The organism is Methanorbis furvi, from assembly GCF_032714615.1.
GTDB lineage: Archaea > Halobacteriota > Methanomicrobia > Methanomicrobiales > Methanocorpusculaceae > Methanocorpusculum > Methanocorpusculum furvi.
Window position 1 is genome coordinate 1 of the sequence record NZ_JAWDKA010000008.1, and the last position, 98,721, is coordinate 98,721.

Annotated in this window: 103 protein-coding genes and 2 tRNA genes; 54 read left to right on the forward strand and 51 right to left on the reverse strand. The window is 49.9% G+C overall.

What is annotated here, in order from left to right; translation table 11 throughout:
* Positions 1 to 183: 183 nt before the first annotated feature.
* From cfbA to cfbB, 4 genes are read left to right on the forward strand one after another with little or no spacing between them, the layout of a single operon-like run.
* The gene (gene cfbA / locus McpAg1_RS07310) at positions 184 to 591 is read left to right on the forward strand and encodes a sirohydrochlorin nickelochelatase (protein WP_338094651.1); all 408 of its coding nucleotides are present in this window, start codon (positions 184 to 186) and stop codon (positions 589 to 591) included.
* 6 nt (positions 592 to 597) lie between these two features.
* The gene (cfbE, locus tag McpAg1_RS07315) at positions 598 to 1,776 is read left to right on the forward strand and encodes a coenzyme F430 synthase (RefSeq protein WP_338094652.1); all 1,179 of its coding nucleotides are present in this window, start codon (positions 598 to 600) and stop codon (positions 1,774 to 1,776) included.
* Between the two features lie 5 nt (positions 1,777 to 1,781).
* Entirely contained in the window at positions 1,782 to 2,846 is a 1,065-nt protein-coding gene (gene cfbD, locus McpAg1_RS07320; protein ID WP_338094654.1) for a Ni-sirohydrochlorin a,c-diamide reductive cyclase catalytic subunit, read from the forward strand.
* Positions 2,843 to 4,204: a Ni-sirohydrochlorin a,c-diamide synthase gene (cfbB, locus tag McpAg1_RS07325; RefSeq protein WP_338094656.1), complete on the forward strand. Its 1,362-nt coding sequence runs from the start codon at positions 2,843 to 2,845 to the stop codon at positions 4,202 to 4,204. The genes cfbD and cfbB overlap by 4 nt, the downstream gene beginning before the upstream one ends.
* A 59-nt stretch (positions 4,205 to 4,263) precedes the next feature.
* Here cfbB and McpAg1_RS07330 read toward each other — a convergent pair whose 3' ends face one another.
* Entirely contained in the window at positions 4,264 to 5,004 is a 741-nt protein-coding gene (locus McpAg1_RS07330; protein WP_338094657.1) for a hypothetical protein, read from the reverse strand.
* Positions 5,005 to 5,075: 71 nt separating this feature from the next.
* Between McpAg1_RS07330 and McpAg1_RS07335 the strand changes: the two genes are divergently transcribed.
* Entirely contained in the window at positions 5,076 to 5,357 is a 282-nt protein-coding gene (locus McpAg1_RS07335; protein WP_338094658.1) for a Dabb family protein, read from the forward strand.
* A gap of 103 nt (positions 5,358 to 5,460) precedes the next feature.
* On the opposite strand, the gene McpAg1_RS07340 is transcribed toward McpAg1_RS07335, so the two are convergent.
* From McpAg1_RS07340 to McpAg1_RS07370, 7 genes are all read right to left on the reverse strand, one after another.
* Entirely contained in the window at positions 5,461 to 6,600 is a 1,140-nt protein-coding gene (locus McpAg1_RS07340) for a tRNA (guanine(10)-N(2))-dimethyltransferase (RefSeq protein WP_338094659.1), read from the reverse strand.
* Between the two features lie 21 nt (positions 6,601 to 6,621).
* Positions 6,622 to 6,696, reverse strand: a tRNA-Arg gene (locus McpAg1_RS07345).
* A 401-nt stretch (positions 6,697 to 7,097) separates the two neighbouring features.
* On the reverse strand, positions 7,098 to 7,580 hold the full coding sequence (locus tag McpAg1_RS07350; RefSeq protein WP_338094660.1) for an HDIG domain-containing metalloprotein: 483 nt from the start codon (positions 7,578 to 7,580) through the stop codon (positions 7,098 to 7,100).
* Positions 7,573 to 8,094 (reverse strand): transcription factor, encoded by a 522-nt coding sequence (locus tag McpAg1_RS07355; protein WP_338094661.1) that lies wholly within the window; start codon positions 8,092 to 8,094, stop codon positions 7,573 to 7,575. The genes McpAg1_RS07350 and McpAg1_RS07355 overlap by 8 nt, the downstream gene beginning before the upstream one ends.
* The gene (locus McpAg1_RS07360; RefSeq protein WP_338094662.1) at positions 8,091 to 9,167 is read right to left on the reverse strand and encodes an ATP-grasp domain-containing protein; all 1,077 of its coding nucleotides are present in this window, start codon (positions 9,165 to 9,167) and stop codon (positions 8,091 to 8,093) included. Before McpAg1_RS07360 ends, McpAg1_RS07355 begins: the two co-directional genes overlap by 4 nt.
* On the reverse strand, positions 9,164 to 9,718 hold the full coding sequence (locus tag McpAg1_RS07365) for a tRNA (cytidine(56)-2'-O)-methyltransferase (protein ID WP_338094663.1): 555 nt from the start codon (positions 9,716 to 9,718) through the stop codon (positions 9,164 to 9,166). The genes McpAg1_RS07360 and McpAg1_RS07365 overlap by 4 nt, the downstream gene beginning before the upstream one ends.
* Positions 9,718 to 9,987, reverse strand: a complete 270-nt coding sequence (locus tag McpAg1_RS07370) for a MarR family transcriptional regulator (RefSeq protein ID WP_338094664.1) — start codon at positions 9,985 to 9,987, stop codon at positions 9,718 to 9,720. Before McpAg1_RS07370 ends, McpAg1_RS07365 begins: the two co-directional genes overlap by 1 nt.
* A 419-nt stretch (positions 9,988 to 10,406) precedes the next feature.
* On the opposite strand from McpAg1_RS07370, the gene McpAg1_RS07375 reads away from it, so the two are divergent.
* A complete protein-coding gene (locus tag McpAg1_RS07375; protein ID WP_338094665.1) occupies positions 10,407 to 10,817 on the forward strand; it encodes a hypothetical protein in 411 nt (136 codons plus the stop codon).
* A gap of 2 nt (positions 10,818 to 10,819) precedes the next feature.
* Here McpAg1_RS07375 and McpAg1_RS07380 read toward each other — a convergent pair whose 3' ends face one another.
* The 3 genes from McpAg1_RS07380 to McpAg1_RS07390 are packed head-to-tail and all read right to left on the reverse strand — an operon-like array spanning position 10,820 to position 13,415.
* The gene (locus tag McpAg1_RS07380; protein ID WP_420847107.1) at positions 10,820 to 11,527 is read right to left on the reverse strand and encodes a UPF0280 family protein; all 708 of its coding nucleotides are present in this window, start codon (positions 11,525 to 11,527) and stop codon (positions 10,820 to 10,822) included.
* A complete protein-coding gene (locus McpAg1_RS07385) occupies positions 11,524 to 11,910 on the reverse strand; it encodes a 4Fe-4S binding protein (RefSeq protein ID WP_338094667.1) in 387 nt (128 codons plus the stop codon). Before McpAg1_RS07385 ends, McpAg1_RS07380 begins: the two co-directional genes overlap by 4 nt.
* The gene (locus tag McpAg1_RS07390) at positions 11,907 to 13,415 is read right to left on the reverse strand and encodes a homocysteine biosynthesis protein (RefSeq protein WP_338094668.1); all 1,509 of its coding nucleotides are present in this window, start codon (positions 13,413 to 13,415) and stop codon (positions 11,907 to 11,909) included. The genes McpAg1_RS07385 and McpAg1_RS07390 overlap by 4 nt, the downstream gene beginning before the upstream one ends.
* 71 nt (positions 13,416 to 13,486) lie before the next feature.
* On the opposite strand from McpAg1_RS07390, the gene McpAg1_RS07395 reads away from it, so the two are divergent.
* From McpAg1_RS07395 to McpAg1_RS07405, 3 genes are read left to right on the forward strand one after another with little or no spacing between them, the layout of a single operon-like run.
* Positions 13,487 to 14,194: a Nif3-like dinuclear metal center hexameric protein gene (locus tag McpAg1_RS07395; RefSeq protein ID WP_338094669.1), complete on the forward strand. Its 708-nt coding sequence runs from the start codon at positions 13,487 to 13,489 to the stop codon at positions 14,192 to 14,194.
* On the forward strand, positions 14,191 to 14,532 hold the full coding sequence (locus McpAg1_RS07400; protein ID WP_338094670.1) for a hypothetical protein: 342 nt from the start codon (positions 14,191 to 14,193) through the stop codon (positions 14,530 to 14,532). The genes McpAg1_RS07395 and McpAg1_RS07400 overlap by 4 nt, the downstream gene beginning before the upstream one ends.
* Positions 14,533 to 14,590: 58 nt before the next feature.
* Positions 14,591 to 15,112, forward strand: coding sequence for an NAD(P)H-dependent oxidoreductase (locus McpAg1_RS07405; RefSeq protein WP_338094671.1), 522 nt, complete (start codon positions 14,591 to 14,593; stop codon positions 15,110 to 15,112).
* A 333-nt stretch (positions 15,113 to 15,445) separates the two neighbouring features.
* Here the strand turns inward: McpAg1_RS07405 and McpAg1_RS07410 are convergent, their stop codons facing one another.
* From McpAg1_RS07410 to McpAg1_RS07440, 7 genes are all read right to left on the reverse strand, one after another.
* Positions 15,446 to 17,722, reverse strand: a complete 2,277-nt coding sequence (locus tag McpAg1_RS07410) for an efflux RND transporter permease subunit (protein WP_338094672.1) — start codon at positions 17,720 to 17,722, stop codon at positions 15,446 to 15,448.
* Between the two features lie 115 nt (positions 17,723 to 17,837).
* A complete protein-coding gene (locus McpAg1_RS07415) occupies positions 17,838 to 19,481 on the reverse strand; it encodes an ATP-dependent DNA ligase (protein ID WP_338094673.1) in 1,644 nt (547 codons plus the stop codon).
* Between the two features lie 9 nt (positions 19,482 to 19,490).
* Positions 19,491 to 20,333: an MBL fold metallo-hydrolase gene (locus McpAg1_RS07420; protein ID WP_338094674.1), complete on the reverse strand. Its 843-nt coding sequence runs from the start codon at positions 20,331 to 20,333 to the stop codon at positions 19,491 to 19,493.
* Between the two features lie 151 nt (positions 20,334 to 20,484).
* Entirely contained in the window at positions 20,485 to 21,945 is a 1,461-nt protein-coding gene (locus tag McpAg1_RS07425; protein ID WP_338094675.1) for an alanine/glycine:cation symporter family protein, read from the reverse strand.
* Positions 21,946 to 22,021: 76 nt separating this feature from the next.
* Complete coding sequence (locus McpAg1_RS07430) at positions 22,022 to 22,339, reverse strand: hypothetical protein (protein WP_338094677.1); 318 nt, start codon at positions 22,337 to 22,339, stop codon at positions 22,022 to 22,024.
* Between the two features lie 42 nt (positions 22,340 to 22,381).
* Positions 22,382 to 23,554 carry a redox-regulated ATPase YchF gene (locus McpAg1_RS07435; RefSeq protein WP_338094678.1) on the reverse strand — a complete coding sequence of 391 codons (1,173 nt, stop codon included), beginning with the start codon at positions 23,552 to 23,554 and terminating at the stop codon, positions 22,382 to 22,384.
* 25 nt (positions 23,555 to 23,579) lie between these two features.
* Positions 23,580 to 23,711: a hypothetical protein gene (locus McpAg1_RS07440; protein WP_338094680.1), complete on the reverse strand. Its 132-nt coding sequence runs from the start codon at positions 23,709 to 23,711 to the stop codon at positions 23,580 to 23,582.
* A gap of 28 nt (positions 23,712 to 23,739) precedes the next feature.
* Here McpAg1_RS07440 and McpAg1_RS07445 point away from each other — a divergent pair, with 28 nt between their 5' ends.
* A complete protein-coding gene (locus McpAg1_RS07445; RefSeq protein ID WP_338094681.1) occupies positions 23,740 to 24,231 on the forward strand; it encodes a TspO/MBR family protein in 492 nt (163 codons plus the stop codon).
* Positions 24,232 to 24,236: 5 nt separating this feature from the next.
* Here the strand turns inward: McpAg1_RS07445 and McpAg1_RS07450 are convergent, their stop codons facing one another.
* The 3 genes from McpAg1_RS07450 to McpAg1_RS07460 form a co-directional block, all read right to left on the reverse strand.
* The gene (locus tag McpAg1_RS07450) at positions 24,237 to 24,701 is read right to left on the reverse strand and encodes a peroxiredoxin (RefSeq protein ID WP_338094682.1); all 465 of its coding nucleotides are present in this window, start codon (positions 24,699 to 24,701) and stop codon (positions 24,237 to 24,239) included.
* Positions 24,702 to 24,810: 109 nt separating this feature from the next.
* A tRNA-Thr gene (locus McpAg1_RS07455) sits at positions 24,811 to 24,882 on the reverse strand.
* An 85-nt stretch (positions 24,883 to 24,967) separates the two neighbouring features.
* A complete protein-coding gene (locus tag McpAg1_RS07460) occupies positions 24,968 to 25,264 on the reverse strand; it encodes a DUF3467 domain-containing protein (protein ID WP_338094683.1) in 297 nt (98 codons plus the stop codon).
* 46 nt (positions 25,265 to 25,310) lie between these two features.
* Here McpAg1_RS07460 and McpAg1_RS07465 point away from each other — a divergent pair, with 46 nt between their 5' ends.
* From McpAg1_RS07465 to McpAg1_RS07525, 13 genes are all read left to right on the forward strand, one after another.
* Positions 25,311 to 25,997, forward strand: coding sequence for a CRISPR-associated protein Cas4 (locus tag McpAg1_RS07465; protein ID WP_338094684.1), 687 nt, complete (start codon positions 25,311 to 25,313; stop codon positions 25,995 to 25,997).
* 154 nt (positions 25,998 to 26,151) lie between these two features.
* The gene (locus tag McpAg1_RS07470; protein WP_338094685.1) at positions 26,152 to 26,805 is read left to right on the forward strand and encodes a metal-dependent transcriptional regulator; all 654 of its coding nucleotides are present in this window, start codon (positions 26,152 to 26,154) and stop codon (positions 26,803 to 26,805) included.
* Entirely contained in the window at positions 26,802 to 28,673 is a 1,872-nt protein-coding gene (gene feoB, locus McpAg1_RS07475) for a ferrous iron transport protein B (protein WP_338094686.1), read from the forward strand. The genes McpAg1_RS07470 and feoB overlap by 4 nt, the downstream gene beginning before the upstream one ends.
* Positions 28,674 to 28,845: 172 nt before the next feature.
* The gene (gene dph5 / locus McpAg1_RS07480) at positions 28,846 to 29,604 is read left to right on the forward strand and encodes a diphthine synthase (protein WP_338094687.1); all 759 of its coding nucleotides are present in this window, start codon (positions 28,846 to 28,848) and stop codon (positions 29,602 to 29,604) included.
* Positions 29,598 to 30,167 carry a DUF357 domain-containing protein gene (locus McpAg1_RS07485; RefSeq protein ID WP_338094688.1) on the forward strand — a complete coding sequence of 190 codons (570 nt, stop codon included), beginning with the start codon at positions 29,598 to 29,600 and terminating at the stop codon, positions 30,165 to 30,167. The genes dph5 and McpAg1_RS07485 overlap by 7 nt, the downstream gene beginning before the upstream one ends.
* Positions 30,168 to 30,298: 131 nt before the next feature.
* Entirely contained in the window at positions 30,299 to 31,798 is a 1,500-nt protein-coding gene (locus McpAg1_RS07490) for a DUF2193 domain-containing protein (RefSeq protein WP_338094689.1), read from the forward strand.
* Positions 31,799 to 31,800: 2 nt separating this feature from the next.
* On the forward strand, positions 31,801 to 32,007 hold the full coding sequence (locus tag McpAg1_RS07495) for a DUF2180 family protein (protein WP_338094690.1): 207 nt from the start codon (positions 31,801 to 31,803) through the stop codon (positions 32,005 to 32,007).
* A 7-nt stretch (positions 32,008 to 32,014) separates the two neighbouring features.
* Positions 32,015 to 32,764: an MIP/aquaporin family protein gene (locus McpAg1_RS07500; RefSeq protein ID WP_338094691.1), complete on the forward strand. Its 750-nt coding sequence runs from the start codon at positions 32,015 to 32,017 to the stop codon at positions 32,762 to 32,764.
* A gap of 86 nt (positions 32,765 to 32,850) precedes the next feature.
* A complete protein-coding gene (locus tag McpAg1_RS07505; protein ID WP_338094692.1) occupies positions 32,851 to 33,612 on the forward strand; it encodes an ABC transporter permease in 762 nt (253 codons plus the stop codon).
* Positions 33,609 to 34,391: an ABC transporter ATP-binding protein gene (locus tag McpAg1_RS07510; protein WP_338094693.1), complete on the forward strand. Its 783-nt coding sequence runs from the start codon at positions 33,609 to 33,611 to the stop codon at positions 34,389 to 34,391. The genes McpAg1_RS07505 and McpAg1_RS07510 overlap by 4 nt, the downstream gene beginning before the upstream one ends.
* A 54-nt stretch (positions 34,392 to 34,445) precedes the next feature.
* Positions 34,446 to 34,946: a 50S ribosomal protein L16 gene (locus McpAg1_RS07515; RefSeq protein ID WP_338094694.1), complete on the forward strand. Its 501-nt coding sequence runs from the start codon at positions 34,446 to 34,448 to the stop codon at positions 34,944 to 34,946.
* A gap of 554 nt (positions 34,947 to 35,500) precedes the next feature.
* The gene (locus tag McpAg1_RS07520) at positions 35,501 to 36,325 is read left to right on the forward strand and encodes a fumarate hydratase (RefSeq protein WP_338094695.1); all 825 of its coding nucleotides are present in this window, start codon (positions 35,501 to 35,503) and stop codon (positions 36,323 to 36,325) included.
* Entirely contained in the window at positions 36,322 to 36,873 is a 552-nt protein-coding gene (locus McpAg1_RS07525; RefSeq protein ID WP_338094696.1) for a FumA C-terminus/TtdB family hydratase beta subunit, read from the forward strand. Before McpAg1_RS07520 ends, McpAg1_RS07525 begins: the two co-directional genes overlap by 4 nt.
* A gap of 150 nt (positions 36,874 to 37,023) precedes the next feature.
* Here the strand turns inward: McpAg1_RS07525 and rpiA are convergent, their stop codons facing one another.
* On the reverse strand, positions 37,024 to 37,695 hold the full coding sequence (gene rpiA, locus McpAg1_RS07530; RefSeq protein WP_338094697.1) for a ribose-5-phosphate isomerase RpiA: 672 nt from the start codon (positions 37,693 to 37,695) through the stop codon (positions 37,024 to 37,026).
* A 495-nt stretch (positions 37,696 to 38,190) separates the two neighbouring features.
* Here rpiA and McpAg1_RS07535 point away from each other — a divergent pair, with 495 nt between their 5' ends.
* From McpAg1_RS07535 to McpAg1_RS07545, 3 genes are all read left to right on the forward strand, one after another.
* On the forward strand, positions 38,191 to 39,645 hold the full coding sequence (locus McpAg1_RS07535; protein ID WP_338094698.1) for a DHA2 family efflux MFS transporter permease subunit: 1,455 nt from the start codon (positions 38,191 to 38,193) through the stop codon (positions 39,643 to 39,645).
* A gap of 79 nt (positions 39,646 to 39,724) precedes the next feature.
* Complete coding sequence (locus tag McpAg1_RS07540) at positions 39,725 to 41,221, forward strand: DHA2 family efflux MFS transporter permease subunit (RefSeq protein WP_338094699.1); 1,497 nt, start codon at positions 39,725 to 39,727, stop codon at positions 41,219 to 41,221.
* Between the two features lie 155 nt (positions 41,222 to 41,376).
* Entirely contained in the window at positions 41,377 to 42,810 is a 1,434-nt protein-coding gene (locus McpAg1_RS07545; protein ID WP_338094700.1) for a replication factor C large subunit, read from the forward strand.
* 154 nt (positions 42,811 to 42,964) lie between these two features.
* Here the strand turns inward: McpAg1_RS07545 and mobA are convergent, their stop codons facing one another.
* The gene (gene mobA / locus McpAg1_RS07550; protein WP_338094701.1) at positions 42,965 to 43,612 is read right to left on the reverse strand and encodes a molybdenum cofactor guanylyltransferase; all 648 of its coding nucleotides are present in this window, start codon (positions 43,610 to 43,612) and stop codon (positions 42,965 to 42,967) included.
* A complete protein-coding gene (locus McpAg1_RS07555; RefSeq protein ID WP_338094702.1) occupies positions 43,609 to 44,517 on the reverse strand; it encodes a ketopantoate reductase family protein in 909 nt (302 codons plus the stop codon). The genes mobA and McpAg1_RS07555 overlap by 4 nt, the downstream gene beginning before the upstream one ends.
* Before the next feature lie 292 nt (positions 44,518 to 44,809).
* Here McpAg1_RS07555 and McpAg1_RS07560 point away from each other — a divergent pair, with 292 nt between their 5' ends.
* The gene (locus McpAg1_RS07560) at positions 44,810 to 46,036 is read left to right on the forward strand and encodes an ABC transporter substrate-binding protein (RefSeq protein WP_338094703.1); all 1,227 of its coding nucleotides are present in this window, start codon (positions 44,810 to 44,812) and stop codon (positions 46,034 to 46,036) included.
* A gap of 357 nt (positions 46,037 to 46,393) precedes the next feature.
* Here McpAg1_RS07560 and McpAg1_RS07565 read toward each other — a convergent pair whose 3' ends face one another.
* From McpAg1_RS07565 to McpAg1_RS07580, 4 genes are all read right to left on the reverse strand, one after another.
* On the reverse strand, positions 46,394 to 46,954 hold the full coding sequence (locus McpAg1_RS07565) for a DUF447 domain-containing protein (RefSeq protein ID WP_338094704.1): 561 nt from the start codon (positions 46,952 to 46,954) through the stop codon (positions 46,394 to 46,396).
* Positions 46,942 to 47,772, reverse strand: coding sequence for a triphosphoribosyl-dephospho-CoA synthase (locus McpAg1_RS07570; protein ID WP_338094705.1), 831 nt, complete (start codon positions 47,770 to 47,772; stop codon positions 46,942 to 46,944). The genes McpAg1_RS07565 and McpAg1_RS07570 overlap by 13 nt, the downstream gene beginning before the upstream one ends.
* Positions 47,753 to 48,868 carry a methanogenesis marker 9 domain-containing protein gene (locus tag McpAg1_RS07575; protein ID WP_338094706.1) on the reverse strand — a complete coding sequence of 372 codons (1,116 nt, stop codon included), beginning with the start codon at positions 48,866 to 48,868 and terminating at the stop codon, positions 47,753 to 47,755. Before McpAg1_RS07575 ends, McpAg1_RS07570 begins: the two co-directional genes overlap by 20 nt.
* Positions 48,869 to 49,280: 412 nt before the next feature.
* Complete coding sequence (locus tag McpAg1_RS07580) at positions 49,281 to 49,742, reverse strand: Holliday junction resolvase (protein WP_338094708.1); 462 nt, start codon at positions 49,740 to 49,742, stop codon at positions 49,281 to 49,283.
* A gap of 68 nt (positions 49,743 to 49,810) precedes the next feature.
* Here McpAg1_RS07580 and McpAg1_RS07585 point away from each other — a divergent pair, with 68 nt between their 5' ends.
* Entirely contained in the window at positions 49,811 to 50,014 is a 204-nt protein-coding gene (locus tag McpAg1_RS07585; RefSeq protein WP_338094709.1) for a YwbE family protein, read from the forward strand.
* 366 nt (positions 50,015 to 50,380) lie between these two features.
* Here the strand turns inward: McpAg1_RS07585 and McpAg1_RS07590 are convergent, their stop codons facing one another.
* The gene (locus McpAg1_RS07590; RefSeq protein ID WP_338094710.1) at positions 50,381 to 51,121 is read right to left on the reverse strand and encodes a protease inhibitor I42 family protein; all 741 of its coding nucleotides are present in this window, start codon (positions 51,119 to 51,121) and stop codon (positions 50,381 to 50,383) included.
* A 177-nt stretch (positions 51,122 to 51,298) separates the two neighbouring features.
* On the opposite strand from McpAg1_RS07590, the gene McpAg1_RS07595 reads away from it, so the two are divergent.
* The 8 genes from McpAg1_RS07595 to McpAg1_RS07630 are packed head-to-tail and all read left to right on the forward strand — an operon-like array spanning position 51,299 to position 56,981.
* A complete protein-coding gene (locus McpAg1_RS07595) occupies positions 51,299 to 51,832 on the forward strand; it encodes a bifunctional cobalt-precorrin-7 (C(5))-methyltransferase/cobalt-precorrin-6B (C(15))-methyltransferase (protein WP_338094711.1) in 534 nt (177 codons plus the stop codon).
* A complete protein-coding gene (locus McpAg1_RS07600; protein ID WP_338094712.1) occupies positions 51,826 to 52,437 on the forward strand; it encodes a cobalt-factor II C(20)-methyltransferase in 612 nt (203 codons plus the stop codon). The genes McpAg1_RS07595 and McpAg1_RS07600 overlap by 7 nt, the downstream gene beginning before the upstream one ends.
* A complete protein-coding gene (gene cobM, locus McpAg1_RS07605; protein ID WP_338094713.1) occupies positions 52,434 to 53,147 on the forward strand; it encodes a precorrin-4 C(11)-methyltransferase in 714 nt (237 codons plus the stop codon). Before McpAg1_RS07600 ends, cobM begins: the two co-directional genes overlap by 4 nt.
* Entirely contained in the window at positions 53,144 to 54,013 is an 870-nt protein-coding gene (gene cbiG / locus McpAg1_RS07610) for a cobalt-precorrin 5A hydrolase (protein WP_338094714.1), read from the forward strand. Before cobM ends, cbiG begins: the two co-directional genes overlap by 4 nt.
* A gap of 5 nt (positions 54,014 to 54,018) precedes the next feature.
* Positions 54,019 to 54,780 carry a precorrin-3B C(17)-methyltransferase gene (cobJ, locus tag McpAg1_RS07615; RefSeq protein ID WP_338094715.1) on the forward strand — a complete coding sequence of 254 codons (762 nt, stop codon included), beginning with the start codon at positions 54,019 to 54,021 and terminating at the stop codon, positions 54,778 to 54,780.
* The gene (locus McpAg1_RS07620; RefSeq protein ID WP_338094716.1) at positions 54,728 to 55,390 is read left to right on the forward strand and encodes a precorrin-8X methylmutase; all 663 of its coding nucleotides are present in this window, start codon (positions 54,728 to 54,730) and stop codon (positions 55,388 to 55,390) included. The genes cobJ and McpAg1_RS07620 overlap by 53 nt, the downstream gene beginning before the upstream one ends.
* Entirely contained in the window at positions 55,387 to 56,406 is a 1,020-nt protein-coding gene (locus McpAg1_RS07625; protein ID WP_338094717.1) for a cobalt-precorrin-5B (C(1))-methyltransferase, read from the forward strand. The genes McpAg1_RS07620 and McpAg1_RS07625 overlap by 4 nt, the downstream gene beginning before the upstream one ends.
* Positions 56,403 to 56,981, forward strand: a complete 579-nt coding sequence (locus McpAg1_RS07630) for a cobalt-precorrin-7 (C(5))-methyltransferase (RefSeq protein WP_338094718.1) — start codon at positions 56,403 to 56,405, stop codon at positions 56,979 to 56,981. The genes McpAg1_RS07625 and McpAg1_RS07630 overlap by 4 nt, the downstream gene beginning before the upstream one ends.
* A gap of 327 nt (positions 56,982 to 57,308) precedes the next feature.
* On the opposite strand, the gene alaS is transcribed toward McpAg1_RS07630, so the two are convergent.
* The 15 genes from alaS to McpAg1_RS07705 all read right to left on the reverse strand — a co-directional run bounded on the left by alaS (position 57,309) and on the right by McpAg1_RS07705 (position 75,729).
* On the reverse strand, positions 57,309 to 60,047 hold the full coding sequence (alaS, locus tag McpAg1_RS07635; RefSeq protein WP_338094719.1) for an alanine--tRNA ligase: 2,739 nt from the start codon (positions 60,045 to 60,047) through the stop codon (positions 57,309 to 57,311).
* A 530-nt stretch (positions 60,048 to 60,577) separates the two neighbouring features.
* The gene (gene serS, locus McpAg1_RS07640; RefSeq protein ID WP_338094720.1) at positions 60,578 to 61,855 is read right to left on the reverse strand and encodes a serine--tRNA ligase; all 1,278 of its coding nucleotides are present in this window, start codon (positions 61,853 to 61,855) and stop codon (positions 60,578 to 60,580) included.
* 322 nt (positions 61,856 to 62,177) lie between these two features.
* Entirely contained in the window at positions 62,178 to 62,513 is a 336-nt protein-coding gene (locus McpAg1_RS07645; RefSeq protein WP_338094721.1) for a winged helix-turn-helix domain-containing protein, read from the reverse strand.
* A gap of 124 nt (positions 62,514 to 62,637) precedes the next feature.
* Complete coding sequence (locus McpAg1_RS07650; protein WP_338094722.1) at positions 62,638 to 63,888, reverse strand: Glu/Leu/Phe/Val family dehydrogenase; 1,251 nt, start codon at positions 63,886 to 63,888, stop codon at positions 62,638 to 62,640.
* A 541-nt stretch (positions 63,889 to 64,429) separates the two neighbouring features.
* Positions 64,430 to 65,089 carry an NADPH-dependent F420 reductase gene (gene npdG / locus McpAg1_RS07655; RefSeq protein ID WP_338094723.1) on the reverse strand — a complete coding sequence of 220 codons (660 nt, stop codon included), beginning with the start codon at positions 65,087 to 65,089 and terminating at the stop codon, positions 64,430 to 64,432.
* Between the two features lie 378 nt (positions 65,090 to 65,467).
* Positions 65,468 to 66,340, reverse strand: coding sequence for a hypothetical protein (locus McpAg1_RS07660; RefSeq protein WP_338094724.1), 873 nt, complete (start codon positions 66,338 to 66,340; stop codon positions 65,468 to 65,470).
* Positions 66,341 to 66,345: 5 nt separating this feature from the next.
* A complete protein-coding gene (locus McpAg1_RS07665) occupies positions 66,346 to 66,933 on the reverse strand; it encodes a pyruvate kinase alpha/beta domain-containing protein (RefSeq protein WP_338094725.1) in 588 nt (195 codons plus the stop codon).
* A 33-nt stretch (positions 66,934 to 66,966) separates the two neighbouring features.
* Complete coding sequence (locus tag McpAg1_RS07670; protein WP_338094726.1) at positions 66,967 to 67,236, reverse strand: acylphosphatase; 270 nt, start codon at positions 67,234 to 67,236, stop codon at positions 66,967 to 66,969.
* A 223-nt stretch (positions 67,237 to 67,459) separates the two neighbouring features.
* The gene (locus McpAg1_RS07675; protein WP_338094727.1) at positions 67,460 to 69,697 is read right to left on the reverse strand and encodes an efflux RND transporter permease subunit; all 2,238 of its coding nucleotides are present in this window, start codon (positions 69,695 to 69,697) and stop codon (positions 67,460 to 67,462) included.
* 778 nt (positions 69,698 to 70,475) lie between these two features.
* Positions 70,476 to 70,910, reverse strand: coding sequence for a Fe-S cluster assembly scaffold protein NifU (nifU, locus tag McpAg1_RS07680; RefSeq protein ID WP_338094728.1), 435 nt, complete (start codon positions 70,908 to 70,910; stop codon positions 70,476 to 70,478).
* On the reverse strand, positions 70,911 to 72,062 hold the full coding sequence (gene nifS, locus McpAg1_RS07685) for a cysteine desulfurase NifS (RefSeq protein WP_338094758.1): 1,152 nt from the start codon (positions 72,060 to 72,062) through the stop codon (positions 70,911 to 70,913).
* A 202-nt stretch (positions 72,063 to 72,264) separates the two neighbouring features.
* Complete coding sequence (locus McpAg1_RS07690; RefSeq protein WP_338094729.1) at positions 72,265 to 73,215, reverse strand: RloB family protein; 951 nt, start codon at positions 73,213 to 73,215, stop codon at positions 72,265 to 72,267.
* Positions 73,212 to 74,597 carry an AAA family ATPase gene (locus McpAg1_RS07695; protein WP_338094730.1) on the reverse strand — a complete coding sequence of 462 codons (1,386 nt, stop codon included), beginning with the start codon at positions 74,595 to 74,597 and terminating at the stop codon, positions 73,212 to 73,214. Before McpAg1_RS07695 ends, McpAg1_RS07690 begins: the two co-directional genes overlap by 4 nt.
* A gap of 258 nt (positions 74,598 to 74,855) precedes the next feature.
* The gene (locus tag McpAg1_RS07700; protein WP_338094731.1) at positions 74,856 to 75,005 is read right to left on the reverse strand and encodes a hypothetical protein; all 150 of its coding nucleotides are present in this window, start codon (positions 75,003 to 75,005) and stop codon (positions 74,856 to 74,858) included.
* A gap of 208 nt (positions 75,006 to 75,213) precedes the next feature.
* Positions 75,214 to 75,729, reverse strand: coding sequence for a hypothetical protein (locus McpAg1_RS07705; protein WP_338094732.1), 516 nt, complete (start codon positions 75,727 to 75,729; stop codon positions 75,214 to 75,216).
* A 373-nt stretch (positions 75,730 to 76,102) separates the two neighbouring features.
* On the opposite strand from McpAg1_RS07705, the gene McpAg1_RS07710 reads away from it, so the two are divergent.
* From McpAg1_RS07710 to McpAg1_RS07780, 15 genes are all read left to right on the forward strand, one after another.
* On the forward strand, positions 76,103 to 77,164 hold the full coding sequence (locus tag McpAg1_RS07710) for a B12-binding domain-containing radical SAM protein (protein ID WP_338094733.1): 1,062 nt from the start codon (positions 76,103 to 76,105) through the stop codon (positions 77,162 to 77,164).
* Positions 77,161 to 78,570 (forward strand): DGQHR domain-containing protein, encoded by a 1,410-nt coding sequence (locus tag McpAg1_RS07715; RefSeq protein WP_338094734.1) that lies wholly within the window; start codon positions 77,161 to 77,163, stop codon positions 78,568 to 78,570. Before McpAg1_RS07710 ends, McpAg1_RS07715 begins: the two co-directional genes overlap by 4 nt.
* Positions 78,571 to 78,623: 53 nt before the next feature.
* Positions 78,624 to 80,702, forward strand: a complete 2,079-nt coding sequence (locus tag McpAg1_RS07720; RefSeq protein ID WP_338094735.1) for a DEAD/DEAH box helicase family protein — start codon at positions 78,624 to 78,626, stop codon at positions 80,700 to 80,702.
* Between the two features lie 76 nt (positions 80,703 to 80,778).
* The gene (locus tag McpAg1_RS07725) at positions 80,779 to 80,964 is read left to right on the forward strand and encodes a hypothetical protein (RefSeq protein WP_338094736.1); all 186 of its coding nucleotides are present in this window, start codon (positions 80,779 to 80,781) and stop codon (positions 80,962 to 80,964) included.
* Position 80,965: 1 nt separating this feature from the next.
* Positions 80,966 to 82,960: an AAA family ATPase gene (locus tag McpAg1_RS07730; RefSeq protein WP_338094737.1), complete on the forward strand. Its 1,995-nt coding sequence runs from the start codon at positions 80,966 to 80,968 to the stop codon at positions 82,958 to 82,960.
* A 1-nt stretch (position 82,961) separates the two neighbouring features.
* Positions 82,962 to 83,381, forward strand: a complete 420-nt coding sequence (locus McpAg1_RS07735) for a hypothetical protein (protein ID WP_338094738.1) — start codon at positions 82,962 to 82,964, stop codon at positions 83,379 to 83,381.
* 693 nt (positions 83,382 to 84,074) lie between these two features.
* Positions 84,075 to 84,287, forward strand: coding sequence for a hypothetical protein (locus McpAg1_RS07740; protein ID WP_338094739.1), 213 nt, complete (start codon positions 84,075 to 84,077; stop codon positions 84,285 to 84,287).
* Between the two features lie 352 nt (positions 84,288 to 84,639).
* Positions 84,640 to 85,104, forward strand: coding sequence for a hypothetical protein (locus McpAg1_RS07745; protein WP_338094740.1), 465 nt, complete (start codon positions 84,640 to 84,642; stop codon positions 85,102 to 85,104).
* The gene (locus McpAg1_RS07750) at positions 85,101 to 85,646 is read left to right on the forward strand and encodes an HNH endonuclease signature motif containing protein (RefSeq protein WP_338094741.1); all 546 of its coding nucleotides are present in this window, start codon (positions 85,101 to 85,103) and stop codon (positions 85,644 to 85,646) included. The genes McpAg1_RS07745 and McpAg1_RS07750 overlap by 4 nt, the downstream gene beginning before the upstream one ends.
* Positions 85,639 to 85,887 carry a hypothetical protein gene (locus tag McpAg1_RS07755; protein WP_338094742.1) on the forward strand — a complete coding sequence of 83 codons (249 nt, stop codon included), beginning with the start codon at positions 85,639 to 85,641 and terminating at the stop codon, positions 85,885 to 85,887. Before McpAg1_RS07750 ends, McpAg1_RS07755 begins: the two co-directional genes overlap by 8 nt.
* Complete coding sequence (locus McpAg1_RS07760) at positions 85,884 to 86,387, forward strand: hypothetical protein (RefSeq protein ID WP_338094743.1); 504 nt, start codon at positions 85,884 to 85,886, stop codon at positions 86,385 to 86,387. The genes McpAg1_RS07755 and McpAg1_RS07760 overlap by 4 nt, the downstream gene beginning before the upstream one ends.
* A complete protein-coding gene (locus tag McpAg1_RS07765) occupies positions 86,384 to 86,581 on the forward strand; it encodes a hypothetical protein (RefSeq protein WP_338094744.1) in 198 nt (65 codons plus the stop codon). Before McpAg1_RS07760 ends, McpAg1_RS07765 begins: the two co-directional genes overlap by 4 nt.
* A 332-nt stretch (positions 86,582 to 86,913) precedes the next feature.
* Positions 86,914 to 88,071, forward strand: a complete 1,158-nt coding sequence (locus tag McpAg1_RS07770) for an LL-diaminopimelate aminotransferase (protein WP_338094745.1) — start codon at positions 86,914 to 86,916, stop codon at positions 88,069 to 88,071.
* A 1-nt stretch (position 88,072) separates the two neighbouring features.
* On the forward strand, positions 88,073 to 89,374 hold the full coding sequence (gene lysA / locus McpAg1_RS07775; RefSeq protein ID WP_338094746.1) for a diaminopimelate decarboxylase: 1,302 nt from the start codon (positions 88,073 to 88,075) through the stop codon (positions 89,372 to 89,374).
* Positions 89,375 to 89,376: 2 nt separating this feature from the next.
* Positions 89,377 to 90,672, forward strand: coding sequence for a hypothetical protein (locus McpAg1_RS07780; RefSeq protein WP_338094747.1), 1,296 nt, complete (start codon positions 89,377 to 89,379; stop codon positions 90,670 to 90,672).
* Between the two features lie 4 nt (positions 90,673 to 90,676).
* Here the strand turns inward: McpAg1_RS07780 and McpAg1_RS07785 are convergent, their stop codons facing one another.
* On the reverse strand, positions 90,677 to 90,862 hold the full coding sequence (locus McpAg1_RS07785) for a hypothetical protein (protein WP_338094748.1): 186 nt from the start codon (positions 90,860 to 90,862) through the stop codon (positions 90,677 to 90,679).
* A 453-nt stretch (positions 90,863 to 91,315) separates the two neighbouring features.
* Between McpAg1_RS07785 and radA the strand changes: the two genes are divergently transcribed.
* The gene (gene radA, locus McpAg1_RS07790; RefSeq protein WP_338094749.1) at positions 91,316 to 92,308 is read left to right on the forward strand and encodes a DNA repair and recombination protein RadA; all 993 of its coding nucleotides are present in this window, start codon (positions 91,316 to 91,318) and stop codon (positions 92,306 to 92,308) included.
* A gap of 54 nt (positions 92,309 to 92,362) precedes the next feature.
* Here the strand turns inward: radA and McpAg1_RS07795 are convergent, their stop codons facing one another.
* Positions 92,363 to 92,557 carry a hypothetical protein gene (locus McpAg1_RS07795; protein WP_338094750.1) on the reverse strand — a complete coding sequence of 65 codons (195 nt, stop codon included), beginning with the start codon at positions 92,555 to 92,557 and terminating at the stop codon, positions 92,363 to 92,365.
* 111 nt (positions 92,558 to 92,668) lie between these two features.
* On the reverse strand, positions 92,669 to 93,097 hold the full coding sequence (locus McpAg1_RS07800) for a hypothetical protein (protein ID WP_338094751.1): 429 nt from the start codon (positions 93,095 to 93,097) through the stop codon (positions 92,669 to 92,671).
* 121 nt (positions 93,098 to 93,218) lie between these two features.
* Here McpAg1_RS07800 and McpAg1_RS07805 point away from each other — a divergent pair, with 121 nt between their 5' ends.
* Complete coding sequence (locus McpAg1_RS07805; protein ID WP_338094752.1) at positions 93,219 to 93,902, forward strand: phosphoglycolate phosphatase; 684 nt, start codon at positions 93,219 to 93,221, stop codon at positions 93,900 to 93,902.
* A 65-nt stretch (positions 93,903 to 93,967) separates the two neighbouring features.
* On the opposite strand, the gene McpAg1_RS07810 is transcribed toward McpAg1_RS07805, so the two are convergent.
* Positions 93,968 to 94,219, reverse strand: a complete 252-nt coding sequence (locus tag McpAg1_RS07810) for a PRC-barrel domain-containing protein (protein ID WP_338094753.1) — start codon at positions 94,217 to 94,219, stop codon at positions 93,968 to 93,970.
* 377 nt (positions 94,220 to 94,596) lie between these two features.
* Complete coding sequence (locus McpAg1_RS07815; RefSeq protein ID WP_338094754.1) at positions 94,597 to 95,475, reverse strand: CBS domain-containing protein; 879 nt, start codon at positions 95,473 to 95,475, stop codon at positions 94,597 to 94,599.
* A gap of 52 nt (positions 95,476 to 95,527) precedes the next feature.
* On the opposite strand from McpAg1_RS07815, the gene McpAg1_RS07820 reads away from it, so the two are divergent.
* Positions 95,528 to 96,553, forward strand: a complete 1,026-nt coding sequence (locus McpAg1_RS07820; protein WP_338094755.1) for an NOG1 family protein — start codon at positions 95,528 to 95,530, stop codon at positions 96,551 to 96,553.
* Positions 96,554 to 96,749: 196 nt separating this feature from the next.
* Here the strand turns inward: McpAg1_RS07820 and McpAg1_RS07825 are convergent, their stop codons facing one another.
* The gene (locus McpAg1_RS07825; RefSeq protein WP_338094756.1) at positions 96,750 to 97,586 is read right to left on the reverse strand and encodes a fructose 1,6-bisphosphatase; all 837 of its coding nucleotides are present in this window, start codon (positions 97,584 to 97,586) and stop codon (positions 96,750 to 96,752) included.
* Between the two features lie 3 nt (positions 97,587 to 97,589).
* Positions 97,590 to 98,480 (reverse strand): class 1 fructose-bisphosphatase, encoded by an 891-nt coding sequence (locus tag McpAg1_RS07830; protein ID WP_338094757.1) that lies wholly within the window; start codon positions 98,478 to 98,480, stop codon positions 97,590 to 97,592.
* Positions 98,481 to 98,721: the final 241 nt, after the last annotated feature.

The window sequence follows — 98,721 nt, forward strand, 5'->3', positions numbered from 1 at the left end:
TCCGGCGGGATGAGAGCGACGGTTCGCAAATGCGATTTGTGGAGCCCGAAGGGCGAGATTTGCGTGGATTTGCGGTTCTTTTTTCAAGCGAGACCACATACAAAGACGCCCCCAACATCAGAGTGTTACGAACCACATCCATTTTTCACACTTTTTTTAACCTCTCGCCGCCAATACACTATCATGAGCAAAAATGGTCTCCTGCTTGTCGGCCACGGAAGCAGACTTCAGTACAATAAAGAACTCATCACCACGACCGCGCAGATGATGGCGGATAAAACTGATAAATATCTGATAAAGTCCTGTTTCATGGAAAACAGCGTCCCGACCGTTCCGGAGGGCCTTGATGCGATGCGAGCAGAAGATCTTGACCTCTTGGTCGTTGTTCCCCTGTTCCTTGCCAAAGGAATCCATGTTCTCCGCGACATCCCGGGGCTCCTTGGTCTTGAGAGCGGCTCAAACCGTGGTGTCTTCACACTTGAGAGCGGCAAAGAAATTCCGGTCGTGTATGCCGAACCCATCGGCATTGACCCGCTGCTTGCAGAACTTATGCTGAAAAATGCCGAGAACGCAGTAGCAGCACATCTCTAAACATCTATGCGGGTGCTGGTCCTTGACACAATTCACGGCGGATGCGACATTGCCAGAGCTTTGCGGCTGCGCGGCGATGATGTTGATGCGGTGGATGTGTACCGGGGAACCGGATTTCCCGCTGACGCTGCGGCTGAGAAAACCTATGATCTGGTAACTGCCCCCGTGCATCTGAACCCTGCATATCATCTTCTTGCAAAAGCGAGATGCCTCACGCATCATGAGATGGTGCGGGATCTCGTGACTGCGCCCGCAGTTTCCGTTGAGATCACCGGAGCACGCGGTAAGACCACAACCGCGTTCGCTCTCGCCTCGTTGATGAACGGTCGCGGTATTCTGCATACAAGCAGCGGCACGTTTGCATACCCTGAGAAAAAATTTCTCTGGAAAAAAAGCATCACGCCTGCCTCGGTGATTGATGCCTGTGATGCTGCAAAGAATTGTGGTGCCGAGTGGCTGATTGCTGAGGAGTCCGCAGGCGTTGCAGGCTTTGGAACACTTGGGATTCTGACATCTGCGGATGACTATAAAATCGCCGCAGGAACGAAAAGTGCAGTCGCCGAAAAATGCAAAAGCCTTGAATGGTGCAAAACCGTCCTTGTGCCTGAAGGTGTTCCGGCGATGCCTGAGTGGCATGTCACTCAGGAACTCGTCAGCGTGTCTGCTGACACGCTTTCGTGGGACGGCGGCGAGCTGGTAAACCCGCTTCTCAGCCTTGCCGGATACCGCGCCGCACTCTCTACTGCCGCCGCAGCAGGAATTTTGCTCGGCCTTTCGGTGGAAAAACTCGCAGACTTTACCGCCCTTCCCGGCCGGATGTGCCTTCTTGAAGAGAGGGGAGTTGTAGTCCTTGACAATGCCAACAGCGGCACCAATGCCGACAACACCATTGAAGCCGCAGCATACCTGCGCAAAATGCGCCCCGGCCTTCCGGTGATTCTTGTGATCGGCATGGAGCATCATGCGGTCTGCGAAGGGTTTCCGGCATCTGAGATTAATCGCGCCATTGCAGGAGTAGCTCCCGCACGCACACTGCTGATTGCTGAGTCCGGCAGCGGCTCCGCCGCTGCTGCTGCAACTGCTGATGCAGTTTTCACAACGCTTGACACCGCAAAATCCGCAGCGCTTGAGTTCGCCGAACAAACCGGAGGCTGTGTCCTCCTTGCCGCAAAAACATGGAGATAAAAGAAATGAGATATGTTCAGCCCCGCCCGAGTTCGATCGTCGCAGCACTCTACACGCTGCGGGACCTGGATGTTGACCTTGCTATCCTGCACGGTCCGTCCGGCTGCTCCTTCAAGCATGCACGCCTGTTGGAAGAGGACGGTATCCGCGTTCTGACAACATCCCTCGGAGACGAGGAGTTCATCTTCGGCGGCCAGAGACTGCTTGAGGACGTGCTTCGGTATGCCGAAGAAGAGTTTGCGCCAAAGAAGATCGCAGTTGTCGGCACCTGTGTATCCATGATCATCGGCGAGGATATGGAGGCGGCAATCGAGGCGTCCGGCATTGCAACGCCCGCAATTGCGGTGGATATTCATGCAGGATTTCGCGAAAACATCGACGGCGTGATTGCAGCACTTGAGCCGGCAGCTGCGGCAGGCTGGATAACTGCCGAGGAGCTTGACCGGCAAAGGAGCGTTCTTGCTGCGGCAAACGCAACAGAACGTGCCCGCGGTGCTGCCTGCAAAACATACATCGCACCATCGCGGGGCGACTTGAAGCATGTTGCGGCAAAAGAGCTCATCACGCTTGCCAAGTCCGGCAAACGCGGCATGGCGATTATGAATGCCAAAAAGGAGACCGCGTATATGTTTGCCGACGAGCTGCTCGCACTGCATGACGCGGTTCCTGATGCAGACATTCTCTATATCGCAAACCTTGAGGAACGCGGTCTGCCAAAAGTGCGGGGCGATGCATCCGCGATTCTTGCACAGATGCGTGCCCGCGGGGTTGACCCTGAACTGATCGGAGCGCTTGATGAGTACGGGGCAAACGGTTCTGCGATCGCCGCACGGATTGCTGAGGTGAAGCCTGACTTTGTTCTGCTTGTCGGCGTTCCGCATGCACTCACTCCTGAGTCTCTCTCTGAGACCACGGTGTTTTCGGTGACAAACGGCCCGCGTCAGGTTGGGCCGCTGAAGGATCAGGGGCATGCGCATGTGGTGGTCGAGATCGATCTGCATCCGAAGACGCTTGGCGTGCATGAGATTGTGGAGAGCGAGTTCGGGGCGGTGCTGCGGAGTCTGGTATGAAGTCGCTGCTGATCTCAGGTGACCGGTCGGGCGCAGGAAAAACGAGCGTGACGCTCGCAGTCGCAGGACTGCTTGCAAAGGAGTCTTCGGTCCAGACCTATAAGGTTGCGATGGATTACATCGATACGTCCTATCTTGCAGGGGTCACCGGCCGGCCGTGCTATAATCTTGATACCTTTGTGCAGACTCCTGAGGAAACAGCAGGGCTTTTTGCCTACGGTGCGAAAGGGGCAGAGTACGGGATTGTTGAAGGGGTCCGGGGTCTGTATGAGGGCGTCGATGCGTTTACTGATGTCGGGAGCACGGCGTCGGTTGCGAAGCTGTTTGATCTGCCGGTTGTTCTGGTGGTGAATGCGCGAAGCATTACGCGGAGCGCGGCGGCTCTCGTGAAGGGGTTTGCGGCGTTTGATCCTGATGTGCGGATTTCAGGAGTGATTTTGAATAATGTGATGGGCGACCGCCATATCAGTAAGGCGAAGCAGGCGATTGAGCATTACTGCGGCATTCCTGTTCTGGGCGCGGTGCCGCGCAGGCCAGAGATGGAGCTTGCGATGCGGCATCTGGGCCTTGTTCCGTTTCGCGAAGGGTCTGATAACTCTGAGTTTTTCGAGCGGATCGATTTTATTACCAATGTTATCGGGGAGTATGTGGATATGGACGCGGTTCGTGCGGTTGCAAAGGAGTGTTCCTTCCCGGAGAATGATGTCAGCCGGATGCTTTCTTCGGAGCCGGCGTCTGGGACGCGGATTGCGGTTGCGTATGATGAGGCGTTTAATTTCTATTACGGGGAGCTCGCGGCGGTTTTACGCAGTCTTGGTGCGGATGTTGTGTATTTTAGTCCGATGCATGACCGGTTGCCGGACGCTGACGGGTATATTTTCGGCGGCGGGTATCCTGAGCTGTTTTCAAAAGAGCTTGAGGCGAATGATTCGATGCGTGAGGCTGTGTTGGAGACCGCGGCAAATGATGTGCCGATCTATGCTGAGTGCGGAGGGTTGATGTATCTGACGCGGTCGCTAACACTTGAGCGCGGCTGGCAGGGACGGGAGGGCGAGCTTGCTGCTGAGATGTGCGGGGTGTTTGCGGGCGACACAAGGATGCCCGTCAAAAAAGCGCTTGGGTATGTGGTCGGGACGGCGAATATTGCGGGCAGGAGTTTTCCTATCCGGGGCCATGAGTTCCATTACAGCGGAATTTCTATGGATGACTGCGTGAAGTATGCGTACCGGCTCGACCGGGGTGTAGGCATTGCCGACGGCCGCGACGGTGCGATTGTGCATAAAACGCTTGGGTCATATGCGCATCTGATGCCGGTTTCCTCGCGTGAAATGCTTGGGAGTTTCTTTGATCTTGTGTGATATGGCTTGATCGTACTCATCGGACAACTGCCGATGAAGATCGGGAGTAAACTCCCGAACTATTTCTTTCGCAAGCTCCGACTCCCATGATGAATAATCCACAACGTCGCCTTTGTTGGATTATTCCTCATCCAGGCATCCACAATAAACTGCGCCTTCTCAGAATCATACTTATACAGATCATTCAGATTATTCGCAACCGTCCGCTGAACATACGTATCCTCATCATAACGCAAATTGCTCAAAATCTCCACATAGAGATCAAACTGCTCCACCGCCGCCGTCATCTTCTTCGCCCACGGCAGACTCACCCGCATACACTCGCTCGATAACCGCCTCACAAACACATTCTTTTCCAGACTCCACCGTCTCAAAACCGTCATACTCTTTTTCGGATACGCCACAATCAGCGGTCGCATCGCAAACTCCCCGGTATGCCTTTTCGTAAGCTCCTTAACAAACATAACCGACGCAGTAAAATGTTCCGGATACTCAACGCAGTGAGCCTCCACATACTTCCCAATCGGAGCAAGCCACATCCCCTCAGAATACATATCTCCAATTGAGGACAGCTTCGGCCCTAACATCTCTCCAAACAATTTGATGGTTTCCGGATACTCAGGCAGGTAGCGGTCAAACACCTCCACAATAGCATACATCCGCTGGGTGTACTCCTTCCCCTCCACCGCCGCCGTAACATCAGCAACAAACCCGTCCCTATCCAGAGCCTCGTACCTCTCGGAAATTCTATCTGCCAGCATTTTGGCATAATCGTGATTATAGTAGTCTTTGATAAGCATAGATAACCTACTTATGAGTAGTCGACTGTTAGAAATACCGCTTCTAACACGAAAAATATAGAGGTTCAAAAATGATAACCAACACCCTGCTCATCAAACTCAAAGACCAGAAAAACATCGACCAGGCAAAATCAACACTTCTCAGCATGAAAGGAAACATCGACGTTCTGCGTGACGTCCAGGTCGAAAAAAACATCCGCCCAGGCCCGTCTGCATATGACATTCTCTTAGTCACGCACTTCTCCTCAATCGAAGACATGAACGCATACCTGATTCACCCATTTCATGTCGAAGTATCCAAGTACATCGCAGGCGTAGTGGAAACATCAGCATCAGTATGTTATGAAAAATAGATGAAGCTCTCTCTATTATACCAACTATTTTTTATATTTTTTCAAAATGGGAGTTATGCGGTAAGATTTTTTTTAAAACACGAACGACATCACGTTGAAAAAATTACGGCAGTCCGAGTTCCTCATTCCATGCCCTAATCCACTCCTCGATCACATGCAGAGGAGCTGAGGTCTTAATGCCGGTAACCGAAAAATGCGTCCTCACCGTAGAGTAGCCAAGCTCATTCAGCCCGGCAATCATCTCATCTATTGGAGGCGGCGAGACGCGGATGTTTCGCGAGATCACATGGTAATCATAGAAGGTGCAGGTGTCAGGCTCCGCAAGAAGCTGGCGGAGAACTTTATCCATCTGCTTTGCGGTACCGAACTGCATCGAGGGCAGCGTCTCAATCAGGGATGCGATCACCTCTTTGTCCTGCAAAGGCCCCATCCACAGCGGACCTATCGGTTCGGTCTCTGCATCGCAGTACGGACATGCATGAGATTTTGGCAGCAGTGACCCCTTCTGCTCAGCGCGATAGAGACACTTCGGACACTGCATCACAAACCCTATCTCAGCCATCGTTCTATCCGCATCCGTCACCCGGTTGAGGACGCGGACGTGGGAGCGGAAGTAATGATTTCTTGCAAAACTTAAGATCGGTTCCATACCGCGATCGTACTTGACCAGCTCCTTTGCCATTGCGCCCATCATCATCCGAAGCCCGACCTCAGCATGATACTCGGTGTTTTTCGGCGTTGCAAAGTATCGCCGAATCCCTGCCTTCAGATGCGCTCCGCAAAGAGGGGCCGTATCAGTGGCCGTCACAAACAGAAAATGTCGCGCGGCACGCGAAGCCGCATCAAGAAAGGGTGCCGGAGTGCCAAACGGATCAAGATCAATTGCATCAAAGTACTTGCCGCACATCATCCGGTTCGCATCATCGCAGGTCACGCGAATGTCTCCGCCGACAACTTTTGCATTCTCCTCAATCATCGCAACCGCTGCTGAGTCGCGGTCATTGATGATGACCGGAGTTCCAGTTTCGTGGGCCACGCGAAGACCGCGGACGCCGGTCGCGGCCATCGAGTCAAGATACTCGGCAGGCTTCAGATGTGAAAGAAGGAGCACCGTCATATCGCGGTTGAACTCCATCTTCGTATTGTAAAACACCGGGGCTGTTCCCGGAGGAAACTGGGTGTTTTCGTCCTGCACCGGCGCGGCAAATGTTGTTGAGCCTTCCGTAACCATTCGGTATTCCATATTTGCAAACTCCAAAAAACACGGACATGTAGGGATTCGAACCCTAGATCTTCAGCTTAGGAGGCTGATGCCATATCCTGGCTTGGCTACATGTCCAAAGAAGTGTATATTTTTTCAGCAGGATGGGGTATATTCCTTTCGCAGGGTTGGGTGGCAGTCTTTGCTCGTGAACCGCCCACGGAAAAGCGGAACACATGCTTCCGGCATTGTTCGTTGCTCCGCCCACGGAAAATCGGAACGCATGCCTGCAGCCTGCTTACCGCTTCGCGGGAACACACAGAATATGCACGGAAAAAACATCACGGAGCAGACGTGAACATCACGGAATTTGAAAAAAATCATTTGGTATGGAAATCAAATCCCAATTCAATTTTTGTCGGAGAACTTGATACGAAGTATTAGGAATATTTCCGTGTTGTTCACGTCTGCTCCGTGATGTTTTCTGTGAGATTTCCGTACTTTCCGTTTTTCCGTGGGCGGAGCAGCGAAAAAAACCCTTACTCAGAAAGTAACTCGACCTCCATCGCGAGCCGCCAGATCCGCCGTTTCGACCTCGTTGACAGATCCGCAATTCGCATCATCCGCTCCTCAATCGTAATTACCTTCGAACTCTTCACCAGATTATCCGCATGCGCCACAATCTTCTCTTCAAGCGTCTGCGGCATGCAATCGATCGGCTCAAGTCCGAGAATCGTACACTCATCAGCAGTGAGGCCGGCACCCGTGTGTTTGAGAACAATTTTTCTGAGCGCATCAGATTCTCCAAGCCTTCGGCAGATCTCTGCTCCCTCCTGTGCATGGGAAATATCATGCGTCTTTGATCTGCCGATGTCATGCAGCATTGATCCTGCACACACCAGAGAATCATCCACCGAATCTCCTGAAAACTGCATCGCAGTCTCGGCAACAACCCTGCAATGTTTGACAACACCCGCATCGCAACCTGCGGAAAAAAGAATATTTTCGTAACTCTCACGCATCTTCGAGCGCCTCTTGCATCTTTTCGACGCGGCGTCTCAGTGCAGTAATCAGCAACTCGTCATCAAAGTGAACCAGCATCTCTCCGCACTCAGGACAGGCAAAGTTCGTATTCACAGCATTATTGAAGGTCGTCATGATTCCGCAGTTTTTGCACTGATAGAAATCATTCGCCTCATCATATCGCAGGCGGGAGGAAAGTTTTCCCATCGCCGTCTCCATCTCGGACTTCAGAACCGTATTCAGATTGTCCATCCGCATCACCCACAGATACGTCAGCCATCCGGTTTCACTGTTCTTGATGCGGCGGTACTCGGCAAGCCGGTGCTCATACAGATTATACAGCGTATGGCGGACAGAGTTCAGGTTGATCTCCGTCTTGGCTGCGATATCCTCATCGCTTAACTCCTCGTTCGGGCAGCGGCGGAGAAGTTCAATACCCTCATCACCCACAAGTTTGTGAAGATACTGATATATTGCCGGATTCTGAAGTTCTTCCTCGGTGATTGCCGTCATGTCTTTATATGTAGGACGGCGTCGGTAATATGTTTATCCAGAGCGGCAAAGGCTTCTGCCCTGGTAGGGCCGCAGCCGATCACCGAAAACATTACCTCTCCCTCCTCAAACGACTGGCCAGGATAGGGAATGTCGGTGATGGTTTTTGCAAGGTCGCGCATGTCGGTGCGGATCACAAGATCCTCAGGAGCTGCGATGATTCGCCGCACACAAAACTGCCGGGCCGCAGGAACCTCGGACGGCAGAACGCCGCGACAGGCATCTGCATGCATCGCAAACAGATTAAGACCGGTCGCCGCCTCCACCGTCTCGACCGTTCCCTGAAATCTTGGATTGATCTCAATTGCGTATGCTTCTGAGTCGGTCAGCACAAAATCAACACCAACCGAACCCACGCAGCCGCTTGCCGCAACAATAATTTCAGCGATCTCTTTCATCCGCCCGGCAAGCGGATGCGTGCACGGCGTAACCGATCCGGAAAACGCGTACGCGCAGGAATCGCCGCCGCGAAGAATCTGTTCGTTTGCAGCAACTGCTTTCGCCGCGGTTCCGGTGCCAAGGCAGGAGACACTTGCAGGCTGTCCTTCGATAACCTCCTGCATCAGGAATGGTTCATGCTCCACGAACTCTTCCCATGCCGCACGTTCAGAGTCGTTTCTGACAATGGCATTCCGCCATCCTCCGGCACCCGACAGCGTCTTCATCATCGCCGGATACTCGCCGTCCCCGAGTTTTCTTGGGACCGGAACACCGATCGATTCAAAAAACTCCTGTGTCTTTTCTTTGTCCATGAATCGTGCGGCGACTTTTGGATCTGTTCCGCAGCGTTTGGGAACCTTGAGAAGTTCAGCGCCTGAGGTCGTCACCACCATATCAACCTCATGACGGGCGAGCATCTCTTCAATTGCGAACGGCAGTTCGCTCAGCTCGTCAAAGGCGAGAACGTCTTTGGTGCACCACAACAGATCCTGATCACAGAAATGATCCACCGCATACACATCATATCCGGCACGCGCTGCGGATGCAGCGACGTGGCGGGTGGTGTATCCGGCAACCAGAACCGATGGACTCACGCGTCGTCACCAGAATGTTCATCGTGTTTGATGGTCGTCTTGCCGATTTTTGTCGGCAGAACCTCAAGCTCGGCGTCAGGGAATGCAAGGTCAAGCTCTTTTCCCTCGTAGAGATGATCCAGACAGAGTGCGAGTGCTGAGATCTCAGAGTGCGGCTGGTTGGCAACCGCAACATTGTAGTCCGCAAGCTCATACATGTCGCCTGGAACTTTTTCTGCGCCGACCACGATCAAAACTTTTTCCTCTTTGCGGATGTCAGCGATCACATCCTGAAGCCGCAGGCCGTACATGGTAAGGTGAACAACTTTTCCGCCGTTTTTCTTGAAGTTGTTGATGCAGCTTTTCCATTTGACATTGTTTTCGCAGAAGTAGGTTCCGCCAAACCGGTGGGCAACATCAGCAATGCTGTCGGCAACTTTTTTGTCGTCTGCGGCAAGGTACATGCCGCTTGCTCCAAGAGCGCGGGAACACAGTCCGACATGGGTGGTCACCCGCTGATCGCGTTCGGGCCGGTGGCCGATTCGTAAGATATAGGATTCTGGTTTGAGCATTATTTCTTCGCCTTGATAACTCCGTTTTCGATATAAACCGGCATGCTGGAGTCATGCATCATCTGATTCATCATCAGCATGTCCGAGAGACTTAAGAGATTGACGGACTCGCCCATCACCGCAATGAGGCAGTTGTTTTCCATCCGTTCAAGGGATGCTTCCACCACTTCGCGCGACAGCCCGCACTGTTCAACGAGAGCAGAGATCGTCACCGGCCTGCTTTCCGGCAGGAGGTGATAGAGTGCCCAGTCAATCTCTTCATCCTTCATCTGGTAACAGTTTGGATGTAGGAAGAGATTAAATCTGCATGATTGATGGCGTTGTGTTTTTTAATTTATGAGTCGCCCGGGTGTTGTCTATTAATTCCTGCCTCCCACGGAAAAACGGAACACACGGAAATATCACCGAAAAACATCACGGAGCAGACGTGAACAGCACGGAACTCGAAAACAATTCATTTCTGTGATGTTCACGTCTGCTCCGTGATGTTTTTTTCTCCGTGCGTATTTCCGTGTGGTCCGTTTTTCCCGCGAAGCGGTAAGCAGGCCGAAACGACTCCTGAAAGGAGGAGTTAAACACGACGGGACGGCGTGTGGAAGGCATGCGTTCCGTGGGCGGTCTATACATAAAATCACAAAGCCCTGAATAGATCTATTGAACTATGAAAGAAACCTAATATCCTGACAACATGACTGTGGTGACTGATGCGGAACTGAACGCGCTGGCTGACGATCTTTACGACCGATGCGGCGATGATGATGCAGAGCTTGCACGGCTGATGCATGAGCTGGATCCTGCGATTGCAATCAGACTCTGCACCTCTGATCTGACGAATGCAGCACAGGTCTACATGTATGCATTCAATGAAATTCCTGACGAAGAGATCTATGATCTCCTGCTGCTTCAACCCGCATCCCAGCTTCTGCGCGGTGTTAGCGTGGGAACGGTTGAGCTCGCGGAGCTGGTGATGGGATTTGACAAAACGAAAAATCTGTTTTTTATCGGAGTCTGGAACGGGGAAAAGTTTGTCGCAGCATTTGCCGGTGAGGAGTCATATGATCGCGCGGCAGCATACGCACGCAAAAACTGTTCGGCATAATTTCACTCACCTTTGGTGATCAGATCATACCTGACCGCTGCCGGAACAATCTCCGGCAGGTCGCCCCACGCAGCAGTCCAATCACCGACAACAGCATACACCGCATCAATATCCGCCGCGGACGGAACTGTAAGACCGTCCGCTGTTGGCAGTATCGTATTGCACAGTGAGGTTGCCCATGCATCTGCTTTGGCAGGATTGCTTGAAAACACCACCACCGCATCAGCAATACCAAACGAGACCGAAGGGCCGACCGTCGCAGACGATGTGCATATGCCGCGAATACCGCTTGCTTGCGGCACAACAAACGCATACTTTCCCGACACCGGTGCATTTCCTGCATAGATTCCCACGCGAACCAGACGGTCAGCGACAAAAACGATGTCGCCGCCGTTGTCGATGAGACCAAACACGGCACCTGCTTCAACCATAGCCTCAACTCCGGCCCATGCAATCGATGCGGCAACCGCAGCCATCGGGCCGACATCTGCTTCCCTGCATGCGTCCGCCATCCTCTGTACGATAAGCGGCGCTCCGGCTTCGGCAGGAACAGGTGAGTAGGAGGTTCCAAAAAACGGGTCCGCACAGAGATAGGACTCAAGTTCCTTCCGTGCGGCGATCATTCCCGCCTTTGCCGCATCAATATGATGCCGGTCATCAGCGAGAATGGTGGTGATGGTCTGGCGGTACTCGAAGTGTTCGCGGATCATTTCTGCAGACTCAGCGCACGCTGCGGACAGTAGGTTGCGCAGCGGCCGCAGAGCACACAGCGTTCCGAGTTGACCTGAAGCTGCCATGAATCATCGAAGGAGAACACCTGCTTTTGACAGATGCTGATGCACAGACCGCAGTCGACACACTCGGTTATGTTGTGGGAGACCGCATCCTTCTGGATCCTGACCTCCACTCCCGGATGACGAAGGGCTGCGATGAACATCTCAGCCTTATCGTCCGCAACGTCAAGCAGAGTCCAGCCGTCATCGCCGTCAATCTGGGCGCGCTCGACATTGACCGGAACACCTGATTTCAGAATCGCGTTCGCGATGTTTGCATCCTGCACTCCTTCGCGATCAAAAGTAACCATGAGCTTCATTGATGCCACCTCTCTCCGACAAGATCACCAAGATCCTGTGAGTTCAGCATACCGAGAACTTTTTTGGCAGGATCAACGACGACAAGTGCACCGATATTGTGCTGCAGAAGCCTGCGTGCCGCAAGGTCGACCGGCTCGTCCGGCACTGCGGTGATCACATTGCGGGTCATAATATTGGAAACCGACCGGTCCTCTTCATCGCGGGCGAAGGCTTTGGAGATGTCAAATGTGGTGACAATTCCTGTCAGCCGGTTTTCCGCATCAATGACCGGCAGATGATTCGTGTTTGCTTTGAGAAGAAGAGTCGCCGCTTCCTTGACACTCTTCTCGCCGGTGATGGTTACAAAGGTTGCGACCATCATCTCACTCACACGACGGACAACGCCGTGTTCTGACATGGGTCTGTTCTTTTTTACAGCATTTATCGGGCGGGTTGCGCTGGCCATGAGGAATGAGCCGTTTTCAATTCTTGCCTTCAGTTCATTGGCAACTTCGCGGGCTTTTTTGTAGCTGGAGAGCGGTGAGGTTTTGATCTCTTCGCCGTCGATCTCAACCGATCCGCTCTTCAGTTCCTGGTATGTGACCTTCTTCACAACCGGACGGTCGCGGAACTGGGTGCCATAGTCCACAATGCTGGTCACAAGATCCTCGTCTCTGACAGCGGTGTGTTTGACGATATCCTCGTTTAAGAGAGGAATCGGAACACCGACGCCGACATACATGGTAACGCCGTAACCGGTCATGGTTGCTGCACGGATGTACTCAAGCGACATCTCCTTGATGTCGCCTGTCGTCATGAGGGTTCCAAACCCTGCGCCCGGCGAGTGCTGGGTTCCTTCGCCGACGACAGTTCCGTTCGCGCCGCCGAGGAAAATCGGGGTTCCTGAACCGATCACCGAAAATGTCGGATCATTGGGAAGAGGCGAGAGAGCTCCGGCACCTGAGTAGGTGATGTTGCGGTGACCCGGCAGAAGGTATCCCATGTAGGTTTTGATCGGGCGGTTGGTCATGTTGGTTGCCGCGTTGTAGCACTGATAGGAGTTGCGCGGATTGAGCATGATCGCCTGATTGAGATCGGCGAGCGTGAACTCGTTGGTGATTGACTGGCGGGGGTAACAGTCTGTTCCTTTGCCGCGTGCCCGCAGCTCAACTGCTTTTCCGGCAATGAGATCTTCAATGACGTGGGCACCGCCGTACTCGATGCCTTTGGTGATTGATTCCTGTGTTGCACCGATATAGCAGTCTACCGCTGCAATGCCTGCATATGCTTCAACGCCGTTGAGCCACATCTTTTCCATGCGGATTGGTATTTCTGAGTGGCCGAAGTTGAGGAACGCTCCTGATGAGCACATTGCTCCGAAGGTGCCGGTTGTGACTACGTCCACTTCCCGGAGGGCTCCAGACACTCCGAGTTCATCGACGATGTCCGGCATCTCTTCGGCCGTTACAACCCGCACGCTTCCATCGCGGATACGTTCGTTGATATCATCGATGGATTTGTACATATAGACCTATATCTCTCTGCTTCTGGTATATAAAATCAGTTATTAATCATTGGAAGACAATACTATAATCAATGTACCTCAGTGAATTCATCAAAAAACTCGAGGAAATTGCACCGCCGCATCTTGCTGAGGAGTTCGACAACGGAAAAATCGGTCTGATCGTTGAAGGGACATACGATGTGAGAACGGTTGCCTGTGCGCTGGACGCAACACCCCATGTTACGGAGATGGCGGCAGAACTTGGCGTTGACGCTCTTGTTGTGCATCATCCTCCATTCTGGGCACCAATGCACGGGATTGTCGGCAGAGATGCAGATGTGGCAAAGCCATTGATGCGGGAAAATATCAATCTGTATGCGATGCACACCAACTACGATCATGCGGACGGAGGAATTAACGACTGTCTGGCCGATGAGCTCGGACTTATCGACCGCGTGAAGGGATCACTTGAGATTGTCGGAACGATGACGATGTCATTTGAAGAGATCGCATCAACGCTCGGATGCAGTCTCCGCGTCTGGGGGGATTTAGACGACGTCACACGACTTGCAGTTGCCGGAGGATCTGCATTTGACTGGGAACTGATTGAGGAGGCAGCAAATCTCGGGGCACAGGCATATCTTGCGTCGGAACTCAAGTATAACATTGCCCGCGAGTCACCAATTCCCTGCATTGAGGCAACGCATTATGCTCTTGAAGCTCCCGGCATGCGTGCTCTTGCAAAGCGGAACGACTGGATATTTATTGAGGATATTCCCGAGACTTCGATTATTGTATGATTCATCCCTGGCAGGTTTTACGATCCGAGAATGGTCTGACCGACATCGTCCGTCAGGCCTTCATCCATGCGTACGGCAAACGCGGCAGCGATGCTGTTGATGCAGTCAGTGACAACCGCGTGAAGAAGTACAAGGATTACTTTGTGGTGGTCGGAAACTCGGGCGAGTATTATGTTGAGGGAAATTTTTGCAGCTGCAATGCACGGCTGTATGGAAAAGAGTGCTGGCACACGCTTGCGGTGAAGATTGCCAAAGAGCTTGGGATGTATGAGACGTATGATCTGTGGTACTACAAGGACGGGGTTGATGAGGATGAACCTGAATACGAGCGGGAATGAAATACTCAATGCCGAACTTTAAACCAGTTGCCGTGATACATATAGAATAGAATAGAGAATGGCTTCGATACTTGTTACCTGCTACAGCCGCACCGGTAAGACGAAACTCCTTGCCGAGGCGATCGGCCGCGGGGCTGCCGAGGTTCCTGGCATCACGGTTGATGTTCTTGCGTTCAACCGTGTGAGTGCGAGTGATTTTGTCCGTTATGATGGTATCATCCTCGGGTCTCCGGTCTACTTCGGCGGAGTTGCATCCGAGTTCAAGGAGCTGATTGATGATACGACATTTGTTCGGGGAAAACTCTGCGGCAAGGTTGGAGCTGCGTTCACGACGGCGGGAGACCGGACCGGAGGAAAAGAGACGGCGATTTTATCAATCGTTCAGGCGATGCTGATTCACGGAATGATTGTTGTTGGAGATCCTATTGCAAACTCGGAAGGCAACGAGGAACACTCGGGCGGGCATTACGGTCTTGCGGCTGATGGTCAGCTGAACGAAACGGATATTGAGCACGGGGTAACCTTCGGCAGATATGTGGCAAAAATTGTTGCCCGCATGGCTGAAGAAAAATCAGTGTAACTTTTTTTTCTGCTCCGCCCACGGAAAAACGGAAAACACGGAGCTTCACTGAAAAAAAAACATCACGGAGCAGACGTGAACAACACGGAATGAGAAAATAATTTATTTTCATGATTTTTTGTCCACTTTGTGACATTTATTGTGTGATATTTCCGTGGTGTTCGCGTCTGCTCCGTGATGTTTTTTCCGTGCATATTCTGTGTGTTCCCGCGAAGCGGTAAGCAGGCTGCAGGCATGCGTTCCGATTTTCCGTGGGCGGAGCGACAAACAATACCGAACAGTGTTTACCAATAAACAAATTTATGGGCAAAGCCGCCGCCGTAAAAAAATAATTTAGAGGACCGGACAGTTCATCGCATTGCGCGTAGAATCTCCGTCCTCATCCAGCTTGCCGCGGTTGCGGTTCTTCAGAACAATTGCAACCGTTGCCGGAACTGCGATGACCGCACCAAACAGCGTGAACGCCATTGCAATCACCGTCACCATACCAAATCCGCTGATGATCGGGAAGTTGGAGAACAACAGTGCCGAGAAACCGCACATCGTTGCACAACCGGAAACCGTAATTGCCGTACCAATTTTACCGGTACCATTCTCCACCGCAGTAATCGTATCATGATGCTCCATCTCCTCGTAAATACGCTCGACCATCATAATACAGTACTCGGCAGCCACACCAATCGTCATCGCCCCCATCGTTGCCGTGAGAATCGTATAATCGATACCAAAGATGTACATCGCCGCACCGTTCCAGCCGATAATCATCACGATTGGAATCAGCGGACAGATTGCCATACCTGCACTGCGGTACAGAACTGCCAGGAATGCAAAGATGATCACAAACGCAAGCAGCGTCATCTTTGTCTTACCCTCACGGATATCGTTCATTATTTCAACAAACGAGTAAGGACTGCCGGTCACCACAGCCTCAACACCCGGTGGTGGAGCAAAGAACTGGAAGTCAGTCGTCACTTCTGTTACGAGAGAACGCTGCTGAGCTTCTGACAGCGACTTCATACCAAAGTTGATGATCGCCTGCGAGTTGCCCACCAGATAGGACGACTTCTCTGACTCTGACATAGTGTTCAGAATATTATCGATCTCCACCTGCGTGGTTGGGATAACACCGCCGTTCTTCCCAACGATCACGGTTGCAATACTGGACACACTCGTAAACTGCGTGTTGTACAACGCCAGTTCATGATAGCCCCACTTATACATCCACTCTATCACATCAGGACTCGTCAGCTCCCCTCCTTGTACATATACCGGGAAACCTCCCGTATCACCCATCGCACGGGTAACTGTGTTAATGTTCACAATTGCAGGCATGTCTCCGGGCACATACGACTTCATATCTGTACTGACCGGAACCTCCTCATCAAGATACAGGCCGGTGAATCCGATAATACAGAGAATCAGCATAATCGGAATCGCATACTTTGTCACCCGCATGGTGAGTTTGTGCAGAATCTGGTTGTAGGTCTCGGAGAACGGCTTTTTGATCTCACCGTTCGGCAGAACCTTGTGCGGCTTTGGCGTGTAGTTCGTGATAATTGCAGCCAGAGGGATAATGAGCAGCGCTGCAACATAACAGCATGCAATACCAAGAATTGCCGTAATACCAAACTGGCGGATATCGGGCAGCGTGGAAACCATCATTGCAAGGAAACCACAGGCACTGGCAATCATTGCATAGAATACTGCTGATCCCGTCTTAGTGATTGCGATCTTAATTGCCTCAGGCAAAGGATGCCGCCTTGCTTCATCATCCAGACGCGAATGGACCTGAATTGCATAGTCCACACCAATACCTAAGAGAATCGGCAGTGCACCAATCGTTGTCATTGAGAACGGCAGACCGACAATACCCATCATGCCGAATGTCAGAATCAGACCGGTAAACACACTCACAATCGAGAGCAGCGGATAGCGGACATGGTTAAAGAGCAACCGGCAGGCAAGGGTCATCAGAACAATTGCCGCAACCAGCAGCATGATCATGTTTCCGCCAAGGTCACCGCCCATATCCTGCTGCATCGCAGCATTACCGGTAAACGTCAGCGTGACTCCCGGAGGAACGTCTGCTGCTTCTGTCATACTCCGAAGGTTATTGAGAATGCTCTGCTGTTTTGCAGAGGACGTTCCCGTATCCAGCTTGATCAAAACAATCGCAAGCTGCCCGTTCGGCATAATGGATGTGGTAATGTCTGCAGGAATCTTGGCAACGACTGCGTCAATAGTTGCCTGATTCTGCGGAATGGTTCCGCCATTATACAAAGCCAGAATATCATAGACACTCTGTGCCGACGCAACCCCCTGCACCGAGAGATACTGCTGTTCCAACGTGTAAACCTTATCGACAACGTTGACATCCGTAACCGAATCGGCCTGCACCATCAGCATGATGGAGGCTGATTGGAAGTTATTCTTGTAACTTTCCGCAATGTAGGAACCATGCTTGAGTTTGTCTGAGTCCTGCGTCTCAGTACTCATGGATAGAGTACTTGCCCCAAATACCGCAAGTAAAATGAGAACAATCAGGAAACAGCCAACCAGAAATGGCCGGTTCACAATATAGTCATTAATCTTTTCAAGTGGAGATATCACACAAGTGCCTCGCCAAAATGCTACTAATAATTCTTCATTGAGTCTACATAAACTTGCCTTCTGATAAGAGGCGACAGAGCAAATGTTTCAGAAAAAAAGAAGAAAAAAAGAGAGTTTACTGACCAGCTTTATTCTGCATCGAGTACCTTCTGGCAAGTGACCCGGCAGTTTCGATCTCGCTTGGATCTTTATCATCCCTCAGACGAACAAATCTGGGGAAACGCAGTGCGTATCCTGCTGCATAATTTGTACTTCTCTGTAGTTCGGCATAGCCCACCTCAAAGACAACGTCAGGTTCAAACACAACCGTTTTGCCGTGTTCGGCAATTATTTTGTCCTTAAAGAGTTCGTAGAGTTCGGCAAGCATCGCGTCATCAATACCGGTTGCAACCCGGCTCAGCTCCAGCAGATCCCCGTTCTCATCCTGACAGGCAAGGAGAAACGATCCGAACATCTTCGCACGCTTCCCTTCACCCCACTCAGCTCCGGTAACTACGAGATCGATCGTGTCGACTTCGGGCTTGATCTTAATCCAGAGTTTTCCGCGGTTGCCGGGGAGATAAGGAGAGTCAATAACCTTCAGCATGATTCCTTCATTGCCGTCGTCGAGAGCGGCATGATAATACCGCTCAATATCTTCGGGTGAGTTGCTCACCATCTGAGGGGCAACAAACTCCTTCATCACGGATTCGAGAATACGCCGCCGTTCTGACAGCGGTTTATCTATCAGTGTCTCTCCGTCGCAGACAAGAATGTCAAACACCCGGGGCTGCATACTGATGGCCCCTGCAGCCTCGGCAACATCATGCTTTCTTCGGATTCTCCGAAGGACGGTTTGGAACGGCATCGGTTTTCCATCCTGCATCGCAATAACTTCGCCGTCGATGATGACATCGTGATTTGTTGCGGCTGCCAGAAGTGCCACAACGTCAGGGAGGGATTTTGTCATCTCCTCAAGACGGCGGGAGTAGATCGCGGTTCTGTCCCCCACTTTGTGAAACTGGAATCTGCTGCCGTCGTACTTGTTTTCCGCAGCAACAGATCCGTGCGTCTCAACCATGCCAACAATTGAACCAGCCTGGGCAAGCATCATCTTGACCGGCCGGAAGGGAGTGATGTGGACTTCAGCAAGTGCTGACGGATTGGTCTTTGCTAAAAGTGCCACCTCGCCGAGATCGTTCAGCGCCTGATGAGCATGTTCAACAGTTTCCTCAGGAACCGCGAACCCTTTTGCAACCGCTTCCCTGACAACACCTTCACCGACACCGATACGCATCTCTTCCAGCATCAGCCTGGCAAGATACCTGCCTTCAAGAGGGGACGCGTTGGAAAACAGATACTGGGCGGAACGCATCCGTTCCTGCTGGGATTTTCTGCCGGAGGTGTTTGCCATCTGCACAAACCGCGAGTGCACGTCAAGCAGTTCAAGCTCTTCGGAGAAGAACATCGTCTGTTCCCGCTTCTCCAGAAGTCCTTCGACAACTCTGCCGGTATCGCCGGAACTGTTGATGGCTGAAACTACCGTTTCCCGTTTTTTGCCGATAACGTAAGCAAGCGCTTCATACAAAAGTCCGGGACCAAAACCGAGTTTTTCGGCCGACCAGTCTGGGAAAATTTTCCCGCGGGAAAATCTGACAAAAATCGGGAGGTCGTCTGCTGATAGGGTTGGAAACACCTCGGCTAAAAGATCAGCCATGGCAAGACGCGAGGAGGTTTTTTCTATGGTATCACAGAGCTCTGCGAATTCACGAAACAGCATGATATCTACCTAAATTCTGAACCGGACAAGCCGCTGCTCCCGGTATCCGGTGAGTTGATCGCTGACAAAAATCTGTGCACCTGATTCGCCTGCGGCATCCTCAGCAGACTCGCGGGCAAGGTTTGGACGGTTGTAGTTCTCTGACAGATGGGCGAGGGCGATCACCCCGACCTCGTTTGCGAGATCTGCCACAACCGCGGAGGAGTCCTCGTTGGAGAGATGGCCGTCGTCGCGGATGCGGTCTTTGAGATACCGCGGGTATAACCTCAGAACCTGCCGGTTGCCGCAGCAGTTTGCGCCGCATCTCCGACATTCTCCGCATTCAGGGAACCGGTCGGTCTGCATGGCCGGGGAGCAATAGTTGCTTTCCAGCACCACCGCATCGCATTCGCGAAGAATGTCAAGCATTGCAGGCGTCACCTCATGCGTGTCAAGGCAGACGCCGATGCGGGACTCGCCGTCGTCGACGACAAAACCCGAAGGCTCTGCTGCGTCATGATAGGTTCGAAACGCGGTGATGCTCAGACTTCCAAGCGTAGACGCAATTTTATCACGGCACTGAACAAGTTCGGCAGACTGCGGAACAAAACCTCCGCGAACTGATGCATCAAGGGTTCCTCCGGTTGCATAGATCGGAATATGCATCGCTTTCACAAATGCTTTTGCCGAGCGGACATGATCGGAGTGTTCGTGCGTGAGGCAGAGCGCACGAACGCGGGTCGTATCCAGACGAAGGTCTTCGAGCGTACGCTTCAGATACCCGACGCCGGCATCAACCACAATCGCATCCGTATCGTTGCCGATGTAGATGCTGTTCCCTTTGCTTCCGCTTGCGAGCAGCACGCACTCCATTGTATACTCATTGGTGCTTCTCAAAGAAGAATCTGCAGGCTGAAGGCATGCGTTCCGTTTTTCCGTGGGCGTAGCTACGAAGCAGTGAGCAGAGCTCCAAACATCATCACAAAATCACGAATAAAAAAAAAGATTTGGAAGGGATCAGAGTTTAGATCATATCCTCTTCGCCGGTATCCGGCCAGCAGGTCACACCCTTGCTGTTGGAAATACTCTCCGGCGTGAAAATTGGCTCTTCAACACCGTTTGCCTTCTGATCGAAGTAGTCTTTGAGTGCCTCAAAGGCATGCTTACTGAGAATCAGCAGCACTCCCATGTTGAAGATACCCATCAGTGCCTGGAACGTGTCTGCCATATCCCATGCAAGACCCATCGACATCATGGATGCAACAAACACCATGGCGACGATTGCCACACGCAGGATGACGATTGCCTCCTTACGCTGGGTAATGAACTTCGCGTTTGCCTCACTCATCGAGTAGTAGCTGATCAGACTGCTGAATGCGAAGACCAGCATAAAGATTGCAATCACATATGGACCTGCCGCACCAAGGAACGTTGAACTCATTGCTTCCTGCACGAGAACTGCGCCGCTTGACGGGATGTTTGCATAGTCAGGGTAGGCAACGTTGGTGTAGATAAGAACTACAAATGCAGTTGCGGAACAGACAACCAGCGTGTCAATTAACACACCAACTGACTGGATAAGACCCTGCTTGACCGGGTGCTTCACATGTGCCGAGGAGGAAACGTTTGGAATCGAACCGATACCAGCCTCGTTGGAGAAGACACCACGCTTCAGACCCCACATGATAGCAGCACCAATTCCTCCGCCCACGAATGCCTGTACACCAAAGGCGTAGGAGAAGATGGTCTCGATAACAAGGGATACCTGAGTAAAGTTCACGAGAACAATCACTGCACAGAGGATCATCCACAGCATTGCCATTGCCGGCACCATCCACACAGATGCTCTGGCAACACGCTTGATACCGCCAAAGATGATGACTGCGGCAAGCACGGTCATGATAACTGCAAAGACGAGCTGGTCAGTGCCGAATGCATTGGAAAATGCAATGGTTGCCGTGTTGGCCTGGACACCAATAAACATCAGACCGTACGTGAAGATAATTAAAATCGCGATAAAGGCAGCGAACTTCGGCTTGCCCAGACCGTTTCTGATATAGTATGCCGGACCTCCGTGGAAGAGTCCGTCCTCTTTCTTCTCTTTATAGATCTGACCAATCGTACACTCGACGAAACTGGTCGCAGCACCGATAAAGGCGAAGACCCACATCCAGAACACTGCTCCCGGACCTCCGGATACGATAGCAACCGCCACACCAGCGATGTTACCGACACCAATACGGGCACCCATACTGACACAGAATGCCTGGAAGGAAGAGATGGTCTGTTTACTTCTTTTTTCTCGAATACCGGTAAAGGCGAGTCTACACGCCTCACCAAGACGGTTCAGCTGAACACCATTGGATTTGATGGTGAAGTATAGACCGATACCGATCAAAAATACAAACGCAAGATACCAAGCGTAGGTATTTATGACACCGTTAACCGAAGTAACGGCGTCATTGAGCGCCTCCAAAAAACTCATGCCTTAAATGTTTTCTTATTGTGACATAAATACGTATGTATTTCATATTTGCCTTAATAATCGCACAAAAAAGTATTTAGAAGGAATCCATGGAGATTCCGCCGAAATCTTCGGACTTGACCGGCGTCGTGATGCCGAATGCGGACTGACCGGCCCACGGTTCAAGAGAGTTGGCGGATTCTGCCATATAATCCAGAATGTCGATGGAGAGTTCGCGTTTTTCTTTGCTTGCACGCATCTGTTCCATCAGGAAGCGCATCTTTTCAGGACTTTCTCCTCTGAGTTTGGCAAGCGACATCACACACATGTAAATGCGGGTAAGATTCCTGTCAGTACCGGTGATGGTATCGAAGAATGCCCGTAAGACCTGTGCCTGATACACCTCGCTGCCCATAGTTACTCTACCTTTGCATCTAAAAGATAATATAGGTTACCGTTATTTTGCCGTGCTGACAATCCTGATGACATCGCCGGTCTTGAGTTCGGTACTGTCTTTGATCCGCATTTTGGTGCGGGCATCGACCGCATACAGGAAACCGTTGCCGATATCGGTGTGGACTTTGTATGCAAGGTCTTTGGGAGTGGAGCCTTTTGGCATCAGGAACGCATCAGGAAGCACGACACCTTTTGCATTGCAGTATTTGCCGTCATCCTCTACAGGGTAGACAACAATCATGCCGATCTCATCGAAGACAAGTTTGTTGAGAGTTTCCTGAACTCCGGTGCTGCCAAGTTTTTTCATGTTCTCCGCAATCATGGTGAGCGCTTTTACCTGATTTGCGGAAAGTTTTGCACCTTCAATTGGGGCAAAGGTTTTGTCGCCCGGGAGATAACGGAGAAGTTTTGCCTGTGCTGCGGACTTGAGTGCCAGCTCTCCTGCGGCAATAGTCGGGACTGCGCCGAGTTCAGCCAGGGAAGCAAGGTTTGCTTCAGGTGCCTGATCAGCTTTGTTTGCTGCAAGGATCATGGGCTTTGAGACATAGAGAAGGACCTCGCACATCTTTTCGATGTCCTCAGGCGACGCCTTTGCAAGGTTGATGCCGGTTTCGTCAACCGCCTCACGGATCTGAATTGCATTGATGCGAAGTCCGGCAAGAGCTCCTGCAAGGAGATCGATTAAGACCTGTTCTTTGCCCTGTGCCTGCCGGACAAGTTTTGCGAGATGTTTGTCAACGATACCTGCCATCCACATGGCAAACTCGTACTTCAGGAACGCGACATCCTCGCGTGGATCGCGTGTTCCGATGTCAACCGGGTTTCCTTCAGCATCAGTACTGCCGGAGGCGTCAACGACCTGAATGATACCGTCAGCTTCACGGAGATTGTCGAGGAACTGGTTGCCAAGACCGCGGCCGAGATGGGCGTCCGGAACGAGCCCTGCAACGTCAAGGAGTTCGACCGGAATAAACCGGACGCCGTCAACGCATGAGGTGCAGTTGTCAATGCCAAGCTCTTTGCAGGGGCAGGGAGAACGCACGTAGGCAACACCTTTGTTTGCGTCAATCGTGGTGAAAGGATAGTTGGCAATCTCTACGTTTGCGAGGGTGAGCGACTTGAAGAAGGTCGATTTCCCGCAGTTTGGTTTTCCGGCAAGGGCAAGAAGAAGCATTTTTTAATTCACCTGAAGTATTTTTTCAGCAGAGTCCGTGTCCGGTATTTTTTCTGCCGGTATCTTTGAGATATCTGTAGGTTATGCAGACAGATGTATCTTTTGTACTTGCAATGGTTAACGGGGCACGGGATTTTTGGTAATATCTCTCAATCATTTATCTAATAGATGCATATGAGATGAGTATGAACGTCAAGTATCGGATGCCTTCACTTCCATTATTATTTGGATCGATTGTTCTGTCGTTTGCGGCAGCCGCTGCCGGATCGCTGGTGACGATTACCGGTACCGGATCATGGTTTATGACAGAGCTGATAAAGCCCGAATGGCAGCCCCCGAACTATCTGTTCGGTCCGGTCTGGACGGTTTTGTACTTCCTGATGGGAATTGCCCTGGCATTTGTTCTTGCAGAAGGAATGAAACGGCGGGATGTGCAGATTGCGACTGTGGTGTTTCTGGTACAGCTTGTTCTGAATGTTTTGTGGTCGTACCTTTTCTTCGGCTGGCATCTTCTTGGTGCAGCAGCGGCAGAGATCGTTGTCCTCTGGATACTGATTGCAGCAACGATGTGGCTGTTCTACAAAATCAGGCCGGTTGCTGCATATTTACTGATCCCGTACTTAGCATGGGTGACGTTTGCCACGTATCTCACAGTAGTTATCTGGATGCTGAACTGAAAATATCAGTTCAGCTCCTGCACTTTTTTCAAAACCTCTGCTGCATGACCACGGGCTTTGACTTTGTTCCATGCGGCAAGAATTTTTCCCGACCCGTCAATGATGAATGTGCTCCGGTCAACTCCCATGTACTCGCGGCCGTAGAGTTTTTTCGAAATCCAGACGCCGAGTCCTTCGATGGCAGCATGATCTGGATCAGAGAGGAGAGGGACGGTGAGCTCCTGTTTTTCGATGAACTTCTGATGACTTTTCACGCTGTCCTGACTAATGCCGTATACTTTGACACCGAGTGTGGTAAATTCCGGCAGAAGGTCTGAGAACTCCTTTGCTTCAAGAGTGCATCCCGAGGTGTTGTCTTTTGGATAAAAGTAGAGGACGGTGAGTGCAGACCCGTCAGGAAGGCAGACCTTGTTCTCTGAAGAGTCCTGAATGCAGAAGGGTGGGATCGTGTCGTTTACACCAAGTGACATGATTCTCTGTTGGAGAAGAGAAAGGATAAAGCGTTGGTTTCCGGCGGAGTTAGATGAACAAAACACTGCAAAAGAAGAATCAATTAGGAGTCTTATAGTTTAGTTAAAGAGCCGTTGGAGGGACTTGAACCCTCGACCTGCTGATTACGAATCAGCCGCTATACCGCTAAGCCACAACGGCACAGAAAATGTGCTTTAACAAATTGAGTGTAAAACAATAAATAAGTTATCCGCCTCTCTTTGGGAGAGGCCGGAGAAAACCGGTTTTACGAGTACCCGCGCAGAGTAAATCCATCCGATGCTGAGTCCTGAGAAGCGGCGGATGCAATTGAACCGAACTTTTCCTCATAATCATTCACACTCTTTTGCAGAGCCATCAGCAGTTTTTTTGCATGCGTTGGGCTGATGGAGACGATCGCCTTTGCCTTTGCCTGATTCACTGCCGGTAGCTGGTGAAGAAACATCATTGTAAACTCATCATCTTTGAATGCAATCTGAATCATATTGCTGTAAACCGGATCAAGATTCTGGGGAATCTGGACATTAATCTCATTACCCGTCATAAAACTATAATACTATAGGCATGGATCTTATCTTATAGACTTGGGTATGACCTTGCCGCAAATCACGGTAAGCGAGCTGGTCAGATGCAGTCGCTGTCCGCTCCAGCTCTACCTTGCCAGATCAGATTCTCCCGAATTCATCGAACCGCACAGCTACAGCATTGCAAAACAGATTGCAGCACACCTCGGAGGTCCGTTGATCCTTGAAGAAATATGGGATGAACTGACAACGGTCCGCCCGGATGCCGGGGACGCCGAGTACCAGCTGCTTGCATCAATGATTGAAGCCTGCGACAAAACAGACTGGCAGACCGCAGTTCGGACAGATGTTATCGTTTCCTCGGAAAAATACGGTATCACCGGTCGTGTTGACCGGCTCTTTGACGACAGCTTCGCAGTAGTGAAGAGCAGTGAAGCACCGCCAAGCGGCATTTATGCGAGTGACCGGCTGCGTGTTACGGCTTACGCACTCTGCCTGGAAGAGGAGTACAAAAGATCATTTACCGGAACGGTTGAGTATCTCGGCTCAGGAACAATTCGCCGTCTTGGTCCGACAACGCCTTCGGACCGGCGGGCATTTCTTGCTGCACTCAGAGCCGCGGAAAATATTTTCCGGGGAGAAATTCCAAAACCTCTTCGCGGCAGCCGCTGCCTCTCCTGCGAGTATCATGAGCGGTGTAAAGAGACCGAACATCCCAGATCGCTCTTCGACAAACTCTACCGCCGAGGCTGAGGGTTTGCATTTTCGTATGAAGAGGTACGCGGCGTGATATCTGCAAAAAGATCTTATCTCCTTTTTTTCAGAATACATACCACAGACACTGGGATACCTACATAACCAGTCACAACAGACAACTTAAGAGAAAATTTTGAGAAGGACACGCATCATGACCTCGGTACTCTCTGAAGACATTCTTGAAGAAATACTCAATACCAAACAGAACGAAGTGCAGCTTCAGGCACTCAAGTTCCCCAATTACACAAAAACCGAGATCACAAAAGCCCTGCAGACCCTTCGCGACCAAGGCCTCATACACCTCGGCGAAACAACCGTCAGCCTCACCGAAAAGGGAGCGGAAAAAGCCGCGCTGGTCGCCAGAAAACATGCGGTCCTTGAAACATTCCTGACCGATGTCTTGGGAAAACAGCCGCAGGAAGCATCCCGCGAAGCATGTATCCTTGAACACAACATCTCCTCAGAAACCATCGAACGGCTTGACAGTTTCCTTGACCAGAGAAAACCAGAACAGGCAGCTCCTGCAAAAACCGCCGAGTACACCAACCATAACAAACTCACCCGCAAAAATCCGATCGTCCCTCTTGCTGAGTGTCCAGAAGGATCCCTCCTGCACGTGGCAATGATTCGCTGCTTTGCCAAGCACAGCCGGCTTGTCGATCTCGGCGTAATCCCGGGTGAGCTTATCACCCTTCGGAGAAAACTCATCAACAACGCAGTGGTCATCACCGTCAAAGGCTGCGACATCGCACTTAGTCCGGAGGTATCAGCCAACATCATGGTGGAGCGGTGCGAAAATCCATGACCCCCCGCGCTGTACTGATCGGTAACCCGAGCGTGGGAAAATCCCTCATCTTCAATCATCTCACCGGTCTTGGCGTAGAGGTCAGCAACTATCCGGGAACCACTGTCGGCGTCATGCAGGGAACAGTACACTATGGCGACGGTGAGTTCAATCTCGTCGACCTCCCGGGCATCTACTCCCTTGCTGGCTACTCGGTCGAAGAGGAGATGGTACGCGAGTACCTGCTCACTGAAGAGATCAGTCTTTTAATTGCAGTCCTTGACGCAAAACATCTTGAACGAAATCTGTATCTCCTGCTTCAGGTAGCTGAGATGAAAAAGCCGCTGCTGGTCATCCTCAACATGATGGACGACGCAGAAGCTGCCGGTAAAATCATCGACGCAGAAGCTCTGGGACAAAAGCTCGGCGTACCGGTCATCCCGTCGGTCGCAACCAACGGAAAAAATCTTGACGAAATTGCAAAAGCTGTTCTCAAAGGAGATGTCCCTGCCTCATCAGTTGTTATCCCCTATGATCATCACATCGAGGCAGCGATTCACAGCCTGCAAAAGTATTACGGAATCAGCCAGCCTGAAGCGCTGTGGGCACTGGAAAATCTCAATGTCAGGACGATCACACCGGAGATTCATGAAAATGCTCTCATCATCTCTGGAGAGATTGAGAGCCGGCATATGATGTCGCCGGAACAGATAGTTGCGGCAAACCGTCACAATCTTGCAAAACAGATAGCGGCATCCGTTACCAAAGATGCTCCGCCACGCAGACGCCGCGATCTGGATGAGCTTTTAACCCGCGGTTTTCCGGGACTGCCGATTCTTATCATCATCATGGTCTCAATCCTATTAATCGTCTTCACGCTCGGAGGCATTCTGGAAGAGATCATCGTCACGCTGATGACAACCTACATCGCCGATCCTTTTCATGCGCTGAATCTGGATCCGCTTGTGGACACGGTTGGCGGCGCAGTTATCCTTGCGCTGATGTCGGGTCTCGGCATTGCGTTTCCGTACGTTTTCCTTTTCTATCTGTTCATCTCAGTGCTGGAGGACACCGGCTATCTGACGCGGGCGGCATTTCTTGCTGATCGCTCGATGCATAAACTTGGTCTGCACGGTCAGGGACTTATTCCGATGGTGCTCTCGTTTGGATGCAGTGTTCCAGCAATTATGAGTACACGTCTGCTTCCAACAAAACGGGAACAGTTCATCGCATCCGTCCTTGTGACTATGCTTCCGTGTTCGGCCCGGACTGTGGTCATCTCAGGAATTGTCGCGTCGTTCATTGGTTTTGGCGCGGCGTTTTCGATTTATGTTATTGTGTTTATATTAGTGTTCGTTGTGGGATGCATTCTTTCCCGGGTCACGCCCGGCGAACAGTTCGGTATGATTTTAGAGATGGCTCAGCTGCGAAAGCCTGTCGCTTCGCACGTACTCCGCAAATCATGGACACGGGTCCGCGAGTTCATCTACATCGCAATGCCGCTGCTGTTGGTGAGCAGTATTTTCCTCGGACTGTTTGAGTATTACGGACTTGTGCAGATGTTTGAGGAGTTCATCAATCCCTTCTCAACAGCAGTCCTCGGACTGCCGGGCTTTGCGTTCACGGCACTGATGTTTGGTATTCTCCGCAAAGAGATGGCATTTGAGACGCTGGCGGTTATGGGGGGAACAACGGATCTGACCTCGATTCTTTCCACCAGCCAGCTCTACATCTTTGCCCTGGTCTGTGCCCTGTTCATCCCTTGCATCTCAACGATCGCAGTTCTTATGCGGGAGATAGGTGGCCGCCGTGCTCTGATGATCACGGTTTTCACGCTCTGTCTCGGACTCGGGGTCGGGGCTTTGGCGAAACTGATTCTGATTGGGTGAGGGTGGAGAGATAAAACGCGAATGACGCGAATCGCAGGCCTTCGGCCTGCTTACCGCTTCGCGCTATTCGCGTTTCATCACGTTTCATCACGTTTCAGAATTTTATCCTGCCAAATGAACAAAGCAACAGGATAGGAATACCTCATAACTTCAGCAACCCAACAAATATGCAATGCTGACATTCATCGGACTCGGACTCTGCGACGAATATGACGTCTCCGTACGGGGACTGGAAGCAATCCGCAAAGCCGACGCGGTATTTCTGGAAGTGTACACCTCGGTATTAACCGGCACCACCTTTGAGCGGATGGAAGAGTATTACGGAAAAAAGATCATACCCCTCTACCGCGAGGACGTCGAACTTCATCCTGAACCAATTCTTGACGCGGCCGCCGCTGGTGAAGCTGTTTTTCTCACCGCAGGAGACTCCATGGTCGCAACAACCCATGCAGACATCCGCATCCGTGCTGCCGAGCGGGGAATTGCCACGCGAATCATTCACGGCTCATCCATCACCACCGCGGTCTGCGGGCTCTCGGGCCTGCAGAACTACCGGTTCGGAAAATCCGTCTCGGTACCGTTTCCACACGGCAAATGGTTTCCCATGACGCCAATTGAAGTCATCACCGAAAACCTCTCCCACAACCTCCACACCCTTGTCTTTCTGGACATCCAGAAGGACAAAGAGCGGTACATGAAAATTTCAGAAGCAGTTGACCTTCTTGAAGAACAGGCATCACGAACTGGTGCAAAAATTCCGCTCTACATAGGTATCGCCAGAGCAGGCTCAAAAAACCCTGCCGTTCACGCGGGAAACGCAGACGAGATGCGAAACTTTGACTTCGGCAGTCCGCTGCATGTCCTCATCGTTCCCGGAACCCTGCATGACATCGAACTCGAATATCTCCGGAGGTTTGCAGGGCTGTGCTGATAGAAACCTACGGCGAAAAATATCAGACCGCAACAGCTGCCGCAGTTGTTGCTGTCCCCACAGACACCGCGCTTGGATCAACCGGTGCTGAGATACTTGAGATGGTATCCTGCTATGCATATGACGGCATGGTCTTCTATCGCAAAGGAGATCTGGTGAATGCCGCTGCCTCCTTTGCCTACGGATACGGATGGCTCGATGCCGGATGCATGCTCGGTTTTTTGAGCGGCACAAATTCCGCAGGACCGGATACCATCACAGAAAATATACCGGAAACACTTCGTGAACACCTCTCCGAAAAAACCGAGCGTTATCAGCGGATGCTCACCGAAGCCTCGCGCAGCATAGTGACTCTCCCGGATGCGGAAACACCGATGTATCCGGCAGCCGAAAAAATTCAGATCACTACATCAACAGAACTTGCCCGCGGCAACGAAATTTTACTCAAGCATGATGAGATCAATGCCCTCATGCACTTCTCCTATGGATACGGATGGCTGGACTGTGGTGTACGTTCCGGCCTGTTTGGCATTACCGGTGATCGGCACCTGTTTACCATTTAAGTTTGTTTTCGAAAAAATATTTCTTATTTTTGAGTGATTTCTACCAATTGCAAAATATTTTTGCAACAATGGGTAACTATTTAACCTCACAACTTAATGAATCAAGTGTACACAAAGAGGTGACAAACAAAATGTCTGATATCTACAAAAAAATGGTCGAAGAAGCGCTTGCTGCGCAGTATGCAGACGTCAATGTCCTCAAACAGAAGAGAGGGACGAAGTTCACCCTCGCTGATGCAAAACCCTATGTTGATGCAGTCAAAAAAATGACCGTCGCTGACGGCCAGAGTGCCGCAGTCATCAACCTCCACAAAGGATCAGTAAAAACCCACTTTGAAGTCCTATCAAATCTCACCGGTTACGTCAGACCGGAGGATGACCCGTTCGTCGAGCATTACCAGACGCCGGTTATTCTCGAAATCCTTTGCGACCAGGACAAACAGTTCGCAAAGAGCATGGAAACCTTTGCAGACTGTATCAAGAAAAATGAAAGCATCGTCGGACGCGAGGCAGCACGTTGTTACGCAGGATTCTATGGACCCAGCTGTGTCGTTGACTTTGCCCTGATGCCGGGATCCACCAGTAATGTGGTCAACCAGATTCTGCAAAAGACCGACATCCCAACGGATCACAAACAGGCAATTCTCGCCGCAAAATCATGGGGTATGAACACCTCGTACGGTATCGGCGACCTGTTCGCAAAGCGCATTGAAGCAGGCGACACCCTTGCCGAGGCCTCGGACAAAGAGGTAAAACAGCTGCAGGCACTCTACCAACATCCGGTCGCAGCACAGGTTGAGCTGATGAACAGCTCAGGAATGTCCTCCTTTGATCCAAAGAAATATATGGACAACTACCGCAAAGGAATAGAGACCTGTGTCAAGGCTGCAATTGATGACGGCGTCCATTATGGAAACATTGCCACAATTCCTGCATACTGTGTCGGCGACATATCCCACCACATCTCCCAGTCCACCTACAACATGTGTAAAGATGATGTGGTGATGGCTACGATTGAAGCGGTTACCGGTGTAATCGACAAGACCCTGCATGCAGCACTGCCTGACATTAAGAGCGGCTATCAGCTGCTTGATGTTGCGACCGGTGCGTCTGCAGTGGCAGCAGAGTATCTGCTGGAGATGGACGGATTCAACGCTCCCATGATCGTAGACCTGCTGACCAAACGTTATCACAATCTGGTAATGATTCGTCCGACCAGAGGCGCAGCAGCAGAACTGCACAACTGCGATTTCATGGACATGATCTATCGCGGATGGAAAATCCTCGACAAGGCGCAGCGTGTAAAGAACGGTTCAGGAAAACCGCTCGCCGCACGTTCGGGTGGAATGCTTATCGATCTGTCACCGATCCACGAGAATGAGGTTCTCATGAATCCGCAGCGCTATGCATACCCCGCATGCGCTATCACGGTGCGTGCGTCTGCACTGATGCGTATTGCAGACTATCCATGTCTGCTGACAAGCGAGCCGATTACGGCAACCATGATGACCAACATCATCGCACTTGACAAAGGAACCCCCGCAGCTCCGGCACGTGCCTGTAAGAGCTGCGCAACGGCGTGTCTGGTAGGCTCCCGCCACCAGTACTGCCAGTATCGTGAGGCTGTATAAAAATGAAATGCTATGTGTGTGAACAGCTGGGTGTCGATCGCGAAGCGACCGGTATCTGTATTGTTTGTGGAATGGGGCTATGCACTGAGCACATGATTCGTGCTGATGTGTCTGTATGGGAAGGGGGATACCCCTTCCCGGCGAAGAAGCTGAAGAAGCCTATTCCGCGGATTCTTTGTCCTGAATGCCACAATGCACTGAACGGGTGATGATGGTATGGAACTTGTGAAAAGAAGTATTGCCGAACTGGTGGGGACGATGCTCCTTGTCTTTATCGGCTGCGGTACGGTCTCTGTCCTGCTGATGCTTGCAGCAGGAACGCCGACAGCTACACCGTTTGACATCGGTATCGGTGCGCTCGGCGGTATGGGAGACTGGCTTGCGGTCGGTGTGGCATTTGGTATTGCTGTAGCGGTTGTTATCTACACGCTCGGCAGAGTATCTGGTGCCCACATCAATCCGGCAGTCAGTATTGCTCTTTGGTCGATCAAAAAGTTCCCGACCAAGGACACAGTTGCCTACATCATTGCCCAGTGTATTGGTGCAGCGATCGGTTCAGCCCTGTTCCTGTTTATCGCAGGTCCTGACGCTCTTGCTATCGGCGGGCTTGGTGCAACTGCACCATTCCCGGGAATCAGCATCTGGCAGGTACTGGTTGCAGAGATTATCGGAACATTTGTTCTGATGCTGGCAATCATGGGCGTTGCTGTTGACCAGCGTGCGACTCCTGGGTTTGCAGGACTCGTGATCGGTATGGCGGTTGCCGGTGTTATCATCGCAATCGGAAATATTTCCGGCGGTTCGCTTAACCCGGCCCGTACGTTTGGTCCAGATCTTATCGCTACGATTATGGGTGGATCAACTGCACTGGTCACGACGTTCCCGGTCTATGTTGTTGGCCCTATTGTCGGTGCAGTCCTTGCAGCATTCTTCTACAAGTATGTCGCAGGACTTGACGACAACTAAATTTCTTTTTTTTGTCATTCCCGCAGTATTGATAACCGGTCAGGTTTCATACTACTACCAGAAAACCGGGTGGTGATAGACAATCCATGAAATGGTACTTTAAGCTGATACTCCCTGCATTATTTGTTCTTGGCTGGGAGATCGCGGCAATTCTGATAAATAATGCCTATATTTTGCCGCGGGTGGAAAACGTTCTGGCAGTTTTTGCTACACCTTTTGCTGATCTTTTCGGCTCCGGCAGTCTGGTAGATAATTCGCTGATTAGTATTTACCGGGTATCGTTAGGATTCATTATCGCGTGTATCATTGCTGTTCCGTTGGGAATTCTTCTCGGGCGCTACAAACTGCTGGAAGAGTTTTCAGATGGAATGATTCAGATCCTCCGGCCAATCCCTCCGATGGCGTGGGTACCACTGTCCCTTGCATGGTTTGGCATTGGTCTTGGATCTATTGAGTTTATTATCGTTATCGGATGTATTTTCCCGATTCTGGTCAATACCATCGAAGGTGTTAAGCGTGTCAGAAAGAGTTGGGTCGAGACCGCCCGCATTTATCAGGCAAGTGAAGTCCAGGTCCTGACCAAAGTTATCGTGCCTGCGGCAGGCCCTGCCATCTGGAGCGGTCTTCGGGTTGGCTTTGGCATCGCCTGGATGAGCGTAGTTGCAGCTGAGATGCTGCCCGGAACGGTATCCGGTCTTGGTTATATGATCATGTACACCTACAACTGGGGTCAGGTTCAGATCGTGATTGCCGGTATGATCGCAATTGGTATCATCGGTATTGTGATGGATCAGTTTTTCCAGTATGTGCAGAGGAAAAAGTTCGGCTGGGAGGCGCTTGACAAATGAGCGACTATGACAAAGTCTGGGTGCGGGTCAATCACGCAACAAAGAAGTTCGAGACGCGGAAAGGAACGGTTACTGCTCTTGAGGATGTGAATCTTGAGATTCATGACGGAGAGTTTGTCTGCCTTTTGGGTCCGTCCGGCTGCGGCAAGACGACACTGCTTCGGATGATCAGCGGTCTTGACATCCCAACATCCGGCGAGATCACAATCGATGGAAAAGTCGTGAACGGTCCTTCACCGAAGATGACAATGGTGTTTCAGGAGTACTCACTCTATCCCTGGCGTACGGTTGCCGAAAATGTGGGCTTCGGTCTTGAGATGACCGGAGTTCCTGCCGAGCAGCGGAAACTTGAGGTGGAGAAGCAGCTGAAGCTGGTGGGGCTTGAGGCATTTGCCGACAGTTATCCATATGAGCTTTCGGGAGGAATGCGTCAGCGTGCGGCTGTTGCGCGCGCTCTTGCAACTGATCCCGCGGTTATGCTGATGGACGAGCCGTTTGGCGCTCTTGATGCCCAGACCAGAAACAAGATGCAGCGTGAGCTTCTGAACATCTGGCAGGCGACAAAAAAGACGATTCTCTTTGTGACGCACAGCGTCGATGAGGCAGTTTATCTCGCCGACAGGATTGTAATTCTCACGCCGCGACCGGGCCGCGTGCATGAAATCGATACGATTTCCCTTTCGCGACCAAGAGATAGAACGAGTGTTGAGTTTGCCCAGTACCGTAAAAAAGTTCTGCATATGATTGAGGAACTGGAAACCGGCAATCAGAACATTTAATAGGATTTCGACCAAACATGATTAGCACATTTAGAGAGCGAGGAGTTATTTGACATGGTAAGAAAACCAGCAAGAATGTACCGCAACCTTGCCAAGAAGGCATACTGCCGCCGTGAATACATGGGTGGTGTGCCGGGCGTAAAGGTTGTACAGTTTGATATGGGTAACCTTTCAGCCGAATTCCCGGTTGCAATTCACCTTGAAGCACTTGAGGCATGCCAGATCCGCCACACAGCAATGGAAGCGGCACGTATCAACATGAACAGACGCCTGATGAAGGATGTCGGAAGAAGCAACTTCCACCTGAAAATCCGCCCCTACCCGCACCACGTTCTCCGTGAACACAAGCAGGCAACCGGCGCAGGTGCAGACCGTGTGTCTGAGGGTATGCGTCTTGCATTCGGTAAGGCTGTTGGAACTGCAGCACGTGTTTCACCAAGACAGCGCATCTTTACTGTCTGGACCAGCGAGCAGTACATTGATCAGGCAAAGGACGCACTTCTGCACAGCGGATACAAGCTGCCCACGCCAACCCGCATTATTGTTGAGAACTAAGCCAATCCCGGCTCTCAATCAATACCATATTTTCAATTTTCTCTGATTCTTTTGTTGTTTTTGATTTTTGATATCGTTGTAGCTCCGCCGCTTCGTCGATCCGCCCACGGAAAAACGGAAAACACAGAAATTTTACGGAAATAAAAACATCACGGAGCAGACGTGAACAACACGGAATTTTAAATTATTTAGAATAGGACTTACGCGGTGTGGTTCTCCGTGCATTTTTGCGAAGCAATGAGCAGGCCGAAGGCATGCGATTTCATTTTTTTCCGTGAAGCTCTGTGTGCTCAGTGCATTCAGTGGTTACTCTAAGTGAGGACAAGGACAGAAAAATCTCAAACGATGAAACTCATCACCGCGTAACTCCTATTAGAAATTACAAAATACGAGAGCCTTGTACACGATTTATCCTGAGTATATTTCCGTGCTGTTCACGTCTGCTCCGTGATGTTTTTCCGTGAAACTCCGTGTTTTCCGATATTCTGTGGGCGGAGCTACAACGATATCTCAAGCGACAGTCTTAACCTGTTTCTTCTGCAATATACTTTTACATGAATTCTCTGTTGTTTGAACGCCTTGCCTCAGCGGTTGCGGAGGCTACACGCGATGCGGAGATTTTTCTTCCCTCAGACGTTGAGGCTGCACTGAAAAATGCAGCTGAGGCGGAGACGAGTCCGGTTGCCCGCGGCGAGCTTGCGAATATTCTGGAGAATCTCAATAAAGCAAAAAGCCTCTCGGTCCCCATCTGCCAGGACACAGGAATTCCGGTGGTGTACCTGACCGTGCCGCCAACAGTTCCGGTAACAAAGGAGCTCTATGACGCAGTTGCCGAAGGAATTCGGAGAGCAACAGTATCGGTGCCGCTCCGGCCAAATGCGGTGGACCCGATTTCTCGGCACAACAGCGGGGACAATACGGGCGCAGGACTGCCGCCGATACACATCCTGCCAGGGGACACACTGCGGGTGACGGTGCTGCCGAAGGGAGCTGGCTCAGAGAATATGTCGCAGATCAAAATGATGCTGCCCTCGCAGACCGCGGAGATTCCGAAGTTCGTGGTGGATGTGGTCATGGCGGCAGGTGCAAGACCCTGTCCGCCGATTGTGGTCGGGGTTGGTATTGGCGGAACATTCGACGGAGCGGCAGCGCTTGCCAAAGAGGCACTGCTTGAACGAATTGATGTGATGGATGCATATGAACAGGAGCTCTGCGATGCGATCAATACGCTCGGCATCGGCCCGATGGGACTTGGCGGCGACACGACGGCACTCGCGGTGAAGGTGAAGCGCGGATTCTGCCACACGGCATCACTGCCGGTCGCGGTAAACATTCAGTGCTGGTGCTGCCGGCGCGGCATTCGGGAGGTGGAGTTGTGATTCACCTGACGACTCCGCTGGGTGCGGAGGTCCTGGACTTGAAGGCAGGAGACCGCGTACTGCTATCCGGCACCATCTACACGGCACGTGACGAGGCGCATCTGAAGATCCGTGAAGATGGTTTTCCGTTCGATCCGAACGGGGCGGTCATCTACCACTGCGGTCCGGTCGTGGACACGGAAAAGAACGTGATTGTTGCAGCAGGCCCGACAACATCCGCACGAATGAACTCGCTGACCAGACCAATGATTGATGCAGGAGTGCGGGCGCTGATCGGAAAAGGCGGGATGTCTGCTGAGGCACGCGAGGCGCTCTCAGGCAGAGCTGTCTACTTTGCATTCACGGGAGGCTGTGCCGCACTCGCGGCGTCTTGTATGGAGCTTGCTGCCTGCCATTATCCTGAGCTCGGCATGGCAGAGGCGGTCTGGGAGATTCGCATAAAGGACATGCCGCTTGTGGTGGGCATCGATGCGCACGGCGGCGATCTGTTCGATGATGTTGCGAAGTCTGCGGCTGAACGATACCGACAGCTGCACTGGGAAAAATAAAGTTGGTTATCTGAATTTTTTTTACTCGGCAGGTGTAGTATGCATTACCTGTCGTGTTTGTTTTTGTCTGGTTCAATTTTTTTCGTGTGAAAATTGTACCGCGAAATTTCACGAAAAAAAACATGACAAAAAAGTAATGAGCTGAAAAAATTATTTTCTGCCGCCCACAATCACAACCGTCTTCTCCGTCATTCTGGCAAAAATACCATTGCCCAAAACGCCGGGAATAGCATTGATCGCAGTCTCCAGTCCTGCCGGATCGGCAACCGCGCCGAACGCACAATCAATCACATAGTTTCCATTGTCAGAGATAACCGGCCCGTCCTTTTTCACTCCGTTTCGCATAACCGGTTCGCCGCCCAGTTCACGAAGTCTGCGAACAACACTGCCGTACGCAAACGGCAGAACCTCGATCGGCACTGCCGCATCAAGACCCGCCACCTCTTTTCCTGCATCAATCACCACAACAAACTGGTTCGCCGCATCTGCCACAACCTTCTCCCGCAGATGTGCAGCTCCGCGCCCCTTAATCATCCGCTTCTTTGGATCAACCTGATCCGCGCCATCAATCGCCAGATCAAGCTGTGGATGCTGCGTCAGCGTCGTCAACGGAATACCATACTCCTCAGCACGCATCGCGGTCTGGTTTGACGTCGGCACACCAAGAACATGCAGCCCCTCGGATTTAATTCGTTCGCCAAGCCGCTCCATCGCAAAAAATACCGTTGAACCGGTACCAAGGCCGACAACCATACCATCTTTCACCATATCTGCCGCGCGAATGCCGGCATCCCTCTTTGCCTCAACTACAGGATCACTCATACCAATCTCGTATGTCAGTCGTGCATATTAAGCACTTGGTAACCCTGAAGAGGTTTTTTCACCGAAATTCGTTTATTGGCAACTAATGTTCGTTGTAGCTCCGCCCACGGAAAATCAGAACGCATGCCTTCGGCCTGCTTACTGCTTCGCAGGAACACGCGGAAATTTTACGGAAAAAAAGATCACGGAGCAGACGTGAACAGCACGGAAGAAAAAATTATTTTGAATAGGAATTACGCGGTTCGTGTTTAAAAAATCATTCTTGGCTGTCTCACTACTTCGCAGAATTACATCGCGTAACTCCTATTCAAAATAATTTTTTCTTCAGTGATGTTCACGTCTGCTCCGTGATCTTTTTCTGTGATATTTTCCGTGTACTCCGTTTTTCCGTGGGCGGAGCTACGAAACGGTAACCAAAACGTGCGGTAACACCTCCCGAAGAAAAATGGCTAAGTCCAACAGTATTTATCTGAACCCCTCGTAACACTCTACATAATGCAGAATGAACATCCAACCGGTTTCGCTTTAACACTCCTCCTCATATCAGCATCGCTCGCAACCTTCATGTCCGCACTTGACGGTACCATCGTCAATATTGCCCTCCCGACCATCGCCGAATCATTCGACCTCAGCTCCTCCTCGGTCGCCTGGGTCTCCACTATCTATCTGCTGGTCATGGCAGGATTCCTTCTCATCATAGGAAAAATATCCGATGTCATAGGATTCAAAAAAATATTTCTCGCAGGATTCATCCTCTTCACCATAGGATCATTCACTTGCGGATTTTTACCGGATTTCACCGGACAGTTCTCCACTCTTCTCGGTTCTCGTGCCCTTCAGGCAGTTGGCGGCGCAATGATGACCGTCATTGCCCCTGCTATGCTCTCCTACTATATGCCGGGCGACAGAAAAGCAAAAGGCATGTCCCTTGTCATCCTGTTCGCCTCTGTCGGTATGGCTCTCGGCCCGACGCTCGGCGGATACCTCACCGAATACCTCTCCTGGCACTGGATCTTTTTCATCAACGTACCGATTGGAATTTTTGCCGTGATTCTTGGCTACTTCGCAATCCCAGGCTCTGCTGGCAACAAATCATCGCTGAAAGGCTTTGACACTCTCGGTGCAGTCCTCGTTTTCGTCGGACTTGCCTCACTGCTCTTTGCCTTCTCCGAAGGTTTCAGCCTTGGCTGGACCTCTGCCACGATCCTGGTATCCTTAGCCCTTGCCGTTATCGGAATTGGCGGATTCCTCTGGCGCGAGCTGCACTACAAGAATCCCCTTCTTGACCTCAGCCTGTTCAGGAGCAGATCCTTTATCATACTCAACCTGCTCGTCGTTCTGTTGTTCTTCACATTTGCAGGAGTAAACTATCTCCTCCCCTTCTATCTCCAGCATGTTCACAACTACAGCACTTCGTTCTCCGGTCTCATCATTACTGCAATGTCGGTGGGCATGATGGTCAGCGGAGTTCTCGCAGGTCTCATCTATGCAAAGCTTGTCGGTAAAATCCGTTATCTTGTCATGGCAGGTGTTGCACTGCTGGTGATCGGTTTCCTCCTTCTCACGGATCTGAATGCGACAACCGATCTCGGCCAGATTGTTCTGTCCCTTGCCCTGATTGGTTTTGGCCTTGGTCTTACCACAACGTCCCTTACCACGCTCATCATGAACGCAGCCCCCCAGTCAAAGCAGGGCATGGTCTCCAGCATCACGGGTCTTGAACGGTTTGCTCCAATGACGATCGGTGTTGCGGTCTATAACATCATCTTCGTCTACGGCATTATCTCTGCAGTCCAGAACTCAGGCATCACCGAAATGCCGCCGGCATCAATCGCTGCTGATATTCTCAGCTATGGATTTGATCTGGCGTTCATTGTATCGGTAGGACTTTCCATTCTTCTCTTCATTCTCTGCATCTTCATCCGTGAAGAGCGGGCAGTGGAAGAATAATTTTTTTTCAAAAATAATTTTTTTTTTCGGAAAGTACGTCCCCTATACTGTTATATTCAGCTACCGCGTATATTGTGCAATGTCAAAATCCACGGCTAATACCGCGGCAACATGTGGCGTAGGGCTTTTGATCTTCGTGGTCGCCCTTGCAGCATTCATGTCCGCCCTTGACGGAACCATCGTCAACATCGCAATTCCCACCATTTCAGAGATCTTCAATCTCTCCGCATCCTCGGTCAGCTGGGTTGCAACCATCTATCTGCTGGTGATGGCAGGCTGTATTCTCATCTGCGGAAAAGTTGCGGATGTAGTTGGGTTCAAGAAGATTTTTCTTGCAGGTTTTGCAATATTCACCATAGGCTCCTTTGCCTGCGGATTTTTCCCCGGACTTCTGGACTCCTACCCTTCGCTTCTGATAGGCCGTGTCTTACAGGCAATTGGCGGTGCAATGCTGATGGCGATTGCTCCGGCAATGATAACCACGTTTGTTCCTCTGAACCAGAAAGGAAAAGCGATGGGAATTCTGATGACCATTGCTGCTCTCGGCACTGCTCTTGGTCCGGTTCTCGGAGGATTTTTGACCCAGTACCTCTCCTGGGAATGGATCTTTTACATCAACGTGCCTGTGGGCATCATTGCTATTGCTCTTGGATTCAAAGCGATTCCTGTGCAGGATAAGAGCACGGCAACGCTCAAGACGTTTGATAAATACGGCGCTGTACTCATCTTCCTTGGCCTTGCAACGCTGCTCTACGCTTTCTCTGAAGGTCTGTCCCTTGGCTGGACCAGTCCGGTGATTCTCGGTTGCTTTGCAGTTGCCGCAGTTACGCTTGTCGGGTTTGTTATCCGCCAGCTCAGGTATGCTGAGCCGCTGCTTGATCTGAGGCTGTTCAAAAACCCGAACTTTTTCTTAACCAATCTGGCATTTGTCCTTGTGATTGCAAGCTTTGCCGGAATTAACTATCTGATGCCGTTTTTTCTGCAGTATGTCCGCGACTTCAGCGTCTCTGATGCAGGACTTGTGCTGACTTCGCTTTCGATTGGTATGATGGTCACCGGCATTCTTTCAGGGATACTTTTCAACAAATTCGGCGGAAAAATCCTCTGTATTGTTGGTGCCCTGCTGCTGCTTACCGGCTACTTCCAGCTCTGGCACATGGACTCGCTGACCAGCACCGGCTATATTATCGGCGCACTCTTTGTTGTGGGTCTTGGTCTCGGCATGATGATGTCGCCGTTGACCAATATGATTCTCTCTTCTGTTGCTAAAGGCAAACAGGGTATGGTCTCGAGCCTCACGGGTCTTGAGCAGTTTGCTCCGATGACGATCGGTATTGCTGTCTACAACCTTATTCTGGTCTGGGGCATCACGACGATTGCGGCCGCGGAAAATATTACGGAGACAACGCCGATCAATATCCAGATGGATCTGCTTGCCCATGGGTTTGATGTGGCGTTCCTTGCATCCTTTATCCTCGCGGTCTTTGTGCTAATACTTTCTCTTGTTATCCGTCAGAAGACGCACCCTGATCATCAGGGCAGCACAGAACTTGAGCATGCGGGCGGGATTATCTAATCTTTTTTTGAAATAAATTTCTTTATTGAGAATTTTACAAATAATTTTTTGGGATACTCTATGAACCAAAAAAATCGACTAAATTTTTTTGTGGTATCACAGCCCCCTCATTCATTTACGTTTATCACTCTCCGCGTCCAAAAGATACATACTCTATGGACTGGGCAGAACGATACCGGCCCGAGCATCTCGCAGACATTCTCGGAAACAACGCCGCAGTCAAACAGATATCAGACTGGGCGCGAAACTGGACGCCAAGCTCCCGCCCTCTTCTGATCACCGGAAAACCCGGCATCGGAAAAACCTCCGCAGCCTTAGCCCTCGCCCGCGACATGGACTGGGAGGTTCTGGAGCTGAACGCAAGTGATGCCAGAACCAAATCAGTGATCGAGCGGGTTGCCGGAAACTCTGCTGCGACCACCAGCCTCTTTGGCGCGAGCCGAAAACTGATCATCATCGACGAAGCTGACAACCTCGAAGGAAATGCTGACCGTGGGGGTGCACGCGCGATCGCTGATATTTTGAAAGAAGCCCGCCAGCCGATCATATTGATCGCAAACGATGCATATGGAGTTTCGGATTCGATTCGCAAGCTCTGTGATGCTGTGCCTTTCCGTTCCATCACTTCGTCCACGATGGAGAAGCGGATGCGTGAGATCTGCACAATGGAAAAGATCTCCTGCGGTACAGACGCACTTTCCGCGATCGCGGAGAGTGCATCAGGCGACATGCGGTCTGCGGTCAATATGCTGTTCGGCGCATCAACCGGCAAAACCGCCATCACTGCTGAGGATGTAAACACCTCGCAGAAGGATGAACGCGCAAGCATTTTTGATCTGGTCGCAGGAGTCTATTCTGGTGCTCCTGATGCAAAACTTCAGAAGCTCTCGCGCGAGTGTGAGGAGAAACCCGACACCGTTATGCAGTGGGTTGAGGAGTCTGCGTCCGCGGTCGCTGATGCCGGCAGGCGAGCAAGAGCGTATGCCGCACTCTCCCGTGCAGACATCTATCTTGGGCGGACGATGATCCGCCAGTACTACACGCTCTGGCGGTACGCAACTGCGATGACAACCTCAGGGGTTGCCAAAGAGTTTGACGGCGCAGGGTTCCGGCCCAGAATTATGCCGCCGTCACGCTGGCGGAGAATGGGCACGGCAAAAAAGCAGAAGACGGTTCGACGAACCCTTGCCGCAAAACTCGGCGAAGGCTACAGTATTCCTGATGCACAGATTCAGCGCGTTTACTTGGACCTTCTCTCGCGGTTTGCCGCAGCATCCCCGCTGGAGTTCTGCGAACGCCATGATCTTGATGATGACCAGCTGACGATTCTGCTCCATGACAAAACTGAAGCCACAGCCGTGTTTAAGGAAGCGCAGAAACTTGCAAAGGAGCGGGAGATGAAGATGAAAAAGATCTCTGCGGCAAAACGTGCGGCTGCGCGAAAAGAGGAGGAGGAGCGCGAAGCAGAACTGGAAAAGTTCAGAGCGGAAAATCCTCCGGTGCAGCAGGTTGTTCCAGAAGTTGTACCTGAGCCGGTAGTTGAAGAAAAAAAGAAGGCTCCGTCTCAGGCAACGCTGGACTTCTTCTGATTATTTTTTTTCTGAAACGCGAATAGCGCGAATAAAAAATCGCCAATGGCGATTTTTCAAAAGAAATTATTTATATTTCTTTGAGGGATTCTATCGAAAAAATAAGTAATTTAGTATTTTCTTAAAAATCGCCATTGGCGATTTTTTATTCGCGTTATTCGCGTTTTTCACATGATTCGCGTTCCGGATGCTTCTCCTCGTACGCAGCATCAGGACCGAGTGCATGCAGCTCATCAAGTGTATTGATATTTTGGAACGTCTCCAGATTTGGATCAAACCTGCGCAGCTCTTCTGAACTCACCCGCAGCGTATGCAGCGAATTCACCATATCGCGAAGCGACAGCGACTCATGATGTGCCAGATACTGCCGCAGTGCAGAAACGCGGTAGACTGCATGCAGAGGTTCGATATCCGTGTTCTCCCACTCAGGAATGATCGCATCGTACTCGCCGATATGATCAAACAGATACGTCACAATCGAGCGGTGAATCGTTGGCATATCGCATGCCGCAATAAACACAAACTCTCCTTTGACCTCTTCAATTCCTGACGAAATTCCCCCGATCGGTCCAAGACCCCGCAGCTTATCCCAAGTGCATCGAACCGGCAGCCCGTCGAACTGCTTTGCCTGCTCCTCACTCTTGGCAACAATCAAAATCTCATCCGCAATTCCCGTAAACGTCATCACCAGCCGCGAAATAAACGAACATCCCTTGTAAAAGAAAAAATACTTCTCGCGTCCGTTCACCCTTTTTGCCTCGCCGCCGGCAAGAATCATCGCCGAGCGCCGCACCTCAGTCATCTAAGCTCCTCCTTAAAATGCGTGAGATTTACGATCATCCGATTTACCGGAGTTGCAATTCCATGTTTCTCCCCAAGCTTCACAATCGCCCCGTTCATGTAATCAATCTCTGTCAGCCTTCCCCCAACAATATCCTGATACATCGAACTGTAATGCTTCGCGGTCGGCGGAATCTTCTCCTGCAACAGAAAATCCAGGTAAGCAGAAGCACTCTTCTGCGGCAGCTCAACGCCTTCGGCCTTCGAGACCGCAAACGCCTCGGTCACAATATCGGTAATAATATTCCATGCAGGTGTTTTGCGGAGGTCTCCGTACGGACACTCCATCACCGCGCCGAGCGGATTGAGTGAACAGCTGTAGAACGCCTTCGACCAGACAACACTCTTGATGTCAGCGCTCACGCCGGACCGGATGCCTGACGCATTGAACTGATCGGAAAGTTTCTGCGCTGCATCACTCACTCCTTTTGGGAATCTGCCGAACATCGTTTTGCCGCCATCAACCGATACAAACACTGCGTTGTCTCCCCGCCACTCAAAGCCGGTAATGATCATAGCACCAATTACGTGGATGGTGTACTCGCTGATGATCTCCTCGTTACCGATACCATTTTGCAGACTCACAACCTCAGCGTCTCCAAACAGATGATGATATTTTTCGCAGATCTCTCTGGTCGCAGCAGACTTGGTGGAGATGATGATATAATCCCAGGAACCTGCTGGAACCGACTCGCCGCAGGGGAAACGGCAGGTCTTCTCTCCCCAGATGCCGGTCATCACAAACCCGTCAACAGAAATTGCGTCAGCATATCTTTTCCGGCAGACAGCGTAGACCTCCGCATGCTCTGATAACATAGCAGCAACGGTCAGACCAACAGCTCCGGCTCCGAGTATGAGTATCCGCATAGTAATTTCGGAATTATATTCGTTTTAACAATACATGAAGTCAACAGATTGAACATTACAGTAGTATTTTGAGCCGCCCGCGAAATGCAGGCCTTCACCGCAGCTTGGAAATCTCCTGCAAACCCAACAGACCGGCATCCTGACTGGGAAAAAACTCATCTCTTTCGCCCCCTCCTTCCCAAGAAAATTATACACAAATACTCATCCTGATATGTATTGTAACAATATCGGCCTACAAATCATCACAATACGTTACAATAAATTAAATACACCTGTCGAACAATATGAATGTATGAATACAAAGCATCTGCTTGCAGCTGCAGGTCTTCTTGTTGTGTGTGCGGCAATGGTTTTTGCCGCCGGTTGTGTAACAACACCGAACGACTCCGACAAAACTCCGACAGTGGAAATTCTCTACACCGGAGCTGGTACTATGCCCGCACTTCTTGCAACCGGAAAAATTGACGGATACATCATCTGGCAGCCGTTTGTGGCGGTCGGTGTCGAAGGCGATGTAGGAAAAATCGTTTCATACAGCCAGAACCTGCCGCCGGAAGGCATGTGGGTGGAGCACACCTGCTGTGCTTTTGGTGCAAACTCCGAAGCGCTGAAAAATCCTGACATTGCCACGAGCCTTGTTGCGCTCACCATTCTTGGCAACAAGTACATCAACGATTATCCTGACAAATCCGCAGAGCTTACCGCAGACTGGCTGTTCTCCAAACAGGACATGACGTATGGTGAGATCACCGTGAACTCGGTTGACGTGCTGGAGGCTTCAATTCCGACAATTATGTTCTCAAGCAAGGTGACAAACACCTGGCTTGACAGCAATGAGGAGTTCATCAACGCCCAGCGTGAGCTTGGTCTGATCTCAGGAAAACTCCTGTCCACTACCCCGGCACAGTCCAAGGATCTGCTCTATGATTTCGGCCCGTACGAGTCAGCGACCCAGCAGATTGCCAGCGGCAAACTTACGACGCCCGCGGCCGTGAAGACGCCGATTTCGATTGGATACCTGCCAAGCGATCATGATGCTCCGCTGTTTGTCCTTCTGAAGGACTGGCAGTACTTCAAGGACACCTACAACTCCTATCTGAAACCGACCACCGATAAGGCAGGAAAGGTTTCTGAGGCAGAGCTTTTCATCAATGGCGAGAAGATTGCTGATGTGAAGTTCGTCGAAGGAACTGGCGGCCCGCAGCTGATGACCCTGCTTGCGCAGAACACGATTCAGTATGCGGTTGCCGGAACCCCGCCTTATATCAGCGCAATTGATATGAGTACCGGCAATGTCGGCTTAAAGATTCTTGCTCCGATTATGCAGGAAGGCTCAGGTCTTGTTGCGTCCATCAACTCTCCGGCAGATGACTGGCAGTTGTTTGTCAAATGGGTCAAGGACCGCAGTGCTGAAGGAAACAATGTGGTGATCGCTGATCCACAGCTTGGTTCTATTCAGGATGTGCAGCTCAAAGCAGCACTCAAAGACGCAGGTATTACTGTAGTCACTAAAAAGTAAGAGACGGTTTTCTGAACCGTTTTTCTTTTTTTTAATCTGTGATCAATCGCCCACGGAAAAACGGAAAGTGCGGAGTTTCACGGAAAAACATCACTGAGAGGCGTGAACAACACGGAATTTAAAAATAATAATTTTGCAAAAATATTTCTTCACAATTTTTTCAAAAAAAGATCATTAATTTTTTTATGGTATCACACAGACTCCTAAATAATTATTTCCGTGCTGTTCACGTCTGCTCCGTGATTTTTTTCCGTAAAATTTCTGTGTGCTCCGATTTTCCGTGGGCGGAGCTGTGACGAAGGCATGCGAATCGTGGGCGGAGCAGAACGTACCACAACACCAAAAATAGAAAAAAAATTACAGCCCGCAGATCTCTTTCAACAGAGCCCCAGCCTCGCGTTCGCGGGGGCCGCCACACTTCGCAATAATTCCCAAATGATACTCGATCAGCATCTTCAGCGAATCATCTCTGCTGTGGACATACCGCGTTGCATGAACAGTCGCATCAATAACACTGTTGAAACCACGGTTAATCGGACGAGGATCCTCGCGGATGTACTCGGATGCAACCGGCATCAGCTCAATGTAATACGTCTCCTCAGTCTCATGAAGAACCTGCGTCAGAAATCCCATCCACGCATCAGCGCCAGACAGCCTCTGCATCATAACTCCGCCCACAAACACCTTGGAAAGATCTGACGGAGCCGCATCAGAAAACGCATACTGCGGATACAGATAACAGTCAGAGACAAAGTTCGCCGTAACCCATCCGTGTTTGAGAATATTTTCAACGGTCGCCGACCCCTTAAAAAGAATCATTCGCGGAGACATCCCGGGCTTCACAATAATTCCCATCGGAGCTGCGTTGTCCTTTGTCACCGCAATAACTTCGGTAATACCTTCGCCTAACAGTCCCATTTCCATCCCTCTAAAAGTGCGGTAAAAATTCCCGCAATACAGATATCAGCAAGAGAACCAGGGTTGATACCATCTCTGATGCACTCCTCATCAAACTCTGCAAGCGTTTCATTCCCTGCAAGAACCGCGGCCGCTTTTTGCATAACCGCTTCAGCAGTTGCCTGATCAAACTTTTTCGCAATAAACGTGTCAGGACACTCGGCCATCAGCGACAGAAACATTTTCGTAATGTTTTTTTCCCCATCACCAAGTTCAAACAGCAGATTGGCAGCTCTCCGGGTCAGCAGAAATCCGTTCGTCCACTCGCGGGCAACCATGTCATGCAGGGCTGAATACTCCATCACCTGATACATCGTGATCTTCTCATCGATCAGCCGCTGAATCGATGAAGGATCATTTACATCCATAGGATCTTCGGATCTGACCCGCACCTGCGTAAGGCCGAATGCTTTGTAAAAGAGAACCGCATCCTCGATCGTGGTCTTTTTCACCACCTCTGCCGCGCCGGCAGTTCCTCTGCCTGCGATCAGCGGAAGAAGAAGAATGAATGCGCCAAAATGTGTGTTGCCGCCGTTATGGATATTGGTTCTGGCAACCGCATCGTACATCGCTTCTCCAAGCGAGATACTGCCTTCCGCAACGCGGGAGAACACCGGTCCTGCCAGAACTGCGGATGCCAGAAAATGTGCAAGATGCGTGTCATCATAATCATGACATCGGTCGATATTGCCGGGCTTCTGCTTTGCGGTGACCTCAAGCAGCATGGCAAACTGTGCAAGTTCGGCGAGATTAACAGGTTCAACAGTCTGTTGGGACATCGGCGAAGATCTTCTCCATGATACCATCCGCAAGATCCCGTTTCAGCGCCATATACTCATTCTTTGGAAGAGGAACAGCCTTCAGTGTCATATCGCGGAACATGCAGGGTGTGGAAGATTTGCAGCACCAGGCAAGACTGCCGAAGCAGGTGTGGCTTCCCTGAGAGATTGGCGAACCCTGCACAAGTCCTTCTTTGAGTGCGAGGTAATCCTGGCGGCTCATGTCGATAGAGTCGAGGGTTGACAGCAGCGGACACTGTTTTACCGGCATGCAGCAGAACGTCAGGGACCTGAGGTCGCCGCCGCGGCAGAGCTGTTTGGGAGAGTTATACCAGCCGCTTTCTTCGGCGGTCGCACGAATGTAGCGGTCAAGAAGCTGGAGTGTTGGCACGCTTGCACCTCTTGCAAGGGAGACGAGGTCAGCACCGTGCGAGAACATGTCCATCATTTTGTCAGGGGAGTCGATGCTGTTGTTGGCGATGAGAATGAGAGGGCAGCTGTTTCTGATCTGGCGGATGCGGGTGTATCCGGTATCCATCAGGTCGATATGCAGAATGTCTGCGCCGGCAGCCCAGAGTTTTCTGGCAAGCAGCCGGTCGTCAGTGACGCCTGCCCGGGTTTTTACCGAGATGGTGACGCCTTCTGCATGAAGGGCGCGAACGATGTCACAGAGGGCGTCGGTATTGTGAAGGAGATATTCGCCGCAGTGGGCTTCGATCATGGGCTGCTGGCGGCAGTGGGCATCGATCTCATAGATTACATTTTTTCCGAATTTGCGGGCGGCGGCAACGAAGGCTTCGGGTGTTGAGCCGCGAAGGTTGAGACCGATCACCAGATTGGATCCTTCCAGCATGGCAAGTTCGGTTGCGATGTCGTCCAGACTGTCGGAAAACTCGGTGCGGCCTGCTGCAACCATCTGTTTTGCCGCGTTTTGCGTGGCCGCGTCCAGGGAAAATCCGCCGATAAATGCAGCTCCGACATGGGCGGCACGTTCGAGAACGTACGCGGCGTCGGTAATTCCCGCCATGGATGCGAGTACAACCGGTGTTTTGACCGGTTTTCCATTCAGTGATAAAAATCTGTTCGACCCTCGCATAGATTCTATACGTATTGGTGCTCAGGGATATTTAGTCTGACGGAGGCGGCGGTGTAGTTTTATGGGTGAACAGTTTACCATCCGCATGCCTTTGTCGCAGCTCCGCCCACGGAAAAACGGAGTACACGGAAATTTCACGGAAAAAAAACATCACGGAGCAGACGTGAACAGCACGGAATTTGAAAATAATAATTTTGCAAAAATATTTCTTCAGGATTTTTTTCAAAAAAAGATCATTATATTTTTTTATGGTATCGCACAAAACTCTAAAAAATTATTTCCGTGCTGTTCACGTCTGCTCCGTGATGTTTTTTTTTCCGTGAAATTTCCGTGTGTTCTGATTTTCCGTGGGCGGAGCAGAACCCGCAACCGGAGCAGAACGTGTGAACGAAGCAGAATTCAGAACGCAGCGTTACGGTACAGAAAAGCATTCCAGATGATATCCATAGGAGGTGCGTTCCAAGGGAATGCATTTGCGGAACTCCTCGATTGGGATACTTGCCTGCATATCATAAAATGCGCAGACCGTTTCCCAGGGCATCAGGTATGCCTCGTTTTTTTGCCCGACGCCGCGAAACTCGACCGCAAGAAATCCTTTGCGACCGGTATATTTGAGAAAACCTGAGATGTTGTCGATCTGATGTACGCCGTCTTTGTCTTTGTGGAAGTTGCTGGAAAACGACAGCCGTTTTCCTTTCAGCGACTTGCACTCGATCGCAAGATAATGCGCAGGGTCCAGAGAGTCAACGATGATGTCAACGTACTGGGCATTGAAGCGTGCCTGTTTGAGGCGGTAGGCAAATCCCTTCATCCGGTGTTCGGTAAAATACCGGTTCACGCAGTTGACCACAGTACGCTCGAAATCATTTGCCATTTCTTTTCTTCATGTTTCGTCTGAGAGATGATGAACTTTTATAGCGGTACAGGCTCTACATGAACGGTATGCTTGACGGACGTGTACGAAAAAATATCAGACCGGGAACTGCGGTGGCAGTGGTGTTAAAGGCTGATCAGCCGACCGGTGCTTTAACATGGGGGAGGGTTGCAGAAATTCTCACGAACTCGTCCACGCATCCGCATGGAATCAAAGTGCGGCTCACGAACGGACAGGTCGGCAGAGTCCAGCAGATTTACGATGATGAATAACGACAGGCTTCACTCGTCGCTGCTCCGCCCAGGACTCGCATGATTTCGTAACAGCTCCGCCCACGGAAAAACGGATCACACGGAAAAACGCACGGAAAAAAACATCACGGAGTAGACGTGAACAGCACGGAAATAAATTTTTTAAAATTGCGGTGTGATACCATAAAAAATCACATGATCTTTTTTTGAAAAAATCTTGAAGAAATATTTTTGCAACATTTTTATTTTCAAATTCCGTGCTGTTCACGTCTGCTCCGTGATGCTTTTCTGTGAAACTCCGTGTGTTCCGTTTTTCCGTGGGCGGAGCAAAACGTGCGTGTGAAGCAGAACATGCGTCACAAAATAAAAAAAAGAATTTTTTTTCAATCACACAAACGTGATGTCAAAGAAGAACTTGCCTATCGGCTCATCCTCCCACGACCGCTTGTACTCGGCAGCGAACTCATACGTTCCTGCTTTCTCTGCAGTGACATACCACTCATAGAAACCGCCAACACCGACCATAGTCGAGCCCGGTATTGCAGAAGACACAAAGGTCGAGTTCAGCACTTTCAGCTGCGTGTCATTGGTGATCGTCCACTCATAGCCGGTAGTCGGATTGCCTTCGGTCACAACCTTCACTACTTCGCTGGCAGCCGGATTAACTTTCCCGGTGAATGCAACGGAAAGCAGAGGAACATCTGACGGAGTGGTGGTTGGATCAACAAAGATCAGATCCTGGGTAAAGGTCTCAAGAGGAGTCTCATTCTCCCACGACCGCTTGTACTCAGCAACGAACTGATAGGTTCCTGCTTTATCCGCAGTGATCGTGAAGATATCATTTCCTCCGGAGCCTGCAATACCCTCCTCGACCGGCGTTGCTTCATAAGTCTGGTTAATCACAAGACCAGAAACATCAGCTGCAATCCATCCATAACCGGTAGTCGGATTCGATGGCAGAATGAACTGAATCTTATCATTTGCCGGAATAACAGTGCCGAACTTATCAACCATTACTGTTGTTACCTGCTCAGACGACGGCGTCGGAGTAGGAGTTGGAGTTGCCGAACCGCTGTCAGTACCGATGCATCCTGCCGCGAGGACGCAAGCGGCAACGACAACCAGCATAACAAATAAAATGCCGAATTTTCTCATAAGTAGGAATATGACCCTATCATATATCAAGATTAGGAGGAATTGATTAACCAGCAGCTGCCCCAACTCCATACAACTATATCACCTCCCTGCAAACACTATTCAGCAATATTTCGCTAAGGTAATTTTACCTGACAACGGAGATCAGAAATGGAACTACCCGGAGGACCAACACAACCGGAAGTGATGGCCGTATCACTTGCAAAACTCGGCGTGCGGCCTGGCGACACAGTCGCTGACATCGGCTGCGGAACGGGAACGGTAACCAAAGAACTTGCAAACCTTGCCGGTCCCTCCGGCCACGTGTATGCGGTCGACCGCAGAGCTCTCGCAATCGCCTGCACCAAAGAGACCTGCGAGGGAATGGCGACAGTTGAAACGGTCGAAGGAGAAGCAATGGAGTTTCTCTCCTCTTCCCGCAAAAAAATCGACTGTGCCTTCTGCGGAGGAAGCCGCGACATTGCCGAGATCATCACCAGACTTGATGCTGACGGATGCAGAAGCATTGTCGTGAACGCGGTTTTGATCGAAACCGCAGTTGAGGCGATGCATACTATGCAGAGTCTTGGAATATTTCAGGAAGCCGTTCACTTACAGATCTCCAGATCCTACGAACTTGTGGAGCGCATTATGTTCAAACCAATAAACCCCATCTATATCATCCACGGAGGCCGCGAATGCTGACCGCAGTCGGCCTTGGCCCCGGAGACGCAGATCTCCTGACACTCAAAGCCGTCAAAATTCTTCAGGAAGCTGACACCGTATTTGTTCCGGGCGGTATCGCCTGCGAGCTGGTCAGACCCTACGCGAAAAATATCGTGACCCTTGAGTTTCCCATGACCCGTGATGAATCGGTCATCACCGAGTGCATGTGCCGTAACGCAGAAAAGATCGCGTCCACAGCAAAAACCGGCAAAGCGGTCTTCGGTCTGATCGGTGACCCAAACTACTACTCAACATTCTCCCGTCTTGCCGAGATGGTGAAAGAGTCCTACCCGGGTCTTGAAGTGGAAACAGTTCCCGGCATCAGCTCCATCACCGCAGTCGCGTCCCATGCAAAAATTCCCGTGAACGGCGCGTTCCTGGTAACTGACGGCCCGACCGCACCTGCCACAAAAATTCTGATGAAGGTAACAAAACCCAAAGAGGTTGCAGGCCTGCTGGAGGCTGAAGGCTACAATGACTTCATCGTGGTTGAGCGGATGTATATGGAAGGCGAACGCGTTCATCGCGGAACTCTGCCGGAAAAGACCAACTACTTCTCGATCATGATTGCGAGGAAGGTATGAAGTACTACATTGTCGGCGCAGGATGTGGCGATCCGGGTCTTATCACCGTCAAAGGAATGGAGCTGCTCAAACAGGCCGACGTTCTCATCTATGCAGGCTCTCTCGTAAATCCTGAACTGGTAGCACAGTCGCCTGCCTCCCTCAAACTCGACTCATGGGGCATGAAGCTTGAAGAGATAACATCCGTTATCGCAGAAAATGTTCGCGCCGGAAAATTTGTCGTGCGGCTGCATTCTGGAGATCCGGCAATTTACGGTTCGATCGTGGAACAGATCGCACCTCTTGAAGAGGAGGGCATTCACGCAGAAATTATTCCCGGCGTCTCTTCCATGTTTGGCGCGGCAGCCGCGTTGCAAACTGAGTACACCCTTCGCGGCGTCTCAGAGTCGGTGATCGTCACGCGTTCTGCCGGCCAGACACTGGACGCAGACCAGCTTGCCGAACTTTCCGCCCACGGAACAACGATGGTGATCTTCTTGTCCACCGGCCACATCGACTCGGTGATGCAGAAGCTCAAACGTCCGGCAGACACACCGGTTGCCGTCGTCTATCATGCCTCCTGGCCTGACCAGAAGATTGTCCGCGGAACGATTGCAACGATCGCAGAAAAAGTTCACGAGGAAGGCATCGAACGCTCCGCTCTCATCATCGTGGGAGACGTTGTAAAAGGAATCAAAGCTGCCTACACCAACTCACACCTCTACGGATGACTACTGCTGTTGTTGTTCTGGACCGGTTTTTTTCTTCAGGAGAAAAAATCGCGAAACATCTTGAAGCAGAGCTGGTGCCGTACAGGGAAAACGTGTTCGCCGAACTCTATACCAGTGTGGACGTAATCGTTGCCGTGATGTCAGCAGGCATTGCGGTTAGAGGATGCGCATCCCTCTTGACCGACAAATGGCATGACCCGGCAGTTGTCGTGGTGACGCCTGACCTCAAGTACGCGATACCGGTTCTCGGCGGTCATCACGGCGGCAATCTCTGCGCAAAACGTCTTGCAGAGATCGGAATTGAACCAGTCATCTCAACCGCGACCGAGACGCTTGGCAGGCCGTCGGTTGAAGAGACCGCACGGCTCGAAGGCCTTGCAGTCGTCAACCGCTCCTCAACCCGCGAGGTGAACGGCGCGATCCTTGACGGTGAAGTTCCGATCGTGCGGGTGAATCCTCCGCACATCGTCATCGCAAATCCGGGAGTATCGGTCCTCGTCAACAACTCACCCTACGTGATCGGTATCGGCTGCCGGCTTGGCACAACCGCTGAAGAAATCCTCGCAGCAATCGATTCCGCATGCAAAACCGCGGGGATTCCGCTTGCGGACGTGAAAATTTTTGCAACAACCGTAAAAAAATTTCATGAGGCAGGACTTCATGAGGCTGTCAGGTCCTTATCCGGCAATCTCATCTTTTTAGATGACGAAACAGTTAACGCACAAGTACCGCAAACTCCGTCTCGCGCGGAGATGCTCGGACTTGCGGGCGTTGCAGAACCTTGCGCTCTGGCGCTCGCAAAGTCAGGAACTCTGATACTGAACAAGACCGTCTATGGCCGCGTCACCATTGCCATAGGACAATAATAATCATGGGAACTCTCTGGATCGTAAGCTCAGGACCCGGAAGTCTGCAACAACTGACTCCGGCCGCAATCAAGGCAATCGCCACAGCCGATGTGATCATCGGCAACGCGTTTTACCTCGAGATGCTTGAACCGCTCATAAGGAATAAACAGGTCATCAGAAGCTCGATGGGAAAAGAGGTTGACCGCGCAAAAGAAGCCGCACGCCTTGCAGCAGACCATAATGTGGCAATGATTACCGGCGGAGATGCCGGCGTCTACGGTATGGCAAGCATCGTGCTCGAAGTTGTTGAGCATGAGTTCCCGAACACCGATGTTGAGGTGATTCCGGGAGTAACCGCGGCTACTGCGGCTGCTTCACGTCTCGGCTCACCGCTTTCCGGAGATTATGTAACCCTCAGCCTGTCGGATCTGTTAACACCCTGGGAGATGATTGAAAAGCGGCTGAACCTCGCGTTCCAGATGGGCGTGCCGGTCGCACTTTACAATCCAAAGAGCAGGGGACGACCGCTGAATCTTGGAAAAGCGATCAACATTGCCATGCAGTACCGCTCGCCCGAGACACCGGTCGGTGTGGTGAAGAATGTGTTCCGGGACGGCGAAGAGGCGTTCTGCGTAACACTTGCATCGCTTGGTGAAAATGATGAACTGGTTGATATGCACTCGATTTTAATCATCGGCGGCGAAGAAACCAGATTCTGGGAGGATAACGGAGATGTCAAAGGAATTATTACACCCCGCGGTTACCACCGAAAGTACGTATACTGATATCGGCGCTGATACGCCGGAGGGATTTTCGATCTCTTCGCGCAGCAGAAGTCTGGCGCGTGAGATGGTTGGCAATGCAACGCCAGAAGACCGTATTCGTCAGAGATGTTCGATTGCTGTCGGCGACTGGGCAATGGCGGATCTTCTGCGGTTCGACAATGATCCAGTCTCCGCAGGTCTTGCGGCGATCAAATCAGGTGCCCCGATCTTCACCGACATCAGAATGGTTCTGACCGGCATTCAGAAGCGCGGTCACTCATGCAGCGTGGAGTGCGCGCTGGATTACGGCGCTGATATCTCGGAGAGACTTGGCATCACCCGCAGTTCGGCAGGATTCGTTGCTCTGAAAGACCGACTGGCAGGTTCAGTTGTGGTGATTGGAAATGCGCCGAGCGCTCTTCTGACGGTCTGTTCGTTTGTGGATGAGGGCATATGTCCGGCACTGATTGTGGGAACCCCGGTCGGGTTTGTGAATGCGGCAGAGTCAAAGGAGATTCTCCGCACGAAAAACGTGCCGTCAGTCTCAAACGTTGGCACCCGCGGCGGAACACCGATCGCGGTTGCGTCGCTGAATGAAATTATTACGATGTTTGCAGAACAGCAGAAATGATCGATCCGGTAAGTGGTTTTCCCTATCCTGAGGCATGGGTTGCAAAATGTGACGAGCCCGCGGCCCTCAAACTTGCCGAGAGCGGCTTTGGGGTTCTGACGGCGAACGGAACGGTGCTCCGCCGCGGGTTTACGACCGGAACAACTGCTGCGGCCGCTGCGTTTGCTGCGGTCGCGTCACTTCGTGGAGAGAGTATCACCGAGGCAGAGATTACTCTTCCCTGCGGAGTTACAGCAAACGTTCCGACAAAGGGACGCAATGGATGCGGTGAGGCGCGAAAGTTTGCCGGTGATTATCCTGATGATATCACGGCAGGTATTCTCATTTGTGCCGAGGCAAAGCCTGCTGACGCAACGACGCTCATTGCGGGAGAAGGCATCGGCAGATTCAGCCGCTCAACTCCCCGCTACGCAGAAGGTGAACCTGCAATCAGCCCTCAGGCGCGTGATGAGATTTTGTCGGCGATCGAGTCAGGATGTCGCGCGGCAGGCATTGCGGCAGCAGAAGTTCTGCTGACGATTCCTGACGGACGACGTATCGGTGCCCTGACGCTGAATCCAAAAGTCGGCGTGCTTGACGGCATCTCAGTTGTCGGAACGACGGGTTTTGTCGAGCCATGGGATGATCATCTGACCGAGACGCTTGCCGAGCGGATCTCGGCTGCTGAACGTGTGGTGATTACGACCGGACGGACCGGTCTGCGGTTTTCGCGCCTGCTGTTTCCAGAGTACGAGGTGGTGCTTGCGGGTTCAAAGATCAGTGAAGCGCTTGCCGCGGCAGAGGGATGCCAAAACGCTGTCATCTGTGGACTGCCAGGTCTGATTCTCAGATTTTTCGATTCCAAGACTGCGACCTCGCGGGGATTTGCAACTGTTGAGGAGCTGATGGCGTCATCCGCAGGGTCTGTGGCACTTTCTGCTGAGGTGGCGGATGCGAAAGTACGATATCCGCATCTGCGAATTGTGATTATTGATCGGGCAGGAACAGTCCTGATCGATTCGGAGGAGGAATCATGATTATTGTCGGAGTAGGGGCAGGAACCGGCATGCTGACCGAAGAGGGGATTGCAAAAATTCGTGCGGCGAAGTTGATCTATGGGTCCGACCGGGCGATTGAGCTGGCAAAACCGTACACAGCAGCTGACACGGAAGTGATTGAGATAACCGACTACAAGGCTCTCCGCACGCTTCCTGAGGGCGCGGTTATTTTGTCGACTGGTGACCCGCTTATGGCAGGACTCGGGTATCTGCCTGGCGAAGTAATCCCGGGAATTTCTTCGATGCAAGTAGCATTTGCACGGTTGAAGGCGTCATGGACGAATGTCGCGGTAGTGAATGCGCATGGGAAGAGTCATGCGTCAGCGATTTCTCGTGCGGTAGCCGATGCGGCGGCAGGCCATTCGGTGTTTGTGATTGCAGACCCGGACTTTTCGGTTGCCGAACTTGCCAAGGCGCTCACTGCGGTGTCTGCTGATATGCGGATTGCGGTCTGTGAGGATCTTGGCTATTCGTACGAGCGCGTCGCTGAAGGGACAGCTGCCCAGCCGCCGGAAGTGCGGAGTAAGCTGTTCTGCGTGGTTATCGGGTACTGATTTTTTTTGGTCTCGTTTGGAAAGAAACGCGAATAACGCGAATAAAAAATCGCCAATGGCGATTTTTAAAATTTACAAAAATAATTCATTTTCATCCAGATGGCTCCGGTATGAAACACACAGACAATTTATTTTTTGAAAAATTGTCATTGGTGATTTTTTTTATTCGCGCTATTTCGCGAAGCTGCGAAGCAGTGAGCACGACGGAACGACGTGCAAAGCGGTGAGCCTGCCTTCGGCATGCGATTCGCGCTATTCGCGTTTCAAAAATCACGCCGCGTAAAATCCTATTAAAAAAAATCGGAGGAAAAACCTCCACAAAAAAATTTAGAGCCAGGAAGAAACCAGCTCTTCCGCTTTCGTCAATGCTGCCGGAACTGCTAAAGCGTCCACGCCAGCTCCCTGAGCAAGACTCTCCTTTCCGCCGCCCTTGCCGCCAAGAACAGCACAGACCTCAGAGACCAGCTTACCGGCATTCACCTTCTCAGGAACACCAGACGACGCCACAACACCAACACCATCAGCTGTTGTGATCAGAACCGCAACACCGCCGCGGCTCGCAACCGCGCCCGCAACCGTCACCAGCTCCTTTCTTGAAACATCCACCTGCTTCACCACCACCTCAACACCTGACATCATCACGCCCTCAAGGCGGGAAAGCTCAAGCTCAGCAATCTTCGCACGCAGACGCTCAATCTCCTTACGCTGTTCCTTCCACTCAGAGAAGAACCGCTCAACCGAACCCGGCAGATTCTCAGTCTGCACCGACAGCGTATCAGCAGACGTTGCAAGCAGCGTCTGGAGATGCTGCATCGCATCAAGCGCCGCAAACCCTGCCGCAAACTCAATACGCTCAACACCATCCTGAATATGCTCAAGCCGCAGAAGCTTCACCGGCCCGATCTCGCCCGTACTCTGACAGTGCGTACCCGCACACGCCTGAACCTCAGCGCCCATCTGGACAACCCGCAGCTCCTTTCCTGGCGGCACACCGCCCTGATACAAAGCAAACCCGAACTTCTGCTCAGCTTTTGTTCGCGGCTCAACCTTAATCATAACCGGCAGATTCTCCATCACCAGCCGATTCGCCACAATCTCGATTTTCTTCAGCTGCTCAGACGTAATATGCGTATAATGCCTGATATCCAGACGCGCCGCATCGGTCGAAAGCTGAGATCCTGCCTGATGCACATGAGGACCAAGAACCTCCTTTGCCGCACGCAGAATAACGTGAGTTCCTGAGTGGTGACGCATCAGCGCCCAGCGCCGCTCCTCGTCAACGACGCCCTTAATACGGTCGCCGCGTTTCAGACCAGGACCGTGAACCTTGTGCAGAATCACCTCGCCTGACTTCACCACCTCATCAACCCGAACCATCACATCTGTACTGACAAAAGTACCGGTATCAGACGGCTGACCTCCGCCTTCGGGATAGAACAGCGTGTGATCCAGAATCACATACTCATCAATTGCATCAATGATGGTCGCCTCAAACTCCATATCGCTTGGACGCTCATAGTAGCTCTTGCGGGTCGGCGGAAGAACCGCGATCCGTTCTGCATATTTCGCGAGCGGAGACTCAGGCTTCTCTCCCTCATTCTCCGAGTGCATCTCTGCAATCCGGGAGTCGAAGTCGTCAGGAATCTCAAACTCTGCACCAGCTTCGGAGAGAATTTTCTTCATCAGCTCAACCGGAATACCATGCGAATCATACAACGTGATAAGCTCATCGAGTGGAACCGGCTGGCTCTTTTTCACATAGTTCTGGCCGACGCGCTGAACCGTGCGGGTTCCGCGTTCGATCGTTGCATCGTACTTCTCAACCTCGCGGCTGATGATCTCGCGAACGATTGCGGGTTCCTGCTCAAACTGGGCAAGACCGATCTTTTCCATCTGTGCAACAATCAAGTCGCCCAGATCTTCGTCCACGCCTGCTTCCTGCATCATTCTGATGCTGCGGCGAAGTACGAGCCGTGCGAGGTATCCTTCGCGGACGTTGGACGGAACGATCAGGTCGCCGAGCATGTAGGCAAGGCAGCGGGTGTGATCACAGAGAGCATAGATGTTCTCCATGGGAACAATGATCTCCTCGAGTTTTGTGAGAGAGACATTGGCTGCGTCTGCAACCTTCTGCCGGAGATCGCGGATTTTTTCTCCGCGAATGTCCATGAGTCCGGCAAACTTGGCGTTCATGCCAAGAATTGCGGCAACTTCGGGGTTGTCGAGCGTGTCCTCCATGCCGGCAGAGTTCAGCAGCCGCGGAATCATTTCCGGGAAGACTGCGTCGTAGGCGGTAGGTGTTCCCTGCGATGCCCAGGCGAACCGTTCCAGACCGTATCCGGTATCCACGATTCGAAGCGGCATTTCGTAGTAGTCTTTGCCGTCAATCATGACCTGGGGTTTGCCGGAGTTTTTGCGGGACAGGTTCATGAAGACAAGTGTTGCGACTTCGAGTCCGCCCATGAGGACTTCGACGCTTGCACCTGCATTTCCTCCGCCGAACCAGGGGTTTTCCTTGAAGGTGAGGTTGTTTAAGTCGCCGCCGATTGATTCGATGAAGCCGCTGCACAGTTCTACGCAGCGGTCTTTCCAGTAGATGGTATTTTCGTCGGTGTTAAACGCGTGATGTGCCATCATCTCAAAGCAGGTGAAGTGGCGGCCTGACCGTCCGACGTTGTCGAGGTCGTTTAACCGGATACACGGCTGGGAGATGGTTAAGGGGTTTGCCGGAGGAGGGCAGACTCCGCTCGTCACGTACGGCTGGAAGTCGGCGATGGATGCGATAGTTAAGTAGATGTCATCACGCCACCGTGCGGCTACTGGGTATCTGCCGACGCGAGTATGACCGTTTTTTTCGAAGAAGGAGAGGTATGCCTCGCGCATCTCTTCAACGGTGTGCTTTTTGAACAGGGGGTTGCCGATGAACTGATATGGTTCACAGGGGGCGTCACCACAGATCTCACGTTCCGGGTCCCGTGTCCAGAACGGCATTCCGCATTTTTTACAGATTTTGCGGACAAATCCTTCCCGCTTGAAATATTCAAGCTGATATTCATTCTCAAGCATGAAGAACCACTACCGAGTTTGGTAACCACTATAGGTTAGTGTGGAGGTGAGATAATAATTCGCTTCGGAAATGTGTTCTGCTTTTAAACCAGAGTTGTTCACGATTCGTCTGTTTTTCGTCTTACGTTCTGCTCCGCCCACGGAACACACTGAACGCATGCCTTCGGCCTGCTTACTGCTTCGCAGGAACACACGGAAATCTCACAGAAAAAAACATCACGGAGCAGACGTGAACATCACGGAATTTGAAAATAATAATGTTGGAAAAGTATTTGATCGAAATTTTGAAAAATCACGATATCTTTTCGCGGTGTTGCATAATATTAAAATAGGACTTACGCGGTGATGAAATAGCATAAGGAAAAGGGATTTTCTGTCCTTGGTTACTCCAAGCGAGACCATCTACAGAAAAATTTCAAACAATGAAATTCATCATCGCGTAACTCCTATTAAAAAAATTTATTTCCGTGATGTTTTTCCGTGATGTTTTTCCGTGTGTTCCGTGGGCGGAGCAAAAAAAGAAAAATAAATCAGAGGTATTCCAAATTCTGCATGTACGGACGAAGGACTTTGGGGATCTCGACTCTGCCGTCTTCGGTCTGATAGTTTTCCAGAATGCAGCGAAGGGCACGCGATGTTGCAATAGCGGTTGAGTTCAGGGTATGCAGATACTGTTTGGACTCAAAGTCATGCGCATCGCGGACACGGATGTTTAAGCGGCATGCCTGGTATGCGGTGCAGTTCGAGCAGGAAACAACTTCGCGGTACTCGTTATCGCGCGGCATCCATGCCTCGATGTCGTACTTCTTTGCGGCAACAATACCGATATCTCCGGTACAGATGTTGACGACATGATACGGAAGTTCGAGTTTGGTGAACAGTTCTTCGGAGTTTGCGAGAAGTTCTTCCTGCATTTCCCAGGATTTTTCCGGCATGCAGTAGATGAACTGTTCGACTTTGGTGAACTGGTGGACACGGAAAAGTCCGCGTGAGTCAAGACCGTGCGCTCCGATTTCGCGGCGGAAACACGGAGAGATGCCGACCATTTTTAAGGGCAGGTCTTTTTCCTCGAAGATCTCGTCCTGATACATGGCTGCCATCGGGTGTTCGGCGGTTGCGATCAGATACTCGTCGTCGCCGTCGATTTTGTACATCACTTTTTCAAAGTCTGCGAGATCGGTTACGTCTTCGTAGGATTTGCGGTTGAGCATGTACGGTGGGATAATCGGGGTGTAGCCTTTGGCGATGAGGGTGTCAAGGGCAAACCGCTGGAGGGCAAGGTCGAGCATGGCGAGGTTGCCTTTGAGGAAGTAGAAGCCTGCGCCAGAGGTTTTGGTGGCGCGTTCAAAGTCAGCCCAGTTGTTGCGGACGGCAAGCTCTCCATGGTTGACGAGTTCGAACTCGAACTTTTTTGGGGTGCCAACTGTTCGAATCACGACGTTTTCTGTGTCGTCTTTGCCGTACGGGACTGATTCGTGCAGAATGTTCGGCAGCCGCATCAGGTAGTAGCGAACCTGTTCGGTTGCTTTTTCCATGATGTCGTCGTTGTCTTTGATTCTCTGCGGCAGTGCTTTTGCTTCGGCAAACAGCGGGGCCGGATCCTCTCCGGACTTTTTGGCTGCGTTGATCTCTTTGGCGATCGTGTTTCTGCGTGCCCGGAGTTCGTTATTTTTTACGGTGAGTTCGCGGAACAGTTTGTCCTGTTCGAGAACGGTATCGACCCATGCAAGTTTCTCGGTGTCGTGGCGTTTTTCCAAGTCCGCACGAACAACCTCCGGATGCGCCCGGACAAATTTGATATCCAGCATACTTGGCATCATTATATGCGGTTGAAGATGAAGAGGATTTGTATATTTATTCATGAGCCGCCCACGGCAAATCGGAACACACTGAACTCCACGGAAATAAAAATGTCACGGAGCAGACGTGAACAACACGGAATTTGAAAATAGTTATGTTGCAAAAGTATTTGATCGAAATTTTGAAAAATCACGATATCTTTTCGCGGTGTTGCATAATATTAAATTTTTTTTATTTCCGTGTGTTCTGATTTTCCGTGGGCGGAGCAGAAGTTTTCGCGAACAAAGCAACACAAAAAAAGAAAAAAATATTTTCAAAAATTTCTGATCGTCACTGTTTCTTGTACTCAGGGTACCGCATCAGAACCGCGGTATCAATCTGTTTTGGATTTTCCTTCAAGAGATCCTTACCACGCTCGGTAATCGTACAGACATTATCATTTGACTTCGTAATAAGACAGGCCTTTTCAAGCTCAATACTTGCCGCAAGAATCGGTTCAAGATAATCGCAGGACCCGTCTTTTGGCTCCTTAATACCAAGATCGTTTGGCAGAACGCAGAATATATCTCCGGTTTTGTCCGTAAGTGCCGCGATTTTCTTCGGCTTTCCATCAGCGAGCGACTTCAGGAGCGGAAGGTACAGCTCAGATGATTCTGATTTCGTCATATTCAGAAATGGGGTGCAGTTTCTGATAAATACTCAGATAGTACTAAAAATAACCGGCTTGCCGGAATCAAAATCTTCAAAAACAGAACAATTGAAACAAAAAAATACTGGGGTCGGGGCAGGATTATACCCAGCCGCGAACCTTCATTGCCTCAACAACGCGCTTTACCGCAACGACATAAGCTGCCTGGCGCATGTTGATCTTGTATTCCTTGGATGCTGCAAGCACTGCATGGTAGGACGCCGTCATTGCCGTGTCCAGCTTTGCATAGACATCGTCAAGGCTCCAGTAGTGCATGTACATGTTCTGGACCATCTCATAGTAGGAAACGGTCACACCACCTGCATTACACAGGAAGTCAGGGATAACGTGGACACCGTTCTTGTGAAGAATTGCATCTCCTTCCGGCGTGGTCGGGCCATTTGCGAGTTCACAGATGACCTTTGCCTTCACGGTTGGAGCGACCTTGTCATTGATTGCTCCCTCTTCGGGTGCTGCTGCAATGATCACATCAACCGGAAGAGCCATGACCTCATCATTGGTCAGCTTCGGCAGACCTTTGTATCCGACAACCGACTTCGTCTTGTTCTTGTGTCCGCTAACTGCTGCAATGTCAAGACCATTTGCATCATAGACACCACCTTTGGAGTCAGTTACTGCGACAACGGTTGAGCCGAACATCTCCTGCACAAGTGTTGCTGCAAAGCTTCCGGCATTGCCGAAACCAAGAATTGCAACCTTTGCCTTGGACAGATCAATCTTCAGCTCCTTTGCTGCCTCACGCAAAGTGTACATTCCGCCTTTTGCGGTTGCATCACTGCGGCCGAGAGAACCGCCAACGACGAGCGGCTTACCGGTCAGAAGACCAAACTGGTTCTTACCATTGATGATCGAGTACTCGTCCATCATCCAGGCCATAATCTGACCGTCAGTGTAGACATCCGGTGCCGGAACGTCAGTGTCCGGACCAATGTTCTTCCACAGAGCACGGATATATCCGCGGCTCAGGCGTTCAAGTTCACCCTTGGACATCTCCTTCGGGTTACAGATGATACCTCCCTTGCCTCCGCCGAGCGGCAGACCAAGAACAGAACACTTCCAAGTCATCCATGCAGACAATGCACGAACGGTGTCAATGGTTTCTTCCGGGTGATAGCGGATACCGCCCTTGTACGGGCCGAGTGCATTATTGTACTGCACACGGAATCCCTGGAAAACCCGGGTCGTCCCATCATCCATCTTAACCGGGATGGAAACCTGAATCTGCCTCTGCGGCTGCATGAGGATGTCGACAACGCCCTGGTCGAGCTTGAGGATCTTTGCACAGTCCAAAAGCTGGTGCTGGGCCATTTCAAACGGGTTTACCTTCGACATGGTTTTTGCTTCCTGTCATTGGTGGTTCGCAATAAACATGTATCCTGACCACACTCTGACAAATGTAATGTTAGCTTTCTCCGATATAAAAGGTATTGGATTTCTGGTAATTTAGCCGTTAATTATCGTTCTAATTCAAAAAATATCGGAGAATTGGCAAAATCAGGAATACGGCTTCGAGCGGGTTTTTTCTATGCTATATGTTAGCATGCATTCTGTGATCACAGCACGCCCGATACCATTTTTCAGAGACAAACGCGCAAGGGGAGAAATGATGTTGTGTACTTACGTCCTGAGGTTTTTCCGTTCTGCCTTCCGCTTTATGTTCTGCTCCGCCCACGGAAAAACGGAAAACACCGAATCTCTCGGAAAAACATCACGGAACTCAGATGTAAAATAATAAACGATACTTCCGTGGTGTTCACGTCTGCTCCGTGATGTTTTTTTCTGTGCTTTCCGTTTTTCCGTGGGCGGAGCAGAACCTGCGTTCGGAGCAGAAATTATCGCGATCGAAGCAAAACAAAAAAAAGATAAAAAATGTTCAGCTGAAATGGACGCCAACGTCTTTCATGCCGTTATTTTGTGCAATATTCAGCACGAGCGGGGTCAGGCTCTCAACAATTCCTGCAACCGCAAGAGGTCCTGCGTCCACTGCATGAAGTTTAGAAACCTCAGACACCAGCTTCATCACCGTCTTTTTTGCTTCCACATCATTACCACAGACCGCAACCGTGTAGTCCAGCTCCTCGTCAAGCAGCGTCCATTTGTGTGCTGCAATATTATTGAATGCAGTCACAATCTTTGCTGACTGCGGCAGCATCTTCTCAATCGCAAGAGCTGCGGACCCTTCTGCCGGCGGGTTGAAGAAGAAGTACCCATCCTTTCTTCCCATCGGGTTTACCGGAGAGATGATGATCTTATTCTCCAGATACTTTGAATTGATGCCGGCAAGCGTTGGAGCAACATGCTGGAACATCACCGATATCACCACAATATCTGCGTCGCGGACAGCTTCTTCATTGGAAACTCCACGGCAGAGGCTTGCGCAGTTGCGTTCGCCAAGCGTGCAGACAGTCTCTTCTGCAACCTCGCATGCCTTGGAGGCCTCACGGGAACCAAGGATGATCTCATGCTTGTTGGAGAGCCGGAGGGCGAGACCCTTGCCGATATCTCCTGTGCCGCCAATAATACCTATTTTCATTAAAACATTCACCTCAGTTGTAATAGTTATTGCAGAGAAAAAGGAATAAAGATTGTGCCATGGTTTGGCATGGCAGATTTTGAAACGCGAATCGCATGCCTTCCACACGCCGTTCCGCCGTGTTTAACTCCTCCTTTCAGGAGTCGTTTCGGCCTGCTCACCGCTTCGCGGAATAACGCGAATAGCGCGAATAGCGCGAATAAAAAATCGCCAATGGCGATTTTTAAAAGATTACCAAAATTATTTTTTTGAAAAATCGCCGTTGATAGTTTTTAAAAAATTACCAAAATTATTTTTTTGAAAAATCGCCATTGGCGATTTTTTTATTCGCGTTATTCGCGCTATTTGTGCTATTCGCGTTTCAGAGTTCACGGCGCGTTATTTATACTTGTACCAGCGTCCCTTCTCATCATACTCGCCTTCCTGCTCAGCTGCTGCTGCAGTTGCCGCAGCAAACTCCTCTCTGGTCGGCAGCTGAATCGGTGCGGTCTTTTTGAAGTAAACCGCTTTGTAGACCGTAAAAAGCGGGACAAGTATCAGTGCACACAAGGCAAGCGTGACAAAGGTTGCAAAAATTACCCCTGGCTCAGAAAAGAGAGCAAGCATCTCTTCAGGAGTTATTGCAAGAAGTTCGGTCTCTGTCATATTCACGAGCGGCATCAGCTGATCTGCCGCAAGAGTTGTCCAGATAAATGATGCCACAAACGATGAGGCAAGGAGAATCATCACATTTATCAGATAAAATACCGCGGTGAAAATCGACCCGTTCATCACTCTGAGGAAACTGTCCTTAATCGACTGAAACATTCGCAGTTTGTTGACCACTGCGGTGACATCAGCAAAGTAGCAGAAGAAAATTACCGGAATAAAGATGAACATCGCTGCCTGAGTTGAAGCCATCAGATTCATGCCGAACGCCATCAGCAGATAGGCGACAAACTGCCAGATGAGCCAGGCGATCAGAATGGTCAGCAGAATCGGCAGAAGACAGCGGAAGTATCCGGTAACTGCATATCTGCCGAACAAAGCAGCAGAAGTGCTGTTTTCTGAAATAATGCCGTAAGTTCCTGCAAGAAACGCGGGAAGCACAAACAGCAGTACTGTAACAACCGATACTGCTGTCATGACACCGATAGTTGTGTACAAGTACCAGCCAAGCATCAGAATTGCTGCTGACGCAACTCCGCTCAGCCATACCAGCGGCGTTTTTGCCATCCATGAAAAAGCCTGTCCGAGTGATTGAATTGCCATATCTTTCACCTGTTTCTGGGCATTGCGACAATCTCTCTGACCTGCAGGTCAAAAAATGCCGCGGTGTGGGCAGGACGAATGACAAGGACAGTGTCTGCGCCTTCAGCGGTGCCGCCAACCGCAATGACCTCGTTGGTTATGCCGACAGCTCCCTGATCAGCTGCAATCAGTACGCACTCAACCGCGACTTTGAGACCAACCGCGATTGTTCTGCGGAATGCTTCGGCAATTGCTTCGGTGCGCGATCCGCCACCGACGCGGGGCGAGCGTGATAAGGCGCGTTCGAGGCCTGAGAGGGCGTGCGTTCCACAGATGACGGCATGTCCTGCCGCCCGCAGTTCTTTGGCAAGTTCTGCGTCAAACTCCCAGACACCCGGCTCGGAGAATCCGAACGCATGTGTTACAATTACCAGACGAATGCCGGTTCCTTTCACGGCCTCGGCAAACTCCCGCGCGGTCGCGCCGCCAGAACTTGCTGCAACGATTTCTGTGATGCCGAGTTCTTTTGCACGTTCCACGGCAAGTTCTGCACAGTCTGCGGTATTTTTCGGTCCAGGACCGTCGAAGTAGGTAATGGTTTTCGTAAGTTTCATAGATCTTTCTCTATTTTTTTCTGACGGATTCGCTTACTCGCGCCTCACGGAGAAGTCGGAGAACTCGGTGAAGACGTACTCGGTTGCGGAAACTTCGCGGATGATCGCACGCGGACAGGAGTAGATCGTTGCGAGGAACTTTTCAATGATTACTTCCTCTCCGGTCACAAGAGCACGCACTCGTCCGTCCGGCAGGTTCTCCACTTCCCCAACAAGGCCGAGATTCTGACCTGCGTTTCTTACACAGGCACGAAAGCCTACCTTCTGTACTTTTCCGGAGAAGAGAATTTCCATCGTTTTCATCTTGGTTACCCTGATTATCCCAAATCGGATACATACTTGTTTTGGTTTCGCTCATGATAAACTTCCGTCTTACGTTCTGCTCCGCCCACGGAAAATCGGAACACACGGAGTTTCACGAAAAAAAATCACGGAGCAGACGTGAACAACACGGAAATAAATTTGTTTGAGAATTCCGTGTGTTCCGCTTTTCCGTGGGCGGAGCTGCGAAACGCGAACCACGCTTTCAGAGCCGCGGCTGAGCATCCCCCTTCCCTTCACCGCGAAGAACAATCGACGCTGCCGCAGGAACCGCAACGATTGCTCCAAAAAGCGTGAAGCCCATTGCAATGACCGTCACCACGCCAAACATACTGATCACCGGAAAATCCGAGACCGTCAGAGCGGTAAATGCCGCCATCGTCGTACAGGCAGAGACCGTAATTGCCGAACCAATCTTTCCCGTGCCATTCTGTACTGCAGTTACCGTGTCATTTGTCTCCATCTCCTCATAGATACGTTCCACCATCATGATACAGTACTCAGCAGCTATACCGATCGTCATCGCCCCCATCGTCGCCGTCAGAACATTGTACTCAATGCCCAGAATGTACATCGCCGCCCCGTTCCAGCCGATAATCATCACAATCGGAATCAGAGGAACAAACGCCTTCCCCATGCTCCGGTAGAGGACTGTCAGGAACAAAAAGATCACAATGAATGCGAGAACCGTCATCTGCAGCTTACCAAGCTTCATCTCCTTCATCATCTCCAGATCCGAGTAGTGAGCTCCGGTAACAACCGCCTCCACTCCCGGCGGCGGCTGATAGAACGCAATATCGCTTGTTACCTGCTCAGTAAGGGATCTGGCCAACTCCTGAGAGATCGAGTTCATGCCAAACGAAATAACTGCGGTCTGTCCGCCGTTCAGATACATCCTCTGTTTCGCCTCAGGAATCGTGAGGAGAATCTCATCGATCTCTTCCTGGGACGCAGGGAGTACTCCGTCATTTGCGTCCGCAATGAGAGTTGCAATGCTTGTTACACTGATGAACCGCCACTCATGCGCGACAAGTTCGTTGTTTCCCCAAGTATACATCCACTCAAGGGTGTCAGGACTCAGCAGATTTCCACCGGTAACCTCAACCTGCATTCCGTCAAGATCGCCTATTGCGCTTGTGACCGTATTGATGTTGATGAGTGCCGGCATGTCTGCTGGGACATAGGTCTCAATATCAGTGTTGATCGGGATCTCTTCGTCCACATACAGTCCGACAACACCGATCACGCACAAAATCAACAGGATCGGTATCGTATACTTGGTGATATGAAGAGCTGCTTTTCTGAGAAACTCATTGTAGCGCACTGTCATCGGAGGTTTTTCTCCGGGTCCCGGAACTTTGATCGGTTTTGGTTTGTAATCGGTGAGGATTGCAACCAAAGGGATGATGAGCATTGCTGAGATATAACAGCAGGCAAGTCCGAGAATGGCGACCATGCCAAACTGGCGAATGTCAGGAAGGGTTGAGACCTGCATTGCCACAAAGCCGAGAGCACTTGCAATCATGGCGAAAAATACTGCCGAACCGGTTTTGGTGATGGTGGTTCTGAGCGCTTCCGCGAGCGGGTGTTCTCGTATTTCGTCATCGAACCGTGAGTGAAACTGAATTGCATAGTCAACGCCTATGCCAAGAAGAATCGGCAGAGCGCCTAAGGTTGCCATCGAAAGAGGGATGTTGAGGAGGCCCATAATGCCGAATGTCATCAATAGGCCGTTCAGCACGGAAACAATGGACAGCAGGGTGTAGCGTGCGTGATGGAACAGTACCAGAAGCACGGTCAGCATCAGGATGAATGCTGCTCCAAGCAGTTTTCCAACTTCGGTGGTGAGCGTGGATCCCATATCATTGTTGAGCGCTGCGTCTCCGGCAAAGGTCAGGGTTGCTCCCGGCGGCAGGTCGACGAGGGGCAGAAGGGTTTCCAGTCCGTTGAGCAGACTCATCTGCTGGTCGTCTGCCATGCCGAATGTTGTGGTGATTTCAACAAGCAGCAGCTGATGATCTGGCATGCTGGAGGAGAGGACGTCGTCAGGAATTTGTGCAAAGATTTCGTTTGCCACTTCCTGATTGGCAGGAGCTACGCCGCCTGTGTAGCTGATGACGATGTCATATACGCTTTCGACGTTGGTGACGCCGTTTTCCTGCCGCATGAGCTGTTCGAGCAAAACGACGCTTTTCATGATATTGACGTCACGAACGTCGTCGCCCTGGACCATCAGGATGATGGGGTCGGTTTCGAAGTTGTCGAGGTAGTCCTGAAAGATGTATGCGGCGTGGTCGTTTTTGTCAGGCATCTGAATGGTGGTGCTCATGGTGATGCTTGTTGAGCCATAGACGCTGACTAATACGAGGAGGATGAGTATACAGCCGACAATAAACGGATATTTGTTGATGAAGTGGTTGATCCTCTCAAACGGTGATATCATGAAAAAGCCCCTGAGTCCTGTTGTCTGATGAAAGATACTGCGTCCGCTCCCTTAAAGGTAGAGTTGCTACCCAAAAGATTTTGAGAAAATTATGGTAGTATGGAAGTGTTTTTAGGGATGCTGGTCATAACTCGGTTTGTTGCTCCGCCATTTCGCCGCTTTGCCGCTCCGCCCACGATTCGCATGCCTTCGGCCTGCTCACTGCTTCGCAGGAAAAACAGAAAACACGAAGCAGACGTGAACATCACGGAACTTGAATAAGAGTTACGCGACGATGAGTTTCATTGTTTTGGGATTTATCTGTCCTTGGTCTCGCTTGGAGTAACCACGGAAAACACTGACCACACGGAATTCCACGGAAAAAACACAGAATACCGCTTCGCTTACGGAAAACACGGAAAGCCTAAGAGTATGGGTATGTGTATAGGTCACCGCTTTGAAATTCCAATTTCCTTAGGTTTTCCGTGTTTTCCGTAAGCGAAGCGGTATTCTGTGTTTTTTTCCGTGGAATTCCGTGTGTTCAGTGTGTTCCGTGGTTACTCCAAGCGAGACCAAGGACAGAGAATCCCTTTTCCTTATGCTATTTCATCCCGCGTAATTTCTATTGAATTTTTGAAACGCACGACGCTTTCTCTCGATTAATCCTGAATATATTTCCGTGTTGTTCACGTCTGCTCCGGTGATTTTTTCCGTGAAATTTCTGTGTGTTCCGCTTTTCCGTGGGCGGAGCAACGAAGCGGTGAAAGGGCGGAACGAAAATAAAAAAAGTAAAAAAAAATTATTCCCCGCAGGTATCGCAGTCATGACCGCAGGTAGAACACGCCGCAGGCTCTCCCCAGGGTTCTCTGCCGGTTTTTACCAGATAATCATTGATTGCTTTATGGATGGTCTCCTCAGCAAGAACCGAACAGTGCATCTTGATTGGCGGCAGTCCGTCCAGTGCCTCAGCGACCGCAATGTTTGAGAGCTGCCAGGCCTCTTCGAGGGTCTTTCCCTTGATCATCTCGGTTGCCATGCTGCTTGAAGCGATAGCCGCCCCGCAGCCAAACGTCTGAAACTTCGCATCAAGAATGACATCGTTCTCGACTTTGAGATACATCTTCATGATGTCGCCACAGGAAGGATTTCCTTCCTCGCCGACACCGTCAGGGTTGTCGATGGTTCCCACATTGCGCGGGTTCATAAAATGGTCCATAACTTTTTCACTGTACATTTACTTCAGCTCCTTAGGGGTAAGAGGGGACATTGATCTGAGTTTGTGAATTGCCTCCGGCAGTTTTTCCAGAACATAGTTCACGTCTTCATCCGTGTTTAGCTCGCCGACCGTGAGACGGACTGAGCCGTGGGAAATCTCGTGCGGAACGCCCATGGCGGTAAGAACGTGGGAGGGTTCGAGCGATGCGGAGTTGCAGGCACTTCCGGTTGAAGCGCAGATGCCGAACATGTTGAGGAGGAGGAGAATTCCTTCGCCTTCGATGTACTCAAAGGTGATGTTGACGTTGTTCGGCAGCCGTTGTGTCGGATGGCCGTTCAGGTGGCTTGCCGGAATTTTCAGCAGTTCGGTCGCGAGTTTGTCCCGCATTTTGGCAAGACGCGGTGCTTCGGTTGGCATTTTCTGGACTGCACGTTCAATGGCAGCGCCGAGCCCGACGATTCCGGGGACGTTTTCGGTTCCTGCACGGTGTTTGCTTTCCTGTGCTCCGCCATGGATGAGGTTCTGGATGCGGACGCCTTTTCTGATGTAGAGAGCGCCTACACCTTTTGGTCCGTAAAATTTGTGGCCTGAGAGGGAGAGCATGTCGATGTGTTCGGCTTTGACGTCGATGGGGACATGGCCGACTGCCTGTACTGCGTCGGTGTGGAAGTAGATGTTGTGGGCTTTGGCGATCGAACCGATTTCTTTGATCGGCTGGATGGTTCCTACTTCGTTGTTGGCGTACATGACCGAGATGAGGATGGTGTCTGGTCTGATGGCTTTTTCAACGTCAGCGGGCGATACCATGCCGAATTTGTCGACCGGCAGGTAGGTTACGTCAAAGCCCTGCGACTGTAACCATTCGCCTGCGTGCAAGATTGCGTGGTGTTCGATTGCTGTTGTGATGATGTGTTTTCCTTTTCTGCTGTTGGCGAATGCTACTCCTTTGAGTACCCAGTTGTCGGATTCTGAGCCTCCTGCGGTGAAGTAGATTTCGTTTGGTTCGGCGTTGATGGCGGCTGCTACTTTTGCACGGGCAGCGTCAACTGCTGTTTTGTTTTCCTGTCCGATGTTGTAGACTGATGATGGGTTGCCGAACTTTTCGGAGAAGTAGGGGAGCATTTCCGCTACGATTTCCGGTGCCGCATAGGTGGTTGCGGCATGGTCCATGTAGATGATTTTTTGATCCGTTTCGGTCACCTCAGGGGTAAGTATTCACGCTGTGAATTGGTTTGGTAGTAATATAATGTTGTTCATTGTATTTGAAGAGATAAGGATGTGCGGGTATTGACAAGGGGGTGGTTTTTTTTGAAACGCGGATCGCATGCCTTCCACACGTCGTTTCGTCGTGTTTAACTCCTTACTTCGTGAGTCACGATGATCTCATCTCTGAGAGAAGTTTTCCAATGTTACTTCCAAGCTCGGTCTTCAGTCCGGAAAGTTCTTCGCAGAAATGAGATTCATTTTCAATTGCATCATCGATATGATCTGCAAAGAGACCGAACTTGAGATTATTTTTTCGAAATTCTGGATGAATTTTTTGGAGTTCATTTTCCAGAAAGCGTTTGTGGATACTGATTTTTCTGTTAGCCAGCATTTCTTCAGAATCAAGTTCATGAACTTTTGGAAAATGCAGCAGCAGCCAGAACTCAAAACACGGATTTGAAAGATGGAGTGATATTTTCTTCTCATTACAGAGGGCAAGAACTGAATCATATTGACTGCTGGTAAAACTTTCCGGATCTCGATCCACGATAATACAGACTTTGTCGTATCTGGGATTATAGGTAACAAATTGCTGTTTCAAATAGATATGAAAGTCCCTGATGGATTCGGCGGAAATGCGGATTTTATAGAGATCAATCAGATGATCGTGGAGTTTTTGCGTCAGCTCATCCCAGTCTGTGATCGGCGAATCTGGAGAATATCTATCATTCTCAAGATTCTCCAGCAATATTTCCAACATTTTTTGCTTGGTACATCCCTTCTTTGGAAGATGATTTTTCAGAATTAGCCAGTCAACTGCATGCTCGACGATCGTTTTTACGCTGAATGATCCTGTCTTGTATTCCTCCAGACTTTGTAATACCAGCGGGAGAAATTTCGCAGGATTGCTTTGCTGCTCCTTAGTGGCGTGTCTTTGAAGCAGTGTGATATCTTTCAGTGCTGAGAATCCGAGTGACTCCTGCCTACTCTGTATGCCAAAAAAATATTGATATTCAGTTTTCACTCCTTCAAACGCCAGAAAGTACTGTGGAAGCGGATCGATTTGGGGGGACTGTGATCCTGGACGAGGGGAGATACCGTTCCTGTGAATCCTCATGTCTGCTCCTGCGCATGCATGGGGAAGAAGGTATCAAAGACTGGAACACTGCCGTATCTCCCTTCCAGATAGGCTTTGTCGACTTTTTTGTCGAATCTGGCAGTAAATTTGTCCAGAGAGTAAAGTTTTGATTCCCCATTGCGATTTTTCTCAACAAACCAGATTTCATCACGTCTGAGGAGTCGTAGGTCCATGATATGTGACTCATGTGTGGTCACGATAAGCTGCATGTCGCCTCTGTCTACAAGATTCAGATAGGTTTCGATGAGACGATACGTGAGTTGGGGATGAAGACTTCGGTCGATTTCATCGATGATGTAGACTTTACTGTTGCCGGATTCAGCAGCAAATATGAGGTCAAGGAGTTCGATCATGCGTCGAGTGCCGTCAGACTCTTCTTTGAGATCGAACCATGCGTTGTTTCCTTTGTGTTGGAAGCGGAGTTTCTCGGCGATGGGATTGCTGGTATCTTCTCCCATACGGAGGATGAAAAATTCTCGCGGTGCCCGAAGCATGATTCCAGCTTCGGGATGGGCTTCTCCATTATTTTTTGCGATCTGTATTTTTTCTGCAAGATCAGTGAGTATTTTGAGAAATTCTTCCGGTCGGTTTTTGAAGAATTGTCGGATCTCTATCATTTCAGTAGAGACGATCTCAAGTGCGTCAATGCCAAGGCCCAGAGAAGTAAGGATGGTGTTGATTTTTGGGAGGTTGTTTTTGTCGATGAGATAAGGTAACTGAAGCAGAGGGAAGCCTGGATAGTTGATATTGAGTTGGTCCCTGAACCAACGATATACGTCTCTGAGGGCGATTATTTCTGGGTGTGTTTCGTAGAGGTCACCTTTGTTTTCATTGATTTCGTGGAGGTAGAGTTTTGTGGTGTTGGTTTTCAGAAACGTGGCTACTGTGTCAAGTTCTGAGGTCTTAAATTTCTGACCAAGATTGAAGATACCTTTTTGCGGTTCCCGTTCGAAGATGAGGTTTTCGGGTTGTTTTGGGTTTAGCTGATAGAGCCATTCACCGGTGATGGTTCGCTGGTTGATTATGACGTCAAATCCATAGGCATAGTAATTTTTACCGATTTTTATTTCGAACTCGAATGTACTGGGTTTTGTTTTGTTTTCAGGATTGATTTTGCAGTATTCATTGATGGCACCTGGTGGGAATCCATTGAGAATGAGTGCCTGGGAAAAGTCGAATGCGGATACGAGATTCGATTTGCCGGATGCGTTTGCTCCGAATATTGCGGCGAATTTGAGGAGTTTGAGATTCTTGTCGTTTTGGATGTGTTCAGCTTTTCTTCTGACTTTTCCACTGATCATAGAGAGTTCTTGACGGTCGTTAAAGGAAAGGAAGTTGGCGACGCTGAAGTTGATGAGCATGGTTTATCTCTTTTAAATGTGTGATTTTTTCGTTTGTGATTGGTTTAATAGTCTGGGTTATGGGTGTTCAATTGTATGTATTTGTGATTATTTCACATATATGTGTCGGTAGGGGTAGTAGTAAGTTGGAGTGATCTGCCTACGTCCCGTTTCGGACTCGGTTAATGACGGTTGATCGGGAAAAAATAATTTTTACGAAAAAATAGTTTCGGGAATTTTCATTCCCGATCTTCATCGGCGTTCTGTCGATTGAATGTCTTAGTTCTTATCCTCATCGGCAGTTGTCCGATGAGTACGATCAAGCCACCGATCGTTCCAAGCGTAGATGGGGCCTGCGAGGATGAGGACAGCTCCGGCAATGCCTTGAGCTGCAATATCGATGACAAGAATGGTGGTGAGAGTGTCCATAATGATTCTCCTTTTTTTGTTGTTTACTGATTGAATAATCCCAATCAGCGTGGTCACCGAGTCCCGAAGGGACCAGAGCGACCCTGCTTGCAGGGGAGCGGAGCATGACGCGAAGCGGCATGCGACTGATTCCGAGCAGATACATTTGTGTGGGGTTGCCCCGCCCGACGGGCGGGATCAACCCCACATTACAAATGTGTCGGGGCGGTTAGTTGAGTGTATTTTGTGCGTCCGCCCACTCCTCAACCTTGGCGAGGATCGCATCGCTCTCGTAAGAGCTGATCTTGAGATCCTTTCTGGTGAAGCTGAGGAAGTAGATCTCGCCGGTCGGGTCATGGATCTTGAGCCGGACGTTCCAGGAGTCCTTGGTGTTGTCGCGGTCAGCGACTGCGTCTGCGGCAAACTTTGCGGTGAGGGCGTCGTCTGCGAGCACGTGGGCAACGACTGCGTCATATGCAGAACGGGTGGGGGCGTCAATGACGATTGCACCGATCACTTCGCCGAGCGGGTTGAGGTAGGCAATAGTCGCCTTGTAATACTCGTTCGCGACAGTAACACCGTCAACGGATGCGCCCGCAGTCTGGTATGCGGTTGCACCAAGAGGGTTGTCGGCTGCGGTGAGTGCGGCGATGTTGGCGTCAAAGGTGGCAGCAGTGGTGATCGGTACGGTGAAGGTGCGTTTTGCGGCCTTCACAACAGAGGTGGGGGTGAAGTCGAGGGGCATGGTGGGGAGTCCTTTTTTGTTGGGGTTTGTTTTGGTTGGGGTTGGTTTGTTGGTGGTTGGTTCGGGTGTTTTTGTACCCGGGTTTGGGGGTGATCTGCTGCCGGCAGGGTGGAGATTTGCGGCGGTGTTTGGGTCGCAAATCTCTACTACTATTTATGTATTTGGAAATATATAAATATGAGTTTTGTCTGGATTTCTGACAGGGGGTATATCATGTGGGTTAGCACAATGAAATGTATACCCGAATATTTCTCGGGAAACATTTGCTAATTCGCAAGAACAAATAACGATCTGTATATACAAGGATCACCATAAATAAAGATCACGAGATTAATGTAGATTGAAAGTCTATAATTCATATGAGAGGTTCAGGATGTCACATCGCAAAATCATATTGGTGGAGCCAAAATATTACACACAATTTCCGCCAGTTGGCCTGCTTAAATTTTCTACATATCATAAGCAAAAAGGAGATTCTGTCCAATATGTAAAAGGCTTTGTAGAGTTAGACTACGAACCAGACCTTATTTATGTAACTAGCCTTTTTACTTGGACATGGCGTCCTGTGTGGGACGTAATTAGACAATACAAAACAAAATATCCGGCATCAAAAATAATTCTTGGAGGTATTTATGCATCAGTAATGCCTGACCATGCAAAATATTCCGGTGCTGATGTAATTATTCAGGGTATTTGTGACAAAGTCGAAAACATGCCACTTGATTACTCTCTCGTTCCGAAATGGGATGGAAGCATTCTCTTCACATCTCGCGGATGCGGAAGAAAATGTGGATTTTGTGCAGTACCTCGTATTGAAGGAAAAATTTGCAAAACTAGAGAGAGCATCAAAGATTATGTAGTTGATGCCCACTCCCGAATTATTCTCTTTGATAATAACTTCCTCTTGAACCCACACAAAGACAAAATATTCGCAGAACTTAGAGAATATGACAAATATGTTGATTTTAATCAGGGAATTGATGCACGACTTATTACTGAAGATATCGCCATAAAAATTAGTGAGTTGAAATTGGATAGTACTATCCGCATTGCATATGATGCAAAAAAGGATAGAGATGCTGTTTACAATGCCATTGAAAATCTCCATCAAGCTGGAATCTCCAAAAGAAGTATCTTCGTATATACATTGTTCAATTATACAGATACCCCGGCGGATTTTTTTGACAGAACACGAGATATTTTGAACTGGGGTGCTGTTTGCTACCCTATGAGATATGAACCACTTCGTGCAATTACAAAGAATAGTTATGTCTCTCCAAATTGGACAATAGATGAAATAGAGGCGATTCAAGCTGCAAGGAGAGTCATTGGATATGGCGGGGCATTTCCTGCCTATACTGGACTGGTTGATAAAATTACAAACGCATTTGGTTTTGCTGATGCATTTGAACTACGGGAGTTGAAACAAAAATGAAAAATACTATTTGTTCTTGTTGTGGTCGTAAGATTGTTGACAAAGTACATGGTCCATATTCTGATGGACAATGCGTCTGTGATGTATGTTGGAATGACCCTGCGTTGTTTTTTGAAGATAAAGTCGCCACTTCTTTTCAGATAAATCCTCAAGAAACACTTGATTTAACTGATAGTTTGAATCAAATCGAGGTCATAGACATGTACCTCTCTTCGGTGAAATCAGGTAGTTTTCAAAATACTTTCTCGTGGACGAATCTTATCAATAACAAACATCTAACTATCCCAGTACTGAAATTCAGCCAAAAAGGCCTTCCTTTGTTTATTGGCAAGATTCGGCCTGCTGAGTTATTAGTGATGAGTTCTGTGGATCAATGGAACGAAGATAGATTAGAGGGATATCAACGCGAACGAATTAAAGAAAAAAATAGAGAAATTAAAGATTTTTTGAAAAACTGCGACATTCCAATTGTCCCCCCCATTATCGCGAGTGTCAAACTGTCATCATTCATTCCAACTAGTGATGATTATGGCCAAATGGAGATCCCAATCATTCCGGGTAATATTTCTCTCATAGATGGTCAGCAGAGAACAGGGGGATTTTACGAATTATTTTATGAAATTCGATCTGAAGGGAAAAAGAATAAAGATCATGGCGATATGATTTTGGATCGTTATGCGGAGTTTTTGAAATTCGAAATCCCTATTCTTCTCATCGATCCTCAACTCATTATTAAAAAATTACAGGAAAAAAATTCATTATCTGATATAAAACCAATTGATGTTGAACGTGCTTTCTTCTTCGTGATTAATAAAACTCAGAAGTCGGTAAGTTCTTCATTGAAAGATGAACTGGCCTATCTTACGATTTCTGCTGGTATTACGGGAATTCCTGCAATTGAAAAGGATAGATGGCGTGTTGATCTCGTTCCAATAGTGAATGAACTGAACAAGGAAGGGTCCCCACTATATGGATTGATTAATCTCGGAGGCTCAAGTGGTCTTCAACGTCCGATCCCATTAACATCATTTGTTTCTTCTCTGAAACCTCTTTACGATAATCCCACATTTCATGCATATTCCCAAGAAGAAAAATTGCAATTTTTGAAAGCATACTGGGGGGCTGTAAAAGAAGTGTTTCCAGACGCTTTCGCGCAGACCAAACAGTATTTATTGACCAAAACCATTGGAATGTATCCTATGAATTCACTTTCAGCAGATATATTGAATGAAATGCTGAAGGATGGGAAAAATCCACTGCTCCAGAGTGATGTCTATCCCTACATCCTTTTGTTGGGGGATCTGGATTGGTCTGTTAATGCATCCGAATTTAGATATTTTATTGGTAGAAAAGGAACCGGAAGAGGATATGAATTATTAAAAGAGGCGTTTCAAAAGAAAATTTAACTACCATTTCTTTTGATTATCTATTTATGTTGAAAAAACGTATTTTCTTTCATATGGGGTTGAAGGATTTACGCTTAAATGATGCCTATTCTACAGGAATGGGTGATGATGTTGTAAATGATTTTTATATCCCTATTTTGGGTTGTGCAGTTGAATATAACCGAATATCAGGATATTTTTCATCAAAAAGTTTGGCGATAACAGCCTCGGGTATCAACGGATTAATTCAAAATGATGGTGTGATGAGATTATTGACATCCCCAAATCTAGAAAAAAAGGATGTTGAGTGTATTTCTGATATTTTGTCTGGTGATCCTATCTTACTTGAAAAATATCTTCTTCAAGAATTGGATTCATTTGATCTTGAAGAATCTTTCACCAAAGATCATGTAAAAGCTCTTGCTTGGATGCTGAAAAATAACCGATTAGAGATACGAATTGCTTTACCCATAACCACTAACGGAAATTCCGATCCTGCTTCATTATTTCACTCAAAAATTGGTTACATCAAAGATGTAATGGGTGATTCATTAACATTTACTGGTTCAAATAATGAAACAGGATCTGGATTAATTAGGAATATTGAGGATTTTAAGGTGTTTTTTAGTTGGGGTTCTGATAAGGATAAAAAATGCGTTGACATTGACACCTTAACCTTCGAAAAATACTGGAATAACGAATCTCCATGTGTGAAAACGGTCAGTCTTCCCGATGCTGTCCATCAGAGATTATTAACCGTCGCCCCGAATTCCATTGATGATCTGGATCTCGAAAAATATTATGCCGAAAGAAAACAATCCCAACGGGCTATTAAATTGTATGATTATCAAAAAGATGCAATTAATAGTTGGTTCGAAGCAGAAAAACGCGGACTCTTTGAAATGGCCACAGGTACAGGAAAAACCTTTACAGCCATTGGGTGTCTAGAGAGGTTATTGCTCGAAAGAACATCTCCTCTCTTAATTGTCATTACCTGCCCTCAGGTACATTTAGTAAACCAGTGGGAGACGTCAATCAGAAAATTTGATCTCGACGTTGATGTTCTCTATAATTCTAATGAATTAGGAAGTACATGGAAAGATAAATTCAGTGATCTTTTGTCGCATCTAAATCTCGGGCGGAAACAGAGTGCGATCTTGATCACGACACATCGTACTTTTTCTTCATCTAAGTTCATCGAAATTCTTAGTCGTAAAAAGAAACGTTTTGAAGTATGTATTGTTGCTGATGAAGCTCATGGAACCGGAGCTGAGGGAGCGCAAAAAGGACTGTTACCATTATATGATTACCGTCTCGCCCTGAGTGCAACTCCACGCAGGCTATATGACGAAGAAGGTACTGATGCTATTTTTGACTTCTTTGGAGATACCCTCTATGAATTTCCATTGGATAGAGCCATTACAACTATCAATCCTGCAACTGGAATGATGTTTCTAACATCATACAGGTACGTCCCAATTTTCGTAAATTTGTCTCGTGGTGAGTACTTGGACTATCAGGAGCTTTCTACGCAAATTCAGAACGCTCGATTTTATCATGGTGATCCCGATAAAGATGTAAATCGCGATATTTTAGAAAAACTCCTTATTAAGCGTGCTAATATTGTTAAAAACTGTGATGAGAAATATCCCATGTTTGAAAGATTACTCTCAGATATCTCAAAAACACTTATGAATACACTCATATTTGTAGATCCTGGCCAGTTCTCTTCCATACTTTCCATCTTGGATTCGCATAACATCCGTCATCATCAATTCACCCAATCCGAAGGTGCAAAGCCAGCCAAAAATGGATGCGGGCTCTCAGAACGTGACGAAATAATTCGAGATTTACAGTCTGGTAAATATCAAGCTCTTGTGGCGATGCAGTGTCTAAATGAGGGAGTTGACATCCCTTCAGCAGACACAGGAATTATACTTGCAAGCAGTACTAATCCACGTGAATATGTTCAGAGATTGGGGAGACTGATTCGAAACTTTCCTGGAAAAGAGATGGCCACAGTTTATGACTTTATTGTCTGTCAAAATTTGAATGGTGTTCGTACAATTCTTCCAAGTGAATTGAACCGTGCCCGCTACATTGGTGTGAGTGCTCAAAATAGTGACGAAATATTGTCTCAATTGTATGTATGAAACATATCACAATATTTATCAATTCGGTAAGCTAGGTATTATCTATTGAAATAATGGAGACACGTTAGGTGAAATAATGACAAAAACAGGGCCTGTAAGAATTCGAGAGGAGATACAGAAAAATAAAACAGATGATGAGATGGAGGCCCTCCTATTGGGATTATGGGATCTTGAGTTGGAAGAAAAAATGAGATATAAAGAAGCATACAAAGACTTAATTCTTAAATGTTCTGAGAAAAGATGCGAGAAAGGAACTGAATAATATGAGAATTACGAAGATTTTAATTTCCAATTATCGCCAACATAAAAATATCGAAGTCGAATTTAAAAAACGCGGAGAAAATGATCTTCATCTTTTCATTGCAAAAAATGGAGTTGGAAAGACCAACACTCTGAATGCAATTTATTGGTGTCTTTATAATGAAGAACCATATCTCTCGATAAAGAACCAAAGTATGCCAATACTTAACAAAGCATGTTGGAATTCAGGTAAACGACAAGAAACCGTCTCTGTGGAGATACATATCCAAAATCCCACTAACAAGGAGACAATCATCATCAAAAGGACTCAGAATTTTGATCTAACTGCATCTAATCCAACATCCCCCTCAATGCGAGTACCTCGTCCCGAAAATTCAAAATTATCTGTTTTTCAGAGTTTTGGCGGAGCGAATCCATGGGAAATCGAGGACACAGAAAGTACAAATAATTTGATATCGCGTTTTGTCCCAAAAGAAATTAGTGAATATTTCCTTTTTGATGGTGAGCGGCTGGATAATTATTTTAGGGATAGTTCTGGGGGGAAAATTGAGACTGCAATTGCAAGGATTTCCAAGTTGGACCAGTTGGATGATATGAGACGTCGATTGGACACACTTCAAACTGAGTTCCGAAAACAAATAAAGGGTGGAAATCTATCCATTGAAAATTTAGGTGAAATACGTGACGATTTCAAAAATAAGTTGGAGGAAAATGAAAGGAAGCGCACCCAAACAAAGGAGATCATAGAGGATCATAAAAAAAGATTGCAGGAACTTAGCAGTGAGCTAATCCATACTCCAGATATCAAGAAAATTGAAGCAGATTTACTAAAAGTCGATATGGATATAACATCAATCTCATCAGCCCAATCTATAGATCAAAAAACAAAAAGTGATAAGGTATATGAGTATTTTATCAAATGGCAGTTTTATCAACCAATGATACTTCTGAAGAGCGAAATTAATCGCAAGAGGCAAACTAAAGAAATTCCCGTAGTACAAAATAAGGATGTTGTTGAGGAAATTAAACGATTACATCATTGCAGCATCTGCGGACGTGAGCTTGATTCCAACTCAGAGATCTTTATTGATAACCTTTTGAAATCATATACTATGTCAACGACCACTTCAAGTGAGTTACTTGGTATCGATTGGTTACTTGGCAATACAATTCGTGAGTTCCAGGAATCTTTTCCAGATAAATTGGATGAGATTACCGAACGTATCAACCGGCATGAAGAGCAATTGAGTAGTGCTGACGCAAGGAAGGGTGAACTTTCATTTTCCATAAAAAATTATAGCGACGGTAAGGTCAGAAAACTTCAGGAGGAACGTGAGGATCGAGAGACGGCAAAATACAATGCCGTACGAACTTTGGGATCATTAGATAGTGAAATAGATCGCCTCAAGATTGAATTTGATAAGGCTGAAAGGAACTTGGACCGTGAAACGTCAAAAGTGGATAAAAAAAACAGATCAAAACAATCTTACGAGATATGTGGAGAGGCAATCCGCATTTTAGATAAGTCTCGTGAGAACATTTTGAATGATATTCGTAATGATATTCAGACGGAAACTAATACTGCTTTCTTTAAAATGATCTGGAAAAAGTCGACTTTTAAAGAAATTAAGATTGAAAAAGATTACAGTGTCATGCTCTATGACATGAATGATGTGCCTGTGTTAGGGAGTATTAGTAAAGCAGAAAACGAGTTATTGGCCTTGGCATTTACCATGGCCTTGCATAAGGTATCTGGTTTTGAGGCTCCAATTATTATTGATACTCCAGTTGCTCGAATTTCAAGTGAACAACGTGCGGCATTTGGAAGAGCTTTGGCCGATGTGAGTAAAGATAAACAAATGATTTTGCTGTTTACTCCTGATGAGTACTCTGATAATATCCGGGAAGTCATAGAGCCAATTGCAAGTCAAAAATATACGTATGAGCTCTCTCCTGATGAAGCTGAAACAAGATTAATCACTGTCGGAGAAATATAAGATGCCATTTAATGAAGTTGATAGGGTATATATTGATGCGAATGATCGGGAAAAATATAATGACAAGACGGGTTTAGGATCACTTTCTCCTTTTTTTGCCCAAAAAAGCAATTCCGATCTATTTCTCTTTGCCATTGCATATGCATTAAAAAATGGATTGCCACGAAAGCCTCTTGCCTCAAGAGATGGCTATTTTAGAACTGATTATCTGAAAGAAGTTGATGAAGTGCTCTTGAAATCTCTTGCCGTGTATGATAAAAAATCCATTGATGTTTTAGAAAATGAGAAAGAAATTCTTCAAATCGCTGAAGAGTACGCAAATGCCGGAATTAAGGTATTATACAAAGATCTTAAAAATAGAAGCGGGAATTATCAGCTGGAGATAGAGGAGTATCTTGCAGAGATAGATATCCCTCGATGATTATCTCCATTTTTTCATTTTGCATATGAGTGTGTGTTTTGATCTTTTCCATGTTTTTTTCTGAGATTTTTCAGAGTATTAGTTTGGTATATTGATTTTTATATGATTTGAACTTCCTGATTTCATCAGAAATGCGATAACAATTTTCCACCCCCCCGAGCACTTTCACCCCACGCGCCCCTCCTTTCATATACCCTTCCCGCCAATCACATCAGTACCAGTTCTCCTTAGCATCAAACCAATGCCCAAAGAAGAACCACCCCACAGCAGCAATCCTGAGAAGCTCCGGTCGCAAAACCCCACCCGGGAACCAAAACAGCGAACAAGCCTCACGATCACGAGCGAACAGATCCTCTGAGCCCGGATGTCATCATGGATTCCCTGCTGAGGACAGCCGGGACAAAATCCATCCGGTGCAACCAAGGGAAACGGGACACAAACTCCCGGCACAAAAACCATCAAAAGAAAACCAAAAACAGTTCCAAAAAGCGAACGCCCTTTGAAAAAAATTGCAGACGCGGGAACACGCAAAAGTACCGCAGAAAGCAGGACAATGCCACATAAACCGCACAAAAACACAAAAAACCAACCAAAACGTGTCAGAAAAACCACTCGTTAAACCAAAGCAAAGCCCATAGAGTAATGGGGAAGCGGCACCCCCAAAAAAACACAGCCGCACACATAGAAACTACCATGACACAGCAAAGAATGCGAATCCGCAAAAACCTCGGTCAACTCATGCAGGAAACCTCCCGCCAGACCTACACCGTAAACATCCACGTCCTCACCACCGAAGAAATGGCAGCCGAAATCGTCAGCACCATCCGCACAACCGGCATGGCACGAAGCGACGCCATCCGCCATATCCTCAAAACAGGACTTGCACAGATCAAAAAGGAACCATGACAACAAAAAACCGTGTCCGTCCCATTCCCCGAGTCAAAGCAGGAAACAGAACAGACACTCACTCATTTGTCGTCACCACCTAATCACCGTATCGGACAACAACCGAAACGGTCACTCACCCTTTTTGAACCACCAAAATGATACCATCTCTCACTTCTCAATCCAAAAATAACAAACGCACAAACCAAAAAAAATCCCGCACACTCACAAAACACACAACAGTGCTCCGTAAGTACTCTCGTGTTATATATTTCTTTCTAAAAGTATATAAATGTGTGTATTGTCTGGGAAGAAGAACGAGTGCAAGTCCCTCATCAAACAGTTGTGGGTCCAGAGAAGTGAGAAGTGAGAAGTGGCATCAATTTTCCATCACAAGATCATCATGCGAAAACACATCTACCTGATACTCACCAAAGAAGAAAACGATCTTCTCGACGAAATCATCCACAGTGCAGGCTTCACCACCCGCTCTGGATACATCGCCGCAGTCGCAAAAACCACCCTCTACGGACTCAACACCGGAGAGTGGATTGAAAAAATCCGCAAACTCGCAACCGACAAAAACCGGACCGAAGCAGTATTCTTCGCACTCCTCAGCGAACTCGCCTTCCCTGCAATCGCCATGAAAGGCAGCAAAATCGCCCTTGAAGCACTCATCGAAGAACTCAAAAGCGAAATGTACAACAGAACCGGAATCGTCCCCGAAACCTCCGACCTCGAACGACTCGCAGGCGAGTATGAAACCCTCTACCGACCTGAACTCCTCGCATACCGAACCGAAACCCGCACCCGCACCTATCTGGAGGAAAACCCATGACCACCGCCCTCTCCCTCATCTCCCCTCCCTCAACACGCTACTCCCCGCCGCCCCTCATCCACGCAGGCGACTACGCAGCATGGTACAAACACGCAACCGGCGAATGGATCTACGACTTCGCCAGCGGCCAGATCACCAACCGCCGCACCGGACGCCTCGTCCCCTTCCGCGTAAAACCGAACGGCTACCTCGAAGCAGACGTCATCGTCAAAGGCGTCCGCATCCATGTCAAAAAGCATCGTGCAATCTGGGTTGCGGCGCACGGCATCCTCGCAATCCCGGTCGATTACGCACTTGAAGTTGACCACATCAACCACAACCGCTTTGACTGCCGGCTTGAAAACCTCAGACTCGTCCGACCCGAAGAAAACCGAAAGAATCGTGTTCGCTTCTTCGACGATCCCGCAGTTCGCGAAATCCGCAGGCGTCACCGCGAAGAGTCTGCCTCCTTCACCGAACTTGCCCGCGAGTTTGGCGTCTGCCACACCACCATCAGCCGCATCGTCAAACGCCTGACCTACAAGGAGGTCTCTGATGACTGACTACCGCGAGACTACCTACACCTGTCCCTCCTGCGGGACTGCGGTTCGGATCCCTGAGTTCGGCGACGAACTGCCGGCGACCGAACCGATTCTGCTCTGTCCCCGCTGCGGCTGTTTCGCGTATCGGACCAGTCCTGAAGAGCAGTATCTTCTGCAAAGCTTTTGCCGATGCAGAAGAGAGGCAAATGCTATCATTCTCCGCAGAAATGTCGAGAAAACGGGAGGTGAGAACAGACAATGAAGCTCGCAAGCGAACTTCTCGACTGTGTCGCGGCAACCTATCCCTGTCCCGCAGTTGAAGCAGATGCCTATGCATCTGCTTACTGGCATCAGGAGATCGAGTATCTTCTGACCGCAGCCGCAGAACTGCTCAACGCCCGTCATCAGGAGATTCTTCAGATGATCGAGGACGAGCATCTGGTGTCTGATGCTTTCAGCATCCAGACTCCGGCAGTTCCGGTCAGGTTCGTAGACGGAGCTGCCCTTCGTGCGGCCCTTCCCGCGATCTACGACGCAGTCGTCCGCATTCGTGCAACCGATGCGGAGCGATTTGTTGGACGAAGAAAGCTGTATGAACTTTCCCGCGAAGTTGCGGGCGCTGACCGGCTTCGCCCCGCTGAGTTTGTGAATCTGGGCGATCTGTTCCGCGAACTTCCGGCAAATGAGGCGGAAGCCTTTGTTCGGGTTAGGTATAAACCCGGTAAAACCACCGTCATCCGAGTCCTCGAGGAGGAGGAATGATCTGGCATCAGTATCCTGAGCTGGTTGACCGCCGCATCCTCTGGGGCTATGTGCAGGAAGGTCTCTCCGTGCGGGAGATTTCTGTGCGGGTCGGCTGTTCCCGCAGCTCGGTCGAGAGTGCTCTCAAAGCGCACGGCATCAGGCGTCCGGTTGTCTCCGTGCCTGAGGAGATGCGGGAGAAGCTTCGGCTGTGAAATTATTTTTTTATTTTTTGTTCGTCGTAGCTCCGCCCACGGAAAAACGGAACACACTGAATTATCACGGAAAAAACATCACGGAGCAGACGTGAACAACACGGAAGAAAAATTATTTTGGAATTTTTGTTATGTCCTTGTTTGCTCCATGATCTTTTTTTGTGAAATTTCCGTGCTGCTCACGTCTGCTCCGTGATGTTTTTTTCGTAAAATTTCCGTGTGTTCTGGTTTTCCGTGGGCGGAGCTGCGAAGCGGTAATCAGACAGCAGACTCAAGCAAACACCACCCTTTCCGTGACTCTTAACTATGTCAAACGCTAACATACTTACATAATGTACGCAAAACGCCTGGACAACTTACCACCCTATCTGTTTGCCCAGATCGACGCCATCAAAGCACAGAAACGTGCCGAAGGCGTTGACCTTATCGACCTCGGTGTAGGGGACCCTGACCTCCCGACCCCCAAACACATCGTTGACTCGCTCTGCGAAGCAGCCCGCGACTCAGCCACCCACCACTACCCCGACTACCTCGGCATGCTCGACTACCGCAAAGCAGTCGCCCAGTGGTACAAGAACCGGTTCGGCGTCACCCTTGATCCCGTCAAAGAAGTACTCGCCTTAATCGGATCCAAAGAAGGCATCGCCCACATCCCCGAAGCATTCGTCAACCCGGGCGAATACGTCCTCGCATCCGACCCCGGCTACCCGGTCTACAAAACCTCAACCCTCTTTGCTGAAGGAAAATGTCACCTCATGCCGCTTCTTGAAGGCAACAACTTCCTGCCTGACTACGACGCAATCCCAAAAGACGTACTCAAAACCGCAAAACTCATGTTCATCGGCTACCCCAACAACCCTACCGGCGCAGTAGCCCCCATGAAATTCTTCGACGAAACCGTAGAATTTGCCAAAAACCATGACATCATCGTCGTCCATGACAACGCCTACTCCGAAATCTCCTACGACGGCTACATCGCCCCCTCCTTCCTTGAAGCAAGCGGAGCAATGGACGTCGGCATCGAGACCCACTCACTCTCCAAAACCTACAACATGACCGGATGGCGTATCGGCATGGCCGTCGGCAACGCCAACCTCATCGGCGCATTCGGCCGCGTCAAAACCAACATCGACTCAGGCGCATTCGACGCAATCCAGCGTGCCGCAATCACCGCACTGACCGGTCCCCAGGACTGCGTGGCGCAAGCCTGTGCCATCTATCAGGAACGCCGCGACGCACTCGTCGCAGGCTTACAGTCCCTTGGATTCAAAGTCCATGTCCCCAAAGCCACGTTCTACGTCTGGATGAAAGTCCCGAACGCAGTTGAGTTCACCTCAAAAATGATCAACGAAGCAGGAATCGTTGTCACTCCCGGAACCGGATTTGGACCAAACGGCGAAGGCTACGTCCGCTTCGCCATCACCAGACCCGTCGGGCGCATCAACGAAGCAATCGAACGCATGAAAAAACTCGGCATCACAGGTACCTGAAATGAAACTCCCGGAATCCCTCGCAATCAAAAGCGGCCACCTCTACTGCGGCGACGTTGACACTGTTTGGCTCGCCGAAAAGTTCGGCACCCCGCTCTATGTCACCAACGAACGCCATGTGATCAAAAACTACCGCCGCTTTGAAGCAGCCCTCAAAAAATACGTCGACAACGTCCAGCTGCTCTACGCCGCAAAAGCAAACGAAAACCCGGTCCTCATCCAGACCCTCGCACGCGAAGGTGCAGGTGCTGACGTCTTCTCGCTCGGCGAACTGCGTGCAGCCCTGGAAGGCGGCATGCCAACCGACAAACTGCTCTTCAACGGCAGCTCAAAGACCCAAGCAGACCTTCGTGCCGCAGTAGAACACGGCATCAGAATCTCGGTTGACTCGGTCGACGAACTTCACCAGCTTGACGCAATCACGCAGGAGCTGAAAAAACCCATCAAGATCGGATTCCGTGTCAACCCGGAGATCAACGTCCCGACGCACCCAAAAATTGCAACCGGCATCAAAAACAGCAAGTTCGGTATTCCGGCGGAGATGATTCTTGACGCATACAAACAAGCCCTTGCCTGCAAGTACATCACTCCGGTCGGCATGCACTGTCATATCGGATCCCAGATCCTTGAGATCGAACCCTTCGCCATCGCTTGCGGCGTCATTATGAAGGTGGCAAAAGAAATCACCAAACTCGGCGTGAAGCTGGAGTTCGTGGACTTCGGCGGAGGACTCGGTATTCCCTATCACCGCGGAGAAAACCCGGACGCTGCTCCAACGCCGGAAGAGTATGCAGCAGCCGTTATGCCGGTGTTTGTTGCGGCCTGCAAAGAAGCAGGAATCTCTCCTGCGTTCTGGGTCGAACCCGGACGCTGGATGGTGGGCGAGTCGACCGTGCTTCTGACCAAGGTCAACTCGGTCAAACGCGTTCACAAGACCTTCATCAATGTGGACGCAGGATTCAATCTCCTCATCCGCCCGGCGATGTACGACTCCTGGCACGAGGTTGTTGTTGCCAACAAAGCCGACGCTCCCGCAACAATCACGGCAACGGTTACCGGCCCGATCTGCGAGACCGGCGATATTCTTGCAGCAGACCGGAACCTTCCGGAGACCGTGACCGGTGATATCGTCGCGGTTCTCGATGCAGGAGCATATGGCTATGCAATGTCTTCGCAGTACAACAGCCGTCCGCGGTGTCCTGAGGTTCTCGTGAACGGCGATAAGGCAGAGCTGATGCGCCGTGCCGAAACCTATGAGGACATGACGGCAACGGTTGTTTACCCGTCCTGGCACAGGAAATAATCATGCATTACGCACTTGTCTCTGACCTGCTGACCAAAGAAGCGTTTGATGAGCGGGTGGAGAACAAGTGTGAGCAGCTTGGCGGCGCAGTTGATGAAGTCTGCGCTGCGATGCTGGTGGTGGAAGAACTCGGACGAAGCCATATCAGAATTGGCGCGATCAAAACCACTACGACCGCACTCGTATCTTTTTTTGGAAAAATTCTGGAGATAACTCCTCCCCGCGAGTTCGCCCGCGAGGGCGGGGGAGGGGGAGAGGGCGAGGAGGCTGAGCCGGGACTCGTTGCCTCGATGATTCTTGGAGACCCGACGGGAACCGTGAAGATGACGCTCTGGGATGCCCAGGCCGCAGCAGTCTCTGAGCTTGAGGTTGGCTCGGTTGTTGAGGTGATTGCAAAGCCGCGTCCCGGATACCGGAACGAGGTGACCTGCGCTGCTCTCCGGCCCAGTCAGGTACGAATCGTTGAGACGAAACGGCCGCCGAAGTCAGAGATGATGAAGGTCCCGCTCGCAGCAAAAATCCTTTTCATCGCACCGGTTCGCGAGATTCCCCGCCGCGACGGCTCAACGTCTGAGCTTCTGGAGATAATTGTGGGGGATTCATCCGGGACGGCACGGATTATCACCTGGTCGCCTGAAGTTTTCGAGGAGCTCGCAGAGGGAATGTCCGTGAGTTTTGCGGGTCTTACCAGAAAAGAGGAGGAGGATGTGGTTGAGTACGTGGCAGGCGAGGATGTGGTGATTACGCCGCACGATGACATATCTGTCCTCTCGTGCGATGCAGGGGATGTCGTCGAAGGTCAGACCTCTGTTGTTACGGGCGTTGCACTTTCTGTTTCGCAGGTCAGGACGTTTGTCACCAGACGCGGAAATGAGTCACGCGTGAAAAATGTGAGACTTGGCAGCGAGAACGGCACATCCTTTGTCAATGTTGCCTGCTGGAATGAGGCTGCGGACGCCGCAGTCGTTGCCGGAGATCTGCTGGAGGTGATCAATGCCCAGGCGAAGCTGAACAAGTACGGCGAGATTGAGCTGTCGGTCGGGCGCGGTTCGGTTCTGCGGGAACGCGATTGCCATGGAGTTTTTGGAACCGCCGCAGGCATGATCATTCCGCGACCGGAAGGGCTGACGATTGATGACGGTACATGCGCCCGGATTCTTTCCGGCGATACCACACTTCCTCCGGCAGCGATGGCGAGAGTTTCCGGGTTGTGCACAAACTCCCGCATCTTGGTTGAGGAGGCAGAGGTCGAGGAACTTTCGCCGGCCGCCCTTCGCGAGCGGCTTTTGCGGCTCTGATTTTTCAGAGTCCGACTTTTTCTTTTATTCGCCGTTTGGCATATGCGGCGAATGCGTCGCGGCATTCCGGGGAGGAGAGGAAGTCGTAGGCGACCTGTTCGATGACGGGGCCGATCACCGGATTTTTTGCGAGATCTCCTGCTGCGCTGAGTAGTGCGGATTTGAAGGATGCGTCGTTGGTTTCTGGCATGTGTTAGGGTGGGATGAGATTGCATATGAGGGTATGGATGGTGACTATTTTGCGTGCTTGGTCGCGGTTGCGCTTTGTTGCTCCGCCCACGGAAAATCGGAATACGCGGAAAAACGCACGGAAAAACATCACGGAGCAGACGTGAACATCACGGAAATTTCACAAAAAAAGATCATAGAGCAAACAAGGACATAACAAAAATTCCAAAATAATTTTTCTTTCGTGTTGTTCACGTCTGCTCCGTGATGTTTTTCTGTGAAACTCCGTGTTTTCCGATTTTCCGTGGGCGGAGCTGACCAATCCCCAACAGTGTTTACCAATAAACGAATGTATGATCAAAGCTGATGAAGACAAAAAGGAGCACTTTCACCCCACGCGGTCTGGGGTTTATATGCCGGTCTGTCGATGTTAATAGTATATCTCAACAACATCAAAGAAAGGAGAAAAGAAGATATGACAGCAACTGATATTGAGGACATCCCGGGCGTTGGACCGGCAACTGCCGACCGCCTTCGCGAGGCAGGCTACATCACTGTTGAAAGCATTGCAACCGCAGCACCGGTTGACCTCTCCGAGGCAGCAGAGATCGGTGAGTCAACGGCAAAAAAGATCATCAAAGCCGCACGCGAGATCGCAGATATCGGCGGGTTCAAAACCGGAACTGATGTTCTTGCACGCCGTCAGGAGATTCTCAAGCTCAGTACATTTGTTCCTGAGGTGGACGAGCTTTTAGGCGGCGGCATTGAGACGCAGGCGATCACCGAGTTCTATGGCGAGTTCGGTTCCGGAAAGTCGCAGATTGTTCACCAGCTTGCGGTGAACTGCCAGCTTCCCCGCGAGGTCGGCGGTCTTGGCGGCAGCTGTCTGTATATTGATACGGAAAATACCTTCCGCCCTGAACGTATCGAACAGATGGTCGCTGGTCTTGAGTTCGAGAAGCCGCTTCCCGAAGGCTATGAGATTCCGAGCGTCGAAGATTTCCTCGCAAACATCCATGTTGCCCGCGCTCACAGCTCAGATCATCAGATGCTGTTGATCGACTCGGCACGCGATCTTTCAAATGAGTTGAAGGACAGCGATATGCCGGTAAAGCTGATCATTGTTGACTCCCTGACCGGTCTCTTCCGTGCAGAGTATGCCGGCCGCGGAACCCTTGCAGGCCGTCAGCAGAAGCTGAACCGTCACCTGCACGACCTCTTCAAGCTGGTGGACGATCTGAATGCGGTTGCGATTGTGACAAATCAGGTCATGTCAAACCCGGGCGTCTTCTTCGGCGACCCGACCAAACCGATCGGCGGAAACATCGTCGGCCACTCGGCGACGTTCAGACTGTATCTGCGCAAAAGCAAGGCAGGCAAACGTATCGCAAGACTCGTGGACAGCCCGAACCTTCCTGAAGGAGAGGCGACGTTTATGGTCGAAACTGCAGGTATCAAACCCTGCTGAAGAGTCCTGTGGGATTATCTCAATACTTTTTTTGGAAATTGGATAAAAGAGAACTTAGTCCTTCTGAAGAAGACCGAGAGCAGCATAACGGGCAACAAGCTCATCATATCCGATTACGCAGGAGATCATCTCAAGAAACTCATCTTTGGAAAGATGCATCTCTTTTGACATCCATGCGAGTAAATCCCCCGTAATCTCTTGTTTATTGTGACTGAGATATGTTTTCACTCCCGATGGTTTTCCATTCATATAAAATTCATACCTGCAGTGATTCGTATTTCCCGATAGTTTTTGAAACCCTTTCTTTTCCAGAGCCGCAGACACTTTTTTTGCTTTGAACACTGCCATTTGGAATTACCACTAGATTACTGACTGTAACATCTCAGCACGTTTTTTTGCCAATGGATGAACCTGATTTTCCGGATTTGTGTAAATTGCATAATCCTCCTCAAACATGCGACGGCCTTCTTCCAAACCATCAGCAATTGAGTTACATGATATGAGGAAAGAGAACTCTTCATTTGCAAGAACATATGAATTATCCTCCTGAATCATCATTTTCAGGATAATTGGCTGTTTAAGCTTTTTTAACTCCCCGTTTACATAGACTGTGTGGAGAAACACCACTCCCTGCTCATCTCCTTTGTCCCCTGCGTCAACTGTATCGAGCAGAACATTCAGTACATCATCATAGGTCTGATTGCCGCGTTTTCTGGAGCAGACACGCTCTTTAATGTGCGCTGAGACGGTGATGCTCGTTTTTTGCGGCCTCTGATCCATCGTCTGCATAGTAATCAGATAATGGGGGAGTTGAGATAATAGGTTTTGTTGTCAATGACCCTCCACCCATTTTTGTGTCCTGACCATCATCCGGCAGAGAATAAATACTGCCGACCCAAATATATTTTTCATGCTCAAAGCCTTCATCACCGACATCGACGGAACCCTCACTGACGATCGACGTCGTCTTTCTACCCGTGCGGTTGAAGAGATCCGCAGAGTTGTGGATGCAGGCATTCCGGTAGTTCTCGCATCCGGCAACACCCTCTGTTTTATTGATGCGCTTTCCAAAATGATCGGAACCGAAGGCGACGTGATCGCAGAAAACGGCGGGGTTTACCGTCACGGCTATACCGGAGACCGCCACTCTGCCGGAGATCGCGAACTCTGTTTTGCCGCATATAAGCGAATCATCGACACATTCCAGCCGAAAGGTGAGGAGCTTCGTCTCTACAGCAATGACTACCGGTACTCAGACGTCGCATTCGCCCGCGACGCTGATGTGAACGAAATACAAAAACTGCTTGCAGATATGCCGGTGCAGGTAGTTGACACCGGATTTGCCATTCATCTCCAGTCAGAAGGACTCTCCAAAGGTGCGGCTCTTGAAAAACTCGCAGAGCTGATGGGACTTACACCCGCAGATTTTCTTGCCGCAGGAGATTCAATCAACGATGTCTCGATGCTGAAGATCTCAGGCACCGGAGTTGTTCCGGCAAACGCAAGTCCTGAAGCGCGAGCTGCTGCTGACTGTGTCATGAGTAAACCGTTCGGCGAAGGAACAGCTGACGCTCTTGCCAGATACTTCCCCTGAAAAAATCATGAAGAGATTCTCCAACAGATCTGTGGAGAAAATACTATTTTTGAAAATTTTCTGCTTTACCGCAGCATATACCGGTCAACGACAATAAAGTCGGTGATATCTTTTACCGCCTCAAACGGCAGCGTGATAGCTTCGCCGTCAAGTTTGTAGCCGGATGTGTCAAACATCTGGTCAGGGCGCACTAAAAGATTCAGCAGCTGCCCGGTCGCACTGTCAAAAGTAATGTTCTTGATCTGACCGATAATTTTTCCATCAGTGCTCATCACTCTCTTTTTCCGGATAGAATGGGTAAACTGCTCGCTCTTCATTGTAATCAGTAGTTTTGTATTGAGGACGAAAGTATTTATCCGTTTTGAATGTACTGGCTTCACCTCTTATGTTCTGCTCCGCCGCTTCGTAGCTCCGCCCACGGAAGACACTGAACACACGGAAAAACATCACGGAGCAGACGTGAACATCACGGAAATGAATTATTGTAATATCACAAAATATTTTATTGGTTTTGTTTCGGAAATTTTTCTGGAAAAATTATCGCAGAAATATTTTCATGACATAAAAAAATAAAAAAAATATTTTCAAATTCCGTGTTGTTCACGTCTGCTCCGTGTTGTTTTTTTCCGTGAAGCTCCGTGTTTTCTGATTTTCCGTGGGCGGAGCTACGAAACGAAGGAGCGACGAAATAATTTCAAAGAGTCGGAAACACCCGAATAATATCCGAATGCGTGAGAATACCGATCGGCTTCTCCTCCTCCATCACAATAACCCGGCCGATATCCTGCTCCTTAAACCTGCGGATGACCTCATACAGCCGCATATCTCCTGGAATTGTCACCACATTGCGCACCATAATCTCGCCAACGGACGCCTCCATCAAAACTCCGCGATCGATTGCCGCAACAATATCGGTCTGCGTAACAATTCCCAGCAGCTGACCGTTTTCAATAACCGGAGCGCCGTGAATCCTCCGCTGCAATAGCGTCTTCATCGCATACGCGATCGTCATATCAGTCTCAAGAGCGACGAGAGGAGTTGTCATATACTCTCTGATCGCAAGTTTTGGAAGAGAGGTCATCTCTGAAGTTGAGATCAACAGAGCGCTGTTGATCTCATCCTTTCCAAAGACCTCTCCTTTGATCAGCAGCTTGTTGACCGGCGTTGGACCGATCGTTACTTTGTCACCAACCTCAAACACTCTGACATTGCCGATAACCTTGATCAGCGCATGACAGAGGTCAGCGTGCGTGAGCGTAGTGAAATCGATCTCATTCACCCGCACGCCCTCCGTGATCTCTCCATTGCGTAAAATGGCGACCTCGCTCTCCGAGTCGTCAGCGGTTACATGCAACTCGGTGTAGGCGCGGGAGGTTGGATGATACCCTCCTTTGGGTCCGGGAACGCCGTCCACCAGACCCAGCGCTTTGAGCGCCTGCATCTGATTGCGCACCGTTCCGGGATTACGCTTGATGATATCAGCTATTTCTTCTCCTTTTATCGGATGCGAATATTGATGATAAAGCGAGATAAGAGTAATAAGGATATCTTTTTGGATCAGTGACAAATCCATACTGATTGTTCAGAGCGCCACCCTAATAAAGAAATCGAGTGATTCAACGAAAATGTATTTTGATAATATCCCCACCGTCCCCACCGCCGAGGAGCTTCTGGACCGCAGCTTCCGTCGTGCTGCAAAAAAGATGCAGGAAAAAAGCGGCAATAAAAACCGGGCAAACGAGGACTTCGTTCGTGCCATCACCCAGGCGACCCATGATAAACTGGTAAGCATTATTCAGAGTTTCCCCGAGTTTGAACAGCTGCCGCCATTTTATCGCGATTTGTGCGACATTCTGTTTGGCATGGATAATCTCCGCCAGGCTCTTGGGATGGTCGGCTGGGCTGCGAAGAATGTGCGTGATGTGGGAAAAGGCATCTCCCGCGGAATGCGGCGTGCGGATACGCTGACGGAACGCAGGCGTGCGGTCGCGCGAATTGCATCCATTGTGCACCGCGCGGATGAGGCTCTTCGCTATTTGAATGATGTGAGAAATGTGCTTCGGAAACTGCCGGTGATCAGTCCTGAGGAGTTTACGATTGTGGTCGCGGGCTATCCGAATGTCGGCAAGTCGTCGTTCATTCGTCTGGTTTCAAGTGCAGAACCCGAGATTGCGTCGTATCCGTTTACAACGAAGGGAGTCATTGTAGGCCACCGGAATGCGGAACGAAGAAGACGCATTCAGTTTATCGATACGCCGGGTCTTCTTGACCGGACTGACGAGGAGCGGAATGTGATTGAGAAGCAGGCACTGAATGCTCTGGTGTATGTTGCGGATCTGGTGCTGTTTGTGATTGATGCGAGCGAGCACTGCGGGTACTCGGTTGAGGCACAGCAGAAGCTTCGCGAGGAGATTGCAGGAATTGTGACGGTTCCGATGATTACGGTTGTGAACAAGGCAGATCTGAAAAAGTCCGAGGAGCGTTTTAATATGTCGACGGTTTCGGGCGAGGGAGTGGAGGAGGTTCTTGCTGAGCTTCTCCGCTTGCGCGGCGAGCTGATGCAGGATGAGGTTATTGATATCCGCAGCGAGCTGCCGATGCCTGAGATGAAACGCCGCGGCGGTCGTACTGAGCCAAAGACCGATTACTAATTTTTTTTTTTGAAACGCGAATAGCACGAATAGCGCGAATAAAAAAATCGCCAATGGCGATTTTTCAATAAAATGAAAATTTCGATTTTTCGATACTTCTCTGAATGAATAGATCTGCTTCAAAAAAATAATTTTAGTAGTTTTGAAAAATCGCCATTGGCGATTTTTTATTCGCGCTATTCGCGTTTCAAAAAAATTACCGGCAGGAAATTTTTCCCGCAAAAATTCTTGCAGCTGCAAACGCAGGATTGTCAAACAGATCCACTGGTCCTGAAAGTTTTCCGTTCGCAACCGAAAAGCCGAGAGCGACAACCGGCACAATACCTGACGCAACATTTCCTCCGTCACAGAGACTCACCGGCATGAGAACGCCATTCGGCGAAATTTTTGGTTTGGCAAACACGCCGCAGAGTTCGCTCGTGCTCGGGTACGGGGATTCCGCCCGCGCGAGCATGACAACTCCTGCCGCGGCAGCTGCTGCGGGCGTGTCAGCGTCAGCTGCAACGCCAATGATTGCCGAAGTTTTTGCTGCGGTTATCAGGCGATGGAGGTCCTGCGGCATCTGAAACATCGATGCATCCTCAGTGCAGAACACAAATTTGGTTTCACCGACAAGCGATTTCGTCGTAAACGGATCAGCAAACTGTGCGAGAAGAACAGGATTCCAGAACTGCGGGGCCGCAGCTCCCGCGAGGAACAGCACAAAAGCCTCACTCTCGCGTTCCGTAAATGAAAGGCCGGTCAGTACCGGTATTTCGTCACGGATCAAGAGTCTTCGTTTCTCGGAAGTCTCCGTCGCCGCCTTGATCGCCGCATCCTTCAGCGCAGCAATAACCGGCGACGCCCCTCCTTCCTGATGCACCATCACGAAAACAAGCCAGTCAGCCACATGCGTTACCAGGGAGTCGGTCAGAACAGTTCCTTCCGCCTCCTTGAGAACCTTTGATGCCTTTTGCAGAACATCAGGAAATACGGTTACCGACCCTGCAACGCCGCCAAGCGGCAGAGCACACACTGAAATTGTCGTTGCCATACCTTACGCGCGGTGAATTTTTTCGATCGCTTCAATCATACCGCGGCTGCCGACATAAATCGGCGTCCGCTGATGCACTTTGGTTGGGATAATTGCAAGAGTGCTTGACACGCCGTTTGAGACCGCGCCTCCTGCCTGACTTGCAATGAATCCGATCGGGTTTGCCTCAAACACCAGCCGCAGTTTTCCATCCGGCGACTTTTCGGTTGGCGGATACGCATACACGCCGCCGTACTTCAGCACCTGATGGAAGTCGGCAACAAACGAGCCTGAGTACCGGTTTTTCCCGCCGGCAGCTTCGATCTCTGCGATGTACTTCGTATGTTCCGCCAGCCACTCGGTGCGAAGCCCGCCCGAGCCGTAGAGGTTGCCTTCCGGCATCTTGACATTGTCCTCCAGCAGCTGATACACACCGTTTGTATTCAGCGCAAAAATCGCAACCCCGCGCCCGACCGTGAGCGTCAGCGTGGTCATGGGGCCGTAAAGCATATAGAACGCTGCCTTCAGATTTTTTCCTGCCTGTAAAACATCGCCGTCGTAGATGCCGACGATTGTTCCGACACACAGGTTTACCGAGATGAGGGACGAGCCGTCAAGGGGATCCATCACGACCGAGTACTTTGCTGCTGAAGAGAACGTGGTGATGTCATTCTGCTCTTCAGACGCGACCGCCCGCACAAGCCCGCTTCTTGCGAGCATGCGGGTGATATGGGTGTCAGACCAGGTATCCATTGCGGCCTGCTGTTCCCCGGACGCGTTCGTTGACCCGGCATAGCTCTGGTTACTGATGAAGGCTGCCCGGATGGGAACGGCCTGTTCGGCAATCAGGATGATTATTTTGCTGAGGTCTTCATACACGCCTGAGTTTTTAAGATATTCTTGTAAGGTCGTCATGAATATTCACTGTATATTTATTGGATGTTTTTGGTAATAAGGGGGTTCATCAACTACAATGCATCCGGCCTGTTTATCGCATTGTCGCTCCGCCCACTGCTTCGTCGCTCCGCCCACGGAAAATCGGAATACACGGAAGACGCACGAAAAAAAAACATCACGGAGCAGACGTGAACAACACGGAAGAAAAAATTATTTTGGAATTTCTATGATGTTCTCGCCTGTTCCGTGATGTTTTTTT

What these genes read in the sequence shown, in the direction of transcription:
- McpAg1_RS07730 (WP_338094737.1), top strand. Translation starts at nt 80,966, where the DNA reads ATGAGAATTACGAAGATTTTAATTTCCAATTATCGCCAACATAAAAAT.
- McpAg1_RS07450 (WP_338094682.1), bottom strand. Translation starts at nt 24,701, where the DNA reads ATGTCACTTGGTGTAAACGACACGATCCCACCCTTCTGCATTCAGGAC.
- McpAg1_RS07370 (WP_338094664.1), bottom strand. Translation starts at nt 9,987, where the DNA reads ATGAAGGATGAAGAGATTGACTGGGCACTCTATCACCTCCTGCCGGAA.
- McpAg1_RS07430 (WP_338094677.1), bottom strand. Translation starts at nt 22,339, where the DNA reads ATGGGCAGCGAGGTGTATCAGGCACAGGTCTTACGGGCATTCTTCGAT.
- McpAg1_RS07765 (WP_338094744.1), top strand. Translation starts at nt 86,384, where the DNA reads ATGATCTGGCATCAGTATCCTGAGCTGGTTGACCGCCGCATCCTCTGG.
- cobM (WP_338094713.1), top strand. Translation starts at nt 52,434, where the DNA reads ATGAAGTACTACATTGTCGGCGCAGGATGTGGCGATCCGGGTCTTATC.
- McpAg1_RS07735 (WP_338094738.1), top strand. Translation starts at nt 82,962, where the DNA reads ATGCCATTTAATGAAGTTGATAGGGTATATATTGATGCGAATGATCGG.
- radA (WP_338094749.1), top strand. Translation starts at nt 91,316, where the DNA reads ATGACAGCAACTGATATTGAGGACATCCCGGGCGTTGGACCGGCAACT.
- McpAg1_RS07720 (WP_338094735.1), top strand. Translation starts at nt 78,624, where the DNA reads ATGGGGTTGAAGGATTTACGCTTAAATGATGCCTATTCTACAGGAATG.
- cbiG (WP_338094714.1), top strand. Translation starts at nt 53,144, where the DNA reads ATGACTACTGCTGTTGTTGTTCTGGACCGGTTTTTTTCTTCAGGAGAA.
- alaS (WP_338094719.1), bottom strand. Translation starts at nt 60,047, where the DNA reads ATGCTTGAGAATGAATATCAGCTTGAATATTTCAAGCGGGAAGGATTT.
- McpAg1_RS07335 (WP_338094658.1), top strand. Translation starts at nt 5,076, where the DNA reads ATGATAACCAACACCCTGCTCATCAAACTCAAAGACCAGAAAAACATC.
- lysA (WP_338094746.1), top strand. Translation starts at nt 88,073, where the DNA reads ATGAAACTCCCGGAATCCCTCGCAATCAAAAGCGGCCACCTCTACTGC.
- McpAg1_RS07760 (WP_338094743.1), top strand. Translation starts at nt 85,884, where the DNA reads ATGAAGCTCGCAAGCGAACTTCTCGACTGTGTCGCGGCAACCTATCCC.
- McpAg1_RS07805 (WP_338094752.1), top strand. Translation starts at nt 93,219, where the DNA reads ATGCTCAAAGCCTTCATCACCGACATCGACGGAACCCTCACTGACGAT.
- dph5 (WP_338094687.1), top strand. Translation starts at nt 28,846, where the DNA reads ATGCTGACATTCATCGGACTCGGACTCTGCGACGAATATGACGTCTCC.
- cfbB (WP_338094656.1), top strand. Translation starts at nt 2,843, where the DNA reads ATGAAGTCGCTGCTGATCTCAGGTGACCGGTCGGGCGCAGGAAAAACG.
- McpAg1_RS07545 (WP_338094700.1), top strand. Translation starts at nt 41,377, where the DNA reads ATGGACTGGGCAGAACGATACCGGCCCGAGCATCTCGCAGACATTCTC.
- McpAg1_RS07825 (WP_338094756.1), bottom strand. Translation starts at nt 97,586, where the DNA reads ATGGCAACGACAATTTCAGTGTGTGCTCTGCCGCTTGGCGGCGTTGCA.
- McpAg1_RS07580 (WP_338094708.1), bottom strand. Translation starts at nt 49,742, where the DNA reads ATGGCAAATGATTTCGAGCGTACTGTGGTCAACTGCGTGAACCGGTAT.
- McpAg1_RS07575 (WP_338094706.1), bottom strand. Translation starts at nt 48,868, where the DNA reads ATGCGAGGGTCGAACAGATTTTTATCACTGAATGGAAAACCGGTCAAA.
- cobJ (WP_338094715.1), top strand. Translation starts at nt 54,019, where the DNA reads ATGGGAACTCTCTGGATCGTAAGCTCAGGACCCGGAAGTCTGCAACAA.
- cfbD (WP_338094654.1), top strand. Translation starts at nt 1,782, where the DNA reads ATGAGATATGTTCAGCCCCGCCCGAGTTCGATCGTCGCAGCACTCTAC.
- McpAg1_RS07535 (WP_338094698.1), top strand. Translation starts at nt 38,191, where the DNA reads ATGCAGAATGAACATCCAACCGGTTTCGCTTTAACACTCCTCCTCATA.
- McpAg1_RS07750 (WP_338094741.1), top strand. Translation starts at nt 85,101, where the DNA reads ATGACCACCGCCCTCTCCCTCATCTCCCCTCCCTCAACACGCTACTCC.
- McpAg1_RS07500 (WP_338094691.1), top strand. Translation starts at nt 32,015, where the DNA reads ATGGAACTTGTGAAAAGAAGTATTGCCGAACTGGTGGGGACGATGCTC.
- serS (WP_338094720.1), bottom strand. Translation starts at nt 61,855, where the DNA reads ATGCTGGATATCAAATTTGTCCGGGCGCATCCGGAGGTTGTTCGTGCG.
- McpAg1_RS07355 (WP_338094661.1), bottom strand. Translation starts at nt 8,094, where the DNA reads ATGACGGCAATCACCGAGGAAGAACTTCAGAATCCGGCAATATATCAG.
- McpAg1_RS07690 (WP_338094729.1), bottom strand. Translation starts at nt 73,215, where the DNA reads ATGAGGATTCACAGGAACGGTATCTCCCCTCGTCCAGGATCACAGTCC.
- McpAg1_RS07710 (WP_338094733.1), top strand. Translation starts at nt 76,103, where the DNA reads ATGTCACATCGCAAAATCATATTGGTGGAGCCAAAATATTACACACAA.
- McpAg1_RS07520 (WP_338094695.1), top strand. Translation starts at nt 35,501, where the DNA reads ATGAATTCTCTGTTGTTTGAACGCCTTGCCTCAGCGGTTGCGGAGGCT.
- McpAg1_RS07785 (WP_338094748.1), bottom strand. Translation starts at nt 90,862, where the DNA reads ATGCCAGAAACCAACGACGCATCCTTCAAATCCGCACTACTCAGCGCA.
- McpAg1_RS07625 (WP_338094717.1), top strand. Translation starts at nt 55,387, where the DNA reads ATGATCGATCCGGTAAGTGGTTTTCCCTATCCTGAGGCATGGGTTGCA.
- McpAg1_RS07465 (WP_338094684.1), top strand. Translation starts at nt 25,311, where the DNA reads ATGACCTTGCCGCAAATCACGGTAAGCGAGCTGGTCAGATGCAGTCGC.
- McpAg1_RS07515 (WP_338094694.1), top strand. Translation starts at nt 34,446, where the DNA reads ATGGTAAGAAAACCAGCAAGAATGTACCGCAACCTTGCCAAGAAGGCA.
- McpAg1_RS07390 (WP_338094668.1), bottom strand. Translation starts at nt 13,415, where the DNA reads ATGTACAAATCCATCGATGATATCAACGAACGTATCCGCGATGGAAGC.
- McpAg1_RS07595 (WP_338094711.1), top strand. Translation starts at nt 51,299, where the DNA reads ATGGAACTACCCGGAGGACCAACACAACCGGAAGTGATGGCCGTATCA.
- McpAg1_RS07590 (WP_338094710.1), bottom strand. Translation starts at nt 51,121, where the DNA reads ATGCTGGTTGTCGTTGCCGCTTGCGTCCTCGCGGCAGGATGCATCGGT.
- McpAg1_RS07645 (WP_338094721.1), bottom strand. Translation starts at nt 62,513, where the DNA reads ATGACGAAATCAGAATCATCTGAGCTGTACCTTCCGCTCCTGAAGTCG.
- McpAg1_RS07795 (WP_338094750.1), bottom strand. Translation starts at nt 92,557, where the DNA reads ATGAATGGAAAACCATCGGGAGTGAAAACATATCTCAGTCACAATAAA.
- McpAg1_RS07670 (WP_338094726.1), bottom strand. Translation starts at nt 67,236, where the DNA reads ATGAAAACGATGGAAATTCTCTTCTCCGGAAAAGTACAGAAGGTAGGC.
- McpAg1_RS07425 (WP_338094675.1), bottom strand. Translation starts at nt 21,945, where the DNA reads ATGAGTTTTTTGGAGGCGCTCAATGACGCCGTTACTTCGGTTAACGGT.
- McpAg1_RS07705 (WP_338094732.1), bottom strand. Translation starts at nt 75,729, where the DNA reads ATGCCCCTCGACTTCACCCCCACCTCTGTTGTGAAGGCCGCAAAACGC.
- nifU (WP_338094728.1), bottom strand. Translation starts at nt 70,910, where the DNA reads ATGTACAGTGAAAAAGTTATGGACCATTTTATGAACCCGCGCAATGTG.
- McpAg1_RS07740 (WP_338094739.1), top strand. Translation starts at nt 84,075, where the DNA reads ATGACACAGCAAAGAATGCGAATCCGCAAAAACCTCGGTCAACTCATG.
- McpAg1_RS07620 (WP_338094716.1), top strand. Translation starts at nt 54,728, where the DNA reads ATGTCAAAGGAATTATTACACCCCGCGGTTACCACCGAAAGTACGTAT.
- McpAg1_RS07385 (WP_338094667.1), bottom strand. Translation starts at nt 11,910, where the DNA reads ATGAAGCTCATGGTTACTTTTGATCGCGAAGGAGTGCAGGATGCAAAC.
- McpAg1_RS07555 (WP_338094702.1), bottom strand. Translation starts at nt 44,517, where the DNA reads ATGCGGATACTCATACTCGGAGCCGGAGCTGTTGGTCTGACCGTTGCT.
- McpAg1_RS07755 (WP_338094742.1), top strand. Translation starts at nt 85,639, where the DNA reads ATGACTGACTACCGCGAGACTACCTACACCTGTCCCTCCTGCGGGACT.
- McpAg1_RS07505 (WP_338094692.1), top strand. Translation starts at nt 32,851, where the DNA reads ATGAAATGGTACTTTAAGCTGATACTCCCTGCATTATTTGTTCTTGGC.
- cfbA (WP_338094651.1), top strand. Translation starts at nt 184, where the DNA reads ATGAGCAAAAATGGTCTCCTGCTTGTCGGCCACGGAAGCAGACTTCAG.
- npdG (WP_338094723.1), bottom strand. Translation starts at nt 65,089, where the DNA reads ATGAAAATAGGTATTATTGGCGGCACAGGAGATATCGGCAAGGGTCTC.
- McpAg1_RS07715 (WP_338094734.1), top strand. Translation starts at nt 77,161, where the DNA reads ATGAAAAATACTATTTGTTCTTGTTGTGGTCGTAAGATTGTTGACAAA.
- McpAg1_RS07800 (WP_338094751.1), bottom strand. Translation starts at nt 93,097, where the DNA reads ATGCAGACGATGGATCAGAGGCCGCAAAAAACGAGCATCACCGTCTCA.
- McpAg1_RS07700 (WP_338094731.1), bottom strand. Translation starts at nt 75,005, where the DNA reads ATGGACACTCTCACCACCATTCTTGTCATCGATATTGCAGCTCAAGGC.
- McpAg1_RS07435 (WP_338094678.1), bottom strand. Translation starts at nt 23,554, where the DNA reads ATGCTTCTTCTTGCCCTTGCCGGAAAACCAAACTGCGGGAAATCGACC.
- McpAg1_RS07380 (WP_420847107.1), bottom strand. Translation starts at nt 11,527, where the DNA reads ATGATCCGCGAACACTTCGAGTACCGCCAGACCATCACCACCATTCTC.
- McpAg1_RS07695 (WP_338094730.1), bottom strand. Translation starts at nt 74,597, where the DNA reads ATGCTCATCAACTTCAGCGTCGCCAACTTCCTTTCCTTTAACGACCGT.
- McpAg1_RS07350 (WP_338094660.1), bottom strand. Translation starts at nt 7,580, where the DNA reads ATGCGTGAGAGTTACGAAAATATTCTTTTTTCCGCAGGTTGCGATGCG.
- feoB (WP_338094686.1), top strand. Translation starts at nt 26,802, where the DNA reads ATGACCCCCCGCGCTGTACTGATCGGTAACCCGAGCGTGGGAAAATCC.
- McpAg1_RS07415 (WP_338094673.1), bottom strand. Translation starts at nt 19,481, where the DNA reads ATGCTGTTTCGTGAATTCGCAGAGCTCTGTGATACCATAGAAAAAACC.
- McpAg1_RS07400 (WP_338094670.1), top strand. Translation starts at nt 14,191, where the DNA reads ATGATTCATCCCTGGCAGGTTTTACGATCCGAGAATGGTCTGACCGAC.
- McpAg1_RS07470 (WP_338094685.1), top strand. Translation starts at nt 26,152, where the DNA reads ATGACCTCGGTACTCTCTGAAGACATTCTTGAAGAAATACTCAATACC.
- mobA (WP_338094701.1), bottom strand. Translation starts at nt 43,612, where the DNA reads ATGACTGAGGTGCGGCGCTCGGCGATGATTCTTGCCGGCGGCGAGGCA.
- McpAg1_RS07630 (WP_338094718.1), top strand. Translation starts at nt 56,403, where the DNA reads ATGATTATTGTCGGAGTAGGGGCAGGAACCGGCATGCTGACCGAAGAG.
- McpAg1_RS07815 (WP_338094754.1), bottom strand. Translation starts at nt 95,475, where the DNA reads ATGGATTTGTCACTGATCCAAAAAGATATCCTTATTACTCTTATCTCG.
- McpAg1_RS07365 (WP_338094663.1), bottom strand. Translation starts at nt 9,718, where the DNA reads ATGCTCAAACCAGAATCCTATATCTTACGAATCGGCCACCGGCCCGAA.
- McpAg1_RS07510 (WP_338094693.1), top strand. Translation starts at nt 33,609, where the DNA reads ATGAGCGACTATGACAAAGTCTGGGTGCGGGTCAATCACGCAACAAAG.
- McpAg1_RS07395 (WP_338094669.1), top strand. Translation starts at nt 13,487, where the DNA reads ATGTACCTCAGTGAATTCATCAAAAAACTCGAGGAAATTGCACCGCCG.
- McpAg1_RS07600 (WP_338094712.1), top strand. Translation starts at nt 51,826, where the DNA reads ATGCTGACCGCAGTCGGCCTTGGCCCCGGAGACGCAGATCTCCTGACA.
- McpAg1_RS07375 (WP_338094665.1), top strand. Translation starts at nt 10,407, where the DNA reads ATGACTGTGGTGACTGATGCGGAACTGAACGCGCTGGCTGACGATCTT.
- McpAg1_RS07770 (WP_338094745.1), top strand. Translation starts at nt 86,914, where the DNA reads ATGTACGCAAAACGCCTGGACAACTTACCACCCTATCTGTTTGCCCAG.
- McpAg1_RS07820 (WP_338094755.1), top strand. Translation starts at nt 95,528, where the DNA reads ATGTATTTTGATAATATCCCCACCGTCCCCACCGCCGAGGAGCTTCTG.
- McpAg1_RS07420 (WP_338094674.1), bottom strand. Translation starts at nt 20,333, where the DNA reads ATGGAGTGCGTGCTGCTCGCAAGCGGAAGCAAAGGGAACAGCATCTAC.
- McpAg1_RS07560 (WP_338094703.1), top strand. Translation starts at nt 44,810, where the DNA reads ATGAATACAAAGCATCTGCTTGCAGCTGCAGGTCTTCTTGTTGTGTGT.
- McpAg1_RS07675 (WP_338094727.1), bottom strand. Translation starts at nt 69,697, where the DNA reads ATGATATCACCGTTTGAGAGGATCAACCACTTCATCAACAAATATCCG.
- rpiA (WP_338094697.1), bottom strand. Translation starts at nt 37,695, where the DNA reads ATGAGTGATCCTGTAGTTGAGGCAAAGAGGGATGCCGGCATTCGCGCG.
- McpAg1_RS07460 (WP_338094683.1), bottom strand. Translation starts at nt 25,264, where the DNA reads ATGACGGGTAATGAGATTAATGTCCAGATTCCCCAGAATCTTGATCCG.
- McpAg1_RS07565 (WP_338094704.1), bottom strand. Translation starts at nt 46,954, where the DNA reads ATGGGACTGTTAGGCGAAGGTATTACCGAAGTTATTGCGGTGACAAAG.
- McpAg1_RS07340 (WP_338094659.1), bottom strand. Translation starts at nt 6,600, where the DNA reads ATGGAATACCGAATGGTTACGGAAGGCTCAACAACATTTGCCGCGCCG.
- cfbE (WP_338094652.1), top strand. Translation starts at nt 598, where the DNA reads ATGCGGGTGCTGGTCCTTGACACAATTCACGGCGGATGCGACATTGCC.
- McpAg1_RS07650 (WP_338094722.1), bottom strand. Translation starts at nt 63,888, where the DNA reads ATGTCGAAGGTAAACCCGTTTGAAATGGCCCAGCACCAGCTTTTGGAC.
- McpAg1_RS07490 (WP_338094689.1), top strand. Translation starts at nt 30,299, where the DNA reads ATGTCTGATATCTACAAAAAAATGGTCGAAGAAGCGCTTGCTGCGCAG.
- McpAg1_RS07725 (WP_338094736.1), top strand. Translation starts at nt 80,779, where the DNA reads ATGACAAAAACAGGGCCTGTAAGAATTCGAGAGGAGATACAGAAAAAT.
- McpAg1_RS07585 (WP_338094709.1), top strand. Translation starts at nt 49,811, where the DNA reads ATGCTTGACGGACGTGTACGAAAAAATATCAGACCGGGAACTGCGGTG.
- McpAg1_RS07440 (WP_338094680.1), bottom strand. Translation starts at nt 23,711, where the DNA reads ATGATTGAGAGATATTACCAAAAATCCCGTGCCCCGTTAACCATTGCA.
- McpAg1_RS07830 (WP_338094757.1), bottom strand. Translation starts at nt 98,480, where the DNA reads ATGACGACCTTACAAGAATATCTTAAAAACTCAGGCGTGTATGAAGAC.
- McpAg1_RS07780 (WP_338094747.1), top strand. Translation starts at nt 89,377, where the DNA reads ATGCATTACGCACTTGTCTCTGACCTGCTGACCAAAGAAGCGTTTGAT.
- McpAg1_RS07665 (WP_338094725.1), bottom strand. Translation starts at nt 66,933, where the DNA reads ATGAAACTTACGAAAACCATTACCTACTTCGACGGTCCTGGACCGAAA.
- McpAg1_RS07570 (WP_338094705.1), bottom strand. Translation starts at nt 47,772, where the DNA reads ATGTCCCAACAGACTGTTGAACCTGTTAATCTCGCCGAACTTGCACAG.
- McpAg1_RS07540 (WP_338094699.1), top strand. Translation starts at nt 39,725, where the DNA reads ATGTCAAAATCCACGGCTAATACCGCGGCAACATGTGGCGTAGGGCTT.
- McpAg1_RS07660 (WP_338094724.1), bottom strand. Translation starts at nt 66,340, where the DNA reads ATGGCAATTCAATCACTCGGACAGGCTTTTTCATGGATGGCAAAAACG.
- McpAg1_RS07405 (WP_338094671.1), top strand. Translation starts at nt 14,591, where the DNA reads ATGGCTTCGATACTTGTTACCTGCTACAGCCGCACCGGTAAGACGAAA.
- McpAg1_RS07495 (WP_338094690.1), top strand. Translation starts at nt 31,801, where the DNA reads ATGAAATGCTATGTGTGTGAACAGCTGGGTGTCGATCGCGAAGCGACC.
- McpAg1_RS07810 (WP_338094753.1), bottom strand. Translation starts at nt 94,219, where the DNA reads ATGAAGAGCGAGCAGTTTACCCATTCTATCCGGAAAAAGAGAGTGATG.
- nifS (WP_338094758.1), bottom strand. Translation starts at nt 72,062, where the DNA reads ATGGACCATGCCGCAACCACCTATGCGGCACCGGAAATCGTAGCGGAA.
- McpAg1_RS07445 (WP_338094681.1), top strand. Translation starts at nt 23,740, where the DNA reads ATGAACGTCAAGTATCGGATGCCTTCACTTCCATTATTATTTGGATCG.
- McpAg1_RS07330 (WP_338094657.1), bottom strand. Translation starts at nt 5,004, where the DNA reads ATGCTTATCAAAGACTACTATAATCACGATTATGCCAAAATGCTGGCA.